The sequence below is a fragment of the Vibrio sp. 10N.261.45.E2 genome, from assembly GCF_002875705.1.
In the GTDB taxonomy this organism is placed as follows: domain Bacteria; phylum Pseudomonadota; class Gammaproteobacteria; order Enterobacterales; family Vibrionaceae; genus Vibrio.
The window spans coordinates 1-98,476 of sequence record NZ_MCZZ01000152.1 but is presented as its reverse complement, the minus strand read 5'-3'; the positions used below and the strand labels follow the sequence as shown (position 1 = coordinate 98,476).

79 protein-coding genes and 2 pseudogenes are annotated in these 98,476 nt (G+C 44.5%); 30 read left to right on the top strand and 51 right to left on the bottom strand.

Annotation, left to right across the window (positions count from 1 at the left end):
- Nucleotides 1-114: 114 nt before the first annotated feature.
- A complete protein-coding gene (locus BCT34_RS21175; RefSeq protein ID WP_004732372.1) occupies nt 115-1,314 on the bottom strand; it encodes an enolase C-terminal domain-like protein in 1,200 nt (399 codons plus the stop codon).
- Between the two features lie 261 nt (nt 1,315-1,575).
- On the opposite strand from BCT34_RS21175, the gene BCT34_RS21170 reads away from it, so the two are divergent.
- From BCT34_RS21170 to BCT34_RS21160, 3 genes are all read left to right on the top strand, one after another.
- The gene (locus BCT34_RS21170; RefSeq protein ID WP_076650603.1) at nt 1,576-3,009 is read left to right on the top strand and encodes a PTS transporter subunit EIIC; all 1,434 of its coding nucleotides are present in this window, start codon (nt 1,576-1,578) and stop codon (nt 3,007-3,009) included.
- A 112-nt stretch (nt 3,010-3,121) separates the two neighbouring features.
- On the top strand, nt 3,122-4,096 hold the full coding sequence (locus tag BCT34_RS21165) for a sugar kinase (RefSeq protein ID WP_076650602.1): 975 nt from the start codon (nt 3,122-3,124) through the stop codon (nt 4,094-4,096).
- A gap of 15 nt (nt 4,097-4,111) precedes the next feature.
- On the top strand, nt 4,112-4,741 hold the full coding sequence (locus tag BCT34_RS21160) for a bifunctional 4-hydroxy-2-oxoglutarate aldolase/2-dehydro-3-deoxy-phosphogluconate aldolase (protein ID WP_076650601.1): 630 nt from the start codon (nt 4,112-4,114) through the stop codon (nt 4,739-4,741).
- A gap of 94 nt (nt 4,742-4,835) precedes the next feature.
- Here BCT34_RS21160 and BCT34_RS21155 read toward each other — a convergent pair whose 3' ends face one another.
- The 10 genes from BCT34_RS21155 to BCT34_RS21115 all read right to left on the bottom strand — a co-directional run bounded on the left by BCT34_RS21155 (nt 4,836) and on the right by BCT34_RS21115 (nt 12,840).
- Nucleotides 4,836-5,390, bottom strand: coding sequence for a disulfide bond formation protein B (locus tag BCT34_RS21155; protein WP_076650600.1), 555 nt, complete (start codon nt 5,388-5,390; stop codon nt 4,836-4,838).
- 9 nt (nt 5,391-5,399) lie between these two features.
- Entirely contained in the window at nt 5,400-5,555 is a 156-nt protein-coding gene (locus BCT34_RS24500) for a DUF5993 family protein (RefSeq protein ID WP_017061085.1), read from the bottom strand.
- Between the two features lie 360 nt (nt 5,556-5,915).
- On the bottom strand, nt 5,916-6,176 hold the full coding sequence (locus tag BCT34_RS21150; RefSeq protein ID WP_065677671.1) for a DUF5062 family protein: 261 nt from the start codon (nt 6,174-6,176) through the stop codon (nt 5,916-5,918).
- 179 nt (nt 6,177-6,355) lie between these two features.
- The gene (locus BCT34_RS21145) at nt 6,356-7,102 is read right to left on the bottom strand and encodes a phosphatase (protein WP_076650599.1); all 747 of its coding nucleotides are present in this window, start codon (nt 7,100-7,102) and stop codon (nt 6,356-6,358) included.
- Nucleotides 7,103-7,120: 18 nt separating this feature from the next.
- Complete coding sequence (locus BCT34_RS21140; RefSeq protein WP_076650598.1) at nt 7,121-7,855, bottom strand: nucleoside/nucleotide kinase family protein; 735 nt, start codon at nt 7,853-7,855, stop codon at nt 7,121-7,123.
- A gap of 10 nt (nt 7,856-7,865) precedes the next feature.
- Complete coding sequence (locus BCT34_RS21135; RefSeq protein WP_076650605.1) at nt 7,866-8,384, bottom strand: MltR family transcriptional regulator; 519 nt, start codon at nt 8,382-8,384, stop codon at nt 7,866-7,868.
- A 52-nt stretch (nt 8,385-8,436) separates the two neighbouring features.
- Nucleotides 8,437-9,708, bottom strand: a complete 1,272-nt coding sequence (locus BCT34_RS21130; protein ID WP_076650597.1) for a zinc-binding dehydrogenase — start codon at nt 9,706-9,708, stop codon at nt 8,437-8,439.
- Between the two features lie 47 nt (nt 9,709-9,755).
- On the bottom strand, nt 9,756-11,168 hold the full coding sequence (locus BCT34_RS21125) for a PTS mannitol transporter subunit IICB (RefSeq protein WP_076650596.1): 1,413 nt from the start codon (nt 11,166-11,168) through the stop codon (nt 9,756-9,758).
- Between the two features lie 29 nt (nt 11,169-11,197).
- Entirely contained in the window at nt 11,198-11,641 is a 444-nt protein-coding gene (locus tag BCT34_RS21120; protein WP_076650595.1) for a PTS sugar transporter subunit IIA, read from the bottom strand.
- Between the two features lie 542 nt (nt 11,642-12,183).
- Entirely contained in the window at nt 12,184-12,840 is a 657-nt protein-coding gene (locus BCT34_RS21115; protein WP_076650594.1) for a QnrS family quinolone resistance pentapeptide repeat protein, read from the bottom strand.
- A gap of 319 nt (nt 12,841-13,159) precedes the next feature.
- On the opposite strand from BCT34_RS21115, the gene BCT34_RS21110 reads away from it, so the two are divergent.
- Nucleotides 13,160-13,750, top strand: coding sequence for a TetR/AcrR family transcriptional regulator (locus tag BCT34_RS21110; protein WP_076650593.1), 591 nt, complete (start codon nt 13,160-13,162; stop codon nt 13,748-13,750).
- A 120-nt stretch (nt 13,751-13,870) separates the two neighbouring features.
- Here the strand turns inward: BCT34_RS21110 and BCT34_RS21105 are convergent, their stop codons facing one another.
- The 14 genes from BCT34_RS21105 to BCT34_RS21040 all read right to left on the bottom strand — a co-directional run bounded on the left by BCT34_RS21105 (nt 13,871) and on the right by BCT34_RS21040 (nt 30,838).
- Nucleotides 13,871-15,118 carry an anaerobic sulfatase maturase gene (locus BCT34_RS21105; RefSeq protein ID WP_076650592.1) on the bottom strand — a complete coding sequence of 416 codons (1,248 nt, stop codon included), beginning with the start codon at nt 15,116-15,118 and terminating at the stop codon, nt 13,871-13,873.
- Nucleotides 15,119-15,236: 118 nt separating this feature from the next.
- Nucleotides 15,237-16,982 (bottom strand): arylsulfatase, encoded by a 1,746-nt coding sequence (locus tag BCT34_RS21100; protein WP_076650591.1) that lies wholly within the window; start codon nt 16,980-16,982, stop codon nt 15,237-15,239.
- 76 nt (nt 16,983-17,058) lie between these two features.
- Nucleotides 17,059-17,490, bottom strand: a complete 432-nt coding sequence (locus tag BCT34_RS21095) for a tetratricopeptide repeat protein (RefSeq protein ID WP_076650590.1) — start codon at nt 17,488-17,490, stop codon at nt 17,059-17,061.
- Between the two features lie 196 nt (nt 17,491-17,686).
- Nucleotides 17,687-18,880 (bottom strand): iron-containing alcohol dehydrogenase, encoded by a 1,194-nt coding sequence (locus BCT34_RS21090; protein WP_076650589.1) that lies wholly within the window; start codon nt 18,878-18,880, stop codon nt 17,687-17,689.
- Between the two features lie 208 nt (nt 18,881-19,088).
- Nucleotides 19,089-19,532: a hypothetical protein gene (locus BCT34_RS21085; RefSeq protein ID WP_017070129.1), complete on the bottom strand. Its 444-nt coding sequence runs from the start codon at nt 19,530-19,532 to the stop codon at nt 19,089-19,091.
- A gap of 51 nt (nt 19,533-19,583) precedes the next feature.
- Complete coding sequence (locus BCT34_RS21080) at nt 19,584-20,999, bottom strand: coniferyl aldehyde dehydrogenase (protein WP_076650588.1); 1,416 nt, start codon at nt 20,997-20,999, stop codon at nt 19,584-19,586.
- Between the two features lie 275 nt (nt 21,000-21,274).
- On the bottom strand, nt 21,275-21,757 hold the full coding sequence (locus tag BCT34_RS21075; protein WP_017061075.1) for a MarR family winged helix-turn-helix transcriptional regulator: 483 nt from the start codon (nt 21,755-21,757) through the stop codon (nt 21,275-21,277).
- 362 nt (nt 21,758-22,119) lie between these two features.
- The gene (gene choV, locus BCT34_RS21070; RefSeq protein ID WP_076650587.1) at nt 22,120-23,331 is read right to left on the bottom strand and encodes a choline ABC transporter ATP-binding protein; all 1,212 of its coding nucleotides are present in this window, start codon (nt 23,329-23,331) and stop codon (nt 22,120-22,122) included.
- A gap of 2 nt (nt 23,332-23,333) precedes the next feature.
- The gene (gene choW / locus BCT34_RS21065; RefSeq protein WP_076650586.1) at nt 23,334-24,176 is read right to left on the bottom strand and encodes a choline ABC transporter permease subunit; all 843 of its coding nucleotides are present in this window, start codon (nt 24,174-24,176) and stop codon (nt 23,334-23,336) included.
- A gap of 95 nt (nt 24,177-24,271) precedes the next feature.
- A complete protein-coding gene (locus BCT34_RS21060) occupies nt 24,272-25,243 on the bottom strand; it encodes a choline ABC transporter substrate-binding protein (protein ID WP_076650585.1) in 972 nt (323 codons plus the stop codon).
- 112 nt (nt 25,244-25,355) lie between these two features.
- Nucleotides 25,356-27,083, bottom strand: coding sequence for a choline dehydrogenase (betA, locus tag BCT34_RS21055; RefSeq protein ID WP_076650584.1), 1,728 nt, complete (start codon nt 27,081-27,083; stop codon nt 25,356-25,358).
- Between the two features lie 71 nt (nt 27,084-27,154).
- Nucleotides 27,155-28,615, bottom strand: a complete 1,461-nt coding sequence (betB, locus tag BCT34_RS21050; protein ID WP_076650583.1) for a betaine-aldehyde dehydrogenase — start codon at nt 28,613-28,615, stop codon at nt 27,155-27,157.
- Nucleotides 28,616-28,710: 95 nt separating this feature from the next.
- The gene (gene betI, locus BCT34_RS21045; protein ID WP_076650582.1) at nt 28,711-29,313 is read right to left on the bottom strand and encodes a transcriptional regulator BetI; all 603 of its coding nucleotides are present in this window, start codon (nt 29,311-29,313) and stop codon (nt 28,711-28,713) included.
- Between the two features lie 427 nt (nt 29,314-29,740).
- On the bottom strand, nt 29,741-30,838 hold the full coding sequence (locus BCT34_RS21040) for an alpha/beta hydrolase (protein ID WP_076650581.1): 1,098 nt from the start codon (nt 30,836-30,838) through the stop codon (nt 29,741-29,743).
- A gap of 280 nt (nt 30,839-31,118) precedes the next feature.
- Between BCT34_RS21040 and BCT34_RS21035 the strand changes: the two genes are divergently transcribed.
- The 5 genes from BCT34_RS21035 (at nt 31,119) to BCT34_RS21015 (ending at nt 38,225) form a co-directional block, all read left to right on the top strand.
- On the top strand, nt 31,119-31,823 hold the full coding sequence (locus BCT34_RS21035; protein WP_076650580.1) for a response regulator: 705 nt from the start codon (nt 31,119-31,121) through the stop codon (nt 31,821-31,823).
- A gap of 37 nt (nt 31,824-31,860) precedes the next feature.
- On the top strand, nt 31,861-33,180 hold the full coding sequence (locus BCT34_RS21030) for an ATP-binding protein (RefSeq protein WP_076650578.1): 1,320 nt from the start codon (nt 31,861-31,863) through the stop codon (nt 33,178-33,180).
- A gap of 136 nt (nt 33,181-33,316) precedes the next feature.
- Entirely contained in the window at nt 33,317-33,592 is a 276-nt protein-coding gene (locus tag BCT34_RS21025; RefSeq protein ID WP_076650576.1) for a hypothetical protein, read from the top strand.
- 564 nt (nt 33,593-34,156) lie between these two features.
- The gene (locus BCT34_RS21020) at nt 34,157-36,526 is read left to right on the top strand and encodes a M4 family metallopeptidase (RefSeq protein ID WP_076650574.1); all 2,370 of its coding nucleotides are present in this window, start codon (nt 34,157-34,159) and stop codon (nt 36,524-36,526) included.
- A gap of 142 nt (nt 36,527-36,668) precedes the next feature.
- Nucleotides 36,669-38,225 carry a M28 family metallopeptidase gene (locus BCT34_RS21015; protein WP_076650572.1) on the top strand — a complete coding sequence of 519 codons (1,557 nt, stop codon included), beginning with the start codon at nt 36,669-36,671 and terminating at the stop codon, nt 38,223-38,225.
- A gap of 119 nt (nt 38,226-38,344) precedes the next feature.
- Here the strand turns inward: BCT34_RS21015 and BCT34_RS21010 are convergent, their stop codons facing one another.
- The 6 genes from BCT34_RS21010 to BCT34_RS20985 all read right to left on the bottom strand — a co-directional run bounded on the left by BCT34_RS21010 (nt 38,345) and on the right by BCT34_RS20985 (nt 46,296).
- A complete protein-coding gene (locus BCT34_RS21010) occupies nt 38,345-40,795 on the bottom strand; it encodes a family 20 glycosylhydrolase (RefSeq protein ID WP_076650570.1) in 2,451 nt (816 codons plus the stop codon).
- Between the two features lie 141 nt (nt 40,796-40,936).
- Complete coding sequence (locus BCT34_RS21005) at nt 40,937-41,566, bottom strand: bifunctional 4-hydroxy-2-oxoglutarate aldolase/2-dehydro-3-deoxy-phosphogluconate aldolase (protein WP_076650568.1); 630 nt, start codon at nt 41,564-41,566, stop codon at nt 40,937-40,939.
- Between the two features lie 20 nt (nt 41,567-41,586).
- Complete coding sequence (locus BCT34_RS21000) at nt 41,587-42,555, bottom strand: sugar kinase (protein ID WP_076650567.1); 969 nt, start codon at nt 42,553-42,555, stop codon at nt 41,587-41,589.
- A gap of 94 nt (nt 42,556-42,649) precedes the next feature.
- Entirely contained in the window at nt 42,650-44,161 is a 1,512-nt protein-coding gene (locus BCT34_RS20995; RefSeq protein WP_076650565.1) for a sodium:solute symporter family protein, read from the bottom strand.
- Between the two features lie 205 nt (nt 44,162-44,366).
- Complete coding sequence (locus BCT34_RS20990) at nt 44,367-44,759, bottom strand: RidA family protein (protein ID WP_017065166.1); 393 nt, start codon at nt 44,757-44,759, stop codon at nt 44,367-44,369.
- Nucleotides 44,760-44,862: 103 nt separating this feature from the next.
- The gene (locus BCT34_RS20985) at nt 44,863-46,296 is read right to left on the bottom strand and encodes a D-aminoacylase (protein WP_076650563.1); all 1,434 of its coding nucleotides are present in this window, start codon (nt 46,294-46,296) and stop codon (nt 44,863-44,865) included.
- 176 nt (nt 46,297-46,472) lie between these two features.
- On the opposite strand from BCT34_RS20985, the gene BCT34_RS20980 reads away from it, so the two are divergent.
- Together BCT34_RS20980 and BCT34_RS20975 are read left to right on the top strand one after the other, a co-directional pair.
- Entirely contained in the window at nt 46,473-47,747 is a 1,275-nt protein-coding gene (locus tag BCT34_RS20980) for an amino acid deaminase (protein ID WP_076650561.1), read from the top strand.
- A gap of 89 nt (nt 47,748-47,836) precedes the next feature.
- Nucleotides 47,837-48,700, top strand: coding sequence for a MurR/RpiR family transcriptional regulator (locus BCT34_RS20975; protein ID WP_017062019.1), 864 nt, complete (start codon nt 47,837-47,839; stop codon nt 48,698-48,700).
- A gap of 109 nt (nt 48,701-48,809) precedes the next feature.
- On the opposite strand, the gene BCT34_RS20970 is transcribed toward BCT34_RS20975, so the two are convergent.
- Together BCT34_RS20970 and BCT34_RS20965 are read right to left on the bottom strand one after the other, a co-directional pair.
- Nucleotides 48,810-49,352 (bottom strand): AAA family ATPase, encoded by a 543-nt coding sequence (locus tag BCT34_RS20970; protein WP_076650559.1) that lies wholly within the window; start codon nt 49,350-49,352, stop codon nt 48,810-48,812.
- Between the two features lie 38 nt (nt 49,353-49,390).
- Nucleotides 49,391-49,930, bottom strand: a complete 540-nt coding sequence (locus tag BCT34_RS20965) for a hydrolase (protein ID WP_076650557.1) — start codon at nt 49,928-49,930, stop codon at nt 49,391-49,393.
- Nucleotides 49,931-50,122: 192 nt separating this feature from the next.
- Between BCT34_RS20965 and BCT34_RS20960 the strand changes: the two genes are divergently transcribed.
- From BCT34_RS20960 to BCT34_RS20950, 3 genes are all read left to right on the top strand, one after another.
- The gene (locus tag BCT34_RS20960; protein ID WP_076650555.1) at nt 50,123-50,695 is read left to right on the top strand and encodes a porin family protein; all 573 of its coding nucleotides are present in this window, start codon (nt 50,123-50,125) and stop codon (nt 50,693-50,695) included.
- Between the two features lie 233 nt (nt 50,696-50,928).
- Nucleotides 50,929-52,551 (top strand): phosphoethanolamine--lipid A transferase, encoded by a 1,623-nt coding sequence (locus BCT34_RS20955; protein ID WP_076650554.1) that lies wholly within the window; start codon nt 50,929-50,931, stop codon nt 52,549-52,551.
- Between the two features lie 178 nt (nt 52,552-52,729).
- Nucleotides 52,730-53,362, top strand: coding sequence for an acetyltransferase (locus BCT34_RS20950; RefSeq protein ID WP_076650552.1), 633 nt, complete (start codon nt 52,730-52,732; stop codon nt 53,360-53,362).
- A gap of 132 nt (nt 53,363-53,494) precedes the next feature.
- Here BCT34_RS20950 and BCT34_RS20945 read toward each other — a convergent pair whose 3' ends face one another.
- The gene (locus BCT34_RS20945) at nt 53,495-54,469 is read right to left on the bottom strand and encodes an arginine deiminase-related protein (protein ID WP_076650551.1); all 975 of its coding nucleotides are present in this window, start codon (nt 54,467-54,469) and stop codon (nt 53,495-53,497) included.
- Nucleotides 54,470-55,066: 597 nt separating this feature from the next.
- Here BCT34_RS20945 and BCT34_RS20940 point away from each other — a divergent pair.
- Both BCT34_RS20940 and BCT34_RS20935 read left to right on the top strand, forming a co-directional pair.
- Nucleotides 55,067-56,917: an ABC transporter ATP-binding protein gene (locus BCT34_RS20940; protein WP_076650549.1), complete on the top strand. Its 1,851-nt coding sequence runs from the start codon at nt 55,067-55,069 to the stop codon at nt 56,915-56,917.
- A gap of 286 nt (nt 56,918-57,203) precedes the next feature.
- The gene (locus BCT34_RS20935; RefSeq protein ID WP_017065155.1) at nt 57,204-57,908 is read left to right on the top strand and encodes a hypothetical protein; all 705 of its coding nucleotides are present in this window, start codon (nt 57,204-57,206) and stop codon (nt 57,906-57,908) included.
- 92 nt (nt 57,909-58,000) lie between these two features.
- On the opposite strand, the gene BCT34_RS20930 is transcribed toward BCT34_RS20935, so the two are convergent.
- Nucleotides 58,001-58,489 (bottom strand): Lrp/AsnC ligand binding domain-containing protein, encoded by a 489-nt coding sequence (locus BCT34_RS20930; RefSeq protein ID WP_004732526.1) that lies wholly within the window; start codon nt 58,487-58,489, stop codon nt 58,001-58,003.
- A gap of 279 nt (nt 58,490-58,768) precedes the next feature.
- Here BCT34_RS20930 and BCT34_RS24495 point away from each other — a divergent pair, with 279 nt between their 5' ends.
- Nucleotides 58,769-58,939 (top strand): hypothetical protein, encoded by a 171-nt coding sequence (locus tag BCT34_RS24495; protein ID WP_165690275.1) that lies wholly within the window; start codon nt 58,769-58,771, stop codon nt 58,937-58,939.
- Between the two features lie 62 nt (nt 58,940-59,001).
- On the opposite strand, the gene BCT34_RS24695 is transcribed toward BCT34_RS24495, so the two are convergent.
- From BCT34_RS24695 to BCT34_RS20895, 7 genes and pseudogenes are all read right to left on the bottom strand, one after another.
- Nucleotides 59,002-59,226, bottom strand: coding sequence for a hypothetical protein (locus BCT34_RS24695; RefSeq protein ID WP_076650547.1), 225 nt, complete (start codon nt 59,224-59,226; stop codon nt 59,002-59,004).
- A 325-nt stretch (nt 59,227-59,551) separates the two neighbouring features.
- A pseudogene (locus tag BCT34_RS20920) lies at nt 59,552-60,415 on the bottom strand (hypothetical protein).
- A gap of 128 nt (nt 60,416-60,543) precedes the next feature.
- Nucleotides 60,544-61,425, bottom strand: coding sequence for a helix-turn-helix transcriptional regulator (locus BCT34_RS20915; protein ID WP_076650546.1), 882 nt, complete (start codon nt 61,423-61,425; stop codon nt 60,544-60,546).
- A 259-nt stretch (nt 61,426-61,684) separates the two neighbouring features.
- The gene (gene putP, locus BCT34_RS20910; RefSeq protein WP_174571116.1) at nt 61,685-63,211 is read right to left on the bottom strand and encodes a sodium/proline symporter PutP; all 1,527 of its coding nucleotides are present in this window, start codon (nt 63,209-63,211) and stop codon (nt 61,685-61,687) included.
- 131 nt (nt 63,212-63,342) lie between these two features.
- On the bottom strand, nt 63,343-64,047 hold the full coding sequence (locus BCT34_RS20905) for a 1-pyrroline-5-carboxylate dehydrogenase (RefSeq protein ID WP_076650544.1): 705 nt from the start codon (nt 64,045-64,047) through the stop codon (nt 63,343-63,345).
- Nucleotides 64,048-64,058: 11 nt separating this feature from the next.
- Complete coding sequence (gene putA / locus BCT34_RS20900) at nt 64,059-67,196, bottom strand: bifunctional proline dehydrogenase/L-glutamate gamma-semialdehyde dehydrogenase PutA (RefSeq protein ID WP_076650542.1); 3,138 nt, start codon at nt 67,194-67,196, stop codon at nt 64,059-64,061.
- A gap of 181 nt (nt 67,197-67,377) precedes the next feature.
- Nucleotides 67,378-68,202 carry an AraC family transcriptional regulator gene (locus BCT34_RS20895; protein ID WP_076650541.1) on the bottom strand — a complete coding sequence of 275 codons (825 nt, stop codon included), beginning with the start codon at nt 68,200-68,202 and terminating at the stop codon, nt 67,378-67,380.
- Nucleotides 68,203-68,684: 482 nt separating this feature from the next.
- Here BCT34_RS20895 and BCT34_RS20890 point away from each other — a divergent pair, with 482 nt between their 5' ends.
- From BCT34_RS20890 to BCT34_RS20880, 3 genes and pseudogenes are all read left to right on the top strand, one after another.
- Nucleotides 68,685-69,788 carry a PEGA domain-containing protein gene (locus BCT34_RS20890; protein ID WP_017065149.1) on the top strand — a complete coding sequence of 368 codons (1,104 nt, stop codon included), beginning with the start codon at nt 68,685-68,687 and terminating at the stop codon, nt 69,786-69,788.
- Between the two features lie 223 nt (nt 69,789-70,011).
- Nucleotides 70,012-71,841 (top strand): annotated as a pseudogene (locus tag BCT34_RS20885) (SUMF1/EgtB/PvdO family nonheme iron enzyme).
- Nucleotides 71,842-72,175: 334 nt separating this feature from the next.
- Entirely contained in the window at nt 72,176-72,958 is a 783-nt protein-coding gene (locus tag BCT34_RS20880; protein WP_076650539.1) for a helix-turn-helix transcriptional regulator, read from the top strand.
- A gap of 102 nt (nt 72,959-73,060) precedes the next feature.
- On the opposite strand, the gene pdxH is transcribed toward BCT34_RS20880, so the two are convergent.
- Nucleotides 73,061-73,696: a pyridoxamine 5'-phosphate oxidase gene (pdxH, locus tag BCT34_RS20875; RefSeq protein ID WP_017061203.1), complete on the bottom strand. Its 636-nt coding sequence runs from the start codon at nt 73,694-73,696 to the stop codon at nt 73,061-73,063.
- A gap of 167 nt (nt 73,697-73,863) precedes the next feature.
- Between pdxH and BCT34_RS20870 the strand changes: the two genes are divergently transcribed.
- The 6 genes from BCT34_RS20870 (at nt 73,864) to BCT34_RS20845 (ending at nt 83,433) form a co-directional block, all read left to right on the top strand.
- Nucleotides 73,864-75,774 carry an ATP-binding protein gene (locus BCT34_RS20870; RefSeq protein ID WP_076650538.1) on the top strand — a complete coding sequence of 637 codons (1,911 nt, stop codon included), beginning with the start codon at nt 73,864-73,866 and terminating at the stop codon, nt 75,772-75,774.
- Nucleotides 75,775-75,856: 82 nt separating this feature from the next.
- Complete coding sequence (locus BCT34_RS20865) at nt 75,857-77,152, top strand: response regulator (protein WP_076650536.1); 1,296 nt, start codon at nt 75,857-75,859, stop codon at nt 77,150-77,152.
- 112 nt (nt 77,153-77,264) lie between these two features.
- Entirely contained in the window at nt 77,265-78,656 is a 1,392-nt protein-coding gene (locus BCT34_RS20860) for an HlyD family type I secretion periplasmic adaptor subunit (RefSeq protein ID WP_076650532.1), read from the top strand.
- A gap of 59 nt (nt 78,657-78,715) precedes the next feature.
- On the top strand, nt 78,716-79,384 hold the full coding sequence (locus tag BCT34_RS20855; protein ID WP_076650530.1) for a transglutaminase-like cysteine peptidase: 669 nt from the start codon (nt 78,716-78,718) through the stop codon (nt 79,382-79,384).
- 5 nt (nt 79,385-79,389) lie between these two features.
- On the top strand, nt 79,390-81,300 hold the full coding sequence (locus BCT34_RS20850; protein ID WP_076650528.1) for a LapD/MoxY N-terminal periplasmic domain-containing protein: 1,911 nt from the start codon (nt 79,390-79,392) through the stop codon (nt 81,298-81,300).
- Nucleotides 81,301-81,318: 18 nt separating this feature from the next.
- Nucleotides 81,319-83,433, top strand: coding sequence for a type I secretion system permease/ATPase (locus BCT34_RS20845; protein ID WP_076650526.1), 2,115 nt, complete (start codon nt 81,319-81,321; stop codon nt 83,431-83,433).
- Nucleotides 83,434-83,554: 121 nt separating this feature from the next.
- Here the strand turns inward: BCT34_RS20845 and BCT34_RS20840 are convergent, their stop codons facing one another.
- From BCT34_RS20840 to BCT34_RS20825, 4 genes are all read right to left on the bottom strand, one after another.
- Nucleotides 83,555-85,225, bottom strand: coding sequence for a FapA family protein (locus BCT34_RS20840; RefSeq protein WP_076650524.1), 1,671 nt, complete (start codon nt 85,223-85,225; stop codon nt 83,555-83,557).
- Between the two features lie 417 nt (nt 85,226-85,642).
- A complete protein-coding gene (locus tag BCT34_RS20835; RefSeq protein WP_076650521.1) occupies nt 85,643-87,745 on the bottom strand; it encodes a GNAT family N-acetyltransferase in 2,103 nt (700 codons plus the stop codon).
- 93 nt (nt 87,746-87,838) lie between these two features.
- Entirely contained in the window at nt 87,839-88,807 is a 969-nt protein-coding gene (locus tag BCT34_RS20830) for a ParB/RepB/Spo0J family partition protein (RefSeq protein WP_076650519.1), read from the bottom strand.
- A gap of 5 nt (nt 88,808-88,812) precedes the next feature.
- A complete protein-coding gene (locus tag BCT34_RS20825; RefSeq protein WP_076650517.1) occupies nt 88,813-90,030 on the bottom strand; it encodes a ParA family protein in 1,218 nt (405 codons plus the stop codon).
- Nucleotides 90,031-91,290: 1,260 nt separating this feature from the next.
- On the opposite strand from BCT34_RS20825, the gene BCT34_RS20820 reads away from it, so the two are divergent.
- On the top strand, nt 91,291-93,270 hold the full coding sequence (locus BCT34_RS20820; protein ID WP_057622681.1) for a replication initiator protein RctB domain-containing protein: 1,980 nt from the start codon (nt 91,291-91,293) through the stop codon (nt 93,268-93,270).
- Between the two features lie 399 nt (nt 93,271-93,669).
- Here the strand turns inward: BCT34_RS20820 and BCT34_RS20815 are convergent, their stop codons facing one another.
- The 3 genes from BCT34_RS20815 to BCT34_RS20805 are packed head-to-tail and all read right to left on the bottom strand — an operon-like array spanning nt 93,670 to nt 95,951.
- Nucleotides 93,670-94,188, bottom strand: coding sequence for a transcriptional regulator (locus tag BCT34_RS20815; RefSeq protein ID WP_076650516.1), 519 nt, complete (start codon nt 94,186-94,188; stop codon nt 93,670-93,672).
- Nucleotides 94,185-95,117: an ATP-binding cassette domain-containing protein gene (locus BCT34_RS20810; RefSeq protein WP_076650515.1), complete on the bottom strand. Its 933-nt coding sequence runs from the start codon at nt 95,115-95,117 to the stop codon at nt 94,185-94,187. The genes BCT34_RS20815 and BCT34_RS20810 overlap by 4 nt, the downstream gene beginning before the upstream one ends.
- Nucleotides 95,118-95,126: 9 nt before the next feature.
- The gene (locus BCT34_RS20805) at nt 95,127-95,951 is read right to left on the bottom strand and encodes an ABC transporter ATP-binding protein (protein ID WP_076650514.1); all 825 of its coding nucleotides are present in this window, start codon (nt 95,949-95,951) and stop codon (nt 95,127-95,129) included.
- A gap of 362 nt (nt 95,952-96,313) precedes the next feature.
- Here BCT34_RS20805 and BCT34_RS20800 point away from each other — a divergent pair, with 362 nt between their 5' ends.
- Both BCT34_RS20800 and BCT34_RS20795 read left to right on the top strand, forming a co-directional pair.
- Nucleotides 96,314-96,508, top strand: coding sequence for a hypothetical protein (locus BCT34_RS20800; protein WP_004736928.1), 195 nt, complete (start codon nt 96,314-96,316; stop codon nt 96,506-96,508).
- Nucleotides 96,509-96,698: 190 nt separating this feature from the next.
- A complete protein-coding gene (locus BCT34_RS20795; protein WP_076650513.1) occupies nt 96,699-97,250 on the top strand; it encodes an NADAR family protein in 552 nt (183 codons plus the stop codon).
- A gap of 170 nt (nt 97,251-97,420) precedes the next feature.
- Here the strand turns inward: BCT34_RS20795 and BCT34_RS20790 are convergent, their stop codons facing one another.
- The gene (locus BCT34_RS20790; protein ID WP_076650512.1) at nt 97,421-98,179 is read right to left on the bottom strand and encodes a transporter substrate-binding domain-containing protein; all 759 of its coding nucleotides are present in this window, start codon (nt 98,177-98,179) and stop codon (nt 97,421-97,423) included.
- Between the two features lie 87 nt (nt 98,180-98,266).
- Here BCT34_RS20790 and BCT34_RS20785 point away from each other — a divergent pair.
- The coding region (locus tag BCT34_RS20785) for a hypothetical protein (protein WP_133148378.1) at nt 98,267-98,476 on the top strand (210 nt) is incomplete at its 3' end.

Below are 98,476 nucleotides of genomic sequence, written 5' to 3'. Positions count from 1 at the left end.
CTTCGCAGTTGAATTCGGGTTAATTTACTTAAATACACGAAGATATATTTAAGTAGTAGATCAATCTTCAAAAAAATGGCCGCTATCTGCGGCCATTTTGGTTAACTCAATGAGTTATGGAGTGTGGATCGCGCCATCAGGAAGGCGACTTTGAGTCCACTCGTGGGGGCGATACATCACAGGGAATTCAGCTGCAACCTCTCGGTCAATCTCGACACCAATACCTGCGATTTCTGAAGCGTATAAGTAGCCATTAATTGGCTCTGCTGCGTTCGGGAATACCTTGTGTGTATTCTCGTTGTACTCCACATGCTCTTGAATCGCTGCATTGTGTAAATGCACATTCAAATGCGTGTTTACCGCGGCACCAATTGGCGTCATATCTGGCGGGCAATGCCATGCAATACGTACACCGAAGTTCTGGCATAAGTGGCCTAGTTTCAGAGCAGGGGTAATACCTCCAATTTGTGAAACATGGCATCGAATGAAATCAATGCGACGGTTAGCGATCAATGATTTCCACTCTTCAGGGTTATTAAATAACTCCCCTAAACCTAATGAAACTGAGCTTTGGCTACGAATATTATCCAACCATTCCGTTTGATTTGGCGGCAGAATATCTTCAATGAAGTAAGGCTTATATTGCTCAACTTCTTTGGCAAATTGTATTGCTTGGTTCGGGAATAGACGCTCATGGACATCGTGAAGAATATGGAATTGGTTACCATACTTCTCTCTCAGCGACTTAAACATCGTTAGCGTATTGTCCATGTACTGATCTTGGTCGTAGTACGAACCTTCAGTCGGGTTTTGAGTGGTATGCAAATCGGTTGGAACACCGCCATAGAAGCCAAGCTGACAACGGATATGCTTGTAGCCTTTGTCTAGGAAAGATTCCACCAGCTCATAAATACCTTCCATCGTGTCGCTAGTCGCGTGTGTGTATACAGGAATAGCATCACGAGACTTACCACCAAAAAGTTGGTGCAGCGGCATACCCGCTAACTTAGCTTTGATATCCCACAGTGCCATATCAACACCAGAAATTGCATTATTGATGACAGGGCCATTTCGCCAGTAAGCGTTAACCATCATCATTTGCCATAAGTCTTCAATATTATTGGCGTTTTTTCCAATAAGAATAGGTTTTAAATATTCATCGACCATTGTTTTTACAGCAAGCGGTCTTTGTTGGAATGTCGCACAACCAAAGCCAGTCACACCTTCATTCGTTTCAACTACAACGGTAATTAGGTTGTGTCTGTCTGGTTTAGTAATAATACAATGGATGTCAGATATAATAGTTTCTTTCACAATTAAATAACCTAAACTTAAGTCAACTCCTATTATCTAACCGCTTTAAAAATTACATTTCAAGCGCTAATTTTTGCCTAAAAATAATTGGTACGTTAAGTGTTTTTTTTTGATAAACAAAACATACCAATTGGCAAAAAACGGCTAAAAAATAATTTTTCGGATTTTAAATGTGATTGAGATCTCTTTTTACTCCGTTGGATTTAAATTGGTTGTCGTTATGATTTCTCGAGTTAAATATATTCCAATAACAGGTGTAGTATGCAAATGGTAGAAAATAGTGATGCCGTTGTGAATAACTCTAAGTCATCATCGAAGAAGAAAAATTTCAAAGAAAATATACAGTTATTAGTCATTGCTGTCGGTGGTGAAAACAATATCGTGAGTATCACGCACTGTATGACAAGGCTGAGATTCAAATTAGCCGACGAGTCGCTGGTAGACGAAGAAGCGATCAAGCAGATTGCTGACGTGAAAGGTGTGGTACTTCAACAAGGCCAAACCCAAGTCATCATTGGGGTTGAGGTAGAGAAGTGGTTCAACGCGCTATCAAACACTCAACAAGCTGACGCGACTCCGGCTGATGAGCTAGAGAAAGGGAAGCTGTTCCAAGGTGTGATGCGCATTGTCGCGGGCATCTTTGGTCCGGTTGTACCTGCAATTGCTGGCGCGGGCATGTTGATGGGCCTGTTATCTGGTCTTATTGCAACCAATGTTATCTCTGAAAGCTCAGACACGGTTTACTTCTTCCGTTCAATTTCTGTCGCAGTGTTCTTCTTCTTACCTATGCTTGTATCCTTTTCTGCAGCTAAGGTATTCAAAGTAAACGAGTACATAGCACTGGCTGTTTCCTCTGCAATGCTAGCACCTAAGCTAGTAGATAAAGCGGCGATGCTAAAAGATGCTGGTGCTGCACCAGAGCTGACGGTGCTTGGCGTGGTTCCTATTGAGCTGCTCAACTACGGCGGCGCTATCGTCCCTGCTATTCTCGCTATCTGGTTATTGTCCAAAGTGACTCCGTTAGTTGACCGTCTAGTTCCTTCTTCTGCAAAACCGGTATTTACACCACTGCTTGCCTTTACGGTAACTTCGACCATCACGCTATCGTTTGTTGGCCCTGCGGGTATCTGGCTAAGTAATGGCGCTGGTTGGGTAATGAGCTCACTACTGGAAATCTCTCCGACGTTAACGGGCTTTGTATTTGGTCTAACTCGCCCAATTACCATCGTATTTGGTATCCACCACAGCATGACGCCAATCAGCCTCAACAACTTTGCACTGTATGGTAAGGATCTACTTATGCCGATCATGTGTTTGGGTAACATGGCAATTGCTGGCGCGACAATGGCTATCTGGCACAAGCAACGTAAAACGGTTTCTAAAGAGCAATCTTCAATTACGATGGGCTCAAGTGTTACCGCTATCTTAGGCATCACGGAGCCAGCTCTATTTGGTGTACTCACGAAATACACCAAAGCAATGATGACCGCGAGTTTGGCTGCAGGTGTGTTCGGTGCTATCTCGGTAACAATCGATACGCACTTAACAAGCTACATTCTTTCTTCTGTATTCAGCTTGCCAGCTTACCTTGCAGGTGGTACGCAAAACTTCATTCAAGCACTGATGGGCGTGATGGGTGTATTTGCACTGTCTTTTGTCCTAACGATGTTGTTCGTAAAACTAGACAACAAGTAATCGGCTAGTCTCACTCCCGTCAGATTAGAATCGAAAAAGCATGACCGTATCTCGTTATGGTCATGCTTTCTTCATACGAACAAATCCAACCTTTCCTTTCTAAGGCTATATTATGACCCACATCGCAATCATCGGTGAGTGCATGATTGAACTGAATGGCGCGCCATTTGGCAACATGCAACAAAGCTATGGTGGAGACACATTAAACGCGGCAATCTACTTGAACCGTAGCGCCGCTGTTACCAACCTCAAGAGCAAGAACAGCAATAACACATCGAATCCTGCGATACGCACCAGCTATGTATCAGCTCTGGGCTCAGATCCTATCAGCCAAGAGATGCTTAAACGATGGCAAGATGAAGGGCTATCAACCGAGTTCGTGCTTATTGATGAACAGCGTTCACCCGGCCTCTATCTCATTCAACTCGACGATGTTGGCGAACGCACCTTCCTATACTGGCGCAATGATTCGGCGGCTCGCTACATGGTACAGCACCCCGATTTCGATAAGATAGCGAGCCAACTTCGTGATGTTGATATGGTATTTCTTAGTGGTATTTCCCTCGCGATATTGCCACACAGCGATCAACTAAAGTTACTCACTATCATCGAAAGCCTACGTGAACGTGGCGTTACCATTGCTTTTGATAGTAACTACAGACCAAAGCTGTGGAGCTCAGAAGCGACAACCAAAGAATGCTATCTATTGGGCTATAAAACGACCGATATAGCCCTAGTTACGTTCGATGATGAACAACTGTTGTGGAGCGATCAAACGCCACAAGACACCATAAGAAGGCTACATGCACTGGGCGTCAAAACCGTTGTTGTGAAGCTTGGTGCTGAAGGCTGCTTGATCAGCGAAAAACCAGAAAATGAGCCAGTAAACATCACAACGACACCCGTCGAATCTGTGGTTGATAGCACCTCTGCAGGCGACTCTTTTAACGGTGGTTTCTTATCTTGCTACCTTGCTGGAGGTTCTGTTTCACAAGCCTGCCACCAAGGTAATGCATTGGCCAGATTAGTGATTCAACATCATGGCGCAATCATCCCAAAATCCATCACCGACACTCTTTCAAACTGATATTAAGAAGTACAAATGCCTACAATTAACGAACAACTAAAAGCACTAAAAGTTATCCCTGTTATCGCCATTGATAACGCAGAGGATATTATCCCTCTAGGCAAAATCTTGGCTGAGAATGGGCTTCCAGCAGCTGAGATCACGTTTCGTTCAGACGCCGCTGTTGAAGCTATCCGACTGCTTCGCCAAGCACAGCCACAAATGCTGATCGGCGCCGGCACCATCTTAAACCGTGAGCAAGCACTCGCAGCAAAAGAAGCGGGCGCAACGTTTGTGGTATCACCGGGCTTTAATCCGAACACAGTTAATGCATGCCAAGAGATCGGCATTGATATCATTCCAGGTGTGAACAACCCAAGCACGGTTGAAGCGGCATTAGAGATGGGTTTAACAACCTTGAAGTTCTTCCCAGCAGAAGCATCTGGCGGGATCAGCATGGTTAAATCGCTCGTTGGCCCATACGGCGACATTCGACTCATGCCTACAGGCGGTATCACGCCATCAAACATCGATAACTACTTAGCCGTACCTCAAGTATTAGCCTGTGGTGGCACATGGATGGTAGACAAGAAGCTGGTTGAAAACGGCGAGTGGGACGAGATCGCACGCCTAACGCGTGAGATTGTTGAGCAAGTGAATTGCTAAGCAAAGCCAGCCAAACTGTTCGCAGATTTGGAAATGCGTTACATACAAAAAGAGCGAGAAGTTAGCCTCTCGCTCTTTTATCTAAACACAGAAATTACCCACCAGCACCTTGATTGAACAACCAATAGCTCACCGGATTATCCGGACACTGATAAGGTCCACACTCAGCAAATGTAGCAATGGCATTCAGAGCAACCACAACGATTGCTAACAAGCACGCAATACGCCCCAAGTTACTCATTTTGTAAGGTTCTTGAGTCTCTGTCTTGTTCGTTAGTATCAAGATCACAGCAACCGCAAAGATAGTGGCAATGAACAAAACAAATGCCCATGTGTAATAGTGCATTCCAAAAATAGGGCTACCGTAGCCCGGCGTTCCAGGAATGACATGTAAAGAGACTTGTCTTAACGACGTTGCTACGCCATATAAAGCGCCAATAATAACGATACCATAGTGACGAGATTGAGGTCCGTAAACCACGTTGAGCATGAAGCCAAACGCCACCATCACAAAGCCTATGCGTTGTAGTAAACACAACGGGCATGGCAACTCATTGAGAACAAACTGGAGAATGAAGCCAATCAACAAAACGGCTGTCATACCTAGCAGACCAAGTGTATTCAAGAGAGTTAACTGATTTCGATTCATGCTAACTCCTTATAATAAAATCGATAATGGATCGGTGGCATGGTGATTAAACCAATACAAACCAAGAATCACTGAGCTAGCAAAAAAGCCATAAGCAGCGGTCTTCTTGTCGAAAAAAGCGCACAGCATCGCCACAAGTAACAATAAAAACAGTAAAGACATCATAAGAGGTATTTCCTTTCTATTTATCCTGTACGGTCAGACTAAACGTCATAATAGATATCCACACCGATGCTCTTAATCATTCAACTTCGGTAAATCTATGGATTACGAATTGAAAATCATCAACTTAATAGTTGTTAGTAAGATCCAAACTGTCAAGTTTGAGGCAACGCACTAATTACACACTTGCATATTTAGGTAACTAACTAATAAAGTGCGTTAATATTGATGGCAGGCCAAGTTGGCGAATGTGGGAATGAAATTAAGCTTAGAGAACATCAGGGGGTGTTTTTTACTGCTCCAAAAAGCAAAAAACCCAGCAAAAATTCGCTAGGTTTCAAATTTAAAAATGAGGTAATAATCTTACTTCAGTGGGTCATTGTCTGGAAGTGCATTATGAAGCCATAGAGCTAGACGCTTCTTGATGTTGGCGCCATCAAGCTTGCTCTCAGGAAGAGGTGTGATCTGATTGACTTCAACAAGAAACAAGTACACCGCTTTAACCTTTATCGGTTGGGATGAATTTGGTAAATCAAAACCTTGTAGTTTTGCCATCTTAAAACCGACTTCAACTGCTTTTTTAACCAGCTTATCTTCATTAATGATCTTTGCGGTTTTCGACATATCATCTCCATCATCTTCATCGAATGAATACTGAGTATATCAAACCGAGGAGCTCACAAGATTACTTCATTCTCAATTTGAGGAGTCGCTTTGATAAATGACAGTCCATCAGATACAGAAAAGCCCAAAACTATTAACTTTGGGCTTGTTGTGTCAATAACGCTAACTCACTAAAATGTTTAATATAAGTGTGAAAACTCTTCGATTCGACTCTTACCGCGCAGTAATAAAAAATTCAGAAAACGAGATGTTGAAGTTGTGATTATTTTGTCGTCTTCTACACCGTGTTTCTCAAGTAATGCTTTTACAAGATCCAAACGAGCTATCTCTTCACAGAAATGCGCATCAGAGCCTGTCGTAAAGTAAACACCAACTCGCTTGCCGATCTCGACAATTTTTGAGCATCGCACATCGCTTCCTTTTCGGCTCTTGCCTGTCAATGACGTATTGTTCACTTCAATCGCAACATTGTGCTCCTTTGCGCACAGCAAAACCGCTTCCATATCGAACTTATAGTTTGGGTTCCCTAAGTGCCCTAACACATCGACTTTCCCACTCTTGATGACGTTGATTAACGCCTGTGTATGTTCTTGTTCCGTCGATGGCTTGAAAACTGGTTCATGTAAACTCGCAATCACCCAATCTAAGTGCTGGTAAGAAGAGGGAGGAAGATCCAACTCTCCAGCAGTGTTCAGTGTGTTCGCTTCCACACCACGCAAGATACCTACATCGTGTAGAAAGCGGGGCAAAATCCTTTGGTTATTGAAAAACCAGTAGTGAGGGGCTCCCGGCATTTCAGGAGCATGATCCGTTGTACAAAGGAGTTTTAGCCCCTTATTTTTCGATGCCAGTGCATTTTCGATAATGGTGCTATAGGCATGGCCACTTGCCAATGTATGAGTATGGCTGTCGACAACAATCTCCATTATGACCTCCTAAATTGTTTAATTGATTTGAAACGAACCGTCTTGATTCATGAAGAGTGTTAGATCCGCAGGGATAGAATGCTCTAACACTTTCTCGACGTTTTTTGAGTCTGAATTTTTATAGAACTCGACTGCCTCTTCTAATGTGGCACCACCTCGAACCTTGCGATTTACTAAGCGCTCCTCGAGGAACTTAGCGTCGGTATCGATGAAGATGGTGAAATCAGCCAACTCATGTAATCCATTCCAAACCGGCTCATTCAGTAACAACCAATTGCCTTCAATAACGACAATCTCCTTATCTACCGAAATTGCGTCATCAACAGGATCATGAAGGTTTCTATCGTAGTACGGCCATGTGGGATTTTTTACTTTCAGCTGTTTCAACTTATCGATCAACGAGGTTAGATTGAACGTTTCGTGTGAGCCTTTAATGGTACGGAGTTTAATTTTCTCTTCATCACGAACGAGGTAGTTCGAGTCCAATATCTCATTGGGGTAATGGAAACCATCAAAAGGTAGAACCTGTAATGGCACGACATTGGGAATGGTTTGGGATAGGTGCTCCCAAAATGCCGCTAGGGTTGATTTGCCACTGCCAGGAGGCGCAGCTAAGAATATAACCGTTCGTTCGTTCTTTTCTTGGTAAAGGCGAGAAAACTTTTCAACCAATGGCTTATGAATTTGTTCGATATTGTTATCTGAAAACACAGCTTCGGTCTCAAAGCCGCTGACGTTTAGGGAAACTTTCATATGAAAAGCCTTAATCTAAAATTTCGTTCTCCACGGTTTCTAGCAAACCCTCGCAAGCGAGCTTCAACACGGTTTTAACCAGTGACTCATAGCGAGCTTGAGAAAAGGAGTCGAATGATGAAAATTTTAATTGGTTAATCGAATCAAGGTAGATGCTGCCATCTGACTTTGAGAGCGTTGATTGGTTGCTGATAAAGTCGTAAATGACATCATCACTAAACGAAATCGGCTCTTGTTGCTGAGCCACGAAACCGTGCATTTGGTCAAACAAGTTAATATCAGCGTAACTCTCTAGTGAGATCTTACCCATCGCAAACATCAGCTTCGAAACCACATCTATCTCGACCAAAGGACCATCTTCTTTGAGTAGAGGGGTCACGGCATACTCAATCACCAAAGGATCTTGAACAAATACCCTTGGTAACAGATGCTTTAATCTAACGCTAATCAGCTTATGAGACGCTTGGATAAAACAAGTGGCAGTTTCGCACTCTTCTAAGGCATCTAATAATTCGTCTTGCACCGTAATAACATGTTCCTTATTTGTCGTGGCAGCAGTCACGCTGCCACGAAATCATCAATTAAGCCGTTAGGCTAACGCCATAGAACTCAAGCAGCGCTTTCTCTGCCAGTTCATTCCAAACGTAGTTGTTGTCTTTCACAATTCGGTCTAGTTCACCGAAGAACGGGTCTTGATCTGCTAGCTTATGGAACTCATCAATCGCCGTCAGTGGCAGGTTAATATGTGGGTAGATTAGCTTTTTACCACCCGGAATATCCAATTGATTAAGGATAGTGTGAGGTGCCGCTTCTAAGCCACCAACGTGAGTTAGCATAAATGATGGGTTAATCTTACCCGCTTCAGAAAGTTCAATAGATTCAACCATATCCCCTGTTGAACCGCCAGAGGTTCCAACGATATGAGTTGACTCGTAGTGCACATTATAAAAGTTAAATGGTACCTTGAATTGCTTGTCAGTTGGACCTGCAAAGAAGTTTAGACAACCATCGTTACCTAATAACTCATCAGCTTGCTCAAGAACCTGTGCAACCGCTGCATACACCATGACATCATCATAGCCATTGCCGTCATTTAGCTCTTTTAAGTACGCAACAGGATCGTCGATTTTTGCCGTATTTACGTAATGAAGCTCAATACCGTTCTCAGTCGCTTTCGATACCGGGATTAAGCTTTCTGCACGAGCAAGACGAGCTTCATCAATATCAGTCACGACAATGCGGCTTGGTTTTACAGGACCATTAATCGCATAGTCAATTGCACCAATACCCATTGGGCCCGCACACGCTAGCAATGCAAGAGTACCGCCCTCTTTGATGCCCATTTGGTGTTCATACACGTATGGGGTTGTGTGATAGCTTGCGTGGAACGCGCCAATAATGCACGACATCGGCTCAGCCAGTGATGCGTTTGCGTAGTATGAGCTCTTGTATGGCAGTACACAGTCCAAATCAATCGCCACTTTAGGGATGATTGAGTAAGTTGCGTTACCACCAAATGTCTCGTAGCTGTAGCCTGCTGAGTAGCCTGTTGGTAAACCCATAGCTGGCTGCAGTACAAATGGTTCGCCCGGCTGGAAACGATCTTGTAAATTAGCGCCTACTTCTACAATCACGCCCGCATATTCGTGGCCAGTCATCACTGGAACTTCTGAAATATTTTCAGGTACACGTTTATGGTTGCTGCCAAGTAGTGCCGCTTTGTAAGTAGAAAGACAAATGCTGTTTGAGATATTTTTAACTAATAGTTCATCATCAGAAATTTTTGGAAGATCGAACGTTCTAAGTTGAATATCTTTTTCACCACGGATAACAGCAGCAGTTGTTTGAGTCATGATTTTCACTCCGAAAGTGGGACCACTGAGTGGCCCCAAAATTTAAATTAAGCTTGTTGGCCAATGGTGTTCATTAGGTTGTCTAATGCAGGGTCATGTAAGAAGTTCTTGATCGTGACCACAGGTAAGCCCGTTGCTTTAATCGCTCTATTCTCTAGGCTCTCGTGAGTCACCACCACATCAGCACCCGTTGGGACTTTTTCGATAGCATAGTTTTTAACTTGAACATCGTACCCAGCTTTTTCTAGTTTGCGTTTGAAAGTCGATGCTCCCATGGCGCTTGAGCCCATGCCCGCATCACATGCAAAGGCTACAAATTTAATGTTCTTTGCTTCTTTTGGCTGCTCTGTTGAAGCCTGAGCTGGTGCTTTTGCTACTGCACCTTCTGCTTTCATATCTTTCATGTCGGTTATCGACTGTTCAAATTCGTCTTCTGACTGTTCTTTCTTACTCACTTTCAAAATTGCGCTTGCGACAAGGAAAGACACAACCGTTGCTGAAGCCACACCTGCGATAGTTGCGAAGAAGCTACCTTTTGGTGTTAGTGCTAAGTAAGAGAAGATTGAACCAGGGCTAGGGCCGGCAACCAGACCACCATCAAGTAGGTTGAACGTTGCAATACCTGTCGCCGCACCAGCAATCATCGCTAAAATCATGATTGGCTTCATTAGCACGTATGGGAAGTACAGCTCATGGATACCACCGAAGAAGTGAATGATGATTGCACTTGGTGCTGATTTCTTACTTAGACCTTGACCAAACTTAGCGTAAGCCAAAAGCATACCTAGACCAGGACCAGGGTTAGACGCCACCATAAAGAAGATAGATTTGCCGGTTTCAGCTGCTGCTTGAAGACCTAGGGGGTAGTAAATACCTTGGTCGATAGCGTTGTTCAAGAACAGTACTTTTGCAGGCTCGTTAATAATCGCAAGCAAAGGTAGGAAGCCTGTCGCAACCAACGCTTCGATGCCTGATTTAACGAACAAGTTTGCTGCAGTAACTGCTGGACCAACAATTGCGTAAGCAAACAGACACATCAACATGCCGAAGATACCTAACGAGAAGTTGTTTACCACCATCTCGAAGCCAGAAGGGATCTTGTCTTGCAGGCGTTTATCGATTTGAACGATCACCCAGCCACTCAATGGACCCATGATCATTGCGCCAACAAACATTGGAATCTCAGCGCCAGCGATAACACCCATGGTACCTATCGCACCAGCAACAGCACCACGCTTATCCCCGACAATTTGTCCACCGGTATAGCCAATAAGCAGAGGAAGTAAATAAGTGATCATCGGACCAACTAATTCACCAAAATATTCGTTAGGCATCCAACCCGTTGGAATAAATAATGCGGTAATAAAGCCCCATGCGATGAAGGCTCCAATATTTGGCAATACCATCGCGGTCAGATGACCACCAAAAGATTGCACTTTTGCTCTTATATTTGTAGACACGGTATATTCCTTATTTTCAAAGGTTATTTTTAGTAGCTTTTAATAATTTCAAGTACATCAGCTTTTGAAGATGAAGCCGCCAACTTGGCAATGTTTTCTTCATCCACTAACATTTCACTAAGTGCTTGAATAACCTCGATGTGTGTATCTGAATCCTTTGCAGCTAATGTTAATAAGACATTCGCTGGTCCCATTTCTGAACCAAAATCAATTGGAGTTGAAAAAACATGGATACCCAACCCAGTCTTTAATACACCTGCTTCTGGACGGGCATGAGGCATAGCAATGCCTGGACAAAGAACATAATAAGGTCCATTATCATGCGTTGACTGAATGATCGCGTCTGCGTAGGTATCAGTAACGTAGCCTTTATCTTGCAAATAACGAGTCGTTTCTTTAACTGCATCTTCCCACTTATATTCGGAGTGGTTAATGACATCAATTAAGTCGTGGTCAATAAGGTCATAAAGCATAATATATCCCAGTTATTCTTGTTCGTTGTTGTTGGGGTTATTATCAATGGAAGTTATCGAATCGAGAAATGGCAAAGAAACGTGACTTTAATCACCGATAAATAGCTGTCAATCGGATATTTCTGCGCCACACCTCAATTTCAAGCTGTAAATAAATTACAAACTTACAATTTAAAACAAGTCAACACTTTAAATTTGACAGAAGCTGCAATATCTAAGAATAATTAAAAATAACAAAATGAGACATTAATTCAGATTAGCCAGTTGACCATCAATTAATTGTGATAATGGTTATGTTTATATTCGTCAAAAAAGGAACATTACACGCTAAGATCAGTGACTGAGATCGCGTATGAAATCCAAACACTATCCAATTGAAAGTTTACAACATAACAAACTGCTAACTCACTCATCTAGCCTCAAGACATACAAACAACCTGCATACATAAGCCAGATGAAACTCCTGATACTGAAAAACCCAAAGCATTAACTTTGGGCTTTTCTTCTGGCAACTGTGGTTGATTGCAACAGAGTGATACGAATCAATCCGGCATTACAACAATACCCATAGTTTCAAGTAGTTGCTCTTGCTGCCACGCAACAATCTTAATGCCTGATGTGTCGACCTTTCGAGGGTCTAAACCGTCCAACTCCGCATGGCACAAATTCGCTCCTTGCATGCTGAATTGTCCCCATACATCTTCAGAGAACACACCTCGGCTAAGATCAGACTCTTTCAAAGACGCACCGCCAAGATAAGTGCCTATCCAACGGTTCTCAAACAGCTCGCACTTTTCTAAACAAGCTTGTTCAAAATTGGCGTATGACAAGTTACAGCCCGTAATATACGCAGAGCAAAAATACATTCTGTTGCTTACCTGATTAGCAAAGTTTGCACGGGTAAAGTTCGCCCCTTTCAAGTCGCATTCACGTAATTCAATACCATAGCAATTCGCGTTACTGAAATTCGCCATCGCCAATTGACAGCTCTGGAAGCTTGCGTCTCGTAAGTCGGCAACATCAAAGTGGCATCCCTCAATATCGCCTTGTTCAATAAACTTACAGTTAATAAACGTTGCATCGCGAAGGTTCGAACGTCTGAAATCACAACGGATAAACGTGCAGGCTGTAAATGTAAGCTCTGATAAGTCTTGCTGAGCAAAACTGTGGTGATGATAAGTGCTGTTGTTGGTGTCCATTTAGCCCCCTAAAGAAATTAAGCTAAGACTATCATTGCGATCTCGAGAAAACACCAAATTAAAAGCCAGCAAAAACAGCAACTTAAAACACCCCAATTTAGCCATTTTAAGGCACCAAGCAAGCTCTTTAAGGTTGTTGTTTTCGTTTTATAGCATGAGCTTATCTTGAAAAAAGTTTTGTCGCTTAGAAGTACCAATAAGAGAAAAGTTACTTTGACGAAACGAGTCCACTATTGACAGCGATCTAACGCGCTAGACTGGACGGTTGGTATGTTGCTCGTTACACTATTCCTCATTCTCAGCATAAAGAGTAAGAACAATGAAAGACATGCGACAAGCTATGCTCGATGCAGGGTTTAGCCTTATTAATGAACACGGGTTTGCTGGTGTTGGCCTGATGAAAATCATCAACCAAGCGGAAGGCACGAAGGGTTCTTTTTACCACTACTTCAAATCCAAAGAGCACTTTGGTGAGATCCTTCTTACTGACTACTTTGATGAGCACCTCGCTAAGCTAGATGACTTTTTAAGTGATGAGTCACTTTCTCGTCGTGATCGCGTTAAAGCTTATTTTGACTTTTGGTGTGCATCGAAACTGACTGAAGACTTCAATATCCAATGTCTTGTCGTAAAACTGGCGGGAGAAGTGTCTGGGTCTGCGAACCCATTGCAAGCGACCATGGCAGAAGGCGCAGAAAAGATCATCCTGCGTATGGCAAAGCTGTTTGAAGAAGGCAATGAAGCCGGTGATTTCACTATCGCAGAACCTGAAACGCTATCTCGAAAGCTCTATGGCTTATGGCTAGGCTCAACGCTCATGGCAGCGATGCAACGTAACCGTTCGATTCTAAACAATGCCATGGATGAGACCATTCTTGCCATGAGTCCAGCTCAAAAATCAGCTGACTAGATATCAGTTATTAAGTCACCAGAACTCAGAAACAAAAAACAAAAAACAAAAGGCTCGCACAATTTAGCGAGCCTTCTATTTAGCGTTCAATCTTGATTAAAACGATTCACGCCTACTCCGTTACCTCAGACGAGATGGAATATTGTTGGCTTTGAGCAAGCCCTTAATAACCGGGTCGATATGTTTGAAGAAGCTCATCCATCCTTCACATAAATAATTTAACCCAGCCTCACCGTCTCGGCTTTTGATAATCCGGTTTTTGGGGCACTCGCCATGACATGCAAATTTAAACTCACAGGTTTGGCATTGTTTCGGCAGAGATTTCTGTTTGGCGAACCCAAAACTCTGCTGCTTTTGCGAAAAGGCTAAAGTTGACAGTGCTTGTTCCTGAATATTACCCAGCTGAAATTCCGGGAAGACATAGTGGTCACATGAATACACATCGCCATTGGGCTCAACCGCGAGTCCTTTGCCGCAGATCTCACTCAAAGTACACATGGTGCTTTCTCTGCCCATCCACACGCCGACAAAATTTTCAAAGTACGGCACTAATACTCGACCAAAATCATGTTCGAACCACTCATCAAAAATGGCAGTGAGGAATTCTCCCCATTGTGCAGAATTGACACTCCAAGCTTCAACCTCACCTGATACGGGAATGATCGCTTGTTGACTGCTCAGCCATTTATTGTTGGTGTGAGCCTCGCGCTTATCGACCACAGGTATAAACTGCAGCTGCTTTGAACCCACTTCATCACGCAGAAAGCGATAGACCTCTAACGGATACTTTCCTGTGACATCATTCACGCAGCTTAGGGTCGCGAACTCGACGTTATGTTTTTTTAAATAACCGATTCCGCGGATGGTTTGAGAAAAAGTGCCCTTGCCTGCACGATTGGTTCGATAGTGATTGTGTAAGTGCTCTGGGCCATCAATACTCACACCAATGATAAAGTCATTGTTCTTGAAGAACTCACACCACGCATCATTCAACAAGGTGCCATTGGTTTGAAGATCATTGCTAATTTTACTGTAGCTTGGGCAGTACTTTTTTTGCAGTTCGACGACCTTTTGAAAGTATTCAATCCCCAACAAGGTAGGCTCTCCACCATGCCAAGAAAAGATGATTTCAGGCGTATTCTGCCCTTCTATATATTGCTTAATGTAACGCTCTAACAGAACTTCATCCATCGTATATTGAGAGCCTTTTGGGTATTCAAGCAGCTGTTGTTTCTCTAGGTAATAACAGTAGGTGCAACTGATATTACACACCGCACCAATCGGTTTTGCTAGCGCTTGAAGCTTGCTGTGCGCTTTACCATTGAACTGCGGAATTGAACTCAAATTTGATAGCGATAATGTCGTCATGAAGAGTGCCTCGATGTAAAAGTTATTGTATTAGCTAAAACAATTCGTAATTCCTTTACACGGTGTTCATCGGCCAACCAAGCTTAATAGCGCTAGGTTGGCCGTGTGGTTCATTCCTCTATTTCACGTTTTCAAACGGGTTCCACGCTTCGTCAACCGGAACGATGTTTTGCGCTTTTTCGTACTCTTGATATTCAGCGACCATTTCAAGGAACAGATCTGGCATTTGATTTCTTAAGTCATGTTGCTCAGCCGGGTCTTTCTTGGTGTTGTATAGGTGCCACTCACTGTCACCGCCCATACCGGTAGAGATTCGGATGATCTTGTGATCACCTTTTAACAAAATACCACTACCAAACAATTCAAATGGAATCGCATTATCGGCACTGTGCACCTCTGCCGTTTCACCCTTAAAGTAAGGCAGCAAGCTCACGCCACTCATCGGCGCCACTTCTCGGCCTTGATATTCCGTTCCTGGGTGCTCTACCTCGGCGATCTCAAGAATCGTGGCTGCAATGTCCTTCACTTGAGATAAGTCGTCTGTTTGAGTTCCCGGTTGCAACGCATCTTCACCTTCTAGAAGCGCTTTAGCTGGCTTAACGATAAACGGCACACGGATACCGCCCTCTGCTGTGTAAGCTTTGTACCAAGATAAGCCGCCGGTTGAAGCACTTGCCCACTCAGGACCAAGTGACACACTGGAGTTCGCCTTGCCTAAGTTTTCGGTCGAATTATCGAAGTGATGAGCGGTCCACGTTCGGATCAAGTCACTGATGTTTTCACCGGTAATATCTGTAGCTTCTGGACCGTTATCGGCGAGATACATAATGTAAGTGTTGTCATACTCACCAATTTCTTTCAAGTAGTCGACGACCTGCCCAACTTGTTGGTCCTGCATCTCCATCATGCCCATCGCGACTGCCATTTTCTTGCCATACCACTTCTGCTCTTTCTCAGAGAGTGAATCCCAAGGGCGGCTTAATGCATTGCGGCTGGAAATATCAGCGTCTTTTGGAATCACTCCCATCTCTTTCATACGTTCAAAGCGATCCTCTCGAATCGAATCCCAGCCATGTTCAACGTAGTAATCAATCTTATCTTGATAACTGGATTCAGGCGCTTGCAGTGGGAGATGAATTGCTGTGAAAGGCAAATAAGCAAAGAAAGGCTTGCCGTCGTCTTTTTTGCTGTCGATCATCTTGATGAGCTCATTAGTGTAAACTTGGTCTGAGTATTCGCCTTTGTATTTATCCTCAACCACTTCACCGTTGCGGTAAGTTGGCTCAACTTCAACACCAGGAATATCGCCTTTTTGTAACGCATCCGCTGTCGCGGCATTTTTGGCCGGGAACATCATATCTCGGTTAAAGTGATTCGAACCGCCGGCTAAAATGCCATAACTTTCCGAGAAACCTCTGTCATCAGGTAGGAAGCCATCGTCATGTCCCAAGTGCCATTTACCGGAAAGGTAAGTGTTATAGCCACTCTCTTTAAGCAGCGTTGCGACAGTGACGCCTTTCTTGGTGAGATAACCTTCATAACCCGGCTTACCAATCGCGCCCGGATAGACGGCATAATCGAAAGTACCTAGCCCAACCTCGTGACTGTTTGCTCCAGTTAGCATCATAGAGCGTGTTACCGATGAAGTTGGTGACGCGTGAAAGTTAGTGAATTTCACCCCCTCTTCGGCCAGCGCCATTAGGTTTGGTGTATCCGCTTCTGAGCCATAAGGCTGTGTATCGGCAAAGCCCACATCATCGCCGACAATGACAACAATGTTCGGTTTTTCTGATTCAGCAGCAAGCGCAGCACCGCTTGCCGCGGCCATTGCTGTGAACACTAAAGATTTCTTGAATGTCTGCATAAGACGTTCTCCAATTTCTGTGATTAACTTTTTCCGTAATTAACCTTTCTGTGGTTAACCTGGGTTAGAATTTGAATTAATGCGCGGCTTGCGACATCCAATGTAATAAGTCGAGCGCGGGGTCATACTCTTGAGCTGCTGCCATACCAATCCAGGTGACAGCTTCCGCTTGGCTGGCTTGAACGCCACTTCCAGAGATATACATCAACCCAAGCTGTGTTTGAGCTTCAGGGCTACCGTTATTGGCTGCGGTGACGAACCACTCCGCGGCCTTTTCATCATTCTGTTCTACGCCATCTCCGCTCAAATATAAGTAAGCGACATCGAGTTGTGCATCCAATTGCCCTTGATAAGCTTCATCCAACAGCTGCACCACATCTTGATGCTGCTGCGATTGAACCATGGTGGCTGCGTTCTTAGAGCTCTCGCTTCCAACACTTGCTTTAACAAAAAACAGAGCAGCCAAAACACCAGTCAGAATCACGGTAGTTAAACGTTTATTGATCATTTATTTCCTCCTCGGGGAATAAAGGTCACAACGTCCCTGTTGAATGAATTAGGTGAAAAGCAGGAATGGCGCGATGATGCACGAGCTTGATAGCAATACGTTTTCAATTTTCATAATTAGCTCTCGAGTAATGATTGTTGAGTGAATCAGGGACTGAATTAAATGGTCATAAAATTCAGCCAATTAGGGCGGAGGCTTAAATCGCTTTCTCTATGATGGTTTCAATCGTCTGTTTCGAGATTGGGTAAAACTGGAAGCAGATATCTTTTTCAATCGCTTCTGCAATATTGCTCTTCTCTTGCTCATCAAAGTTCCAGCTGCTGAAACGCTTCATCGCACCGACACGGGTTTGGAAGTCGTTTAAGAAATTCAACACTCTCTGGTAAACCATCTCATCGGTTCCAGTAATATCGACAGAGAAAGCTTGAGCTAGCTTCGCCGCATTCGGCATGTAGAATTCAGGCAGCGCTTCAATCACAACCGGCATCAACACTGTGTTGGCATCGCCGTGTGGAATGTGGCTAATCGCACCAAAAGCGTGAGCACAGTTATGAATCGGAATGCCGCCCAAAGACGAATAGAAAGCAGAGATCGCCATGGTGCTTGCTTGAAGAAGGTTGCCACGTGCGGTTAGGTTTTCTGGCTCTTTAAGTGCCACGGGTAAGTTTTCAACAATCAGTTTTGCTGCCTGAATGCCATAAGCATCGGTGAACGCATTACTCATTGGCGAAACAATCGCTTCAACCGCGTGTGTTAGCGCATCCATGGCTGTAGAACGAGTAAGATGCGCTGGTAATTTGGTCGTAACGGTTGGATCAAGAATCGCGATATCAGCTTCCAATCCAGATGCGACTAAGCTTGCTTTGATGTTTTCATGTTCATTGTAAAAAACAGCAATCGGAGAGGCTTCCGCGCCAGTGCCCGCCGTTGTCGGAACCGCAATGTGTGGCACTCGGATATCTTCATTATTTGGCCACACATCCATATGACCGCCGCCTGCAATCACGGTGCGAATGTCATCTATCTGTTTATGAAATGCGTATTTCACACCTTTGGAAGCATCAATCACACTCCCGCCACCAACAGACAAAATCGCATCAGCATTCACGCTGTTTGCAAACTCAATGGCAGCATTGATGTTGTCGCAAGTCGCGTCTGGCGCGATATCGGTGTAAATGCCAACAAGCTGAACCGCGTGTTGCTCCTCCTTCTGGTTTACAAACAATGCTGAGAACTGATCAACGAAGCCAAGAGACTCCAAACCTTTATCAGAAAAGAGCACGACTCTTTGCGCGCCTAAGCGACCAAACAGAGAAGGGATATTTTCAATGCCGTTCTCTTGAGCATGAACAATGGTTTTAAGTTGAAAGTTAAAATTATTAGTTGTCATGGTGTCTACCTCATTTCTAGTTGATGACTAAACAATAACCAAAACAAACCGGTCGGTCTAGAGTGTAAATGTCAAAGATATGTCAATTAAGATCTTTATGGATCATTGTCCCAAAACGAAAAAAGCCCGCAAAAGCGGGCTGTAGTCACCAATAAGTGAATGATCATTAAGGAAATGTCGTAACTCTCCCCTAGCAACTCACAAACGATTAACGAAGGTGAGCTGGGACCTTACTTTTGTCTCTAGTCAGGTAATAGTACAGGTAAACCAAAGAATAAACGGTTACAAATCCATCGAGCGCAAACACACCACTCCAACCGTAGAACCACTCATAATCGTTGATACACACGTTATATAAGAAGATGCCAACAAACATCGACTTCTCAAATGCACTGTAAATCATGGTCGAGGTGCGCAACGATTTGTACTTCGCCGAGAACATCAACAGCACACCAATACAGCCAACCATCACCCCCCAGTGTTGATAAGTACCCAGCAAGTACTCCTTGTTTTCCATCATGGTATCGTTGTACGAGAACAGCGTTTGCATACTCCAATCCGGCGCTAGGAAAGTGGAAAAAGCCGTAGCCGTTAAGAAACCTGTAATCATCAAATACGACTTAATGGTTCTTTCAAAAAAACGTTCCAACATAAATAACCTCTTAAATAATTTTTAAATAAATAACGTAACAACAGCGATAACTTATTTACCTAACATACTCATCACTGCGGTCTTTAATTCGTTGTCTTCTTTTGAAAACAGATGCTTAACTCGATGATCTAAACCCGTTTCCAAAACTGTTTTTGCATGAGAGAAAGTAAGGAAACCTTCTTTGCCGTGATAATTGCCCTGACCTGATTCACCAATGCCACCAAATGGCGCGTCATCAACCGCCAAATGGAAAACACAGTCATTAATACATATGCCCCCGGAATGAACTTGATGCTTAACCTGAGCCTGTAAACTCAAATCAAAGCTCATCAGATAAAGGGCTAAAGGCCTTGGTTTGCTATTGATAACTTGGAATGCCTCTTCGATATTTCGATAAGTGATGAGCGGCAATAACGGGCCAAAAATCTCTTCGTTCATCACCTGAGATGACAAGCTTGGCTCAACGACCAAGTGTGTCACCAAGCGATGAGTATCTAAGTCCATCGCTTCGTCATGGCAAGCAACGATACGTGTCCCTGCTTGCTGTACTTCATTCAACAAACCCACTATGCGGTCGCATTGGCGAGGGTTGATTAGAGAGGTTAAATTCTCGGAATAGACCCCTTCATCGAACAGCAGTTGGTATTGTTTTTTGTATTCCTCGATAAAAGCTTCGAGTTTATCTTCGGGCAGTAATACGTAGTCGGGCGCAACACATACTTGGCCGTTGTTTAGGCTCTTGCCATAAATGATTCGCTCTACCGCAATATCAATCGGCATGTCTTCTGCCACGATAACGGGTGACTTGCCACCCAGCTCTAGCGTGACGGGGGTTAGCGTATCAGCCGCTGACTTCATCACTTGGCGACCCACTTGGGTTGACCCTGTAAAGAGAAGGTGATCGAACGGCAACGCTGAAAATGCGGCTGCGATTTCTACTTCACCTTCGACCAAGCACACCTCATCGGCATGGAAAACTTCTGCCAATAGCGATCTTAATACTTGGTTTGTCGCTGGGGTAAATTCGCTCATTTTGATCATTGCGCGATTGCCTGCAGCCAGTGCAGAAATAAGCGGGCCGACGGATAACATGATCGGGAAATTCCACGGGGCAATGATCCCGACCACGCCTTTTGGTTGGTAAACCACTTCAACACGAGATGTTGAAAGCAATGGGCCTGAATGACGAATCGAAGATGTCGACCAATGAGGCAAACACTCAATGCTGTGATCAATGTTTCCGATACAAGGCAATATGTCAGCCATCAAAGTATCTTGTCGGCTGCGGTGACCATAATCCTCACTCACGGCTGCACACAAACGGTCTGTGTAATCGATAAGCGCAGATTTGAGTGCAAGCAGCTGCTCAATTCTCTCTGATATCGCTAGCATCGGTTTCTGTGCAAAAGCTCCCTGCATGTTGTTCAACGTCATGGTCATTTGTATTGGCGTCAATTCGTGTTTCATACATCACCTCGTGGTTAAGATGAGCACACAATAATACACAACAGACCGGTCGGTCTAGTGTTTTGTTGTCAGAGAATCGTCAATGAGGTTTTGATTACAACCTAGCGAGGCGACTACAAACGAGGGAAGAAAGTCTGGGAGATTTAAACTAAGAAGGCGTAACTAACAAGCAGAAGAAATAGATGTTTTAAATGGCAGGACCAAAAATGGCCGCTTAATGCGACCATTTGGTAATTATTTAAGTTGTTGTTCTAAATAAATAATTAAAAAAAACGTTAGCTCTTGGCTACGTTTGCAATGCCTTCAAGCTGAAGTACTGGAGCGGCGTCAATGTCTTCTGCGTTCATCATTGATGATACTCGCTGCATTGAAGAAAGCAGTAAGCTCTGCTCCCACGGCTCTAGGTTTTGGAATTTTTTCACGAAGTTGTCTTGCAGCGGTGGTGGCGCATTGTTTAGCAACTCTTGACCTTTTTCAGTCAGATTTGCGTGTACTTTGCGGCGATCTGAAGAGCTGCGAACACGTTGTACATAGCCGTTCAATTCCAAGCGATCGATGATCGTGGTTGTGGTGGCTTGGCTTACATTGGTGTGATTAGACAATTCTTTGATCGTCACATTACCCATTTCTTGGATTGCTCTCATTAAGATTAATTGAGGGCCAGTCAAACCATACTCTTTACTCAGCTTTTTCGAATGTAAATCGATAGCGCGAATAATTTGGCGAATAGCGACTAGGATTTCGTCATGTTTGTCCAAGATGCAGACCTTTGTACTAATATACTGTGAATGGTTTTACAGCGTCGAAGCGATGAAATGTCCTGATTATTTACGTCAGGTGAACTCGAATTACACTGTAAATTGATAAATTACTTCATTGATTTTTCCGCATTGTACTGATGTTCATACTATTCTCAATCTTTTATATGTCTCTGAATTTGCGCATGGCAACACTTTTGTACAATGAGTAGCGATATTCAGTCTTAAAGTGGCGAATAAGGTAAGAAAAAGCGAGATGTTGCTGGTAAATAAAAAGCCAGTTAGGTCATATAGGTAGCGGGATTTTTGACATCTCACTACCTATTTATTCATTGGAGAATGAAATATTTCAGTTCAACTCACTAAGCGGCATTATTGAGTTGGAAATTACCCGTCAGTACGTTGTAAAACTCGCTGTTATCTAAGATTCCTACCAATTGGTTGTCTTCAACGAGAAGAATCGGGTGGTTACTGATCTGCTTGAGCTTAATCGCATCACGCATGCCAATTTCAGGGCTCGCCACTACCACACTCGACGCGCTGATCGCGGTTAGGTCATCAGACTCACTCCACTCGACAAGCGCCAAAGTAGACTCACCTTTCACCGATAAAGCACCTTCATTCTGTTCGATCCAAAGATCTTTAGAATCGCAGATTTTCCAGCTTTCATTCTCTTGTGTCAGTGAACCCAGAGGCTGCATCAAAGAGCGACCTTTAAGTACATTCAATGGGTTGGTGTGAGCCACGAAGTCTTTCACATATTCTGTTTTTGGCGTTAACACGATCTCTTCAGGCTTACCGTGTTGAATCAGTTTGCCTGACTCCATGATCGCAATGTTGTTACCAATTTTCAGCGCTTCATCTAGGTCATGACTCACGAACAGAATCGTTTTGTTGAGTTTGTTTTGTAACGTGATCAGTTCATCTTGTAGCTGAGCACGAATCAGTGGATCAAGCGCCGAGAACGGTTCATCCATCAATAGAATATCGGTGTCCATTGCAAAAGCACGCGCCAAACCAACACGTTGCTGCATGCCGCCAGAAAGCTCATGAGGGAATTTGGTTTCCCATTCCGCTAGGCCGACCATTTCCAGTTGTTCACGCGCTTTTGCACGACGAACGTCTTTCGGTACGCCCTGCATTTCAAGACCAAACGCCACATTATCTAACACGGTTAACCAAGGCATCAATGCAAACTTTTGGAAAACCATGGATACGCGGTGAGTACGAAGATGGCGCAGAGTCGCTTCATCACACTGTGCTAAATCGACTTGTTGGTCACCGTCTTTGATGGTCAGCGAACCACGACTGATTTCATTCAAACCGTTAACTGCGCGAAGCAAAGATGATTTGCCAGAACCAGACAAACCCATCAATACACAGATCTCGCCTTCTTCCACTGTCAGCGACACATTGTCTACGCCGACAACTTGACCAGTTCCATCGATGATCTCTTGGCGAGTTTTACCTTGGTCGAGCAGTTCAAGCGCCTGCTTCGGCTTATCACCAAACACAACATCAAGGTTTTTGATGGTAATCGCGTCCATTGTCTTTTTTTCCTGAGAGATAGACATGATTAAGCCTCCTTTTGATTTGGTGTTTTGCACAAGCGGTCAAGAATGATAGCGACTAATACAATCGCCAGTCCGGCTTCAAAACCTTGTGAAATGTTCACTGTATTTAATGCACGAACAACAGGCTTACCAAGTCCGTCAGCACCGACAAGAGCGGCGATAACCACCATCGAAAGCGACAACATAATACATTGGGTGACACCCGCCATAATGCTTGGCAGAGCAGCAGGGAATTCAACTTTGAGCAGTAACTTCATGCGGCTAGCACCAAAAGCTTTACCTGCTTCAATCAACTCTTCAGGGACTTTCGTTACCCCTAAGTAGGTTAAACGAATCGGTGCAGCTATCGCGAAAATAATGGTCGAGATTAAGCCCGGAACGATACCCAATCCAAATAGAACTAGGGTTGGAATCAGATACACAAACGTAGGGACGGTCTGCATCAAATCAAGGATTGGACGCAAAGCTGTATAGAGCCAAGGGCGGTGCGCTGCCATGATGCCAACCGGTACGCCAATTAATACGGAAATTGTTGTCGCCGCAAAGACGAGAACAAAGGTTTCCAGCATTTCTTGCCAGTAGCCGAGGTTAAGAATAGTCAGCAGTGCTGCGACCACAAAGATCACCAGCGAAAGTTTACGGTGTAAGTACCATGCAATCGCAGCTGTGATCACGATTGGCAGTGCAGGTGGCATCCACTTAAATACATCGACTAAAAACATAATGACGGTTTCTAGAAAAATCGAAATAGCGTCAAAGAATCCTGCTGCATTGATTGTTAGCCAATCAACACCCGCTTCCATCCATTGACCAACAGGGATTTTGTTTTCCGTAATAAAATTCACAATATTGCCTTTTATTATGGGTGGGCTACTTCGAACCAATCGACAAATTGGCATGCCCACCTTTATTATTTATGTAGCTGTTGAGACAGGTAGAACTAAGCTTTCACTTGTTTTAGGTATTCAGTCACGGCTTGAGTCGCTGATTCACCTTTATGTGTTTTAACGTTATCTAGCCAAGCTTCAACTTGTTGAGGGTTGTTGTTCAACCATTGTTGAGCCGCTTTTTCTGGCTTCACTTTTTGGTTAAGAATCTCTTCCATCAACTGGTTTTCCATCTCTAGCGTAAATTCTAGGTTTTGTAGAAGTTGACCGACGTTTGCACACTCAGATAGATAGTTTGAACGAACGTTAGTGTAAACATTCGCGCCGCCGTAGTTAGGACCAAAGAAGTCGTCGCCGCCTGAAAGGTATTCCATCTCAACATTGCTGTTCATCGGGTGCGGAGCCCAACCAAGGTAAACAATCCATTGGCTGCGGCGCGCTGCGCGTGATACTTGCGACACCATGCCTGCTTCGCTTGATTCCACTAGGCTGAAATCTTTTAAGCCAAACGCGTCAGAATCAATCATTGATTGGATTAGACGGTTGCCATCGTTACCTGGCTCGATGCCGTAGATGCGGTCTTTAAATTTGTCGGCATGTTTTGCTAGGTCTGCGAAACTTTTCACACCGGCGTCGTACACGTATTTCGGTACAGCTAGCGTGTATTTCGCACCTTCAAGGTTGGCACGAACGGTTTCCACCGTGCCCGCTTCGCGATATTTAGCAATATCGCCTTCCATGGTTGGCATCCAGTTACCTAGGAATACGTCAATATCGCCGTTCGCCATTGAAGAATAGGTCACCGGTACTGAAAGTAGGTCGGTTTTGGTTTTGTAACCAAGGCCTTTTAATAGTTCAGAAGTAACGGCGGTTGTTGCGGTAATATCTGTCCAACCAACATCGGCAAAGCGCACGTTTTCACACTGTTGTGGCTCGACTGAAGCGTTAGCCGCAAATGCAAATGAACTGATAGCGAGTGTTGCTAACGTTTTCGTGGTCACGTTGTGCATGTTTAGAGTCGTCATAATGGTTCCTTTTGATCTTTCCTTTTCTCTGCCTCGTCTCCAACAGATAGAGGCAGTTTTGCTGACTTTTAACTAATTATTTTTTTATAGATTTTCACTCAGTAAGAGCGAGCTACGCTTCTCTTACTGGTTTGTTTATTCTTTGCTTCTCTTCCCACTCAGGTGCAATCCACACTGGAACATCCTGATCTTTGAGCATTGACTTACCCAAAATCAAATCGGAAGCACGCTCGGCAACCATAATGGTCGGGGCGTTCAAGTTACCGTTTGGAATGGTTGGGAAAACCGACGAGTCGACAACGCGTAAATTATCAATGCCGCGAACACGACACTCTTCATCAAGCACTGCCATTGGGTCATCATCTGAACCCATTTTGCAGCCACAAGAAGGGTGATAAGCACTTTCCACGTTCTGCTTAACCCATTCGTCGATGGCTTCATCAGAAGTTACGTTTAGACCCGGCTGAATCTCTTCACCTCGGTAAAAATCCATCGCAGGTTGCGACAAAATTTCACGCGTAAGACGAATACAATCGCGCCAATCTTGGCGATCTTGCTCGGTCGAGATGTAGTTGAAAATGATCTCTGGTTTGGCATGTGGGTCAGCAGAAGTGATCGCAACCGTACCGCGACTTTCTGGCTTATTAGGCCCCACGTGTACTTGGAAACCATGACCATCGAACGCGGCTTGTCCGTCGTAACGCATCGCTGCCGGCAAGAAGTGATATTGAATATTCGGCCACTTCAACCCTTTACGAGAACGAATGAATGCGCACGATTCAAAATGGTTAGTCGCACCAAGGCCTTTACGAGTCAGAATCCATTCAGCGCCAATCATGCCTTTGCTGACCAAGCCAAGCTTGCTGTTGAGCGTGATAGGTTCGTTACAGTGGTATTGGAAGTAGACTTCTAAGTGATCTTGAAGGTTTTCACCAACGCCATTTAGTTCATGTTTCAGCTCAACACCTGCCTTTTCAAGCACCGCTTTCGGGCCGATACCAGACAGTTGAAGCAGTTGAACTGAACCAATCGAACCCGCAGAAGAGATCACTTCTTTGTTCGCTACAGCCACTTGGATATTGCCTGACTTTTCAAACTCGACACCAACGGCTTTCAGGCCGGATTGACCTTTTGATGACTGGTCTTTTACAACGAGTGCTTCAAGTAAGAAACGACGCGCCACGATACCTTTTTTCAAAGTGAGGTTTGAACGCTTCAAAGCACGGCGCAAGTAAGCGTTAGAGGTTGAGGCTCTAACACCCTTGTCTACCGTCATGTGCATGGTGCCGAAGCCTTCTTGCTGGTAGCCGTTGTAATCTTGTGTTTCTGGATAACCGGCGTCTTTACCTGCATCAATGAAAGCTTGGTAAAGGGGGTTAAGCTCCATATCGTTACCATTACACGTACCTACAGGACCATTGTCACCACGGTATTCATCACCGCCTTTATTCCATGATTCAGCGCGGCGGAAGTAAGGTAAACACGCTTGGTAATTCCAACCAGCTGCGCCCTCTTCTTCCCATTGGTCAAAATCACACGCGTGGCCACGCACATAAACCATGCCGTTGATCGATGAGCTGCCGCCTAACACCTTGCCACGCGGGCAGTGCAGTTCACGTCCATCAAGGCCCGGTTCTTTCTCTGTTTCAAATTGCCAAGCGTACTTTTCAGTATTCATTGGGTAGGACAGCGCAGTTGGCATCTGGATAAAAATACTCTTATCCGTGCCACCAGCTTCCAGTAATAAAACGCTATGTTCACCGCTTTCCGTTAGCCTATCCGCTAACACACAGCCGGCCGAACCCGCGCCGACGATAATATAATCGTAGCGTTGTTCCATGTTTTGATTTCCCTGAGATGAGTCAGTAGGGCTAGCTCTGTTTAACTAACCCTTAAATTGAGTGTTACGCGTTAAGTATAAGGGCTGGCGTAGTCGCCAAGTTCAATAAGAATGCTCTTAGTCTGCGTATAGTGAAGTAGAGTCTCTGGCCCATTTTCACGGCCAATACCCGAAAGCTTGTAACCACCAACAGGCATTTCTGCCGGTGAGTCGCCCCACGTGTTCGCCCAACAAATACCTGCCTGCATTTGATGAATAACACGGTGCGCACGAGAAAGGTTTTGTGTGAACACACCAGCCGCAAGGCCGTATTGAGTGTCGTTAGCGCGGCGAATCACATCGTCTTCGTCCGTAAACTTCAACACTGACATCACAGGGCCGAAGATCTCTTGCTGAACGTGAGGCATGTGGTCTTCGCAATCCACAAACACGGTTGGGATAACAAAGTTGCCGTTTGCTAAGCCGTTGTCCGTCACTTGATAGCCGCCAGTCAGCAGGGTGGCACCCGACTGTTTTGCCAACTCAATCGCTTCAAGGACTTTTGAAAGGTGTTCTTTAGAAATCAACGCGCCGATCTGAGTTTCCATATCCATTGGATTGCCAACGATCAGCTTCTCAGTGCGTGTTTTAAGTTGGTCGATGAATGCGCCGTAGATGTTTTCATGTACATAGACACGAGTACCGTTAGTACACACTTCACCTTGGGTGTAGAAGTTAGCAACCATCGAAGCGGAAACCGCATCATCCAATTTCGCGTCATCAAACACGATCATTGGTGATTTACCGCCAAGTTCCATGGTGACTGATTTCAGCGTTTTGGCACTGTCAGCCATTACCGCCTTACCTGTTCCAGTTTCGCCCGTGAATGACACTTTTGCGATGTCTGGATGCGCCGTTAGCATTTGACCAACACGGTAGTCGCCCTGAACCACGTTGAACACGCCATCAGGAAGGCCAGCTTCAGTAAATATCTCAGCAAGCTTGAGGGCGGTTAGCGGCGTTTCTTCTGAAGGTTTGAAAATCATCGCGTTACCCGCAGCGAGTGCTGGAGCTGATTTCCACATTGCGATTTGGATAGGGTAGTTCCACGCGCCAATACCCGCACAAATACCTAGCGGTTCGCGGCGAGTATAGAAAAATTGAGATTCACTCAGCGGTTGTTGGTCGCCTTGAAGGGTTGGAGCCAGGCCAGCAAAGTATTCAATTACATCAGCGCCAGACGCTACATCCACTTCAATCGCTTCTTGCAACGGCTTACCCGTATCAACAACCTCAAGGTTTGCAAGGTCATCATTTCGAGCTCTAAGTATTTCCACCGCTTTCAAAAGAATGCGACTGCGCTCAACTGCAGTCATTTTTGACCATACCGCAAATCCGCGTTTCGCAGATTCAATAGCACTGTCGACATCCGCTGAAGATGCTTGGCCTAACGTCGCGATCGGTTCACCGTTCGCAGGGTTAATGCTATCGAAGGTTTCACCAGAGGTTGCTTTAACCGCTGCGCCATCGATGTATAACGAGTTCATTTCCATTTGAGATTCTGACTTAATTATTGTTATTAGACTCTACTGGTCTATGTGTGAGTATTTGGTGTAAATATTGGTAGCTCTAGCGCTACCAGTGCGATCTATTTGCCGTGACACGAGTAGAACGTAAGTTGCTTATCAAGGTAGTCGTTGATGATGGCGCGCGCCTTCTGAGCATCGATACCATCTGGGTTTAGTGTGCCTCTCAGCCATAAACCATCAATCAGAGACGCGATCCCGTGAGCAACGAGATCCGCTTGTTCGTGATTCAAAATACCTTTCAACTCAAGGCGTAAGTGTGAAATCAAACGTTTTTCGTTCACACGCTGCAGTCTTTTTAGCTGCTCGTCATGCATTGAATATGACCAAAATGCCAACCACGCCTTCGCGACCTTATTTTCAGCTTGATAGCCTTCAAAATTACCATCGATGATCGCGTTTATTCTCTGTTGGTGAGCATCAACAGGAAGCGCTTTTAATGACGTAGTGATGGTATTGGAAAGTTGACGAAGGATTTCACGCATGGTCTCTTCGAGCAGGCCGTGCTTTCCGCCAAAGTAGTGGTTAATGATGCCGGTAGAGACTCCCGCTTCTTTGCTGATCAACGCAATACTCGCGGCATGCAAACCCACTCGATCAATCACCGTCATGGTGGCTTGAACAAGCTGTGGTTTACGTATATCAGGCATCCCAACCTTCGGCATTTCTTAGTCCTTTTATTTTATATTGAACGTTCAGTTAAATATAAAATGACAGAAATTTAGTTAGGGCTCAAATGATTATTTAAAACAAACTCGTAACAACACAGCATTCAAAAACACAAAAACCACACCAAAACAAACACTTAAATATCATTTAGACCACTAATGAAATTGATTAAAGATTTGAGGTGTGATGGTTAATGGTCAAACGTTTTCACTCTAAAAGAGCAAAAAACAATCAGCAAGAATCCGTATAGAGATTTTTTGAGTAGAGAAATGTAAGGTATTATCAATGAGTTTTGATTCTGAAATTTACGACTAGGAAATCCATATTCACATAAATCACGAATCAAAAAATTGACAAAAAAAGTTGGTGACAACATCGTCATCACCAACCCTTTAGTTGTTACTAATTTTAATTCGAGCAAAGCTATTCGATACGAGTAATGAAGCCATATTTATCTGAATCGGCCATAGTCATCCAGTGCTCACCAGAAGCAGGAGCAGAATCTAAAGTGAAGATATAGAAATCGATCCCCTTATCTCCCATCACCTTTTTAAAGTAGGTCGCTTGCTTACGATGACTTTCGTTGGTGTATGGAAAATCTTTAGCTGTTTTATCCCCCTCACCCCAACTGTGTACACCGACCTGTTTATTAAGCTCAATAGCTTTGGTGGTATCGGCTCGTTGCAAGACTCGTGGGTTACCCGCAGCGAAAAGATCCGTGCCGCCAGAGAACACCGAACCCGTAGGCGTTACGATAGTCGTCATGTTGTTATTGTGGATCATGCGCCCGGTGTACATATTAATATCATCGTCGGCGCTTCCACCAATATGGTTGGTAAACTTCAACGTCATCTCACTACCTTGATACAATTTCACGATATCAAAAAGCTGAGAATAGGTTGATGCGCCTAGAGTGGAAGTAATGCGATCAACAGCCCCAGTCTCGTTGAGCACATCGCGGTAAAAAGCATTGAAAGCAAACGATGTGGTGATGGTTACCTTGTTCCCACTTTTAGTTTTACTCAAGATTGTAGACCCAAGGCTAGTCACGTATTGCGCCAGTTCATTGTGATACTCAAGCTCGACTTGTTTATTAGTATTCGTCGTCGTGTTAATTAACGTGGTGTCATTGCCAATTGAGCGTTGAGCCGTACCACAATCAAATGAATCAAAAAAATTACCCTCGCTGTAAATCGCACAGTCATCAACTCCAACATCAGGGAGATACAGATCCACACTTTGACCTAAATTATCCGCAAGCCTAACCACTTTTTGCTTATCACTAATATCTTCAGCAAACAGAATGGTTTCATACTGCACACCGTCGTAATCAAGCGTTATCGCTTCTTGGACTTCTTGTCGCTCTTTATACAACTCACCAAGCTTAGCCGATGAAAATACGTAGTCAGCCTTAGGTGTCGCTTGCGCTTTAGTGGCAGGCTTATTCGAACTGGAACTTGAATTACAGCCCGCTAAAAGAATCAAAGGTAACGCCAGTAATGTCTTTCGATAGTCGTTCATGCAGTTATTCCCATAATGTTTTGATGGGAAAATTCTATTATTTAAAGACTAAAACATCTGTCGTGCTAATGTATGAGAATGTCGAACCTATTTGAACAATGTTTTTTATTTTCCTATAAATGCCAATTCATCATTGAACTAACTTATAAAGTGTTTAATCATTCGCATTAGGTATTTTACGTAAGGTCTGTAAATTGGGTGTACCACAATTACTAGCTACTCAAAAAGGCTCCCTCACGTAATCTCAATAAATGAAACGCACGATAAGGCTGAGAATGGAATGACAAAACCTAAAATGATCATCGTAGAAGACGATTTGAAACTTCAGCGAATGCTAAAGGATTACTTTGTTACGCAGGACTTTGAAGTCTCCACACTAGATGATGGCGGTGATGCCGCGCATACTATCCTATCTGAGCAACCTGATATCGTACTCTTAGATCTGATGCTTCCTGTAAGTGACGGACTTACAATCTGCCGACAGACGCGTACACACTACAAAGGTAAAATCCTGATGCTCACCGCTAGCGATGACGACTTCGATCATGTCGCTGGTTTAGAGACAGGGGCTGATGACTATGTCACCAAGCCAATCAAACCCAGAGTTCTGCTGGCAAGAGTTCGTTCACTATTACGTCGCCAAGATACCAATACTGCTTCAGCCGACGATTCAGACAGCCTACAGTTTGATAAACTGGTGCTGAAAAACACCTATAAGAAATGCGAGCTTTCAGGTGCCATTTTGTCACTCACAGACAGTGAGTTTGACCTACTTTGGTTATTGGCAAGCAACCCCGATACTCCACTATCACGTGACTACTTAACGAAAACGCTGCGTGGTATTGAGTACGACGGAATCGACCGAACAATTGATAACAAGGTGGTACGTCTAAGAAAAATATTGGGCGACGACCATGCGCCAGCAGAGAAAATTCAGACGATTCGCGGAAAAGGATACTTATTTGTTTCTACCGCCTGGCATTAAACCTCGCTCAATACGAGCGTAATAAAAGAGAGCGATTATGCGACGTATCTTTTTGGAGTCCTTAATAGGGCTGTTAGTTTGCTTTATAGCCGGCCTTGTCGCCTACGAGATTAGCGTCTATCAGCTCAATACCGACTACGAATATGTACTGGAAGATTACGAAGCGGCAGCCCACCAGCAACTGATAGAAAACATCGCAAAAAATCAGGGCCTTGAAGCCGCTCATCAAGCAATAAACCAGTTTGTCGAGACCACTCGAAATAAGCTGGTGATTCTCAGTCCACAAGACGAAATACCAGGCCCCGTTTCAGAGTTCTTCACTACCAACCCGAATACCTTTATTTTTCACGATGATGAACGTGACCTATGGTTTCGCTTAGCAAACAGTGACAATACCTATCACTACCTGCCCAACAATGAAGCGTTCGTTAGGCAAAAAATAGAGTTGGAGGATGACCTCATTTGGTTGTTCTTTTTAGCGAGCTTTATCCTGTATGGCTTATGTCATCTATTCGTTATCTTCCGCCGAGTAAAAAAACTTGAATCTGCCACTCTGCGCTTTGCAGAAGGGGATCTATCCACACGAGCCGAGACTTCAAGTGGTATTGCGATTGGTTCACTGAACAAATCTTTCAACCTAATGGCTGACCGAATTCACCGCTTAGTTGAAAGTAATCGCTCACTCACGAATGCTGTCGCTCATGAACTGCGCACGCCAATATTCCGTATTCAGTGGCAAGCTGAAATGTTGAAAGACACCCAGCTAAACAAGGAGCAAGAGAGCACGATTGAGAGTATTGTCGAAGATACGGAAGAGATGGAAAAGATGGTCGATGAACTATTGTATTACGCTAAACTCGACAGCACTGACCTAGAAAACTTACAAAAGCCATTAGAGGTTCGAGACTTTCTCGACCACGCCATGACGCGTTGGAACAAAGACACTCAGCTCAGCATCGACCTATCACTGCCAGATCAATCTAGCTCGATATTGGCGGATGAAACGCTACTCAACCGAGCATTAGATAACCTCGTTCGTAACGCGATGAAATTCGCACGCTCGCAAGTATCGATTGAAGCAAGCGTACATCAAGACACGCTACAGATAGCAGTGCATGACGATGGAGATGGCGTGGCACAAGAACATCAGGCTCGCCTGTTCGAACCCTTTTACGTTGGCGACAAAGCACGTAACAAAGCCAAAAGTGGCCATGGCTTAGGGTTGTCTATCGTCGAGAAGATCTGTGCTCAACACGGCGCTACCGTGGAGGTTGGTCAAAGCCAAACCTTGAAGGGTGCGGTATTCACAATAACCATTCAGCTATGTAATGATTCAACTGACAAACCCATACAGTAACTACAAAACACCTCTGGAATAATGTTCAACATCGGTCGGGAGATGCTGTCTCCCTATCCATTTATTGAATCTAGATAAACATGACACTGTCTTTGTGGCTTGCCGTCTAGGTTCCAATCATTCTTAGGGTGTTTTTATGAAAAAGTTATTAGTTGTTTTAGGCATTATCTCACTAGCTGGTTGTTCTGGTATTACCCACAATGAAGAAGTTTACACAGCACACGCTGAGAGCTTCAACATCGTAGGCTTCCAAATTCCTGGCAATACACAAGACCGCGCAATGGAACTCGTTCCTGAAGGTGCAACCGTTGATACCATCCGCTCGACAAACTCTGACACAAGCTCTGCTCTTGGTATCATCAATCGTATTATCGGTATCGACTATGTTCAAGTTGGTGGTCAGAAGCAGTAGTTAGCATTAATTACATACCAAAGTTAAGTGCCTTCATTACGCCCCTTAATCAGTAGTCTGTTCAAACTCAATCCATCTAAGCCAGTGACCCCATCGCTGGCTTTTTTCATCCAGTCGGTTTTGTGCTCTGTGCCAAAGAAGTGCCTAATCACCCTTCCCTCTTTTAACTGACAATTTGAAAAATAAGCCTGAAAATCTTCGATCTCTTATCAAAATTGCCCTTAAATTCGTTTAATAGCCTTCTGCGTAAATTTTCACTTTCAAATCACTGATCCTTCTATCAACTCAAAACCCGTTAATTGAGGCACAGATCAATTTGTACAAAAATCTTAATTTTCAAGAGAAATTAACACTTAATAAAAATATCACAATTTTATAAATAAAGGATATGAGTGCGTTCAAAAATAAACAGAAACGATAACTATCTGTAAATGCGATAAGTATAAGTTTCATGAATAAAAGAGATCATTGCCATGCTACTAATTAATCAGATCGAATGATGTAAATTCACTGTGAGAATTTTGTTACGTTTTCTTTGATTTTACATGGAAAGAGAAAATAACAATGAAAATAAGAAAGCGTTTAGTTGCCGTTGCTATAGCCAGTGCTACGTCTTTGTCAGTGCATGCAAATGAATCGGTTCAGATTGATCAACCGATCAACTTTACTAACTTTTCTGGGTTGAACACACAGCTAGGTGTAAGTAATGCCTCTAGCTTCAAGATGGTTAAAGAAGTAAACCTGAAAAAGCGTGGCATCTACAAAGTGAAGATCCAGCAAAACATCTGGGGAACGCCAGTATGGGGGCACTACCTAAATGCAACCCAAAGTGTTCAAGGTGGTGCGCTTAAATCCGTTCAAGGTCGCTACCTTAAAACAACAACCCTAGAGCGTTCTTTTGTTAAACCCTCCATCAACAGCGCTCAAGCGATTGAACTGGCGAGTAAAGATCTTAAGACTCAAGGCTTAACCAGTAAATCTCTAGACAATGTCCAACATGACTTGTTTATTTATCAGGGAAAATCGACACAAAGCATAGGCACACAAGGTGTGGACAAAACACGCCTTGTGTACGTTGTCTCTTACCTTGTCGAAGGCAGTGCTCACCCGACTCGACCATTCACCATGCTCGATGCACATACGGGCGAAGTCATCGACCGCTGGGAGGGTATTGCACATGCTCAGATCGGCACAGGCCCTGGTGGTAACGAAAAAACTGGGATGTACGAATACGGCACTGACTACCACTACCTTGATGTTCAAGAAAATGGCACAGAGTGTGTTATGGAGTCGGAAAATGTCGTTACCGTAAACCTAAACGGCGCGACAGACGGCGACACCGTTTACAACTATGAATGTCCTCGTAACGAATACAAATCTGTAAACGGTGCGTTCTCCCCACTAAACGACGCACACTACTTCGGTAACATCGTGTTCGACATGTATAAAAACTGGTTCGACACAGCACCACTCTCCTTTAAGCTCATGATGCGCGTTCACTACGGTGAAAACTACGAGAATGCATTTTGGGACGGCAAGGCAATGACCTTTGGCGATGGTGAAAGCTTCTTTTACCCACTGGTAAGCCTAGATGTATCAGCGCACGAAGTGAGCCACGGTTTCACAGAGCAAAACTCAGGTTTGATCTATGCAAACCAATCAGGCGGCATGAACGAAGCCTTCTCTGACATGGCTGGTGAAGCGGCTGAATACTACATGAAGGGCACCAACGACTGGATGGTCGGACGCAATATCTTCAAAGGCGAAGGCGCTCTGCGTTACATGGACGATCCATCACGCGATGGCTCTTCAATCAACAACGCATCTGAATACTACGATGGCTTGAACGTGCACTACAGCTCTGGCGTATTCAACAAAGCGTTCTACCACCTAGCAACCACGCAAGGTTGGGACACCAAGAAAGCGTTCGAATTGTTCGTGCTAGCCAACCAAATCTACTGGTCTGAAAACAGTGATTTCTGGCAAGGTGCTTGTGGCGTGAAGAACTCAGCAACCGATCTTGGCTACAGTGCCGATGACGTGGTTTCTGCGTTCAACTTAGTGGGCGTATCCCCTTGTGGCGAACCACCACTTCCGCCAGAACCGGAATATCAACGTCTTGAGAATGGTGTTGAAGCTGCAGTTGCTGGTGAAACAGGCTCAAAAACTTACTTCGATATCGAAGTACCAGAAGGCCAAGACAAGCTGACAATTGATCTTGATGTTTCTACGGGTGACCCAGATATGTATGTCGGCCTAGATTACGCACCAAGCCCGCAAGACAACATCTGTAAGAGTGAAAGCGTGACTGACGAAGTGTGTGTGATTGAGAACCCAACCTCAGGTCGCTACACAGTGAACATTCTAGGCTACTCAGATTACGCAGGTGCAAACCTAAAAGCATCGTACGAATCAGGCAACGCTAACGTACCGCCAGTTTCTTCTTTCGAACATACGGTTGTAGGCAAAGAAGTAGAGCTGCGCAGCACAAGTTCGGATAGCGATGGTCAGATCGTCTCTTACCAATGGAACCTAGGCGATGGCAACACGCAAACAGGTGAAGAGACTCGTTATACCTATGCTGAAGCTGGCGACTACGTGGTTACCCTAACCGTGACTGACGATGCAGGTGTTGCGACCTCAACAAGCAAGTCGATCACAATTGAAGGTGATTCAGCGGAAGGCTTCCCACTAAAACTGAAGTTTGGTAACAAAAACCCGAACGGCAAGGCACGCGTTAAGCTGGCGTGGGATTACGACACCAACGACTACTTCGTGATTAAGCGTAACGGCAAGAATGTTGGTGCGACAGACTTCAACTCATACGTCGACAAGTTCCGTCACAACGGCACAGTAGATGTTGAGTACCAAGTGTGTACCTCAAGCGATATCTGTTCAGAAACCAAGCACTACCGTTTCATTAAAACACAATAATCGATAGTAAATTCAGGGCTCCGAAAGGAGCCCTTTTGCGGTTATCTGTTTAGAAAATGAAACACTTACACAAAAACATCCACGCACTAAACAAAATTCACACCAATCAACATAACAATACTCACCATATAAAGGACGACAAATGGCTATTCAAAAAAGTATGCTAGCTTTGGCTGTACTCGGAGGCTCTTTAGCCTTAATCAACAGTACTTCGGCTTACGCATCCCAGGGCATCACACCACCAGCGAACGAAGAGGTTTGGATTACCACTGATGCTGACGCACAGCATATAATGACTCAGCACGGCGCAACAGTTTACCCAAGCGTGACGGGGAACAAGCATTCCATCGTCGCGAAAATCAACCAGAAAGAGCTCGCTAAACTGTCCAGCCACATGCACGAAGAAACTCACCGTTGTGGTGGCTACATGGTGCACGAAGACAAAGCAAGCGCACTCAAAGCCGCTGCTATGCCATTGACAATGAGCAGCTTCGAAAAGCCGGTGATCAGCCATCAAGATACGGTGAATGACTTGCTTGCTCAGGTCGAGCCGAACAACATGGTCACGACCATCGAAAACCTAACCAACTTCACCAACCGTTTTTATACTACTTCTACTGGTGTCGCTGCTTCAGATTGGCTTTTAGAACGTTGGGAAACAGAAATTAAAGATGTGCCGTATGCGTCTGCACGTCAAATCACACATGCCGAATATCCGCAGAAATCCGTTGAAGTGACACTGCTTGGCGCTAAATATCCAGAGGAAATCGTCGTTGTTGGCGGACACCTTGATTCGACTGTTGGATCTTGGACAAGCGAAGGCACTATCTCGCCAGGAGCCGATGATGATGCGTCTGGCATTGCTACGGTAACAGAGTCGCTTCGTCTGATGATAGTGAGCGGTATTCAGCCAGATAAAACTATCAAGTTCTATGGCTATGCCGCAGAAGAAGTAGGACTGCGCGGCTCACAAGATGTCGCCAACGCATTACGAAACGAGCAAGCAAATGTTGTGTCGGTACTGCAATTAGACATGACCAACTACAACGGTTCGGCGCATGATATCACCTTCATCACAGACTATACCGACAGTAACTTAACCGCCTACTTGAGCGAGCTGATCGACACTTACGCTAGTGAGATCAGTTACGGTTTCGATGATTGTGGCTATGCCTGTTCTGACCACGCCTCTTGGCACAATGTTGGCTACCCAGCTGCCATGCCATTCGAGAGCATGTTCAACGATTACAACCCACACATTCATACTCAGCACGATACTTTGGAAAACTCTGACCCAACCGCAACACACGCGACAAAGTTCGCCAAACTAGCCATTGCTTACCTTGTCGAAACCAGCCTTGATTCGCCCGGTGCTGGCCCTAAAGAGCTACAAAATGACGTGCCGGTTGAAGGACTTACTGCAGGATATGGTGAAGAGCAGTTCTTCACGTTTACAACGGAAAGTGCAGGTCAGTTAACGGTGACATTAACAGGCCCTCGAAGTGGCGATGCCGACCTTTATGTCAAACACAATGGTACCGTATCGAAAGCGAGCTACGATTGTCGTCCATACCAGAACAGCAGCAACGAACAGTGTGTGTTAGACATGCCTGCGGGGGAATTCAACATCATGGTGCGTGGCTACCGTAACTTTAGCGATGTCACCATCGTCACTAACTTTATCCCGGATTGGTTGTAAGGTTGGTTGCTAACTAATAATTAATCCGAGCAAACACAGCAAAAACTAAAAAACCGCCCACAGAGGGCGGTTTTGATTCACTCATTGGCGTGTGACTTGTTAGCTAATCCGTTAACGGCTTACTCAGCTAACTGCTTCAACAATAGTTCTGTTGGGCGAACAATCGCGATGATAGATTCATCGTAGATCTTCGCTGAATCAGACAGTATTGCTTGGTAGGCATTCACATCGGCTTCTCGCACCTTCTCGCCTGCTTGCGCTTTAGCAATCAAGGTTAACGCCAAGTCTGCAACTTCGACCGTTTTCTCTGCAACGATTACAGTCTCTACCGAAGACACGTTGCCAGCGAAGATAGTTTCCGCCGCTAGTGCAGCCAATTTTGCTTGCTGATAATGCTCTGCAAGTTGCTCTAGCGCCTGCTGATTACCTGTCGCCACTTCATTGACCAAATCTTGCATCTCATACACTGCGTAGCTTTCCACTGGCAGCGCATCCACGAAGCGGTTTAAGCGCTCGTATTGACTGTACAAAGTGCCTTTAGGCTCTGTTGAGTTCCACTTCTCCCAGTTACGCGCGTAGTACTGGGCTGGCTCGATGTACTTTGAAAGAACACGCAGATCTTGGATGTCTTGACCTTTGGCAATACGCTTCAGCAACATATCGGCATCCGCGTGATGACGCAGGCCTACAGAGATTTCCGACCATGTGTCCATCGCTTTCATACGTTTGTACATGCTGCGTTCATCAGTCAGTTCAGCATCCGACCAAAAACGTTCTGCAATCGCGTAGCTACGAGGCCATAGGTAGTTTTCTACCGTAAGGCTGTCTTTGTTCTCTAGCCACATGGTGATCTCGCCACCTAAAATCAGCTCTTTTTCTTTGTCGGTTAGCTCCGCAGGGTAGCCACCATTTGGCTCAGGAATTACGCTGCCTTCTACATCGCTGCTCGCAATCACTTCACCTGTAGTTGGCCAGCGTACGTTACCAATCAATTGGTAGCTGCCCTCTGAGAACCCATTTGGATTGAGGTTCAAGTTGAACTCGGTGTACGACATGAAGTTATCGAAGTGGCCGACAAAGGTTTTACCCGGCACATAATCAAGGATGTAGATCTCTTCACGAGACTTGCCGTTGTAATCACTGAACGCACGGAAAGTGCCATCTTTTGCCTCAATGATAGTAAGCGTTCCCTTACGTGGGCTGCCTTTAGAGCGAGGCTTTTGCCATTGGTAAGTCACGAACTTCTCACCACTGTGCAGCTCATCGTCAACCTTGATGCCAGTTGGCATTGGGTCATTGCGGTAGTGGTAACTGGTAGGCTGAGGTTGGTCTAAGTAATAACCCGTAGAAAGGATACCTGGATAGCCCTCTTTCGCCGCACGACCAATACTGTCGTGTCCCTGCCAGCTTTGAATCACGATTGAAGTCGGCAGATCTTTATGCCAAATCTCATCCCAGCCGGTCATCTTCTTGCCGCGCTCTTCCAGCATCTTTTCAACTTTTACGTTGAGGTAAGACTGCAAGCCACGCTCGCCATCGATATTGATCTCTTCAATGAACTGCTGGTGCTTTTCGCTGTTTTTCCACTGCGCATAGTTCGGCTCATCGCCACCAATGTGGAAGTATTCATCTGGAAAGAGTTCTGTCACCTCATCAAATACGTCGCCCAGCATTTCATAAAGTTCTGGGTTCAGTGGATCCATCAATGGCTCAAATACGCCCCAGCCACGTTCTTGTTCGTAGCTTTGACCTTCTCCGCCAGACATCAAGCGTGGGTACGCGTGTGCGACAGCAGAAGAGTGACCTGGCAGCGAGACTTCAGGGATCACACGAATACCAAGATTACGAGCATATTCGACTAGGTAACGAACTTGGTCTTTGGTGTAGTAGTTACCATCAGCAGTTTCAGACCAAAGACGCGGCCAAGATTCCGTTTGAATACGGATACCTTGGTCGTCCCAGAAGTGCCAATGGAAGACGTTCATCTTCGCAGAAGCCATCGCGTCTAGTTGACGAATCAGCACATCGAATTCAATGAAGTGACGCGAGGTATCGTAAGAAACACCACGCCAGCGGAAACGAGGCTCATCGACAATTGTAACAGCAGGAATGTGGTAGCCAGTCGCCGTCGTTTCAACGAGCTGTAAAAGAGTTTCGATGCCGTGAATCGCACCGTAAGGGCTTGGTGCGCTCAGCGTTATTTGTTCACCTTGAGTTGTAATCTTATAAGACTCAACAGAGTCGATATTCTGTACTTCGGACTTTGGCGCTGCGTCGATATCAATGATCAGGTTCGCTTTGTCTGCACTATCAACCTGCCAGTTTAAAATCGGCACGCCAGTTTGACGTTCAAGGCGGTCGATAAAGCGTTTTGCGGTGTATTCAACGCGGTCAGAGTTAAAGCCTTTGATGTAAACCTTGAAATTACCGTCGACCTTAACTTGCCCAGCTTGTAGCTCGACAGTTTGTGGGTACGGCATTAAATTTAGATCGGTATTTGGAGCCATTGCTAACGCCATTGGGGACACTACTGAACCTGAAATCAATAGAGACAATATAGTTTTTTTCATTATTAGTTTTCCTATATAACGGGCGTTCTGTTTTGTTTATCGGAGGCAATTCACAAAACAGAACCTTCAGCCACTGCTGTTGTTTACTGTGAGCTCAAAGCCTATCGCCTGTTAAAAACGAATGAGCTCACAAACTTATTACTAGCTAACCAACTCAACCGCTTCACGAACCAATACTGCAATCTGATCCCATTGCTCGTTCTCAATCATCTTTGGAGAAACCATCCACGTTCCACCGCAACAGACCACGCGATCGACCGCTAGGTAATCATTAACGTTGTGTTTGCCGATACCGCCCGTTGGCATCAAAGACACATCAACGTAAGGTGCTAGCAAAGATTTCACCATGTTGATGCCACCAGACGCTTCTGCTGGGAAGAACTTCAAGAAGTTAAGGCCAAGCTCCAGCGCTTGCTCTACTTGGCTTGGGTTGTTTACGCCCGGAACGATTGGCATGCCGATCTCTTGGCAGCGTTTAACCGTGTTTGGATTCAAACCTGGCGCTACGATGAACTCACTGCCCGCCTCTTTCGCAAGATCGATCTGCTCAGGGGTTAATACTGTGCCAGCACCGATACACATCTCTGGGTAGGCATCACGCATCGCACGAATCGAATCCGCTGCCGCTTCGGTACGGAACGTCACTTCTGCGACTGGTAGGCCGTTTTCTACTAACACTTTTGCTAGTGGAATCGCGTGTTCCACCTTGTTGATTTGAATAACAGGGATAACTTTGAATTGCTTAAGTGTGTTGATCATTTCTTGAGACATAATAATTTCGCTTTATCTTTCTATTTTTTGATTAAGTGGTTCATAGCGCTTACCGGGATAATGGCGCCTGAATATTGAATAACGGTAGAAGCCAGTTGGTGGCCGAGTTTAGCAGCCTCGATGGCGCTCTCACCTGTAAGACGCGCCGCCAGATAACCCGCGGCAAAAGAGTCACCCGCAGCGCAGGTGTCGACCACGTTAGAAACACGAGTCGCTGAGACATAACTCTCAACAACATCGTCCTGTTCAACTTGAACAATCTTGCATGGCTCACAGCCACGTTTGATGACGATCTCTTGGCAGCCTAAGCGAAGGCAGCGTTGTTGGACACTCTCCGAATTACCCCAAACTAGCAGATCGTCGTCTTCAGTAATCAGCGCGATGTCTACCAATGGGAGTAACTTGGCGTACCAGTGCTGAGCTTGCTCGGTGCTCCAAAGCTGCGGGCGATAGTTATTGTCAAAAATCACCTTGCCGCCTTGATTTGAGAACACGCTAATGGCTTTGAATAAGCGCTCACGTGAGGCGTCATCTAAAATCGCGATACTGATACCGCTGATATAAACCGCGTCGACTTGTTTCTCTATCAGAGCGATTTCGAGCTTATTCAGGTCATCGGCTTGCTTGTTTAAGTTATCGATTTGAAAGTAGAATTTTACTGCTGCGTCGCTACGCCAGTAATGAAAGTGTCGCTCACCCGTTTCATCGGTTTCTACCATGTATAAACCGGGCAACTTGTTTGGAATACGCTCAACGAAATGGGTTTGAATACCTTCTAGCTGCCAACCATCAATCATATTTTGAGACAGTTCATCGCTACCGAGTCCTGTCGCGTAATGCACAGAGAGATTTTGATGTTGGGTTAAGCGAGAAAGGTAAAGCGCGGTGTTGAGCGTGTCACCACCAAACTTTTTGGTTAATGGAGAGCCGCTGATTTCGACCATACACTCGCCAAAGAAAACAATATTGAAATTAGAAGATGCAGGCATAGCAGATCCTAAAATAGAGAGATAAATTACTGTGGAAGAAGGTCCTACCGCTAAGTAGGACCTGAATTAAGCAAACCGATTGTGGAGGCTGAATTTAGCTTGTTTGATTTGCAGGGCGTTGAGATGTTGCTTCTTCAAGTACACCTGATTCAGACATTTCCATCTCCATCAGAGCACGCTCATCATCAAGAATCGCTTGTGCCATTTCTGGTGTGACTTGGTTAGCCGGAGTACATAGACTCACTGCCACACCTGCTACCAGAGCAAACAGACATGAAGGAATTACAGGGTTACCCCAGAATGCCGTGTAATCAGCGTTTAGCATCACTACAAATGAAGCCACAGAAGCACCCGCTAGTGTTGCAAGCGCACCTTGCCAGTTGTAGCGTTTCCAGAATTTACCCAACATACCGCACACGAACATGCCCGACATAACCGTTGAAATCATCTTAGTGATGTAGCCAATAATGTCGTTTGACGTCAGTGCGAACAACAGTGCGAAACCAATCACCACAATCAGAGCCAAGCGAGAGTAGTTCAACATTGATTCTTTATTTGGTACGCGGCCTGTGAACATCACGTAAACATCACGCAGTAGGATAGACACACCCGCAATTGCATCTGAGCTTGCGCTCGACATGGTTGCAGAAAGACCTGCGATAAGAACAATCATGCCAACGCCAACCGGAAGAACCGTTGCTGCGATGTAAGGGAACGAGAAGTTCGGGTTATCCAGCGTTGGGTCGATTGCATGTGCAGCCATACCGATGATTGCTGGGATAATTGAGAAGAAAAGGTACAACACACCCGATGCCACAAATGAGCGACGAATGGTTTTAACGTCTTTACCTGAGTAGATACGTTGACGGAATGAAGGCGTCGCTAGTACACCCACACCGATAACCACAGCCAGAGACACAGCAGGCAGAATGCCCAGTTTATCGATTGCTAAAAAGCTTGTAGCAGCAGGGTCCATCGCAGCGTAAAGGTTATCCATGCCACCAATGTGATCAACAGACATAACTGCCATCAAGATAAAGCCAGCAAAAAGGATGATAGCTTGGATAGTATCGGTCCATACAACCGCTGTGTAACCACCGATCACCACGTAAATAGTGAATGCTGCAGCAATAATGATTTTCGCAAGGTTAAGGTCGATGTCAGCAATCCAAGCTAGGTACATACCGCCACCTAGAATATGCGCACCCAACCAACCGATTGAAGCGATAAAGATAAGCAGACCAACCACGTTTTTTACGATTCGGTTAGCGCCTACGTAGTACGCCAACTCTTCACTCATCGTCATGAAGTTCAGCTTATGAACTGGAGCGAACCATAGTGCCAGCAATAGGATGCCGATAGCACCGCCAATTCCGTAAAGAGCACCAGCCCAGCCATTCGCGTAGCCGAAGCCAACCGCACCCATACTAGAACCCGTGCCGACCATAGTCGCAACGGTTGTACCCAGAACTAAGAATAACGGTAGGCCACGGCCACCTAATAAGAAATCTTCGCCAGATTTTTGATTACGCGAGACAAACCAGCCTAACCAAATTAAAAATAATACGTACACGCCGAAGCCTGTAAGAAAAAGTGTGCTGTTCATTTGACACCTCTCAGTGAAATATTAAGCTCATTCCTGAACTTTTATTTATGATTCATTCATTTTATATTTCATATAATTACTTCATTTATTTGATTTTTTTAATTAAAGTAATTTTTATAAATGTAGGGTGAGAGTATTAAGGAATAATAACAGGGATAACTACGCCCTAATACTCTCTAAGTAGGTTATTGTGATTGGGTTATAACTAAACGCGATCAGCGCGGTAGCAAGTCACATCTACTTCAACTTTCACGTCTACGACTAGGTCACAGACCATGCAGATACGCGCCGGTGGGTTGGCACCGAAGAACTCTTTGAATACCTTATTAAAAGATTGGAAGTAACGAGAATCCGTTAGCACAACCTTTACGTGCATTACGTCTTCTAGGCCGTAACCCGCTTCAGTCATGATATCGACACAGTTTTGGATCGCTAGGCGAGACTGGTCAACAATGCCACCCTCAACCACTTCACCATCTGTCATCGGTGTCTGGCCAGAAACGTACAGGAAACCACCCGCTTCAGTTGCGCGTGCAAATGGTAAATGTTGTCCGCCTGTACCAGTACCGCCTTCAACACCGTAACGTTTAATAGTCATTTTTTAACTCCACTTCTTTATAGATAATATTGGTTCTTTTCCAATATATTTAAATTAATTCACCGTTTTATATTTACCGTAAATTTAATTTGATAATTAAAATCTAGTTTCGGTAAATAAAAACGCCTGAACGATTATTTTTTACTTTTCCTTGCTGGTAAGTTAACTCACCATTTACAAATACGCTTTCTATTCCCTCAGCAACTGAAATAGGATTTTCAAATGTTGCTGTGTCTTTAATATTTTTTGGATCAAATAAAACTAAATCAGCAAAAGCACCACAGCGAACTTCCCCTCGGCCAGATAAGTTGTAACGCTCTGCCGACATTCCGGTCATCTTGTGAATCGCTTCCGCCAGTGAAAACAGTTTTTCATCTCGACAGTAATGCCCTAACACTTTCGGAAAGGTGCCCCACAGTCTTGGGTGTGGATGCGGGTCATTAGGTAAACCATCGGAACCGACCATGGTCAGCTTATATTTCAATACGCGCTTTACGTCGTTCTCGTCCATGCAGTGATAAACCGCGCCCGCTGGTTGAAGCGCTTTTGCTGCTTCCATCAGGGGAAGGTTCATTTCATCAGCAATCTGCTTAAGCGTTTTGCCTGCATGTTCTGGCTTTGCTTCAGACCAAGTGATGAAGATATCGAAATCGTCCGTCACCTGTTTCAGATCTAATGTTGAAGAGCTCGCTGAGTATGGATAACAGTCGCAAGACACATCTTGGTGCTCAGAGACCTTGTCCATCAAATCAAGCACTTCAACGGTTCTGCCCCAATTGCCCGCACCTGCACATTTAAGGTGAGAGATAACAACCGGCACTTTTGCGTATTGTCCTGTCTCAAACGCCTCTTCCATCGCGCTTAAGATCTCTTCAAATTCGGTACGCATATGCGTGGTATAGATGCCGCCGTGGCTAGACAGCACTTTTGCTAACTGCATCACTTCGTTGGCATTTGCTTGTTTCGCGCTTGCATAAGCCAAACCTGAGCTCAAACCTAATGCACCTTGCGCCATCGCTAAATCAAGGTTGTTTTGCATCGCTGCAATCTCATCTTCGCTTGCGGTGCGTTGTAGATCATCCATCACTTGATTGCGCAGTGTAGTGTGGCCAACTAACGCTGCTACGTTTACTGCAGGTTGAGCCCGCTCTACCGCTTGTGCATACGCCTCAAAGGTTGGGTATTTGAAATCAGCCTGCGCACCTAAAAGATTCATTGGGTCTGGTGGATCTCCAGCCAAAACGGTCGGAGATGCGCTGATGCCACAGTTGCCAACAATCACGGTTGTGACACCTTGGCTGATCTTAGGCAGGCAGTCTGGGTAACGAATTACGTTGGTATCGTCATGTGTGTGTACATCGATAAATCCAGGAGCCAATGCTAAGCCTGCTCCTTCAATCAACTGACCACAATCTTCGTGATCGATTTGACCAATTTCGGCGATTTTTCCATCACGGATTGCTACATCGGCACAAAACGATTGTTCGCCGGTGCCGTCAAACACCTCTACATTTTTGATTATCGTATCGAACAACATTTTTCACTCTCTCAATCCACTGTGTTGATGGAGCTATATTAAGAATCCAGCCGATTATTTTCAGTGACAAAACACACATAATATTTTAATTTGTGTGATAGTTTCTATCACAAAGCAAACCCAAGATAGATTTAAACATTAAATAACAAACACTTAAATCATGTTAGGAATCAGCAATGAAACATAACCCTGCACAAAAAGATGTTATAAAGTATCAAAAAGATAGTTTCGTCTTGACTGAAAAAGGCCAAAAAGGGAGAGCAATATCACGATCTGAGAACGGTCTTTATCGATTGGTTGATGAAGATATTTCGCTTCCGGTAGCAATTATCAAACAATCAGCCTTAACCAATAACCTGAATTGGATGCAATCATTTGCTGATCATCATCAGGTTAAATTGTCGCCACATGGCAAAACATCGATGACGCCTGATTTCTTCCGTCAACAGCTAGAGAATGGCGCTTGGGGTATTACCGTAGCGACGCCTGCACAGGCAGAAGTTGCCGCTATGGCTGGCGCGAAGAAAATCATCATGGCTAACCAATTGGTGGGTAAAACCAACATGGCGATCGTTGAACAACTGATCAGTGAATTCGATGTCGATTTTTACTGTTGTGTTGATTCATCGGTCAACGTACAGCAATTAAGTCAACACTTCGCCAACACCAATCAGACGCTAAAAGTCCTGATCGAGTTTGGTGTACCCGGCGGCCGCTGCGGTTGTCGTTCACCACAAGAAGTTTTAGAGCTGGCTCAAATCATCCAAGACACTCCTGCACTCTCACTGGCAGGTATTGAAGTTTACGAAGGTGTGATTCATGGCGACAATGCAGAACAAGATATTCGCACCTTCTTAAAGCAAGCACTGAACTCGGTCGAAAGCCTCACATCAGATGGCTTAATTGCAGGTCAACCTATCATCACAGGAGCAGGTTCAGCTTGGTATGACGTGGTAGCCGAATGTTTAGCGAACCTAACCGATTACTTGGCGATCATCCGTCCTGGCTGCTACGCGATTCACGACACAGGTATTTATCTAGATGCACAAAGCAAGGTGCTACAACGCGCCCAAGCAAACCAAGGTTACGCGTGTGAATTGGGTGGTGATTTAGAATCGGCACTTGAGGTGTGGGCATATGTAATATCTCGCCCAGAGCCAACTAAACTGGTGATCGGGCTAGGTAAGCGTGATGTGGCCTTCGATGCCGGTTTACCTATTGCAGAACGCGGCTATCGCAATGGCGAAGCTATCTCAGTACAAGGTCTGACGGCGACAGCGGTGATGGATCAGCACACCTTTGTTGAAACAGACGGTTCTTCTGAGATTGAAGTGGGTGACATGATTGCGTTCTCAACCTCACACCCATGTTTAACCTTCGATAAATGGCGTTACATTGCTATCAGCGATGACGAGTATCAGGTAACAAACTGGGTAGAGACCTGCTTCTAGCTCGATTTTTCAATAAGCTAGAATCAGCGAAGCATTCAGATATACTAACGGGGCTAAGGCTTAGCCCCATCAACAAAGGATCAGGATTCTTGAGTTTAGAAGTAGATATCATTTCACAGATAACAGAGCGTTTTCCCGCTCTTCGTGATGCAGAAAAGAAAGTCGCTAAGCTAATCATGGACGACATTGATTTTGCTGCCAATGCCAGCATCACAGAACTTGCTGAAAGCGCTCAAGTGAGTGAAGCCACCATTACGCGTTTTGCCAAGGCTATCGGCTGCAGCAACGTACGTGATATGAAGATCAAGCTTGCTCAGACACTGACTGTCGGCCAGCGTTTTATTCTCGAACCTGTTGACCAAACGGGTTATCAAGGTATCTACGAATCGATCAAGCAGAGCCTAGACATCAACCGCACTTTGTTCAAAGAACAAGACGTTGAAACCGCAGTGAGTTGGCTACATAACGCCAGACAGATCATTGCTATCGGTATGGGTGGAGGTTCAACTATCGCCTCTCAAGAACTGCAACACCGACTGTTCCGATTGGGCTACCCAGTGGTGTCGTACAACGATGGTTTGATGTCACGCATGGTTGCTGCTACGGCAGATGCCAATGATGTGATGGTGATGATATCAGCGACTGGTTTTACGCCAGTGATCACTGAAACGGCCGAGCTAGCCAAACAGTATGGGCTTAAGATCATCGCGATTACTCCGCAAGATACTCCGCTAGCGAAGATTGCCGATATCTTGTTACCGATTAAACACATGGAAACTGACTTCATTTACAAGCCATCGGCCTCTCGCTACGCAATGTTGGCGTTGGTAGATGTGCTTTCGATGGGTATCGCTGTCAATCACAAGAACCGCTCGCGCGATAAACTGCGCCGCTTGAAGGTTGCGCTAGATTCCTACCGAGGCGGTGGCGACAGACAGCCTCTCGGTGATTAGTGTTTCAGACGACTAAGTCATCAACTAGTCGATTTCAATAAAAACCCCGCAGTATCGACTTGATTGAGTGAATACTGCGGGGCTTTTTTAGTTGTGGTCTTTCTGGAAATCACTCACCTGAGTTAATTGAAGTTAAGATAAACTCGACTCTTTCCTCAACAGATAACTTGGGTACTTCCACCAGCAGATAGCCAAACTTCTTATAGGCTGACACCATTTTTTCGTAGGTGGCGATCGCTTCCTCGAAATCTTGCTTACGTTCTTCGTCATTGATGAAAATCGAGTCCCATGGCGGGAAGATAAACACCTTGCTGTTGTATTCGAGTTCATTACAGCTATTCAGCAAAGATTGAGGAATAGGCAGCGTTTCTAACAAGCTGTAACCGTATGAATCGACGATGCTTCTATCAAAGAAAACGGGCTGTTCACTCGATTCAAACGCTTGATAGTTGGCTAATTCTTCTCGCACCATTTCATCACGAAAAGCCACTTTGTTTAACCACGGTAGAGCACTCCCTTGTTGCTCGACTTGGTGTTGAATGACTTTACGCCCAACCTCTGGTGCGCAGCGATAGCCCTTGCTTTTCAAAGCGTCGATGACCGAAGTTTTGCCCGACCCCGGGCCACCTGTGAATACGATTAGATTATTCAAATGAACCTCTTCAAAGCGGGAAAATAACGAATCAGACCTTAACGAATCAAGGACAAAATAGACTTAAATTCAGGCGCGCGACAATCCTTTACCAGCTCGTATAAGCTCATTTCTACCCCGGTGATTTGGATACCCGCTTCCCGCATTCGGCTAATCGTCAGCTCCTTATTAAGCGCCGTTCGAGAGCTAATACAGTCGCTAACAATCTGAACCTTGTATCCAAGACCTAACAGCCCCATTGCGGTTTGATACACGCAAATATGAGCCTCAATACCACACACTAACCAAGTCTCTACATCCTTGGCTCGCACCACCTCAACAAACTTGGGCTCATCACACGCGTTGAAAGTGAATTTAGGTATCGGTTTAGCACCACTCAACAGGTCATTAAGTTCGTCGACTGTAGCACCTAGCTTCTCTGGGTTCTGCTCCAAACGAATAATTGGCAGACCCAAAACCTTCGCTCCTTGAATTAACTTCCCACAATTAGCAATCAGCGTATCACTGTCATCAACAAGGCGTGCGAGCTTGCCTTGCACGTCCACAACTACCAACCCTGTCTTTTGTCTCATTAGCATGTCTACTCCTTGTTTTTGACAGCCTAACTCACTACGCAATCTGATGAGTACAACTTCTAATATGTAACGATTTAGCTTACAAAGCCATACAGTAATAGGTATAAGACTACGGAATAATACTCACCAACGGTCGAAAGGTCGCAAAACAAAAATTATTGATACTGACATGACATTTAAGAGTGAGTAAGAAAGATGAACAAGATAACAAAATCAGCATTAGCACTGGGTTTAATCAGCGCAGTTTCTCTTCCAGCTCTAGCTGCAGGCACTGACGGCGGTGCTTACATTGGTGGTGGTCTTAGCGTATACCAAGGCTCAGATACTGATAACGCTCCAAGCTTAGATTCTAGCGGCATGGGCTACAACCTATATGGCGGTTACCAATTTAACCGTATCGTAGGTGTTGAACTTGGCTACAACGACTATGCAAACTACAAAAATAGCTTTGAAAAGCTGTCACCAACCTCTATTTCTGTATCAGCAAATCTTGGTTACACATTCGACAACACCATCCGCCCATTCGTATTGGCAGGTTTGAGTTCCGTAGACCTAAATGCAAGCAGCAGTTCAGGGTTTGATGATGACAGCGGCACGGGTTTCCACTTTGGCGTCGGCGTTGAGTACTCACCTATCGAACACTTAACACTTCGAGCTATTTCTCAAGCAGATGCAGTAAGTGTAGATAATACGATTGGTGGCAAGACATACAGTAGCGACACGCTTGCTTTCAATAGCATTAGCTTCGGTGGTTCATACAACTTCTAATGTGATTGAACCACATAGAACAAGCTAAACATACTAATTCACTTTGCTGTTCCACCTTGTCATGAAGGTCACTCAGTAAAGTGAATTTTTTGTTTCTACATGCCCTATCGCGTCAATCCACTTTAACCAGTTTTTCGCTCACCATTACTTATTGAGCTTTGTGCGTTGATATTAGAGCTTTCTTGGTAGCGAGACTAAAATAAAGGGATAAGAGACGCAGGAAAATAAGACCTATGAATCTACCAAGCTTAAACATGTCGATAAACAAGCTTCCTTTTGTGTTGGCTGTGTATTACCTGCTTGTTGTCAACCTACCTCTCTCCCAAGAACTGTTTAGTATTGTTCAGGCATCAAAATCTGAAAGCGCTGCGTTTCTTATATCCATCCCTATCTTCTTCCTTGCTGCCTTTAACTTCATCTTCCAAGTCTTCAACTGGCCTATCTTCTCTAAGCCGTTTTTCATCTTATTGCTGATCACCTCTACCTTAGTCAGCTACAGCATGTTCAATTACGGCATCTATGTCGACTATGGAATGATAGAGAACGTCTTCGAAACCAATAGTGGCGAAGCAGCAAGTTATGTAAGTACCCACTCCATCTTATGGTTATTCGCGATGGGTATTGTCCCGTCACTGATCCTACTGTTTACCAAACTCAAAAAAGAGTCCTGGAAAGATTTCTTTGTCTGGAAATCGATTGGACTACTCTCTTCCTTGATCGTCATTGCCATTATTGCCGGGCTTTTCTACAAAGATTACGTATCGATTGGTCGGAATAACTCACACATCAAAAAGATGATCATTCCGACCGAGTATGTGGCATCAACGGTCAAATACATCAACAACACCTACATCAAACAACCCATCCCCTATCAGGAATTAGGGTTAGATGCGAAGCAAACAGCACAAGCAAAAGCGGCAACCAAACCGACCTTGTTGGTGTTTGTGCTTGGCGAAACAGCCCGCGTGTATAACTACCAATATCATGGCTATGGGAGAGAAACCAACGCTCACACCAAGCCTTACAATCCGATATTTTTCTCTGATGTTCAGTCGTGCGGAACAGCCACTGCGGTTTCTGTACCCTGTATGTTCTCGAATATGAATCGCAGCAACTATGATCGCGATAAAGCCTACAACCAAGATAACGTGGTCGACATCATGAACCGCGCGGGCATTCACTCTATTTGGAGAGAACATGATGGCGGGGACAAGGCAGTCGCACACCGAATCAAAGAGATGACGTTGGTCGCCAAAGACAGCGATCCATTGTGTAATAACGATGTGTGCTACGACACAGCCATGCTCGAGAACTTCGAGCAAGATACTCAAGATCTAAAGCAAGATAGCATCATTTTCTATCACATTGCTGGGTCTCACGGCCCAACATACTTTGAGCGTTACCCAGAAGAGCATAAGAAATTTACGCCTGACTGCGCTCGTGCAGATATTGAAAATTGCACCAACGAGGAAGTGGTCAACACCTACGACAATACCATCCTGTACACCGATTTCTTTCTATCACAGGCGATGCAGAAACTGGAGAAACTCACTGATAAGTACAATGTCGCGTTAATGTACATCTCAGATCACGGTGAGTCTCTAGGGGAGAACGGCGTCTACTTACACGGCATGCCTTATTCATTGGCACCGAAAGAACAAACTCATGTGCCTATGATCGTGTGGATGTCTAATGGTTTCGCCGAGCAAAAAGGGATAAACCAAACCTGCTTGAGAAAGGCAGGCAAAGAACAAAGTTTCTCCCAAGACAACCTGTTCGACTCTTTACTCGGTCTAATGGATGTACAAACCAAAGATTATCGAGAGAACCAAGATATCTTCGCTCCGTGTCGCTAGCTTCAAAGTGTGACTCATAGTTTCCAACCAAAGGGACTCATTTTTGAGTCCCTTTTTACCAACCGAAAGTATCGTTTTTGTTGTCCACCTTGTCTGTTGCATCCCATTCGTAGCAAGTTTTATTGAGTTTAAATTTGCGACTAAATATACTGGAGACATCATCATACGGAGGACATAAATGAATAATAAAAACAAACATATAGTTTTAATTCATGGTCTGTATATGCCTGCGTTGATCATGCAATATCTGGATAGAAACTTCACAAAACGCGGCTTTACAACGCACAAGTTTGCTTACAACTCGCTACGTTTCCCTTCTGCCGCCAAACGTCTCAATCGTTTCGTCAATGCACGCTTTGATGAACACGATGAGGTCTACTTCTTCGGTCACTCACTCGGTGGCTTGCTCATTCGCCACTACTTTAAGTTTTACCAGCCCGATTTTGCAGACACCTGTATTATTACAGCAGGTACTCCACACAATGGGGCAACCATCGCCAAAACACTGTCGAATCATGGGCTTGGATTTATCTTTGGTTCGAGCAAAATGATCTTAAGCGATGGCTTGGGTGACTACGACATTGATGTGCCGATTGGCGTGATTACGGGCACCTACGACGCCGGAGTCGGACGTATTGTGCTGGGAAGAAACCCGGGCGATGGCACAGTCACACTCGAAGATGCAAACCTGAGAGGAGCAACGGATACTTACGCCCTTAAACTCAACCACACCGCACTTGTCTACTCCAAGGAAGTCGTGGCACTGTCGGCGCAGTTCATTGAACACAGAGCTTTCAAGAGCGCTTCATAGCTTATTTCTGTTAGCTTTTGCGCGTTTACTCCCGTATCGAGCCCTTGTTCTCTTCTTCGTGATAGATAAAAACAAAATACCACTCTGTGATAAGAGTGGTATTCAAAGATTGATTGCTGGAAATGGTGCTTGTTACAGACGATTAACTCGCGTTGGTAAGAACACCTCACCCAACATGCATCGCACCGAACCACCGCCAATATCTTCAATCGTTTTTACATTGAATGGCAGCAGTTTTCCATGGGTCGAAAGCTGAGCTAACTGAGCAGGAGAAAACGCATCGTAAGCCGATTGAGACATCGCAATCACTTTATCGCCATTCACGGTTTCAAGTTGAAGGATGTTGCCACAGAAACGGTTCATCTGATCAATTGAGATAGAGATAACCTGTTTGTCTTTAGCAAGAGATTTGACCACAAAGCGGCGTTCAAATTCTGGGATCACTTCATCACAGATCACGCAGAAGTTATCGCCAATCGCCATCATCACATTGGTATGGTAAATAGGCTGACCAGACGGTAAAGCCGTTTGAAACGAAACCACACGCGAATAACCAATACGTTTCGCGTAATCCTCTAATACTTCGCGGTCACAACGCTGAGAAAGCGCAGCATAGATGGTCTTGTTGATATGGTCGATAACCATCACGCCCGTGCTCTCCAAATAAGAACCTTGCGCAATATAAGACTCTAGAGACTCGCTATGGTTAACTATGCGACCAGACGCTTCAAGTGCTTCAATAAGGGCATTTGGCTTCACTTCATTTTGACGGTTTTCACACGCCATAGGGAAGGTAAATAAGCTGCCATCACTACACGTACTGAACCAGTTATTTGGGAAAACTGCATCCGGCGTTTCCACGCCAAACTCTGGGTAATCAAACTCTACAACTTGCACACCTTCTTTACGTAACGAAGCGACCATAGCCTTAAATTCGGCCATCGTTTCTAACTTCACCTCAGCCTCGGTCAGATTCACTCTGTGCTGAAATTCGTTATCACGTGCAGTTTCTTCGTTAAACCGAAATTCTTTTGGCGGCACCATAACAACGCAATTGGCGTTTTGAACATTAGTAATATGAAGTGATTTCTTATGTAGGTTTAACATCTCAACCGTCCCTATCTTTTATTTACTTCAGAATTGTAAACAACTTGTTACAACAAGATTCACTGAAAAGAATAATGATTTGAATATTTATCCCAAACAATTACTGCAAAACTTAGTTTATTCGGTAATTTTTACTGCAAGATAACAGCACATCAGAAAGAACCAACTGTTTGCATATTCGCTTATTCAGTCTTTGGATAAATATTCTGATTTCATTTACTCACTCACTACGAGTTTTGATTACAATTTAATCCATTTAGCGTTAGGATTATCACCGTTGCATAACAATCAATTACGTTTGAAATAAGCTTAACTTTTCCTGTCTGATTCAATCTAAAATAAACGTCATGAAAGACACTCTTTGGACCTTTCCTGTTCGCTGAAACAAAGTTTTCGTGTAAAAGCCAAGTGATTAAGGCCATGCGTTTGAAGTAGACGCTAGAACAAAATCCATCGAATGACTTAATACAGATAAGAACCTATGGGCACTTATATAATTTCAAACTCAGACTATAAATTTTCAAATCAAGACTATAAAAACAAAGCTGCACAAATGATGCAGCCGCTATAGACGCGCTAGTTTATAAAGGGAAATCTATGTACAAGAAATTTGAAGGCTTTACTGAAGCCTTTCCAAAGGGAGAGCCGATACAACCTCCTACTGGAATATTGGCATTCTGCCGCCATTACACTCGAGGTTTCGAGAAACCGTTGATCTTGCTCGGATTGATGAGCATGACCATCGCGATCATCGAAGTCGCGTTGTTCGGTTACATGGGGCAACTGGTTGACTGGCTATCAACCAGCAACCCAGACACTTTCTTAGCAGACAACCAATCGACACTAATGGGGTTAGGTGTTTTGCTGTTGGTTGTGATGCCAATCTTGATCAGTGTTTACTCGCTCTTGCTTCACCAAACGTTGCTGGGCAACTACCCAATGTCGATTCGTTGGTTAGCGCACCGCTACCTTTTAAAGCAAAGTTTGTCGTTCTATCAAGATGACTTTGCCGGACGTGTCGCCACCAAAGTAATGCAAACCTCGCTCGCGGTGCGTGAGACCGTGACCAAAATGGTCGATGTGTTTGTCTACGTAACGGTTTACTTCACGGCGATGCTATTCATGCTTGCAGAATCGGATTGGCGCTTAATGGCTCCTATGTTGATTTGGTTGTTCGTCTACATCGGTATTCAGCTGTACTACGTACCGAAGCTCAAGGACGTGTCGTCAGAGCAGGCGGATGCTCGCTCATTGATGACAGGGCGTATTGTTGATAGCTACACCAACATCGCAACCGTAAAACTGTTCTCACACAGCAAAAGAGAAACTGAATATGCCGAAGAAGGCATGGAAGGCTTCTTAGATACTGTACATCGTCAAATGCGCTTGGTAACTGGCTTCAACATCTGTGTTGAGTTCGCTAACTACCTGTTGGTATTCAGTATTGCGGGGATCTCTATTTACCTGTGGCTAGACAGCGCGATCACCGTGGGTGCAATTGCGATTGCAGTGAGCTTGGCTTTGCGTATTAACGGCATGTCGAAATGGATCATGTGGGAAATCGGCGGTCTGTTTGAAAATCTTGGAACAGTAATTGATGGTATCAAAACTCTGTCTAAGCCTATCGCTATTGAAGATAAGAAAGATGCCGAACCACTGAAAGTTCCACAAGGCGGTATCAACTTCGACAACGTGAGCTTCAACTACGGCGAAAATAAGGGGGTAATTAACAACCTAAACCTCAACATCAAACCGGGTGAAAAAGTAGGTTTGGTTGGCCGTTCAGGTGCAGGTAAGTCGACATTAGTTAACTTACTGCTGCGTTTCCACGATGTAGAAAGTGGTCGCATCCTGATTGATGACCAAGAAATTTCGAGTGTTACCCAAGACTCGTTGCGCAGCAACATCGGCATGGTGACCCAAGATACTTCACTGCTGCACCGTTCGATCAAAGACAACATTCTTTACGGTCGTCCTGACGCATCAGATGAAGAAGTGTATGCCGCAACTAAACAAGCACACGCGCACGAGTTTATCGAAACGCTTACCGACCCGTTTGGCAACGTTGGTTACGATGCTCAAGTAGGTGAAAGAGGCGTTAAGCTTTCTGGTGGGCAACGTCAACGTGTCGCTATCTCACGTGTTCTTTTGAAAAATGCGCCACTACTTGTTCTCGATGAAGCAACGTCTGCACTCGATTCAGAGGTAGAAGCAGCTATTCAAGAGAGTTTGATTGAGCTAATGGAAGGTAAAACGGTTATCGCGATTGCACACCGCCTATCGACCATTGCTGCGATGGATCGCCTGATTGTGCTTGATGCAGGTAATATCGTAGAAGAAGGCACACACCAAGAGCTGATTAACCAAAATGGTATCTATGCTCAGCTTTGGAATCACCAAACCGGTGGCTTCATTGCGGACGATCTTGAGCAAGCGACAGACGCTTAATTTTTGTGCTATTTTAAAAATGCGGCGTAATTCACACCAATTTGTTAACTATTGGTAAATTACACATAGCAGAATGTCATGTCGTAATTATATAATGACATTAATAACAAAGACGCCTCGCTTGCGCGTTCTGGAATAAGGCTAGACTTCGGGGGGAGGCTAGCCTTTTTTATGCCAGCTATTTGGCGCTTTTACCTACCTGTCCGATAAACTTCATCGATCATTTTGTTTTTTTCTTAGCATTTTTTTCTTAAAATGCGCGCAAACTTCTTTCTAGAGATCAACCATGAACAAAAGTGTCTTAACTAACGTCATCGCGTTAGCACTGCTTGCTGGCGGCTATGCGACAGCAAACCAATACTTGCTTTACGCAGGCCTATTCGCATTTTCTGGTGCCATCACCAACTGGCTTGCAATTCACATGTTGTTCGAGAAAGTACCCGGCCTATACGGTTCTGGCGTTATTCCTGCGCGCTTTGAAGAGTTCAAAGCAGCTATCAAACAACTGATGATGGAGCAGTTCTTTACAGAAAGTAACATCGACCGTTTCCTAAGCAGTGAGATGACAGGAAAATCACTCAACCTAGAACCTGTTATTCAGAAGATCGACTTTAACCCTGCATTCGATTCATTAGTGCATGTTATCGAGAACTCACAATTTGGTGGTATGTTGGCAATGTTTGGTGGCACAGAGGCGCTAGAGCCAATGAAAGCGCCGTTTGTTGAGAAGATGCAAGAGTCTGTGATTGAAATCAGTAAAAGTGACTCTGTAAAAAATGCCATTAAGGACGAACTAGAATCGCCTGCTATGATGGATGAAATTAAAGAGAACATTGAAGCGATCATCGATCAGCGCTTGAATGAACTAACACCAAAGCTAGTTAAAGAGATGGTTCAGACCATGATCAAGAAACACCTTGGTTGGTTGGTCGTTTGGGGCGGTGTATTCGGTGGTGTGATTGGTCTCATTTCTGCAGCAATTACCTTGTAGACCGGATAAATTTATCGGATTGCTCGATCTAACGTTCAACAAAAAATGGAAGCTCATGAGCTTCCATTTTTTTATCCCGTTAAGAAGCACGTTTACTTCAAGGTCGCCAATAATTCAGGGTTCACCCCAAAGCCCTTTTTGTGCTCTTCTATCACGACTTCACTGCGGGTTTGAATCACACCAGGTAAGGTACCCAACTTAGTTGCCATAAACGCTTGGTACGCTTTCATGTCTTTCACTCGAACCTTAATCATGGTGTCGAAGTCTCCCGACAATGAATAGCACTCTTCCACTTCGGGCATCATTTCAACCGCTTGGGCAAATTTGTCGAAGATCGAAAAGCTCGTCTGGTCGAGACGGATATGGATAAAGACTTGAACATCGAGTCCCAGCTTTTCAGAACAAAGCTCAGCATGATAGCCCGTGATGTAGCCCTCTTTCTCCAATCGCTTGAGTCTATCTGAACAAGGTGACGTCGTGAGGTTGACCTGCTTTGCCAGTTCAACAACAGGCAAACGCCCTTTCATATGCAGAATTCTTAGTATCTCTTTATCGATACGATCGAGCTGATGCTGAGACATAACATTCCTTAAACTATCTAAATTCCGCTCAGTATATTCCATACCAAGAGCAATCGAAGAAAACCTCGCTCACACATTTAAAAAACTAAATGCGCGGGTAATATTCACACCAAATATAAATACATACAAATAGATAATAACCCTTATAAATCAAACTCTGGTAATTAACAAATTATTATAGAAATGACCCGATTAACAAATAAGTTGAGCCGGAAACGAAAGAAAGGATATAGGCCAAAGTGAATAATAGAATTATCAAAGAGAAAGGATGACTCTATTATGAAAACGCAAGAACTCGCATATAAACCTTACGGTATTGGCTCATGGACACACGTAACGGTATCAAAAGATGTCGCTCAAGCACTAGCAAATGAATACTCAAATTATGGTTGGGATGTGAAGATTGATGGCGACGCCATTGAAACAGAGCCAGCACTAAAAGCTGCATAGAAACGCAAAAACCTCCTAAAACGGAGGTTTTTCGATCTAAGTTAGTAAGCACTTACTATGAATTAAGCTAAACCAACTTGGGGTACAGTACTTCCTGTTTCGCAACGGCAGTTACACGTTCGACAGAAGTGTTGAGTTTCCATATCGTAGTACAGATTTCCACTAAATAGCTTTGACGTCCATTGCATCATACGGCCAGAGGCTGTCTCGGGCTCTGATTCACAACGTTTCATTATAGACTTATGTAGTGTTGTTTTTTTACATCCTTTGCAATAGAGATCAGGCATACCTTTGTCCTATAGGTCTTTAGTGGTTACTGACAATTGACACATCATGTCCAATTCAGTTCAACAATTCACCGAGCTAATCACAAAAGTGCGCGCTAAGTTCAAAAAACAGCCACTTTTCTGTTTCATTTTTTGACATCAAACGTCATCAAGATGGTTGATCTTTCACTTCTCGATCCAGAATGATCGTTTTCGATTTACATTGTAAAACCCCGTAAAACCGTCTCCTCAACATGATCCACCGTTAAATCTACCAACAAAAAACGGCACTCCCATCATGAAAGTGCCGATTTATAAAATCATTCAGGTTCTATCTGACGTCAACTTAGAAGCCAAATTTACCATTGTCGTTCTTCCACTCTGAACGAGCAGGAATGATTTCGATTGTGTCCCAGTGCTCAACTATCTTGCCGTTATCAACACGGAATAGATCATAAAAAGCGACGTGGTTATTCATAAATTGACCTTCACTGATCGACAACACAAAGTTTCCTTGTCCCAAGATCTTATGATTATCGGTATAAACCATTGGCATGCCAGCTTCCGCTAACGCCCCCAAAGCCTCACCTAAACCGCTTAGACCATCGGCCACACCTGGGTTGTGCTGTATGTAGGCACTGTCTTCGTTGTCGATATAGTTATTAATCTTCGACATATCACCGCCGATCAGAATGTCTTTAACAAAGCCACTGACCAACTGCTTATTCTTGTTGGTTTTATCAAGGTCTACGACTTTAGTCGCACCATCTAACTGAGTTCGTCCACTTGCGTTTGGTTTGGCAATTTCTTGCAGGTTATCCCAATGCTCGACTATCTGCCCTTCTTCAAAACGGAACACATCAAAACCGACTTTTGGCCCAAAGAAGTTATATTCGGTATGAGTGACAACATAGTCGCCATCTTGAAATGAGCGCTTCACTTGCGCTTTCGCTGAACCTTCTGGAAGCATTTTCAACACTTCACCAAAGCCTGCTAATCCATCACCTACCGCTAGGTTATGTTGGATGTATTTTTCAGGATTAATGTAGCTCACTGCTTTCGCGTCACCCGTTTCAATACTTGAAATAACCGCGACAGCTTTTTCTTAAATAGATAGATCTTGAGCAACCACCGAACCGGTAACGACAGAAGCAGCTAATACGCCAGCAGTCAGTAGTGTTGATTTGAATGTGTTGGTTGTTGTTTTCATTATTAAGTCCTCTCGTTGGCTTGGAAACTATATTAATCAACGAGAGAAATTCGCGGCAGAGTGTATTTAGGCAGAAAAATGGTAGATATCGAACCTTACTGTATCCATGTTCGATCACAGCTATTCGATTAGAGACGGCTTTGAGTATCTTTTTGAAACTCACTAGGCGTCATTTGAGTATAATTTTTGAAGTACTTAACGAAGTTACTGGCGTCTTCAAAACCAAAGTCAGACGCCATTTTTTGAGACGTAATGTTTCTCACCACCAGCTGACGTTTCATTTCTAACACGGTAAAAGAGTCGATGATCTGCTTAGCCGTTAATCCCGTTGCAACTTTGCACACTTGATTGAATGTCTTGTAGGTGGTGTTAATTTGATTAGCGTACCAGTTTGCATCACGCACGCGCAGATAGTTATTTTGAAGAAGCTCAAAGTAGCGGGCAAACTTAATATTCTGCTGCAAGCTCAAGGCGTCTTGCTTCACTTCAGGTCGCAATCGATGAAGAATCAATGCCAGTGCTGAGAACAGGTACATCACAATCAAGGGATCAGGTTCTACCTGTTTCAATTCCACCATAATTTGTTGTAATAGACTTTGCGTCCGATCTTGATGAGGCTCGTCTAGTGACAATAATGCCGAGTGCGCTTTGTTCAAATGAGTGGGTGTGTAGTTCGGCAGCTTCATATTAGCGTGAACGCTGTCTAAGAACGCTTGAGTAAACAAAACCGCAGTGCCTTGTGGCTTGCTACTAAAATCAAAAGCGTGCACCTGCTCTCTTTGAATGAACAACACATTCCCTTTGCAAAAAGGGTAGTCCTTAAAGTCGACCATGTGCGTGCCAGAGCCTTGCTCGATAAACAAAATCAGGAAGAAGCTAACGCGATGTGGCATTTGAGGATCGTGGTTAATATTGTTTTCTGAATAGAGCTGAGACAAGGGCACCAATTCCAATTCAGCTTGCGCCGTTTTTTCATGATTGAAACCAATGTTCGGGATTACTTTAGGCACGGCTTACCTTCCTATTTCTTTTATTCACAGCTCTTAGCAAGAATAATGTATCCCCGCAGGAACTGAAATGTTCCAATCCTAGAACTATGACTGAACCAACGTCACTAAAGTCGTTGGCCATCCTCACTGCTTCAAATTGGTAAACGTAACAAAAGGTCGAATGCATTAGAAAATGGTCAAAAAAAATAGAGCCACCAAAGTGACTCTATTATTTTTAGCTAATGTTATTTGCTAATTCACATCTGTTTTACAATGTAAATTAGTCTAGCTCAACTAGGTTCTTCTCGAACTCAGCGTGTTGCTTCTTAACTTCGTCTTCTGGCTCGCCAGTAATCAAGCTAACAACAACGATAGAGATCGTTGATAGGATGATTCCCGGTACGATTTCGTACACATCAAACCAACCGCCCGTGAACTGCTTCCAAAGTACAATCGTAACACCACCAACCACGATACCCGCTAGAGCGCCGTTACGGTTCATACGAGACCAGTACAGGCTCAATACGATAGCAGGGCCGAATGCAGCACCAAAACCAGCCCATGCGTAAGATACAAGGCCTAGTACTGAACTGTCTGGCGTCATCGCTAGTACAAGTGCAATTAGAGAGATTAGGATAACCGCGAAACGGCCTACACGAACGATCTCTTCAGACGTCGCATCTTTCTTAAGCACTTGCTTGTACAGATCTTCTGCCATTGCAGATGAAGAAACAAGAAGCTGTGAATCCGCAGTACTCATGATTGCCGCTAGGATTGCAGCAAGTAGGATACCTGCGATTACTGGGTGGAACATCGCGTTCACAAGAAGCATGAAGATCTTCTCGCCATCGTCTAACTTAGGTGCGCCAGAGTTCGTCACGTAGATCAGACCAACAAGACCCACCAGCATTGCACCAATCATAGACAGTGCAGTCCATACCACCGCAATACGACGCGCTGTTGCTAAGTCTTTATTAGTACGTGTTGCTTTAAAACGAGCAAGGATGTGTGGCTGACCGAAGTAACCTAAACCCCATGCAGCTAGCGAGATGATCGCAATAGCAGAAAGAGGCTCGCCTTTCGCATCATTCCACAGCGTGAGTAGCTCTGGATTGATGTTATGAAGGTCAGTCGATAGCTGACCAAGACCGCCGTTCATTGCTGCGATTGGTACAATCAATAGTGCCGCTGACATCAGTAGACCTTGAACTAAGTCAGTCCAAGATACCGCTAGGAAACCGCCAAACAGGGTGTACGAAACCACACATACGGTACCGATAATTACCGCTGTTGTGTAATCTAGACCGAATACCGTTTCAAACAATTTACCACCTGCTACCAAGCCTGAGCTTGTGTAGAAAAGGAAGAATAAAAGGATAAAGAAAGCAGAAATTGTTTGGATCAGCTTAGAATTATCGTTGAAGCGACGGGATAGGAATTCAGGCAGCGTCAGTGATTCAGTAGTAATACTGTAAGTACGTAGACGTTTAGCACTGATTAACCAGTTTGCCCAAGTACCCACAAGTAGGCCACCAGCAAGCCAGAATGCTTCAAAGCCAGCAGCGTACGCGTAACCAGGCAGGCCAAGTAGCAACCAACCACTCATGTCTGATGCACCAGCAGAAAGTGCAGCAGGCCAAGGGCCTAACGAACGACCACCAAGGAAGTAATCCGTTGAGTTAGATGTACGCTTGTAAGCAATAACACCGATCGCTAGCATCATAATTAGATACGCAATGAACGTCGTCGTTATTGCAAAACTGTTTTCTATCATTTGATAGTCCTCATTTTGTAGAAAGCCTTCCATGCCTAATTCAATGCAAGACACTCACCGAAAAGGCAAGCGAGTGCATTGAGTTAGGTATTGAGGCTCCAAAGCACCATGGTGAAACCAAAAATGGAAACACCAAAGATCTTTAGAGCCAATTTTACTGAAGGTTAGTGAGCTTCGCTTCCAAGTTCGAGCAAGGTCGCGTTACCGCCCACGGCTGTTATATTTATAGTTCGCGTACGCTCGGTAATGAAGCGCAGCGAAAGGTGTGGATCATGAGCAACATTCATTGTCGCCAGATCCGTTTCAGCCACTAAACCGACGATGGCACCGTCACGCTTAGCAAGCTGTAAATTGATAGCTTGTGCCGTTTGTGAATTACCGACGTAGCCAGCACTCCGTACATCGCAAGATAGCAACTGTTGAGCAGCATCATACGAAGCAACCTGTACTAAGTTACTTGGCAAATTCGCTTGTTTCGCGGCATCTGCAATTAGGGTATTGAACTGCACGTCATCACTGCATAATTGAACACTGTTACCTGCCAATAGTGCTGCAGTAATCATCGCTGTAGCAGTTTGCAGTGCTGGCTCTTTGTCTTGGCAATCATCAACAATCACCAAAGCCACGCCACGTCCGGCTGCATATAGCTCGTTTGTTTCACCAGTAGGGCCAGCCATTAAATGCTGCTCAGAAAGCAGCGCAGACGCTTGCTCTAGGTGATAAGTCGCCACTGCCGCCAAAGACGTAGATTGGCTTTCGATCTCTGATTTAAATGAAAGTACCTGAGCACTCTTATGATCAAAATCGGTTAGATTCCATTGTTCCCACGCTAACAAAGCATCAGAAAAACCTGTCACTTGATGAACCATGATACTGCTCCTTATGCCTTGTCTTGTGATTGAGAGAAATGAACATCAGTAAAGCGATATAGGTAGTGAGGACCACCCGCTTTAGGACCAGTACCCGACAAGCCTTGACCGCCGAATGGTTGAACCCCAACTACAGCACCTACTTGGTCACGGTTGATGTAACAGTTACCGACACGAACGTGTTTTTCGATCCAACGATAAGTTGTCTCGTTGCGGCTGTGGATACCCATGGTCAAACCAAAACCGGTTTGGTTGATTTGGTCTACGACTTGCGCTAACTCACTCGCTTTGAAGCGAACGATATGCAGCACAGGACCAAACTGTTCTTCTTTCAAGCAGCTGATGTCATCGATTTCAAACGCACTTGGTGGAACAAAGTCACCATGTTCACAATCCGTGCCTAGAGAAAGTTGAGCCACCTTCTTCTGGGTATTGGTCATGTTTTCTAAGTGCGCCATCAGCTTCTGTTTCGCGTTTTGGTCGATAACAGGGCCCACATCGGTTTTATGTAGATGTGGAATGCCAACACTCAACTCATCCATCGCGCCGTGAATCAATGCAATCACGCGGTCTGCGATGTCTTCTTGAATGTAAAGCACACGTAGCGCAGAACAACGCTGACCTGCTGAAGCGAATGCTGAACGAATCACATCACGAACTACCTGTTCAGGCAGTGCAGTACTGTCGACGATCATCGCGTTTTGGCCACCTGTTTCCGCAATAAACGGAACTGGCTTAGCATTACGAGTAGCTAATGACACATTGATACGCTGTGCCGTTGGCGTAGAACCAGTAAAGGCAACGCCAGCAATTGCATCATGGCTTGTTAGTGCACTGCCGATCTCAGCACCGCGACCCGGTAGTAGCTGAATCGTGCCAGCAGGGAAGCCCGCTTCATTCATCAATTCAACCGCACGAGCTGCAATCAAGCTTGTTTGCTCGGCAGGCTTCGCCACAACCGTGTTACCCGCTACTAGTGCAGCAGTAATTTGGCCAAGGAAGATTGCCAGAGGGAAGTTCCAAGGGCTGATACAAACGAACACACCACGACCTTGTCGTGAAGCGATTCGAGTTTGGCCGTCAAAACCTTTTAGTTCGAAACCTTGTAGGTTGTTCGCTTGTTTTGCGTAGTAACGACAGAAGTCGACCGCTTCACGCACTTCATCAACACTATCGTGAATCGTCTTACCCGCTTCTTGATGACAAATTGCCACCAGCTCAGCTAGGTTGTCTTCCATCAAATCAGCCAGTTTCTCAAGCGCAGCGGCTTTGGTTTCAACCGATGTTGCGTTCCAATCAGCGAATGCTGCATCTGCGCCAGTGATCGCTGCGGAAACATGATCAAGGTTAGCGAAAGCCACCTGCCCCACATTAATACGACGATCATAAGGTGCCGTGACTTGCTCAACGTTCTGATCAGCCTTGATCATGCTTTCAGCAAGAGATTCACCGTTTATCACAGGTCCGGCAGTCCATTGATTGTTCAAGAAGCCTTTTACTTGCTCTTCAAACTGATGCGCTTCACTTTCAATATCAATGTTCACACCGTAAGAGTTCTTACGCTCTGGGAATACTGCTGGTGGCAGAGGAATCTTAGTGTTGTTCAATGTATCGAACGCTAAAAGCATGTCGACTGGGTGCTGTGTTAGCTCAGCCACAGGGCAACGAGCATCAACCAAGCGGTGTACAAACGAGCTGTTTGCACCGTTCTCTAGCAGACGACGTACTAGGTATGGCAGTAGATCTTTATGGCTACCAACAGGCGCGTAGATACGTACCGACTGTTGGTAAGCTTCCATGGCATGGTTGTAAAGAGAATCACCCATGCCGTGTAAGCGTTGGAATTCAAAGTCCTTATGGTCTGTCATCACTGCAATAGCAGAAACTGTGTGAGCATTGTGGCTCGCAAACTGCGGGAAGATATTGCCACGAACACTTGGGCTCAATAGGTAACGCGCACAAGCAAGGTAAGCTACGTCTGTCGCTTCTTTACGTGTGTAAACTGGATAATCAGTGAAGCCAGCCTGTTGCGACCATTTGATCTCACTGTCCCAGTACGCGCCTTTCACCAAGCGAAGTGGGATTAAGTCACCCTGCTCTTTCGCTAGACGGTTTAGCCAAACAAGAACCGGTAGAGCGCGCTTTGAATACGCTTGAATCACCAGACCAAATTTACCCCAACCTTTCACAAGGTCAGTGCGGTACAGTTTTTCGAATAATTTAAGAGAAAGCTCTAGGCGATCCGCTTCTTCTGCATCAATCGTAATCGCTACATCAAGCTCGACAGCGCGGCGCAATAGTTGCTCTAGCGTATCGCAAAGTTCAGTCAGTACGCGGTCTTCGTTCGCCACTTCATAACGAGGGTGAAGTGCAGAAAGCTTGATAGAAACAGACGGTGCTGGGCTCGATTTTGAAGAGACGTATGTATCTCGACCTACGGCTTCAATCGCCATGAGGTAATCTTTGAAGTATTTATTTGCGTCAGCAGTGGTCAATGCCGCTTCGCCTAGCATGTCGTATGAGTAGGTAAAACCCTTGTCACGCATAGACTTACCGTTCTTCTGCGCTTCAGCAATGCTGCGACCAAGAACGAATTGGTGACCCATCACCTTCATTGCTTGGTGCATCGCTTTACGAATCACCGGCTCAGAAAGCTTGTTCACTAAACGGTTAACCGCTTGACCTGCACTCTGCTCTTTAGATGAAAGCCCAACCACTTTGCCTGTAAGCATCAAGCCCCAAGTGGATGCATTAACAAACACAGAATCAGAATTCTTTAGGTGAGCTTTCCAATCCGCAACGCTTAACTTGTCACGAATCAGCGCATCAGCCGTCGCTGAATCAGGAATACGCATCAAGGCTTCCGCCAGACACATCAGCAAGATGCCTTCTTGAGTATCTAAGCTGTATTCAAGCAACAGTGCATCGATCATCTGGATAGAAGTCTTATCCGCACGGATAGCTTCGATCAATGATGTCGTTTTCTCTGTAATTTGCTGCTTTTCTGACTCAGAAGGGGTAGCTAGCGGCAGAAGTTGCTCTAGCCATTGGGTTTCATCCACCATATATAATGGTGAGATAAGCGACCATAGATCAGCAAGCGACTGCTCATTGAATTCTGGCTTTAACACATCAGTAGCTGTAAACATGCGTTTTCCTTAATCTCACACCCGGAATTAGCCCGGGATCTCTACAATGGCTGCAGTGTATTTAGAGTATATAAGGATTACTTGTCAAAAACTCCGAGTTTTTTGCTAAAAACTCGCTTTATTAACAAAACAAACACAACGTCACATATGAAACTTTAAAATAATATGCCGTTTTGTTTCACTATTTAACAGAAATTTTCTTTTTGTATTGAGATGGCGACATACCTTGAAGGCGTGAAAAGGTGTGAGTAAAGGAGGATTGGCCGGAGAATCCAGCAAGTTCTGCAACCTGACCAAGGCTCAAATTACCTTGTTCGATCAAGCGACGAGAGCGGTCGATACGCTTACCAAGCACATACTGATGGGGGGTAATGCCCATTTGCTCTTTGAACAGCATGTGGAACTGGCTTTCGCCCAAGAACACGCTACCAGCAAGCTGAGCGACGGAGATCTTATTCGCGAGATGTTGCTCGATGTAGCGATCCAACGCTTCAAGATCAAAACGCGAATCTTTAATCGAGGTTTCAAATGCAGAGATGTGTCTTTGCATTAAGGCGATCACCGTGTCATTGCAGGCGCGGCTTAGCAAGAGATCATCAGGACTCGCCTGCATCTCTTGCACTAACATATGAATAAGCTTTTGAATTTGCGCGTCTAATTGGAAGTAAACGTTCGATGATTCTAACTGGTTAATCTTCTCTAACATCAGAGGGTCATCATCCGTTGGCACAGGCATGTTGAGCACGAGAATATCCGACTGACCAACCACACCACCGAAAGCATGATCAGAGCTTGCTGTTACCACACAACCTTGCCCTGGACCGACAAGATTACCCTTACCGCTCACTTCAAATTCCGCCTGACCTTTTAAACCAATCACGACCTGCGAATAGTGATGCTCGTGACAATCCATATGCGAAGGCAAAGTAATGATCTCCGCAGGACGAGGGCCAGTAAGGCCTAGCGGAGACAAGTCTAGGTTTGGAAAGGGTAAAGGTTTTGGCATGACAGCAAAGTACTCAGGTCAACATAGTAAGAATAATACTCTGAAATCTGCACAAGATGAATTTGTAAATGATCATGAGAGTCATTACCTAATCTTAAATAGAAGATCATCATCGCGATCGTCTTGATCATGCCTCCGGAAAGATGATCAAGAGTGTATAAACTACGGGCATTGTAAAACCAATCGTTCCAGTGAGTTTAGGGGCTTCACGCCCACTCATACCAATACGTCAAAGTGACTCATAAATGAGAACGTAATCACCGCACAATAACGGCAATATTTTCTTATTTAGCTCAAATATTTTGCTTTAAACCTGTAAAAAGTGTATCCGAAGTACCGAAACTTGGCTTTTGAGTAGATTGGATAGCAATAAAACGGTATAAAGACGGGTACTGTGTTAATTGCTAATAACTAGTGACTCACAACTAGGAAGTAGACACTTTATTAACGAGCCAATTTCAATCTACAAGTTGCAGGGACCTATGACTAACTTTCGAATTTCAGCGCTTTTACTCGCGCTATCCCCACTTTGGGTATCTGCATCGGTATCCGCTGAAGAACTGAATCAAGTCGATCCCGTTTCAGCTATCGATGCAAAGCTAACAGAGAAAAACTCAGATATTGAGCGTATTTCAGCAACCAAAGTATCGGCGACTGAGAACCTAAAACAACTACAAAACAAAAACAGTAAGTTGTTGCGAGAAGGTGAAGAACTTAAGGCAAAACGTAACAGAGCCAAGTCTGTATTAGACAAACAGTACAGTCGCTTACTTGAAGATCCAGAAACGGATCTGGTCTCTTTCCAGAAAAGTTACCAAGATGCGTGGGCTGCGGTTAAAGAGAATCAATCGTCTCAGCTAGATAACGAACAAGCGATTAACGAGAGCGAAATTCACCTTTCTCAAATCAAGCAAAAGCAAGCTCGCCTGAATAATGAACTGGCAAACTTGAGAGAGTCAAAAGTTGAAGCTCGCGTAAAACGTATCGCAACAGAACTGCGTGAAAGTGCGGTTCTTGAAACCAGCTACACAACCACATGTTCATCAACAATGACACTGGGTGAATGTACTGCACAGGGTAAACACCTGACGAATCAAAAAGCCGTACAAACGTTCAAGAGCCAATTACTTGAGCAGCTCACAGAAAGCACACTCGCGAAACAAAACTTACAAGGTGTTCAGCTGAATATCCATGTTCAAGACAGCCAAGCAATCAAGAGTGGTTTCTCTGGTAACAACTCTTACTTCATGCAGATGCAAGCTCAGCTCCAAGCAAAACCGGAAGCTGTCGCAGCATGTAACCTATTGAATGTTTCGACTCGCTACTGTTTAACAGGCAGTGATGCCGCGGTCGTTAAGAAGAGTGACAAACAATGGGCTAACGTGACGGTACGTTCTGATCAGTACAACGACTCAGTAACCATCAACGGCATTAAGTATGGCAGCACCCCTCTTGAGGTTGCGCTACCAAGCGGTCGTCACCAAGTCACTATTTCGAAACAAGGTTACGAGTCTTACAACCGCACAGTTACCATCAACGGCAGCGACACAATTTGGGTTAAGCTTCTTCCTAGCAAAGAAAGCTAAACGCCCTTTCTATATTGAGCTGAGCCGATATAAACGCTTAGCTCTATATTAGATAGCCGTGCCTATTTCACATAGCTGAATGAACACTCGCCATTTTGTTGATAGTTATAAACTGTATGATCGATATAAACTTGTACGGTCATTATGAACAATAGCTACAGACGAAATGGCGATTTCGTTGAGAATATTCGATTAACCTAAATTACGATTGAAGTAGCCCATCATGCGCCAAGGTCTTCCTACTCTATTATTTGCACTTACTCCCTGCTTAATAACGCCAGCTGTTTTTGCTGAGGCAACACCACCTGCGATCGCATCATCTGTCACCGACATTGAAAGCTTACTTTTCGAAAAACACGCCGACCTGACGGCTGTTGAGAAAAAACTGGCGGACAAGCAAAACCAAGTCGACAATCAGGCGCAGCAAACGGCACGTCTAGCTAAACAATCTGCGGAAGCAGAACAAAAACTCGCGACGGCGAAAGCAAACCTAGAGCAAGACTACACGCGCATGATTGATGAGCCCGATTTCGATATCTCGCCAGCTCAAAAGCGCTTCCAAGATGCTTGAAAGGTAGTCAAAGAAGGCAAGCTTGCGATTTCAGACTCTGAGCAGAAGCAACAAGGCTTGATGATCGAGCTTGAATCGATTCAAGCGGAGAAAGTGGCTGCCGAAACTTCAATCGCAAACCTAAATCAAGATAAGCTAAGAGCAAGAGCAGAGCGACTAAGAAGCGAAATCACTCAGACAGAAGAGCAAACCGTTAGCTTTACTAACCGTTGCAGCAGCGATATGACACTGGCGCAATGTTCAGACCAAACGGTGACCTTGGCACTTCAAAAAGCAGTAAAACAGTTCCAACATAGCCTGGTTGATAACGCGACTGAATCGAAAACAGTGAAAGAGCACCTTGCGTCTGCTTCATTGAATATTCACGTTCTACAACACAAAGTGAAATCCTCTGGCTTCTCTGAAGATAACCGTTACCGAGCGGTGATTGCAGCGAACCTAGAGACTCGTCCAGATAAGAACACACCTTGCCGTCTGCTTGGTATTCAATCATCAAACTGTTTCACGCAAAGCGATCAGCAAGCCAACGACCAGCAAAAAGAAGTCGCTTGGGTTAACTTGGTGGTTCGTTCCAATCAATACAACGACAATGTTTCCATCAACGGCGTGAACTATGGCAGCACACCGGTTGAAGTGATGTTGCCGACGGGCCAACACATGGTCACCATCGAAAAAGAAGGCTACCTTTCTTTCCACCAAGAGCTAAAGATCGCCCGCGATCACAACCTACGAGCCGTATTACAAGCCAAACAGAATTCATTGAATGTCGGCACTAAGTTTGCTGACCCAATGGGCAACGATATTCAGAGCCCTGAAATGATTGTCGTCGGCTCTGGTCGCTACCTACTTGGTGAAAACAACGCACAACAAGTCACGATCAAACAGCCGTTTGCATTAGCAGCAACACCAACTCGTGTTCAAGATTTCAAAGCATTCGTAAAAAGCACAGGCTACCAGACAGACGCAGAGCTAATGAACACCTGCGATACGTTCGTCAACGCTGAGATCACGACCGTTTCAGACAATGACTGGCAAAACCCTGGCTTTAAGCAAGCAGATAGCTCACCCGTTGTATGTGTTACCCAAAATGATGCCAAAGCTTATACACGTTGGTTATCTAAAAACACCGGCTTCACTTACCGTTTACCAACACCACAAGAGTGGGAAGCCGCAGCAAGAGCAGGCCAAGACACCAACTTCTGGTGGGGCAATGAATTCCGTTCAGGCAAAGCCAACACTGGCTGGGCAGGTACACCTTGGTCAAACGTTAGCACATCTCCAGTTAAGTCATTCTTGCCAACGCCAACTGGCTTCTACGACATGGTGGGTAACGTATGGGAATGGACAACCATTCAGAAAGGCCTAGCAAAAGGTGGTGCCTGGAGCTTCTCTCCAGAAGAGGCAAAGGTGTTTAACGAACTGAACGTTGCACCTACAACCGCAGCCAACTACCTAGGATTCCGAGTAGTACGAGAGCTGTAGGTTCGCAATTATCACATTGAGCTGCGTTTATAGGGGAATTCCCCCCTTATGCATAAGCACTCCTAGGAGTAGATTCGTCGATAGAGTAGAAAGTCACTCTGGGTATCTAACTGGTACCTCAGTTTAATTTGCATGACCCTCGTAAATTAGACTGAAAATCTTCTACATGTCGACAAGGCATATCTTGTCTTTAGCCAGCCCCTCTTCAGGCTGGCTTTTTTTTGCCTGCTTATCACTCTTTATGTCCATCTATTCTCCGTGATTGACACAGTTAGTCAGCAGTCCGTTTAACTGTCAGTCACCCCTTATTTTTCGTACTGAGTTCAAACTCTAATTGCCGTTGCAGCGCAATAGTAAACTGATATCATTGCAGTATCGCCACCTACGAGATAAAACCTTGCCGGAATCACTAAACCCCATACATCGTTCTTTGTTCGAACAACTTCCAGGCTGCTGGGGCTGTAAAGATACTGACTCTGTTTTCGTATACGCAAACCTCGCTTACAACCAATTGATTGGCTTAAAACCGGGCGAGAGTTGTACCGGGTTGACCGACTTCGATATGCCTAGCCAAACCATCGAGTGCGCGCAAGACTTTAGAGCTCAAGACAGGCACGTAATGGAAACGCGTTCGACGTTAAAGATACTTGATATTCACCCCTATCCAGACGGACGCTGGCATGCTCATATCTTTACCAAAACCCCTTGGCTTGACGACGACAACAACGTCCAAGGCACCATCTTCTATGGGCAAGAGCTTACAGATACCGCGATCTTAGAGGTCGGTCATTGGGTTTGTCAGGCAACAGGAGCAAAAGGCAATCAGGCATCTCTTGCGGGGTCAGAGCCGCGTGTGTCTAAACTGCAAAAGCGGTTGACTTCAAGAGAGTCAGAGGTGTTGTTCTTACTGCTTTTCGGCAAGAAACCACAGTACATCGCATCGACGTTAAACATTTCAATCAAAACGGTCGAAGGCCATGTCGCGAGATTGAAGCAGAAGTTCGATGCGCGTAGTAAAAGCCAATTGATTGAGTATGCATTAGATTCAGGGTTAGGCTCAGTGATCCCAGAAACTCTGCTCAAAAAACAGATCTCTGTTGTTCTTCACAGTGATTGACTCACTCTTCAGCTGAAAATGCAGACAAAAAAATGCCGTTGATTTGATAAGTCTAATCAACGGCATTTTTGAATCTATTCAGCAGCTAAGCGATCAAGCAGCCTAAGGCGCTAGGCGATCAATATCCCAGCTGTTGTCTTGACGTGAGAATAAGAAACGGTCATGCAATCGGTGTTCACCACCCTGCCAAAACTCAATGCTATCCACACGCACACGGAAGCCACCCCAGAAAGACGGCACAGGGATCTCTCCTTTAGCAAACTTCTGTTTCAGCTCTAAATACTTACCTTCTAAAATTCCACGAGCTGAAATACGGCTACTCTGCTTACTTGCAATCGCGGCCAACTGGCTCTCTTTCGGACGCGACGAGAAATACTTCATATTTTCCATAGCGGTCAGCTTTTCAGCCGTGCCCGTAATATGAACTTGTCGTTCGAGTGGATGCCAAGGGAAGTGTAAACTGATTTTGCTGTTGTGCTCAAGCTGGTGCGCTTTACGGCTGCCTAAGTTGGTGTAAAAAACGAAACCGTCTTTATCAACATTCTTCAGCAAAACAATTCGTTGAAATGGCTGACCGTTTTCATCAACCGTAGCAACTGTCATGGCAGTAGGGTCCGTCAACTTAGCTTCAATGGCTTGCTCTAGCCATAGATTGAATTGTTCAATCGGGTCTGCGGCCAAGTCTTTACGTCTCAATCCACCCTTAGCGTATTCGCGACGAATATCTGTCAGTTCCATTTGGTTGCTCCTTTCAATTTTTTTGTGATTTTGCGCTGTAATCCTTTGAAACACAAGTCTCGGCCACGGTTTTGTCTCACAGAAGGTGCTCTGTGTTAACAAGATCTCGGTACTCCATCCATCATATTGATAATCTTTATACAAACCGATGACAAGCTGAGAACCGAGTGCCTAAAATTCTGTCGAACCTAATAACTCCTTTTGTTTTATTCTCATTGTTATTGGGAGCCGCAGGGCTGACCGCGACCCACTTTATGGCTGTGCAGTTCCAAGAAAAAATCGTCACACAGCAACTCGCCGAGGCGGCTAATAAAGCCAATCTACAAATCGATTCTGAACTGGATAAATTCAAACAGATCCCAAATTTACTCAGTCATGACCCGCGCTTGCTTTCTTATTTTGACTCATCTCGACAAACAGACAAGATTTCCGCTGCGCAGCTCAATCGTTTGCTATTCGAATGGTCAAATCAAAGCCAAGCTGACACCATTTATATTCATGACCAGAGCGGCACTGTGGTCGCTTCCAGTAATTACCAAAAGCCTCGCACTTTTGTGGGGGAGAACTTCTCGTTTCGCCCCTACTTTGCGTCTGCCATTCAAGGCAACAACACACACTATGTCGCGCTAGGCGCTCGCTCGAATGTACGGGGTTACTTTCTATCTTCACCGCTATATGTTGAGAATGAAATTGTTGGCGTTATCACGGTAAAGGTAAGTTTAGAAAACCTCGAAAATATCCTAACCAGCGACGATTTTGAGATTGTGGTACTCGACTCTAACCAAGTGGTGTTTCTTTCAAGCCAAGCACCGTGGCTTTATCATTCTTTGCAGCCACTAACTGAGCAACAACAAACGGATATCGCGCTTCAACGCCAATACGGTCAAAGCGAAATTTCGATCATTGAAGCCTTTCGCTCTTCAAGCTCTCAGCCAGAAGCTAGCAACACCAATAAATCTAGCAACCTTCAATCCAATGAGATCCGAAAAGAGCTCACCGCCAACCAGTTATTCAAGCTTGGTGCTTTTAATCTTTACCCTGCAACCATCAGCAACAACCAATACCAAGTTGTCGCACTAAAAGAGACCAGAGCTGAGCTGATTAAAGTCTTGCAGATCGATGTTATCTTCGTGGTGATTTACAGCTTGGTGATGCTCATTGCTTGGTCGTGGCGCCAGACTTATCTCGCGAAAGTAGCGTTGACCCGACTCAATCAAAATCTAGAACAAACCGTTGATAAACGTACCCACCACTTGAAGCAATCCAATCAACAGCTGCAACAAACTATTTTTCAATACCAAGAGTCGCAGCTAAAGCTGAAACAGACAGAACAAGAGCTAACTCAAACCGCTAAATTAGCGGTACTGGGTGAGCTGTCAGCCAGCATTAATCACGAAATCAACCAACCGCTTGCGGCGCTGCGAACCTACAGTGAGAACAGTTTAAAACTACTTGAAATGGAACGAACGGATTTGGTGAAAAGCAATCTCGATAAAATGATTGGCCTCAATAACACCATTACCGACATCATCGCGCGTCTTAAAGTCTTCACTCGCAAGGTCACCAAACAAGAACATCACGTAGCTAACCTGCACCAAGCGATTAACAACGCTACCAGTATTCTCAGTGCGCTGATGATTAAGCAAGGCATTACGCTAAGGTTAAGTACAGTGCCAGATGACATCAACGTTGCGATTCACCCAACCGAACTCGAGCAAGTACTGGTCAATCTGATTCACAACGCGACTCAAGCTCTTCAGCAACAAGCAATCGATCTGCAAACTTTAGATCGCCAAGCCTCAGCCCAACAAATTAGCCCACAGATAGGGGTTGAATGGCAACTGCATGATGATACTTGTCAGTTGATCATTTGGGATAATGGAGTTGGCATGCAGGATGACAAACTAGAACAGTTATTCGACCCATTTTTTACCACTAAACCGGAAGGCTTGGGGCTAGGGCTTTCAATATCGAAACGGATTATTGAAGCGTATCACGGCACCATCAGCGCGAACCAATTAGAGCCTTCAGGCATGGTATTCTCGATAAACATTCCGTTATATAACAATAAAGGCTAACGCACCGTTGTTACCGTTGATTATTGCTAATCTCACTGACTTCTAACCTCATATACTGCTAAGGACCCGACTTTTGCACTCTATGCCTAAACTCTATTTTGTCGACGATGAACCCGCCATTCGGGACTCCGTAAAACAAGCCATGCTTATTGAAGGCATCGATATCGTCTGCTTCCCCAATGCTATTGAAGCATTAAAGAAAATAGATACCGCACAAGCCGGAATTGTCATCACCGATATTCACATGCCGGTGATGGATGGCATTCAATTGACGCAAAAATTGCTGAGCCAAAACCCTCATTTTCAGGTCATCGTGCTTACCGGCCATGGTGACGTACAAACAGCGGTATCAGCAATGAAAGCCGGCGCTTACGATTTTCTGGAAAAGCCATTTGTGGTCGATGCCCTACTCACTGCTGTAAAAAAAGCGGCAGATAAGTTAGCTCTTGTTGAAGAGAACAATCTATTGCGTAAAGAGTTGGCAATGCAAAATCAGGTTGGCCCGAAACTGATTGGTCAATCGCCATCAATGCAGGCATTGCGCCGAGAATTGATCACCCTAGATACCAAAACCAACCCACTTTTACTGTTTGTGGGTGATTTAGGGACGGGGAAAAGGGTCACAGCACAATACACCCATGATTTACACAGTCATCAAACCGCCGAGCTTTGCCCTGTCGCAGCGTTTAATTTGCCACGCAGTGACGAAGCCACATTCCATCAGTTTGTTCTGCAACTGTTCTACAAGTATCAAGGTGGGACACTCTATATACATGAGACAGAAGCATTAACGCAGGATCAATGGCTGTGGTTAGCGAATCTAAAACCCACTCTACTTCGTGAAAACTCATGCAAGACCAATGCAACTTGTATCATTATCGCAACTACAGTAGTTCCTACTATAATTACAAGTGAACTGCGCCAATTTAAGTTACTACCCTTGGCGCAGAGAACGGAAGATATTGGTTCTTTGTTCAAACATTTTGCTCGCGGTGCAGCAAGTCGCTACCAGTTACCGCCGCCCGTCATTACAGAAAAAGAGATTCAACGACTGATTGCTACGCATTGGACGGAGAACATTCGTCAGCTTCGTCAACATGCTGAACTCAGAGTACTGACGCAAATTAAGCAACCGTCACTCGACAGCAATACTAATGAGCAAAATGACGACAATGAACTCGATATAAGCATTGAAGAGCAACAACAGTCGTTAAACCAACGCACCGATAGCTTTGAACAAATCATCTTGATAGAGGCACTACATCGCCATCAAGGCCGATTAAAAGAAGTACAACAAGAGTTGCAGGTGTCGCGAAAAACGCTGTATGACAAACTCAGAAAGCACCAACTCGATAAAACGGATTTCAAGAACCGATAAGTCTTAAAAAATATATAAATTCAAAGATTTAAAGGAACAAAACCTTAACATTTATCAGAAGTAGGAATACACTCATTAGGCTTGCACTTTTATTTAGCGAACAAGGACTGTTATGAGTCAGAAAAATTTCAGCAAATTGAACGAGACCGAACTTGAGTATGTCGATGATAAAACAGCGGCACTGCTCCTCAATACGCCTACCAGTGCGCGTATTATGTTGTGGGTGATCGTTCTGTTTTTTATTGCTGCTATTGGGTGGTCTGCTTGGGCAGAGATCGACAAAGTTACCGTTGGCCAAGGCAAAGTGATCCCTTCCTCTCAGATCCAAGTGGTACAAAACCTTGAAGGTGGCTTAGTAAAAGAGATCTTAGTTAAAGAAGGACAGCGTGTTCAAAAAGGCCAACAACTGCTGCTAATCGATGACACACGATTCCGTTCTGATTTCCGCGAACGTGAACAACAAGTGGCGAACTTAACCGCCAACGTATTAATGCTTTCCGCATCCTTAACCAGTGTTGTCATCAATGAAGAGTTCTCTGTAGAAGAGTGGAAAAAAAGCGTGCTGCTTGATTACGGTAAACTCGCCTTCCCACCTAAATTCTACGAACTTCAACCTAAACTAGTTAGCCGCCAAAAAGCCGAATATCGTCAAGACCTGAACAACCTAAAAAACCAACTTTCCGTTTTTGATCAACAAGTTGAACAGAAACAACAAGACCTTATTGAAATCAAAGCGCGTGTTCGTAACCTAAAACAAAGTTACCAATTTGCTCGCCAAGAATTGGATATCACCAAACCTCTCGCCGATGAAGGCGTGGTTCCACGAATTGAATTACTTAAACTACAAAGACAAGTAAACGACACTCGCCGAGAAATGACCTCTAGCGAACTTAAAATCCCTCTCCTGCGCTCAGCCATCAAAGAAGCCATGCTCAGCCGTATTGATGCCGCGCTGAATTTCCGCTCCGAACAACAAGAAAAACTCAACCAAGCTCAAGATAAGCTCTCTGCATTAACCGAATCTGCTGTTGGCCTTGAAGACCGAGTAAACCGTACTGTGGTGGTTTCTCCTGTAACTGGCACGGTTAAAACACTTGGCATTAATACTGTGGGTGGTGTTATCCAACCGGGTATGGACATCGTTGAGATTGTACCAACAGAAGACTCTCTATTGGTTGAAGCAAAAATCGCTCCACAAGACATCGCCTTCCTACGCCCAGAATTGACGGCCATCGTTAAATTCAGTGCCTATGACTTCACTAAATACGGTGGTCTGGAAGGCGTGTTAGAGCACATCAGTGCCGATACGACTCAAGATGAAGAAGGTAACAGCTTCTACATCGTGCGCGTACGCACCGAACAGCACAATTTTGGACAAAATGAAGAGCTGCCAATCATTCCTGGTATGACAGCCTCTGTCGATATCATCACGGGTAAAAGAACCGTACTTGAGTACATGTTGAAGCCACTATTAAGCGCTCAAAACAACGCACTAAAAGAGTAAGGACGTTTGATGCTTGATAACGCCTTTCAACACACAGTAAATAGACAAGAGAAGAGGCTATGAAGTCTCGAGTTTCTCTATTGCTGCTAGTCCTCACCTCTTTTACCTCTGGCGCTCTAAACAAGAGCGACCAAAGATGGATCGATGCCGTCACGCAAACCTATGGTGAGAGAGCCGGAAAGCGAGTGGCGACGTGGCGTTCAAATATGACGTCATACGATGGATTAAGTGAAAAAGAGAAACTCAGGTCGGTGAACCAATTCTTCAACCAAATGTACTTTGTCGATGACAACATACTGTGGGGAAAGAATGACTACTGGGCGACACCACTGGAGTTTTTAGGCAGCAACGCTGGTGATTGTGAAGACTTCACTATCGCAAAATATTTCTCTTTGCTTGAGCTGGGTGTGCCAGATAAGAAATTACGATTGGTGTACGTAAAAGCACTTGAGTTAAACCAATTCCACATGGTGTTGGCGTACTACTCAACACCCAGTGCAGAGCCACTAATTTTGGACAACTTAAACCCTGAAATTAAACGCGGTTCCAAACGCCCAGACCTACGACCAATTTACAGTTTCAACGGTAAAAACCTTTGGTTGATCAAGTCAGCGGCAGGCAGCGGTAAATTAGCAGGGAAATCTTCAAGATTGAGCTTATGGAACGACTTACGTTCACGTGAGCGCTCTCTAAAATTAAACAAACCCATTATCAATTACGATGAGTAGGTACAATGACTTTATATAAACAGCTTGTGGTCGGGATGGTTGCAGTGTTCATACTGTTGATGACGTCAGTTTTTATGATCGAATTCAATACCACCCGTGGATACTTAGAGGAGCAGCAACGCTCTGAGGTAAGTAATACCATTAATACTGTTGGACTGGCTCTCGCCCCTTACCTAGAAGAAAAGGACAAGGTGGCAGTGGAGTCTGTTATCAACGCCCTGTTTGATGGCAGTTCTTACTCAGTCGTTCGATTGATATTTCTCGACAGCGGTGAAGACATTCTCCGCTCATACCCTGTAAAGCCAACCGGTGTACCAGAGTGGTTTACCAACCTAAACCTGTTCGAGCCAGTTCATGATCGCCGCGTGATCACCAGTGGTTGGATGCAGTTGGCCGAAGTGGAGATTGTGAGTCATCCTGGTCCTGCCTACGATCAACTTTGGCAAGCATTCATCCGCTTACTGAGCATCTTTGGCACGATCTTCTTACTCGGTTTAGTCTCTATCTCTTGGATCCTTAAACGCGCTTTACGCCCTCTCTCGTTGATCATTACTAAGATGGATCAGATCGCCAAGAATCAGTTTGGCGAACCACTGGCTCGTCCGAAAACAAAAGACCTGATCTTAGTGGTTGATGGCATCAATCACATGTCGACTCAAGTTGAGTTGGCATTTAAGAACCAAGCGAAGGAAGCCCAGAAGCTACGTGAAAGAGCGTATATCGACCCAGTATCTCAGTTAGGTAACCGTGCTTACTACATGTCTCAGTTAACTCAGTGGTTAGAAGAGTCCAGTTTAGGTGGTTTAGCAGTACTTAAAGCTGAGTTTATTAGTGAAGAGTACGATGAAAAGGGTTACCAAGAAGGTGATGCCTTGGTTCATCAACTGGCTGAACAGCTGCAAGCATCAATTTCATCACCAGACATCACCATTGCTCGTATTTCGAGTGACGAGTTCGGCTTCATTATGCCAAACATTGATGAGAGCGAGCTTAAACTTGTCGCTAGCAGCATTGTAAACTGCATCCAAAGCCTAGGTTCGGACCCAACGGGCATGGCAAACCCACACATTGCACTAGGTGTGACATACAGCAACAAGCGCAAAACGAGTACCGAAATTATGTCGCTGGTGGATAATGCACTTTCAAGTGCCAAGGCGAACCGAGAGCTGGCTTACGGCTACGTAACCGCAGACGAACACGGAGCCGTAATGGGCAAACAACAATGGCGTATGTTGGTTGAAGAAGCGATCATCAACGACCTCATTACCTTCCGTCTGCAGGCTGCAAACAATGCCTTTGGCAAAACCTATCACCAAGAAGTGTTCTCAGCGATTGAAAAAGATGGTGTGCGTTACGGTGCCAACCAGTACCTATACGCGCTAGAACAGCTTGAAATGAGCCACATTCTCGACCAATACGTTATTGAGAAGATGATTGAAAAGCTGAATGCAAAAGAAGTAACCAGCCCTGTCGCTATCAATATCTCACCAAGCAGTATTTCTCAACCAAGCTTCATCCGTTGGATTGGTAAGACGCTTGAACAAAATGCCTCAATCGCTCATCTGCTGCATTTTGAGATTCCAGAAAACTGTTTCATTAACGTTCCGCACTACACGGCTCTATTGTGTAACACCATTCGTAACGCTGAATCAGTGTTTGGTGTTGATAACTACGGACGTAACTTCCAATCACTGGATTACATCAACGAATACCGTCCAAGTTATGTGAAGCTAGATTACCTATTCACACATAACCTTGATGATGAAAAACAGAAGTTCACCTTAACGTCGATCTCTAGAACCGCTCACAACCTAGGCGTAACTACCATTGCGTCTCGAATAGAAACTCAGACTCAGCTCGATATTCTGTCTGATAACTACGTAGAAGTGTTCCAAGGCTTCATTGTTGATAAATAGTTGTAAGGGTTATATCACATGCAAGATCCACTATTGAACTCACTGATCTACGTTAGCCGGTATTACGGGTTAGCTAACTCGCCAGAAGCGTTGGTCAATGGGCTGCCACTATCGGATGGAAAGCTAACCCCTTTCCTATTCCCTCGGTCTGCAGAGCGAGCGGGTTTAGTGGCGAAAGAAAACCGTTCCGACTTAGAAAAGATCCCTCATCTGATTTTGCCTGCGGTCTTACTGCTTAAACAAGGCGAAGCGTGCGTTCTCAACAGTATTGATTTAGAGAAGCAAGAAGCGGAAATCATTACTGCGGAAAGTGGAATGGTGCCCATCATCATTCCTATCGAAGAACTGAAAGAACAATTCATCGGCCGCTACTTCTTGGTAAAGAAACAGTTCCGCTATGATGAACGTTCACCAGAGGTTCTAAAAACACGCAAAGGTCACTGGTTTTGGAGCACCATTTGGGAATCTAAAAACATCTACCGAGATGTGTTAATAGCCTCCATTTTAATAAATGTGTTCGCCATTGCTGCGCCGATGTTTACACGCTTGGTATACGACAAAGTCGTACCCAACCTCGCCTTTGAAACCTTATGGGTGTTAGCGAGTGGTATCTTCGTCGTGTTCCTATTCGATTTGTTGCTCAAATTGATGCGAAGCTACTTCATTGACGTTGCCGGTAAGAAATCCGATATCCTCATTTCTTCTAAACTGTTCAGCAAAGTTCTGGGGATTCGTATGGAAGCAAAGCCTGCTTCTGTCGGTGCTTTTGCTAAAAACTTGCAAGAGTTCGAATCCATTCGAGAATTCTTTACCTCTGCAACCATTGGCTCGTTAATCGACCTACCGTTCGCATTGATGTTCTTGGCGTTAATTTGGTTAATGGCAGGAAACCTTGTGTTTGTGCCCGTTGCCGGGGTGGTCATTTTGATCATCTACGCGTTGCTAATCCAAGGTCCACTGCGCCGTACCATTGAAGAAGGTTCACGTCTTGCTTCGCAAAAGTACGCAAACTTAATTGAGAGTTTGGCAGGGTTAGAGACGGTTAAGCTGTTCAGTGCGCAAAGCCAATTCCAATTCCGTTGGGAAGAAGCCGTTGCTCACATGGCAAATTGGAATATCAAGAGTCGTCGTATTACCGACAGCATCCAAAACACCGCCGGCTTTGTTCAGCAAAGTACCAACGTAGGCATGATCATTTTTGGTGTGTATCTAATCGCAGAAGGTGAACTTACGATGGGTGGTTTGATCGCTGCGACCATGTTGAGCGGCCGAGCGATCGGTCCTCTTGTTCAACTATCTTTGCTTTCTACACGTTACAATCAAGCGAAGTCATCTATGACGTTGATAGAGCAAGTAATGTCGATGCCAGATGAACAAGAAGAAGGTAAGCGCTATATTCACCGCCCGATTATTCAGGGTCATATCGCACTAGATAAAGTAACGTTCCACTACCCAGATTCTCCCGTTGCTTCTATTAGGGATTTAACTCTGCATATCAAACCGGGTGAAAAAGTGGCGATCATTGGGCGTATTGGTTCAGGTAAAACGACACTAGAGCGCCTGATTATGGGCCTGTACAAGCCCACAGAAGGCCATGTACGCATAGATGACACCGATATGGAACAACTGCACCATGTCGACGTACGACGCAATATAGGCTGTGTACCGCAAGACAGTAACCTGTTCTATGGTTCGGTAAGAGACAACATCACATTAGGTCGTCCTTTGGTGGATGACCGCGATGTGATGGATGCAGCGAACCGTGCAGGCGTAACTGCGTTTACTCAGCAAGATCCTGCAGGTTTAGAACGCCAAGTGGGTGAAGGTGGTGCTTTGTTGTCTGGTGGTCAACGTCAGTCTATTGCGATTGCCAGAGCCTTCCTAGGCCGTCCTCCAGTGCTATTGATGGATGAACCAACGAGTGCGATGGATAACCGTTCAGAGATGCACATCAAGCACCAACTTAACCAGTTACTACCTAGTGAGACGTTAATTCTAATTACACACAAAACATCGATGTTGGACATTGTCGATCGAGTGATCGTAATGGAGAAGGGCTGCATTATTGCCGACGGTCCAAAAGGGCAAGTTCTATCAGACCTTAAACAAGGTAAGGTAAGAGCCGTTAGTTAAAGCGCTCAAGGCACCTAGTTAAATCATTATCAATAGATACCAAAAGGGGAGCATCAGCTCCCCTTTCTATTTACCCGTATCAGTACCTAGACATTACGCCACTTTGTATTCAACACAAGATCTACAAAGCAATGTCTTCTTGTTCCATCTTGAACGAGCATTGAATCTCGTATTGATTGAACGAGAAAACACTTCCACCATGCGTTCGCTTGGTAGTGACCGTCTCGTCACCAAACTGAATGGTCACTCGGGTATACACCTTTTCGTGTGCCTCTACTGTGCATTCTGCAAGGTTGGTTTCAAACTCCGCTTCAAGTGTGTCTAGCTGCGACTTAGTATTTTCAATTGCAAGATTGTTCTTCTCTCGTTGCTGCTCAATTTCTAACGCTTGCTCTTCGCTTCTCTCTGCTTTCGGACGCTTCTTAAATTCTAACTCTTGGCGAATCACACCCATGGTTTGCTCTTGAGCGTGTTTATACGTTTCCTTTAACTCGGCTATCTTTTGTCGGTAACCATCGTAGCGCGCAAAGCCATGTACTTTAGTGGCGGTATATCCCTCAACGCCTAAGAAGACACATTCTACTTTTCCGCCGACTTTAGCTTCTCCACCGCTGAGCGTGCCATGCTTTTTCAAGCTGTCCATCACGATCAGGTTGTTACCACAACGAATGTCATTGCTCATACTGTGTACACCAAGGCGTAGATCGTTGGCCGTTTGTAACTCGGCATTCTGTGCATAGCTTGCTGTGATAGAGCCTTTGCTAAATACCTTACAACTTTTTGGCTCACCCTCTTTGGTCGTATGGCCGATAATGCCTTTTGCAACTTTGATGTCACCCTGAGCTTGAACCTCTGCCGATTCGATAAAGCCACCCACCGTAATACTTCCAGTCGCCTTGACGATCATTCCCGGTTCGATGTTGCCAGAGACAAACACATTGCCTTTGAATTTAACGTGACCAGTTGAGACATCGACGTTGCTAACACACAAAGCGTCATCCACTTCGATGGTTCGATCTTTAATGATGGGTAACCCTGGGTATGAGGCGAGCAGTAAATTGGGATCATCAGGAGAAATGTAAGTGCCCTTTCCTGGCTTGATTAAACTGTCTTGCCCTGGAAGCGGTGGGATAATTCGACCTTGGACGGTAAAGCCAGCGATACCTTTGGTTGCGGGAGTGCGTTTCATTAAGTGATCATTTTGGCCAACGGTAATGGTTTGCCCCAAGTCTCGCATGTCAATTTTGCCTTCGTCTTTGCTACGAGGCTTCAATACTTGACGAGTAATATCTTCAACTAAGGCAGCAAACTTAGCGTCTTTACCCTTTACTGGTTGCGTCCCTTTAGCGACTGGCTGAGTAAACTTTTCTCCGGGCTTAAGTTTGCTACTCATCATCAGAACTTTCCTGAGCGCTAACTTATTAATTCCTTTTGTTATTTGAGCTTGAGATAAACAGTGGATAATGTCGCTACCACGCAGTGGGCGTCCATTGTATGGGCCAGTGACCACAAGACTCGCAAGCATTTCATCTTCAGACAGTTCGACCACAACATTGGCATTACGAACTTCGGCAATCAAGATTCCTTCATAAGCTTCACCCTTACCTTCTTTAGCAAGAGTAACGAAACGCAGAACCTCTTCTTCGAAAAGAAAATAGTTTGATGCATTCAAAGCTTCTAAAGTTGATGGCAGCGTCTTGTTATCAAAACTTGCATCAACCACAAACCCGGTTGGCAAACATGCCATCACCTGTTGCCTGTCTTCCGACAATGTAACGATGTTATCCCACATTCGAATTGAGTATCCCTAATGACTCAGTTGTTATTCAGTCTATATAATTCGTTCTGCGCTGAGTATCACATTATTAGAATAATCAGCGTCACATCACTTACTTTCGATTCTGCAAACATGACTCATAAATAAGACTGACGCATTTTATGAACTGCTTCGCCTTTACAAATACATAGATAAATTTTTCTCAATATTTTGGTGCGATTGAATGTTGAATAGATGTTGGTACAAGGTATTAACGGCGAAAGGTTTAGAAGATTAGAGGCTGTCACGAAGAGATGAAACAGAAGTGATGACGCTTAGAGTCAGGGTGAACATATTTAGATATGGAGTTTCAGTTTACAGTGTAAATCCAAGATTCTAATTTACACTGTAAATCTAATTTGTAGCGGTCTGTTTATTTAAATGATAGTCATGCTATTTACACTGTAAATTTGCTAGCAAAGCATCGATGTCTTTACGAAACTGGAACTCTGCTTGTTTACGACCAACAAAATTAAACTGCTCGACGCAAGTCCCCCACTCTTTCTGTTGAACGACCTTTGCGATGAGCAAATCAGAAATACTGGCTCCTCGAACATTACAGAGCAGAATCAAGTTCAATACGCTGAAGCTAATCGAATCATAACTATTACCACCGTTAACGTAACTTTTGACCAACTGAACTTCAAACTCGCTAACGGTCTGGAAACTGTTTGGTAGTAGTGCGCGCACCATATCGGTTTCAAGTGAAATCAAAGAACCAGAAACAAGAAAACAATAGCTACGCTCGAAATGATTTTGAATTTGGTCAATCCAACTTTGCGAGTTTGAGTTAAGCGCCTTAACCATCAACACCGAGTGACAGCCACTTGACTGATCTCGCTGGTGGCCAATATGAACAGGCACAAATTCACTATCACGCCAGAAGGAAATCAAATCACTGGTCGCACCGAAGCTTGTCGCCAAATAATCAGCTTGCTCTGTTTGTACCGTTGTCTCAGAGAATTGCTCTAACATCCAACGGCCAATACCCAAACCTTGATGAGCAGTTGAAACAGCAATACGCATAACTCGAAGGCAACGACTGGTAGCCGCCTGAGCGCAACCAAGTTGGTTTGCCAATAATACTGGAGCGAGATGCCCCTGAGGTCTGCGTTTTCCAATTTGAATTTGGGCAATCAACTCGCTTTCCAAACCGCCCTCTTCCGTCACTAACATACAACCTAAGCATTTATCTTTATGCCAAGCAGCACACAAGCGAATTGCTGGATTGTTGAGAAACTGCATTAGGTCATTCGGCGAAGTCTGATAGTGCGCGTCCACAAGAAGAGAAAAACATTGTTGTAGTAAGTCAGGATTCACTAAGCATTCTGCTTTTGACAACTCGACCAAGTTTAATTGATTACTTATTTCAGCAGAAAAGCTATCTAGTTCATGAACCACCGAGTCACTCAGTGATGCGTCATTACCAAGTAAAAAACAATCAAATAACCAAGCTTCTAGCGGATCATTGTTATTCCAACGAATCGGCTGTTCGAGCTTAAACCCTTTCCATCCGGGACGATGCTCAGAAAGCCAAGATTCAAACTTAATACCAAACCCACGTCCACTGCCCTCATAACCGTGTATCGTGGTTGAAAAAACCATGCGGTGATAAATATCGACCATGGATTTGAGCATTGGAATTGGAATTGCAGCCGCTTCATCAACTAATAGCAGATCACAATCTGGTTTGGATTTAAGTAATTCATCTGGCGCGACGAATCGTAAACTGCCACCTTGATAACGAATGTGGGTAGCGTTGACCACTTTGTAGGGCTCTAACCCTTGGCAAGCATGAGAAAATATAGGCTCCACCGCTTTCACCGAAGGTGCTGTAACAACAATATTAAACCCGTCACGCTCGGCTAACAGCTGCGCTGCAGCAATTCCTAATGTCGAGCTCTTACCATGCCCTCTATCCGCAGTGAGAATCAAAGGACGTTTACGATGTCCAGACACCACTTTTTTCACCAACTCAACCGCCGTTCGTTGCTGTTCAAATTTATCCAATTCATTTTTGACGCTGTGCTTCTGAGGAAGAGCTTGAGTCGCTTGAACGAGAGAAGCTGCTTCATTGTGCTGTGAAACAGAGATCAGTTTATCGAAATGGAGTTTCAACCAAGGTTGACCATAGCTTTTGCTATCTTCAGTGTCATCAACCTTTGGCGGCAACACCAACAACAGTCCTCCACCGACTAACGAACCCAAAGCGGCACTAAAACCATTCGCATCAAACTGCTCTCTAAAATCACACACAAGAACTTGGCATTCACGACCAAGCAGCTGTTGGCCTTTTTTAACTGGAACATGAATCACACCTTCAAATGGCGTACCGCCAATTTGGAAGATACTTGCAGCGTGAGAGTTTTGAAGGAAGGAAAAAATAGCAGAGTTTTGCCAATCAAAATCGCCATTAAAGACCACGCCATAACGGTGATCGTTATGCTGAGCAATAATAGAAAGTGTATGCAGAAAAGTGTTGGTTGGGTTTGTCATAGTTAGCGTCCAGATTCATCTAAACACAGTTTATCACAGCCAAATAAAAAGCCGCATAAAGCGGCTTTAGAGGAGTAATGAAAAGTCGTCGACTTAGTCGAGCTTCGATTGTACAAAGGCGAGGATTTCTTCCATTGTTGCATCATCAACTTTCTTAAGGTTCAACGCTAAGTTTGAACCCTTACGGCTGTATGATGCGCGGCCCTTAATAAGCTCTACTTTTGGAGAAGCTTTCTTCGCTGGCGCCAATTCAAGAATCCAACCTTCCAACGTTTCTGTCACGTCTTTGGTTAGACGAGTTACGCCTTGAGCTTCGCTACGCTGCCATACGAAACCTTCAGAAGCGTCACACTTAGTCAGTAGTGTTTGCTGCTGTTCACTCGTCAATCCACCAAACTGCTTGTGTAGTTTAACAATGGTTGGACGACCAAGGTCGCTCACATTTGGATAAGCTTGTAGCAATTCAAGTGGTAAAGCGGCCGCTTTCAATGCACCACTCACCAAAGCTTCACTACACTGGAACATCTTTGCTAGTGCTTTTTGGTCTTCCGCTTCGCCTTGATCCAGCTTCGCTTGCATCTCTTTGCCCTTCTCGTAAAGAGAAAGCGGTTTATGAGCGTTAGCTACGTCTGATAGGAACTTAGCGTGTTCGCCGTTAATGTTTTCAGCAACATAGATTAGGAACTCTTTGTCAGCCAAAATACACGACATACGGCGACGGCTACCATCAAGAACTTCAATCTTACCGTCTTTGTTCTTACGACCAACCGCAGGGTATTGCTGACCACGTTCTTTTAATGTTGTAAGAACATCAGAAAGCGCGTGCTCGTTTAAGAAGGATTGCTCACGAGCATTCTCTTCAAAAACAACGGTACGAGTTGCCACTTCAGAAGCAGGAATTCGTACCAATTCAAATGAAACCAAATCTTCGCCAGCAACAGAAAGCTCGATCACTTGAGCCTGTTCTTTAGCCGCAGTTTGCGCTTCTTGAGGCGTAGCAACACGACGTTTGTTCGCCTTACCAAATAGCTTTGCATTTAAGTCAGATGTTTTAATTGCCATTGTTGTTATCCCTGATTAAGTGAAGGCCAGTTGCTGTGTAATACACGCTCTAACTCTAGAGCACTTTTTTGTACTGCGTCTTGAGCAACAGCTAGAGTTTTCTTGCCGCCCTCAAAATCACTCACCGTTAGATCAAAAACCGTGCTGTAAGTATCGGCACAGGTTTCGAAAGCACGGCTTCTTGGAATGGTTGCCATCATTACTTGGTCGTTCAACAGGTAGTTCATTTCAGTCAGAACTGACACTTGTTTCTTGTTGTCGTCTTCAAACATGGTCGGCATTAGACGAACAAATTCGAGCCCTTTCCAGTCATCCGGGAACATTTCGTAAACCGTTGGTAAGTGCTGGAAGAAGTTAACCGTTGAAGCCCAGTCCAAACGCTTAGCCGCGCATGGAATCAGAAGTGCGTTCGACGCGTACATTGCATTCCACACTAGAGGGTCAACGTGCGGGCCGGTATCGATCATAATCACATCAAAATCATCGGCAATTTTGTCGATAAGCTTCTCTTTTAACAGACGAACAATATCAAGAGACTGATCTTTAGAAAGGCTTTGCCACGCTTCAGCGTTGAACATCGCATCTTCTGGAAATGCAGAAATTGTCTTCAGGTTTGGATACTGAGTTGGCAACAACACGTTCTTACGAAGAAATTCTAGGTCTACGTCTTGGCCTTCCGGCACGTTGTCTAACATGATATCGACTGCAGAATAGATACTGTCGTGCTCTGCCCCACTAATTTGCGGGTTTAAGAACAGACGTAATGAACCTTGTGGATCCAAGTCAATCAGACAGATACGGTAGCGCTTATCTAGATTCAGAGACAAACAAGCTGCTAAATGAACCGCTGTCATTGATTTACCTGTACCACCTTTCTGGTTCTGTACATTGATAATCCATGGTTTGTTGTCAGCATGCTGCTTACGTTGGTGGAACTTTGGCACTTCTGCCGCGTCCATCAACATGTGAGCTTCTGTCAATGAAATCGAGTAATGATTGGCGTTGTTCTTTGTAAATTGATGACCATCAGCTTCAAGCTTAGTAATCGCTTCGTCTAATTTACGACGCGTTAAACCAGAACGAGTCTCCATCATAGCTTTAGACATTGGAGGGAAATGTTCATCACTTCGCTCTTCCAAAATAATCTCAATTCGGTCAGCCTGAACTTGTTGAGTTTGTTCGGCCAGCTGATAGAGCTTATCAATCGTTTGTTCTCTTTTCATTGCCAGTTTCCGTAATGATTAACTAACTACAAATTGTACAGCGATTAACAACAAACACAACAAAAACATGAACATACATTTATGAGTAAAATCACATAAAATAGACGTCGTTTTTACAATTTGATGAAACATCGCCTTAGACAAACACAAAAAACAACCAATTTGATTATGTATAACCGTGTTATTTCTACCTTACATTTAAAATGTTACAGCGTCACCTATTTACAATGTAAATGGAATTTCAGTGAAAAACCTTCGGAACGATTGAAATACAAGCATAGATTACGGTTGGTGTGATTTGCATTCGAATTTATAGATTTTCAATCCAATAGAAGTTAAAGAACGCTCAATGAACAAAAGAATCAAAACCGACGGAAAGGTGGAGTATCTAAAAACAATAGAGAATTGGCGTTTGACCGGAAGAATGATCATGGCATACATCTAATGTAAGATAATTAATAACGTCAAATTATGAAGCATGATCAAGGCGTAAACTTAACAATATTGATCCGAGTAACTGCACATTAGAAATGATCAACCTCCGGAAAAATGATCAAGTAAATATCGTTCCGGAAGCATATAATTTAACAGCTAAATTACGGACAAATGCTTTTGCAATGGGGATTCAACGCCTATAGGGGCTCAATGATTGAAAATTCAATCTACACAGACCGAGAATACACAAACATGACAATTTCATGATCATGCTTCCTAGCTAATCCCAGCAGCGTTGAATCCATCAAAACAAATTCATTTTCATCGGACACTGACCAAATTTTGCACTCAATAGGGTAGGAACGATAAAAACGACGCTCTCTTGATCATTGTTCCGATTGATTGGCCGCCAAAAGTATCCATAAAGACAAGTCAAAAGCGAATTAGAAACCGATGTTGAATTCCGATCTGTGGATAAGCTGTATAAGTATAATGATCATGCTTTCGAATCAATAATGATCATGCTTACAATGACTTAATGATCATCGTTCTGATGTTCTATGATCATGCTTTCTCTCGTTTTATGATCATTGTTTCGGGCCCTTTATGATCATGCTTTCCAAGCGGATTTATTTTAACACTTAAAATTCAGAAACTTAAAAGCAAATTAACGCCCAGATCATTAGATCACTTAATCATTTAAGATCATATTAATCAAAAAGATCAGTTATTTAAAAGCCAATAAATTCTCTTTATTTATGATCATTCTTTCTTTATCATTCAGGAACTATAGTGAAATTACGGTTAGTGTGATACGGATCAAAAATGAAACCAGAAGAGAAATTGTTAATTAAGGCACGAAGCCACAAAGATGGTCATTTATTTGAGGTATCTGAAACAGCTGTTGAATGGATAGAACAATATCAACACTTCAAAGGTGTCACCAAAAGCATAGTTGAACTTCTCAACCTAATTTCACTTCGTGGGTTTAGCAGCAAAGACGGGTACGTTTCCACCACTGAGATTATTGAATCAACGGATGGTCAAGTAACTCGCGCGGCCTTACAACAAAGGCTGAGAGCAGCAGTAAACATCGGATTATTCAAGCAAATTCCCGTTCGCTTTGAAGAAGGCCTTGCTGGAAAAACCATGCTGCACCGTTTTGTGAACCCAAACCAATTGATATCGGTATTGGGTGCCACCAGCTTAGTGACAGAAAGCGTGAAGCAAAATGAAAAACAAAAGCGTTCTAAAGCCCTAGCTCAAACTAAAGTAAACAAGCGCTTACTGAATGAACATGGACTGAATACCCCACCAACGATGAAAGATGAAGCCGATCAATTCATTGTTTCGCCAACCAATTGGGCGGGGATTATTGATCAAGCGTTAGCGCCACCTAGAACTCGAAAGAGCTACCAGAAATCTATGGTTTCGATCTCTGGTACTCGAGCTGTGATCGAGACTCGATCTTCTAAAAATATCATGACCGTTGACGATCTGATGACGCTATTCGCGTTATTTACACTCACCGTCCAATATCATGATCATCACCAAGATGATTACCATCTAGACGCGAAACACACGCCGAATAAAACACCACTCTACATCACTGATATTTTGTCTTTGCGTGGTAAGAAAGACAGCGGTCCAGCACGTGACTCGATCCGTGACAGTATTGATCGTATCGAATTTACGGATTTCCAACTGCACGAGCTTACAGGCCGTTGGCTTAGTGAGAACATGCCAGAAGGCTTTAAGAGTGATCGTTTCCGCTTCTTAGCGAGAACCATTACCGCATCGGAAGAAGCGCCTACAGAGGGCTCTGACGGCGAAATTCGCATTAAACCGAACCTATACATCCTAGTTTGGGAGCCTTCGTTCTACGAAGAGCTGCTGACGCGTGATTATTTCTTCCTATTTCCGCCAGAAATCCTCAAGCAACATACCTTGGTCTTCCAAATGTATTCGTACTTTAGAAGCCGTATGGCGCGTCGCCATTCAGATTGCATGCTGCTTAGCGAGCTCAATCAAAAACTAGCACGTAATATTGATTGGCGTCGTTTCTCGATGGATCTGATCCGCGAGCTAAGAAAGCTGGGTGAAGTTGGGGATCAGGAAGATACCTTCTTAGTTAATCTTTGGGGGTATCATTTGACGATCACCGCGTTGATCGAAAAAGGCAAAACGACCGATTATCAAGTTGATATCAAATGCAACGTGGAAGAAGTACTGCGTTATTCAAGAGCACGTACCACCAACGCCGGTAAACGTAACATGGCACCAACGTTACCCAACCCACTGCGTAACGAGATGGTATCTAAGCAGAAGCTGGAAGAACTGTCTGAGATTATCGATGGTGAGTTTGAACCCATTCAGCGCAAAGCACCGTCGCCAAGAGGCAAATTGGGACGTCGAGTTAAGCAGCGTAAACACTCTGTTGAGATAAACGCTGACGAGATCATGATTACTCTCTCTAAATATACCTCTGCAGAGGCTCTAGAACGCAGTATAACGGCTTTATCCGCAATGACAGGGCACTCACATGCTTCAATCAAAGAAGAGTGCTCAGAGCTTATTGAGAAGCTTGATTGGTTGAGAGTAGGGGAGGACGTTATCCCATACGAAACACTGAGTCGTTTGATCGAGCTTTACAACGACCGTGATAGCACCAGCAATCGTCACCTGTCCATTGAACGTTTGATCTCGGGTTTAGCTGTGCGTCGTAAAGTGTGTAAACAAGTTCATGAAGGTCACTTAGACGAAAATGTGTTCCTTGCGCTCGACGAAATGGCGATTGGGCACTAGCCACCACTTAGCAGCTAGAAGTCAGTATTTTCGCCGCTGAATGGATAGTTTTGAACACATTAGGTGCTGATTAAAATCGCACCTAACGCTGACAAAGTGATGACAATGTAACGCATCCAGTTGATTATTATTTATCCCGAATAGACAACCTTTGTCCTTTCTTATGATTAATAGATTGGCTCATATTTTGTTACATCATACTGAATAGATTTTTGCGAGTTCCTAAGGGACTCGCTTTTTTTTGCCTGAAATTAATTAATCATTAAAATTCAATAATTTAAAGTCTGGCTGCAATGAATTTTCGTTCTAAAGCCCGAAGCATGATCAAGGTTAGATCATGCGTTCTAGGGATCCAACTTTGATGAGGCTTTGAATTGATATTGATCGACAAAGGCTTGATCAATGGAGTTGGTGCTGAATATTGCCTTGATCATCGTTTCGAGGGTGGGTTGCCATAAAGCGCACATGTGCTTCGATCAATTTTTCTGATTCTGCTTTCCAACGTGGCTCTTGTTGTTGGTTGGTAAACTCCAGCGCCAATACACACAAGTGTTGCAACCGCTGCGCGCACCACTCTTGTAAGTCTGGTTCTGATTTTGGGTCGCATGACACACCTTGTAGCTTGCTGTAAGCAAACATCAGGTATTGGTAGGCCTTTTCTTTATAGCTTGAGTTACTGGCCCCTTGCGAAGCTGACTTCGGATCTGATGAATTTGCAAGGTGGCGGTAGAAAGTAAAGATTCTCAGGCACCCGTCTAACCAACATGCGATGCCTTTGCTCTGTTCATCGGTGATCAACGGCCCCCAGAGTGCATCTGGAGGCGTTAAGATCAAAGGTTCTAACCGGTCCACTTGATCATGCTTTCGGTCTTTGTACCAATCTCCGATCCGCTCTAACCAAGTGTCTAGTTCATTCATGCGACGTTATCCCACTGTTTTACAAAGTGATTATCAGCAACTTGTTTGATTTCATGCTGTATTTCGCAGCTCTGCTCTCGAATTCGATCTGCGTCTATCGAATAGTTTGGTTCATTTTTGACGAGTTCGCCAAATGGCAGATCAGGATCAGGTACAGCAGAGATCAACAGCTTGGTGTACGGGTGTTGTGGATTAGTTAAGATCGATTGTGTTGAGCCCCATTCAACGATCTGCCCTTTGTACATCACTGCTGTCTCTTCTGCGATGTAATGGGCCGTGGCAAGGTCGTGGGTTATGTACAAAAAGCCAATTCCTAACTCTTGCTTCATTTTTTGCATCAGGTTCAACACACCAAGTCGAATCGAGACGTCTAGCATTGAGGTTGGTTCATCAGCGAGGATAACTTCAGCGCCAACGGCCAGTGCTCTTGCTAGGTTAACCCTTTGTCTTTGGCCTCCACTGAGCTCGTGAGGGTATTTGGCGAGAGTTTCTATGGGTAACTCCACCAGCGTTAATAACTCTTTGAGGCGCTCTGTGAGAGCCTGTTTGGTGGCAACTTGCTTATGGATCTTAAGCGGGCGTGTTAAATGGTGCTCTATGGTATGAGTTGGATTGAGTGAGCCAAACGGGTCTTGAAACACCATTTGCACACGGTTGCGATAATCCAAGATATCTTTACGACTTTTAAGCGTAGAGATATCTCTGCCTTTGAACAGTATCTCTCCTTCGGTCGCAGGGTAAACCTTGGTCATCAATCGCGCGCAGGTGCTTTTCCCGCAGCCAGATTCACCAACCAGTGCCAGTGTTTTGCCTGCATGTAAGTCAAAACTCACCCCATGCAGTGCTCTAAATATCTCTTCTTTGCCAAACCCACCGCCAACAGTGAATTCTTTAACGAGGTTTTTTACTTGGAAAATTGGTTGTGACATAGAGCTCTCCTAGCACGCCGTCGCGTGAGCATGTTCGTGAATATTAGGGAAAGAACTCCATAGCTTTTGGGTGTAGGAGTGTTGAGGGTTGTTACGAATCTCATGGGCCTGGTTGATCTCAACTATCTGGCCGTGGCGCATGATGGCAATGCGATCACATAGCTGGCTCATCAATGCGAGGTCATGGGTGATGAAGAGTATCGAGAAACCAAACTCCTCTCTGAGTTGGTGTATCTGCTGCAGAATCTCGCGTTGTACAACTACATCCAGTGCTGTAGTGGGTTCGTCCATGATGATCAGCTTCGGGTTGAGGGCGAGAGCGATGGCAATCACCAAGCGTTGACGCATGCCGCCACTGAATTGATGCGGGTATTCGGTTAGGCGCTGACGAGGAATATTGACAAGGTCGAGCAGTTTCTCGGCGCGATCTTTGGCCTGTTCATTACTCATGCCTTTGTGATGACGCAGAACGTCCGCAAACTGTTCTTCAATGGTTAATACTGGGTTGAGTGAATTCATCGCGCTTTGGAAGACCATCGCGATCTCACTCCAACGCAAGGTATTCAAATGGCTATCCGATAAGCTCAGTAGATCTTGTCCACCAAATAGAATTTGGCCTCCTGAAATGAAAGCCGGCGGCTTATGTAGGCGGTTAATGGCAAATGCGATGGTGCTTTTACCACAACCTGATTCTCCGGCTAGGCCGAAAATCTCGCCTTGGCCTATGCTAAAGCTAACGGATTTTACTGCATTGAAATCACCATCATCGGTGATGTAGTCGACACATAGATTCTTCACTTCGAGAAGTGGTTTATCTGAATTTTCCACAGACATGATAAATACTCAGTTATGATATTGATAACTATTATCATTAACATGTGTTGGATTTAGTGAAAGCGACGAGCGCAAAAAGGATGAAGTGACTCGAAATTTATCTTGGGTTCTTTCACGGAATTTCAGCAGGAAAGAGGCATTGGAAGAGGGGAAAATGAGAGTTGGATCAAACCACATTTTTTATGGGGAATCTTTTAAATGTAATTGCAGAAAATGGCTTTGGCAAAGTTTAAATGAGGCATTTGTTAATTAGCTTTTCGAAGCGTCGGAATCATCACACTTCAGTACAGAATTTCTTAACAAGCGAAAAAGCATTTGCTACAGATTACCTGTCCATTACATGGTGCTTTTCGGAGGAAAACATGTCCATTAATTCTATTAACCATGATGAAATGACAAATATTGCAAACAAGTGGGATGCTGAAGAAGAAGTATCTTTCAAACCAGAAAAGAAAATGAAGTCTGCTGAAGCTCGTCGTCGTATCGAGGCTCTAAGAGAAATTAGAGAAAGCGGTTTGAGTCTGGAAGAAGCGAGGGAGCTAGGTCTTATTCACTAATAATCCCCATTGCATTAGGAAGGGTGGCACAATGTCACCCTTTGATTTATAAGTACTTTTCTCATTGTTCCTCTCTAGATTAAATCAATACCTTGATCCGCCACCCCACAGTTCCGTTTAGCTGATTCTTTCTGACATGACGTTATTCAGATGAAAAATATGCACAGGGCATACTCTTGAACCAAGTTGTTTGACAGCAATATACAACGCCACTAATTTTAAAGTTAAAGCAAAAATATGCTACGTCGTTGGTAAGGAGAAGGCTATGTCTAATTCTGTGGCTCAAGCTGAAGAAGTCTTGTTTTATGAACCCGAAGATCCGAACGGATACCTCTCAAATTTTGCCGCTTGTCCTATCAAGGTGGATGACCAAGTTTGGGCTACCAGCGAACACTATTATCAAGCGATGAAGTTTGCTTCTAAAGCGCTACGTAATACCATATTGGAAGCCAGCACACCTGCAGAAGCATTCTCCTTAAGTCGTGACTATGAAGATCAAGATCAAGTTCGAGAAGATTGGTATGACATTCGTGTTGAAGTGATGCAGTTCATTGTCACCGAGAAGTTCAGACAGAATCCACAATTTGCGCTGTTTCTTACCAATACCGGAGATTCTTTGATCAAAGAACATTCCCACAAAGACCATTTTTGGGGAGATGGCGGCGATGGAACCGGCGAGAACCATTTAGGCAAAATTCTGATGGCTGTGCGTCAACAACTTCATCTAATTGCTTCGGACTAATTAATCGATTCAAATCGCGGGTATATTTTTGGCTGCCCCTAAACACATATTGAAAAGGCCGCCCTGTAATTTAGCCTATGAGCTAAGCAGGGCGGCCTTTTGAGTTTTTAAGAGTCGTGCAGCGAAGATAATGTAAAGCTTTTAGGTTGTGTTACATCGTTGGTTTGGCGTTATAAGTAACTTTGTACGATGTCATCGAGTCGACCATCGTCTTTCATTTGATCGAGGCGTTGGTTGATAAAGCTTTGCAGCTCGGGATCCATCTCAGGGTCAAACGCCAAATGTATAGGGTAGTTATTGATTACAGAGCCAAACTCTTGCATCTGGTAGTCATCAATATTTAGCTTCTGCTCGTTTAGGTTGTATTTGATTCTCGATTCCATTTCTACAAATACGGTGTCACCGGGAGCACGGTTTAACACGCGAAAAGCGGCGGTATAATCTTTTACTCGAATCTCATTGAGCTTGCCTTGTTGGATGTAAGGCTCCAAGTTCGGGTATTCAAACCCCACCAGCAAAACCACTGCTTTTCCGTCTAGATCATCAATGGTGTTGAACTCAAATGGCTTTTTACCGCTACTCAGTAATACATGTTTTACATTGTAAATCGGATCTTCAGACAGGTTCACAGATTGGATGTTTCCCCAACTCGGGCTGCCATAGGTTACCCAGTTAGGGTTCTCTCTTGCATCAAGCTTGTCGATCATTCGATTAAAAGGGTAGGTGTGGTAGTTGATCTCATATTGGCTGTCATCAAACACGGCTTCCACAATATCTGAAACCATTCCTCTGTGAGATGACCCGTCAGTTTCGATCTGAAAAGGTTGCGCTTGGCTCGCAATAATGTAGTAGTGAAGAGGTTCGCTTGCAAAAGCATAACTGCTTGAAAACAAACTGACTATGGATGCAAAGATAAGATGTTTTTTCATAACCTTCCCTAGTTATTTGATGAATGACTACTATTATACTAGTTGAGTAATTGTAGTTTACTGGATAACAATAATGGTAATTTTTGTATGGTGAAAAAAGGAAAACGCTATATTGGACTTTCCCGACAGTTGATCGGGGTCATCATCGCAATCAGCACCTTATTCACAGTTATAGTGACAGGTCTCGGGTTGTATGTGGAGTACCAAAGTCGAGTTTCTTTTATCAGCGCTCAGGTCGAACAGGTAAAGGACGGTTATCTCTCTGGTTTAACGTCCAGCTTGATGTTTAGCGATTTC

Coding starts and splice junctions, on each gene's coding strand:
- BCT34_RS20960 (WP_076650555.1), top strand. CDS start 50,123: ATGAACAAGATAACAAAATCAGCATTAGCACTGGGTTTAATCAGCGCA.
- BCT34_RS21140 (WP_076650598.1), bottom strand. CDS start 7,855: ATGAAAGTTTCCCTAAACGTCAGCGGCTTTGAGACCGAAGCTGTGTTT.
- BCT34_RS20980 (WP_076650561.1), top strand. CDS start 46,473: ATGAAACATAACCCTGCACAAAAAGATGTTATAAAGTATCAAAAAGAT.
- BCT34_RS20815 (WP_076650516.1), bottom strand. CDS start 94,188: ATGAATGAACTAGACACTTGGTTAGAGCGGATCGGAGATTGGTACAAA.
- betA (WP_076650584.1), bottom strand. CDS start 27,083: ATGGAACAACGCTACGATTATATTATCGTCGGCGCGGGTTCGGCCGGC.
- BCT34_RS20850 (WP_076650528.1), top strand. CDS start 79,390: ATGACTTTATATAAACAGCTTGTGGTCGGGATGGTTGCAGTGTTCATA.
- BCT34_RS20860 (WP_076650532.1), top strand. CDS start 77,265: ATGAGTCAGAAAAATTTCAGCAAATTGAACGAGACCGAACTTGAGTAT.
- BCT34_RS21035 (WP_076650580.1), top strand. CDS start 31,119: ATGACAAAACCTAAAATGATCATCGTAGAAGACGATTTGAAACTTCAG.
- BCT34_RS20940 (WP_076650549.1), top strand. CDS start 55,067: ATGTACAAGAAATTTGAAGGCTTTACTGAAGCCTTTCCAAAGGGAGAG.
- BCT34_RS20945 (WP_076650551.1), bottom strand. CDS start 54,469: ATGTTAAACCTACATAAGAAATCACTTCATATTACTAATGTTCAAAAC.
- BCT34_RS20840 (WP_076650524.1), bottom strand. CDS start 85,225: ATGTGGGATAACATCGTTACATTGTCGGAAGACAGGCAACAGGTGATG.
- BCT34_RS21010 (WP_076650570.1), bottom strand. CDS start 40,795: ATGAAAAAAACTATATTGTCTCTATTGATTTCAGGTTCAGTAGTGTCC.
- putA (WP_076650542.1), bottom strand. CDS start 67,196: ATGTTTACAGCTACTGATGTGTTAAAGCCAGAATTCAATGAGCAGTCG.
- BCT34_RS24495 (WP_165690275.1), top strand. CDS start 58,769: ATGAAAACGCAAGAACTCGCATATAAACCTTACGGTATTGGCTCATGG.
- pdxH (WP_017061203.1), bottom strand. CDS start 73,696: ATGGAACTGACAGATATTCGTCGCGAATACGCTAAGGGTGGATTGAGA.
- BCT34_RS21100 (WP_076650591.1), bottom strand. CDS start 16,982: ATGCAGACATTCAAGAAATCTTTAGTGTTCACAGCAATGGCCGCGGCA.
- BCT34_RS21105 (WP_076650592.1), bottom strand. CDS start 15,118: ATGACGACATTATCGCTATCAAATTTGAGTTCAATTCCGCAGTTCAAT.
- BCT34_RS20835 (WP_076650521.1), bottom strand. CDS start 87,745: ATGACAAACCCAACCAACACTTTTCTGCATACACTTTCTATTATTGCT.
- betB (WP_076650583.1), bottom strand. CDS start 28,615: ATGGAAATGAACTCGTTATACATCGATGGCGCAGCGGTTAAAGCAACC.
- BCT34_RS21145 (WP_076650599.1), bottom strand. CDS start 7,102: ATGGAGATTGTTGTCGACAGCCATACTCATACATTGGCAAGTGGCCAT.
- BCT34_RS20820 (WP_057622681.1), top strand. CDS start 91,291: ATGAAACCAGAAGAGAAATTGTTAATTAAGGCACGAAGCCACAAAGAT.
- BCT34_RS20955 (WP_076650554.1), top strand. CDS start 50,929: ATGAATCTACCAAGCTTAAACATGTCGATAAACAAGCTTCCTTTTGTG.
- BCT34_RS21120 (WP_076650595.1), bottom strand. CDS start 11,641: ATGCTTTATGACCTTATTGACCACGACTTAATTGATGTCATTAACCAC.
- BCT34_RS21170 (WP_076650603.1), top strand. CDS start 1,576: ATGCAAATGGTAGAAAATAGTGATGCCGTTGTGAATAACTCTAAGTCA.
- BCT34_RS21000 (WP_076650567.1), bottom strand. CDS start 42,555: ATGCCTGCATCTTCTAATTTCAATATTGTTTTCTTTGGCGAGTGTATG.
- BCT34_RS21155 (WP_076650600.1), bottom strand. CDS start 5,390: ATGAATCGAAATCAGTTAACTCTCTTGAATACACTTGGTCTGCTAGGT.
- BCT34_RS20985 (WP_076650563.1), bottom strand. CDS start 46,296: ATGTTGTTCGATACGATAATCAAAAATGTAGAGGTGTTTGACGGCACC.
- BCT34_RS20905 (WP_076650544.1), bottom strand. CDS start 64,047: ATGGTTCATCAAGTGACAGGTTTTTCTGATGCTTTGTTAGCGTGGGAA.
- BCT34_RS21160 (WP_076650601.1), top strand. CDS start 4,112: ATGCCTACAATTAACGAACAACTAAAAGCACTAAAAGTTATCCCTGTT.
- BCT34_RS20825 (WP_076650517.1), bottom strand. CDS start 90,030: ATGAAAAGAGAACAAACGATTGATAAGCTCTATCAGCTGGCCGAACAA.
- BCT34_RS20805 (WP_076650514.1), bottom strand. CDS start 95,951: ATGTCTGTGGAAAATTCAGATAAACCACTTCTCGAAGTGAAGAATCTA.
- BCT34_RS24500 (WP_017061085.1), bottom strand. CDS start 5,555: ATGATGTCTTTACTGTTTTTATTGTTACTTGTGGCGATGCTGTGCGCT.
- BCT34_RS20935 (WP_017065155.1), top strand. CDS start 57,204: ATGAACAAAAGTGTCTTAACTAACGTCATCGCGTTAGCACTGCTTGCT.
- BCT34_RS20895 (WP_076650541.1), bottom strand. CDS start 68,202: ATGCCAAAACCTTTACCCTTTCCAAACCTAGACTTGTCTCCGCTAGGC.
- BCT34_RS20995 (WP_076650565.1), bottom strand. CDS start 44,161: ATGAACAGCACACTTTTTCTTACAGGCTTCGGCGTGTACGTATTATTT.
- BCT34_RS21165 (WP_076650602.1), top strand. CDS start 3,122: ATGACCCACATCGCAATCATCGGTGAGTGCATGATTGAACTGAATGGC.
- BCT34_RS21040 (WP_076650581.1), bottom strand. CDS start 30,838: ATGAACGACTATCGAAAGACATTACTGGCGTTACCTTTGATTCTTTTA.
- BCT34_RS20865 (WP_076650536.1), top strand. CDS start 75,857: ATGCCTAAACTCTATTTTGTCGACGATGAACCCGCCATTCGGGACTCC.
- BCT34_RS21060 (WP_076650585.1), bottom strand. CDS start 25,243: ATGACGACTCTAAACATGCACAACGTGACCACGAAAACGTTAGCAACA.
- BCT34_RS21080 (WP_076650588.1), bottom strand. CDS start 20,999: ATGAAACACGAATTGACGCCAATACAAATGACCATGACGTTGAACAAC.
- BCT34_RS21115 (WP_076650594.1), bottom strand. CDS start 12,840: ATGGACACCAACAACAGCACTTATCATCACCACAGTTTTGCTCAGCAA.
- BCT34_RS21005 (WP_076650568.1), bottom strand. CDS start 41,566: ATGTCTCAAGAAATGATCAACACACTTAAGCAATTCAAAGTTATCCCT.
- BCT34_RS21020 (WP_076650574.1), top strand. CDS start 34,157: ATGAAAATAAGAAAGCGTTTAGTTGCCGTTGCTATAGCCAGTGCTACG.
- BCT34_RS20790 (WP_076650512.1), bottom strand. CDS start 98,179: ATGAAAAAACATCTTATCTTTGCATCCATAGTCAGTTTGTTTTCAAGC.
- BCT34_RS21095 (WP_076650590.1), bottom strand. CDS start 17,490: ATGATCAATAAACGTTTAACTACCGTGATTCTGACTGGTGTTTTGGCT.
- betI (WP_076650582.1), bottom strand. CDS start 29,313: ATGCCGAAGGTTGGGATGCCTGATATACGTAAACCACAGCTTGTTCAA.
- BCT34_RS20930 (WP_004732526.1), bottom strand. CDS start 58,489: ATGTCTCAGCATCAGCTCGATCGTATCGATAAAGAGATACTAAGAATT.
- BCT34_RS21085 (WP_017070129.1), bottom strand. CDS start 19,532: ATGTTGGAACGTTTTTTTGAAAGAACCATTAAGTCGTATTTGATGATT.
- BCT34_RS20855 (WP_076650530.1), top strand. CDS start 78,716: ATGAAGTCTCGAGTTTCTCTATTGCTGCTAGTCCTCACCTCTTTTACC.
- BCT34_RS21090 (WP_076650589.1), bottom strand. CDS start 18,880: ATGACAACTAATAATTTTAACTTTCAACTTAAAACCATTGTTCATGCT.
- BCT34_RS20830 (WP_076650519.1), bottom strand. CDS start 88,807: ATGGCAATTAAAACATCTGACTTAAATGCAAAGCTATTTGGTAAGGCG.
- BCT34_RS20990 (WP_017065166.1), bottom strand. CDS start 44,759: ATGACTATTAAACGTTACGGTGTTGAAGGCGGTACTGGTACAGGCGGA.
- BCT34_RS21110 (WP_076650593.1), top strand. CDS start 13,160: ATGAAAGACATGCGACAAGCTATGCTCGATGCAGGGTTTAGCCTTATT.
- BCT34_RS21015 (WP_076650572.1), top strand. CDS start 36,669: ATGGCTATTCAAAAAAGTATGCTAGCTTTGGCTGTACTCGGAGGCTCT.
- BCT34_RS20810 (WP_076650515.1), bottom strand. CDS start 95,117: ATGTCACAACCAATTTTCCAAGTAAAAAACCTCGTTAAAGAATTCACT.
- BCT34_RS20965 (WP_076650557.1), bottom strand. CDS start 49,930: ATGCTAATGAGACAAAAGACAGGGTTGGTAGTTGTGGACGTGCAAGGC.
- BCT34_RS21030 (WP_076650578.1), top strand. CDS start 31,861: ATGCGACGTATCTTTTTGGAGTCCTTAATAGGGCTGTTAGTTTGCTTT.
- BCT34_RS21150 (WP_065677671.1), bottom strand. CDS start 6,176: ATGTCGAAAACCGCAAAGATCATTAATGAAGATAAGCTGGTTAAAAAA.
- BCT34_RS20890 (WP_017065149.1), top strand. CDS start 68,685: ATGACTAACTTTCGAATTTCAGCGCTTTTACTCGCGCTATCCCCACTT.
- BCT34_RS21130 (WP_076650597.1), bottom strand. CDS start 9,708: ATGACTCAAACAACTGCTGCTGTTATCCGTGGTGAAAAAGATATTCAA.
- choV (WP_076650587.1), bottom strand. CDS start 23,331: ATGTCTATCTCTCAGGAAAAAAAGACAATGGACGCGATTACCATCAAA.
- BCT34_RS20845 (WP_076650526.1), top strand. CDS start 81,319: ATGCAAGATCCACTATTGAACTCACTGATCTACGTTAGCCGGTATTAC.
- putP (WP_174571116.1), bottom strand. CDS start 63,211: ATGGAAGGCTTTCTACAAAATGAGGACTATCAAATGATAGAAAACAGT.
- BCT34_RS20950 (WP_076650552.1), top strand. CDS start 52,730: ATGAATAATAAAAACAAACATATAGTTTTAATTCATGGTCTGTATATG.
- BCT34_RS24695 (WP_076650547.1), bottom strand. CDS start 59,226: ATGCCTGATCTCTATTGCAAAGGATGTAAAAAAACAACACTACATAAG.
- BCT34_RS21025 (WP_076650576.1), top strand. CDS start 33,317: ATGAAAAAGTTATTAGTTGTTTTAGGCATTATCTCACTAGCTGGTTGT.
- BCT34_RS20800 (WP_004736928.1), top strand. CDS start 96,314: ATGTCCATTAATTCTATTAACCATGATGAAATGACAAATATTGCAAAC.